Source organism: Stenotrophomonas genospecies 3 (assembly GCF_054473855.1).
In genome coordinates this window covers 114,609-228,095 of the sequence record NZ_JBTMUR010000008.1, presented here as the reverse complement: position 1 = coordinate 228,095, position 113,487 = coordinate 114,609, and the positions used below count along the sequence as shown (strand labels likewise).

Genomic DNA, 113,487 nt, shown 5'->3' with positions numbered 1-113,487 from the left:
CAGCGTCCCCGGTCGCAGCCACTGCCCGCTCTGCTCCAGCAACCCCCGCAGGCTGCGCGTTTCAGTGCTGTCCGGTGCGGCCAGCAGCTGCCGCTTGAGCACATCGCGTGCGCGCAGCTCGGCACGCCGCTGCGCGGCCTGCTCCAGCAGCAACAGGCCGGCGCTGGCACGCAGGTCACCCTGCAGCAGCCACGGTGCCCGTTGCTGTGCAGGTAGCTTCAACCAGCCGCGCACATCACGTGCGGGCAAGGCCAGCTGGGCCGCGGCCACTGCGAACAACTGCTGGTAGTGGTCGCGCGCCGAGGCGAAGTAGTAGCCTTGCGCCTGCGCTGCATTGCGGTCCGTCAGTACCCTCTCGTCGAGAACGCCCAGCCGCATCAGTCTGCGCTTCAGGCCACGCGGACTCAGCTGGGCCAGCCCGGCCTCCCCCAGCCGAGGCACACCCGCCTGCAGCAGCTTGGCGGTTTCCACCGCGCAGTTGTTGCTGACGAAGTAATAGCGCCCGTCATAGCTCCAGTGCACCTGCGCAGTGCGCTCGAGCAGGCTGGCGATCTCGCCGGGCGACAACTGCAACGGCAGCGACTGCAACCCGCGCAGTTCCACCTTGGTGTACTCATCCACCACCTGCTGCAGCGGCAGCACGAACAGTCGCGACGGGTAGCCACCGGTAAGGCCACGCCAGTTGGAAATCTGCACGTCACCAACGAAGGCACGGAACGAAAGCACACGGTGGTAATCCAGGTCCAGGCGACAGTCCGGCCCCGGCGCACGGCCCGGCCGGCAGATCACCAGCCGCAGCATGCTGTGCCCCCAGCGGCTCATCGGCTGCGCACTGCCTTCGGCGAACAGGTAGTCCACGGCGTAGACACGTGCCGGGTCGAGTTGCAGCAACGACGCCGCGCCCTCTTCCGGTTCGGCCTGCAGCAAGGGCAGCGTCGTAGCGCACTGCGGCTGTGGCAGCGATGTCGGGGTTCCGAAATGGGCCTGGTACCACTGCGCAAGTGCCGGGCGCCGGCAGGCAAACTCGCTGTCGAGCACGAAATGCTCGGCGTTCACTGCCAGGTACTCGGCCGGATCCTTCAGTTCATAGGCATCCGGACTGCGGTCATGGAAGTCGTTGTCGCCACGGCCGAGATGCCAGGGCTTGCGCTGCCAGCCAGCCAGGTCCCGCCAACGCGCAGTGCGCGACCAGTCCGCACCGCCACGGTCGGCGACGTGGGTGAGTTCGTGCACCAGCGCGCTGCGGCGCGCACGGCGGGCGCCGGGCATGCCGTCATCCAGAAGATCGCGGCGCAACGTGATGCGGCCGGCGAAGGCGCGGCCATGCACCTCGGCGGGAAGGCCATCACTCCAGCGCACCTGCACCTGCGCCGGCAGGGCGCGCAGCAGGCCATCTGGCAACAATGACTGCACGTCGGCCAGGGTCTGCGTCGCCACCTGCTGCTGTGCAGGGCTCAACCCCGCAGGATCGAGCTGCAGGCGATCAGCCGCGTGCGCGACATGAGCGATCAGCAGTAGAGCCACGCCATGCGTGGCTGCGTTCCGTGCAGATGTCATGGCGTTGCCGGCCAGCGGCCGGCACTACCCGAAGGCGGGATCAACGTGCCAGCAGCGCGCGGGCCAGTTCCAGGTCGCTCTGCTGCTGTGCGGCGGTGCTCTGCTCGCGCAGGTGGACCAGCGCCGCCTGCAGGCGGACGCCACGGATCTGGCCGTCGCTGGCGACGAACGCAGCGGCATCGTCGCGTGCAGCCAGCACCACCTTGTCATCACCCGAGCTGCTGCCCGACGAACCGGAGGACGCACCGGTGGCCGAGCCGGCCGAGGTGCCAGCGAAGCTGGAAGCGAAGCCGGCCAGCGGCAGGGACAGCAGGGCAAGCAGCAGGAGCGGACGGGTCATCGGTTCGAAGCCGGTTGTTAGGAAGCGTGGAGCGTAACGGGTGCGTGAAGGATTTGCCCGGCTCAAACGTCGAACAGCTTGCCGGGGTTCAGCCGCGCTTGGGGATCGAACGCGCGTTTGACCGCCTTCATCAGGGCGATCTCGGCCGGGCCGCGGGTGCTGTCCAGGTAGCCCTTCTTGACCAGGCCGATGCCGTGCTCGGCCGAGATGCTGCCATCGAAGCGCGCCAGCACCTGCGCGAGCAGCTTGGTCACCTGCTCGCACTGCGCCACGAAATCGGCGTCGCTGGTGTCGTCCGGCTTGAGCACATTGATGTGCAGGTTGCCGTCGCCGATATGGCCGAACCAGACCACGTCGAAGTGCGGGTAGGCCTGCCCGATCAGCGCCTGGGTCTCGGCCAGGAACGCCGGCATCGCCGAGATCCGCACCGAGACGTCATTCTTGTAGGGCGTGTAGCGCGCCAGCGATTCGGTGATGCCTTCGCGCAGGCGCCACAGCTGCGCGGCCTGGGCATCGCTGGCACTGATCACGCCGTCACTGACCCAGCCATTGCCCATGCAGTCCTCGAACGCGGCCATCGCCGCCGCTTCCTGGGCCTCGTCGCCGGCGGCGAACTCGGTGACTACGTAGTACGGATGCACCTCGTCGAACGGTGCCTGCGCGCCATGCGCCAGCACGTGCTCCAGCGCCCGGTCAGTGAAGAATTCGAAGGCCTGCAGCTGCAGGCGCGCGCGGAACGCGGCGAATACCTGCATCAGCACCTCGAAGCTGGGTACGGCCAGCAGCATCACGTTGCTGGCCGGCGGCGGGTCGGTCAGTTTCACCGTGGCTTCGACGATCACGCCCAGCGTGCCCTCCGAGCCGATCAGCAGCTGGCGGAAGTCATAGCCGCTGGAGTTCTTGATCAGCCCCTTGTTGAGTTCCAGCAGCTGGCCATCGGCCGTGACCACCTTCAGGCCGGCGATCCACTCGCGGGTGTTGCCGTAGCGGATCACGCGGATGCCGCCGGCATTGGTGGCGATGTTGCCGCCGATCGAGCAGGACCCGCGCGCGGCGAAATCCACCGGGTAGATCAGGCCGTGGTCCAGCGCGGCGTTGTGCACGGCCTCCAGCGGCATGCCGGCCTGCACCACCAGGGTGCGATCGACGGCGTCGTAGGCCAGCGCCTTGTTCATCCGTTCCAGGCTGAGCACCAGCTCGCCGTTGGCGGCCACCGCGCCACCCGAGAGGCCGGTGCGGCCACCGGACGGCACCACGGCCACGCCCTCGCCTGCGCTCCAGCGCATCACCGCCTGCACTTCCTCGACCGTGGCCGGCAGTGCGATCGCCAGCGGCGCCGGCGTCCAGCGCCGGGTCCAGTCGCGCCCGTAATGCTCCAGGTCGGACGGATCGGTCTTCAGCTTCAGGCCGGGACAGGCCTGCTGCAGCGAGGCAATGCGGGAATCGGTCATGACGGTCCAGCGCGGTGCGTGAAGAACGGGCAAGCGTGCCAGCGGCACGCGCCAGCGTCCAGCCCTGCAGCCGTACAGATAGCTACGGATGCAACCAATTGCGCACTGCACCATGGGCGGCACGATCTGGCATAGTGGTCAGCCCCTGTCCCACTGGCCGTGTTGCCCCATGTCGCCGAAGAAGACCTCGTTCCCGAAGCAGGATATCCGCGTGCTGTTGCTGGAGGGGGTCAGCCAGACCGCCGTGGAGGTGTTCAGCGCCGCCGGCTACAGCCAGATCGAAGCGCACACCAAGGCGCTGCCCGAGGACGAACTGAAGGCGCGCATCGCCGAGGCGCACATCGTCGGCATCCGTTCGCGCACCCAGCTCAGCGCCGAGGTGCTGGCCGATGCCAAGCGCCTGATCGCGGTGGGCTGCTTCTGCATCGGCACCAACCAGGTCGACCTGGACGCGGCCGAGCTGGCCGGCATCCCGGTGTTCAACGCGCCGTACTCCAACACCCGCAGCGTGGCCGAACTGGTGATCGCCGAGGCGATCATGCTGACCCGCGGCATTCCGCAGAAGAACGCCGAATGCCATCGCGGCGGCTGGTCGAAGTCGGCCAGCGGCAGCCATGAAGTACGCGGCAAGACGCTGGGCATCATCGGTTACGGCCACATCGGCACCCAGGTCGGCGTGCTGGCCGAATCGCTGGGCATGCAGGTGATCTTCCACGACGTGGAAACCAAGCTGGCGCTGGGCAATGCGCGTGCTGCGGCCAGCCTGGACGACCTGCTGGCCCGCGCCGACATCGTCACCCTGCACGTGCCGGAGACCCCGGCCACGCAGTGGATGATCGGCAGCACCGAGCTGGCGAAGATGCGCAAGGGCGCGCACCTGATCAACGCCGCGCGCGGCACCGTGGTCGACATCGATGCGCTGGACGCGGCGCTGGCCAGCGGCCACGTCGGCGGCGCCGCGCTGGACGTGTTCCCGGTCGAGCCGAAGGGCAATGGCGATATCTTCGAATCGCCGCTGACCCGCCACGACAATGTGATCCTGACCCCGCACGTGGGCGGCAGCACGCTGGAGGCGCAGGACAACATCGGCGTGGAGGTGGCGGCCAAGCTGGTGCGCTACAGCGACAACGGCAGCACCCTGTCGGCGGTCAATTTCCCGGAAGTGACCCTGCCCGAGCACGCTGACAGCCTGCGCCTGCTGCACATCCACCAGAACGTGCCGGGCGTGCTGTCCAAGGTCAACGAGATCTTCTCGCGCCACAACGTCAACATCGACGGCCAGTTCCTGCGCACCGACCCGAAGGTGGGCTACGTGGTGATCGACATCACCGCCAGCGAGGCACAGGCCGCCGCCGTGCGCGACGAGCTGGCCGCGATTCCGGGCACGCTGCGGACGCGCATCCTGTATTGAAAAAAGGGGACGGAGGGGATTAAGTCGTTTGCGGCACATGCGCTATAAACGACTTAATCCCCTCCGTCCCCTTTTTACCTCAACGTGCCAGCCACCGGCGCGCCATGCGCTGCATGGACTCGTCCGATTCCGGATCGGACGCGACTTCGGTCACCGGCCGCCATGCCAGGTCAAGTGACTCCTCGCTGAGCACGAAGGCTTCGCCACCCAGCGCGCGGATCACGAAACGTACGTCGTAGTGCCAGTGGCCCGGCACCTCCTTGCGCTCCGGAATCCAGTGCTTGTCGATATCGAAGATAGCCGGGTCTTCCAACACCAGGCCGCTCAGTCCCGATTCTTCTTCGGCTTCCTTCAGTGCCACCTGGGCCAGGTCGCGGTCGCCGTCGGCGTGGCCACCCAGCTGCAGCCAGCGCTGCAGCTTGCGGTGGTGGGTCAGCAGCAGGCGCTGGCCATCGGCACTGACCAGCCAGCAGCTGGCAGTGAAGTGGCCGGCCAGCCGCTCGCGCCGGAACGGATCTTCCGGATCGTCCAACAATGTGCCGAATTCGGCAGCCAATGCGTCGTGGGCGGGCTCGCGGCGGGCGTAGTCCCGCAGCAGGCCACGCAGGCGATCGTCAAGCACGGCAAGGGTTTCGGCGGTCTGGCTCATGAATGGGCGGCGTTTGGAAAAATACTGCTCATTATCGCCGTTCATTGTTGCGATTGCGCTTGTGCGTTGGCTTCAGCTTTGGCTAAGGTACAGCGGGCCGTTCGCGCGGCCTTCACCATTCCAGGGTTGCCGGCAACGTATCGGCGGCCCACCCAATCCGATCACTAGGAAGTACTGCATGCTGAAAGCTCTGTTGAGGGTCAAGCCGGTTGAACCGGCCGGGCACGTCGATGCCGGCGAACCCATCGAAGGCAGCCTGGACGGCGAAGCCACGTTGAAACGGACCCTCACGGCTAAACACCTCATCCTGCTTGGCGTGGGTGCGGTGATCGGCGCTGGTATCTTCGTGCTGACCGGCCAGGCCGCGGCCAACCATGCCGGCCCGGCGGTGATGCTTTCGTTCGTGCTGGCCGGTTTCGCCTGTGCCCTGGCGGGCCTGTGCTACGCCGAGTTCGCGGCGATGATGCCGGTCTCCGGCAGTGCCTACTCGTACTCCTACGCCACCCTGGGCGAAGGCATGGCCTGGTTCATCGGCTGGTGCCTGGTGCTGGAGTACCTGTTCGCCTCGGCCTCGGTCGCGGTGGGCTGGTCGGCGTACCTGATCAGCTTCATCACCACCACGCTGCACATGCCGTTCCCGGATGCGCTTAGCGCAGCCCCGATCGCCTGGACCGGCAGCGAGTTCATCGCCTCGGGCAAGCTGTTCAACCTGCCGGCAGTACTGATCGTGGCGGCGGTGTCCGGCCTACTGTACGTGGGCGTGACCCAGTCGGCCTTCGTCAACGCGATCATCGTGGCGATCAAGGTCACCGTCATCTGCCTGTTCATCGGCATCGGCGCGGCCCATATCGACCCGGCCAACTGGCAGCCGTTCATCCCGGAAAACACCGGCGTGCCGGGTGAGTTCGGCTGGAGCGGCATCTTCCGCGCCGCCACCATCGTGTTCTTCGCCTACATCGGCTTCGACGCGGTCTCCACCGCCGCCGGCGAAACCAAGGACCCACAGCGCAACATGCCGATCGGCCTGCTCGGCTCGCTGGCGGTGTGCACCATCGTCTACATCATCGTCTGTGCCGTGCTGACCGGCATGATGCCGTACCACCTGCTGGGCACCGACAAGCCGGTGGCCACCGCGCTGGAGCCCTACCCGACCCTGTCGTGGCTGAAGACGTTCGTGGAAATCGGCGCCATCGCCGGCCTGTCCTCGGTGGTGCTGGTGATGATGATGGGCCAGACCCGCATCGCCTACACCATCTCCCGCGATGGCCTGCTGCCGAAGTTCTTCGGCAGGGTCCACGCCCGCTTCCGCACCCCGTACGTCGCCACCATCGTGGTCGGCGTGATCGCCGCCGCACTGGCCGGCCTGGTACCGCTGAACGTGCTGGGCGAACTGGTCTCGATGGGCACCCTGCTGGCCTTCGCCACGGTCTGCATCGGCGTGCTGGTGCTGCGCTATACCAAGCCGGACATCCACCGCCCGTTCCGCGTGCCGGCGGTGTGGATCATCTGCCCGCTCGGCGCGGCGACCTGCCTGTTCCTGTTCTGGCAGGCGTTCGTGGTGCACTGGCACCTGTTCGTCGGCTGGACGCTGCTCGGCCTGCTGATCTACCTGGGCTACGGCATCCGCAACAGCAAGCTGGCCAAGTCGCCCTGATCCGCCTACGGGCCGGCCTTGCGCCGGCCCGTCCGTTTTCCCCGCGCGCCGGTCATGGCGCGATTCGACAAGACCACCACACATGTTCAAGCAACTGTGGGCCACCAAGCACCCGCATGCCGCCCATGAAGACGCCAACGGCCTGAGCCTGCGCCGCCACCTCGGCCCCTGGGGCCTGACCGCCCTCGGTATCGGCGCGGTGATCGGCGGCGGCATCTTCGTCATCACCGGCCAGGCCGCCGCCAACCACGCTGGCCCGGCCATCATGCTGTCCTTCGTACTGGCCGCCATCTGCTGCGCCTTCTGCGCACTGGCCTATGCCGAGTTCGCCTCGATGGTGCCGGTCTCCGGCAGCGCCTACACCTACACCTACGCCACCTTCGGCGAGCTCTCGGCCTGGTTCATCGGCTGGATGCTGGTGCTCGAATACGGCGTCTCCGCCTCGGCGGTCGCGGTCAGCTGGACCGGCTATTTCCTCAGCCTGCTCAGCCAGTTCGACATCCATCTACCGGCGGCGCTGGTCAGCGCGCCACTCGACGCGCAACTGCGCCCGACCGGCGCGATCGCCAACCTGCCGGCCGCCGCGCTGGTACTGCTGCTGACCTGGCTGTGCTACGTCGGCATCAGCAAGTCCTCGGCGATGAACATGGCAATGGTCGTGCTGAAGACCGGCCTGATCCTGCTGGTCATCGTGGTCGGCTGGAAGTACGTGGACACCAGCAACTGGACGCCGTTCATTCCCGCCAACGAAGGGCCTGGCAAGTACGGCATGGAAGGCGTGCTGCGTGGCGCGGCGATGGTGTTCTTCGCCTATATCGGCTTCGAAGCAGTGTCGGTGGCGGCGCAGGAATCGAAGAATCCGCAGCGTGACATGCCGTTCGGCATGATGCTGTCGCTGGTGATTTGCACCGTGCTGTACATCGCCATGGCCGCAGTGATGACCGGCCTGGTGCCGTTCCAGCTGCTGGGCACCGATGAGCCGGTGGTGACCGCCGTGGCGGCGCATCCGCAGCTGGGCTGGTTGCGCTGGGTGGTCGAGGTCGGCGCGCTGGTCGGCCTGTCCTCGGTGGTGCTGGTGATGGTCATCGGCCAGCCGCGCATCTTCATGATCATGGGGCGCGACGGCCTGCTGCCGCCGGTGTTCACCAAGATCCACCCGAAGTACCGCACCCCGCACATCAACACCGTGATCACCGGCATCGGCATCGCCCTGCTGGCGGCGCTGTTCCCGCTGGACATCCTGGGCGAGCTGACCTCGATGGGCACGCTGATCGCGTTCGCGGCGGTGTGCGCGGGCGTGCTGATCCTGCGCCGCACCCAGCCGGACCTGCCGCGTCCGTTCCGCATGCCGATGGCGTGGCTGATCTGCAGCCTGGGCGTGCTGAGTTGCCTTGCCCTGCTGTCGGCGATGACGATGCACAACTGGATGCTGATGGGGGTGTGGACGTTCGTTGGTTTCGTGATCTATTTCTGCTACGGCTTCAGGCACAGCCGGCTGCGGGGTAAGTGAGGTTTTTTGCATTGCAGGGCCTGCGGCCCTGCACCCGCCTTTGAAGCCGGAGCAACGGCAACAGCTGGGCTGAGGGGTTTGGCGGGGAGGCATGGGTTCGCGGGGGACGCCGTGAATCCGTCCATGGAGGCTTAGCCGCGCCATCCATGGCGCGGATACCCCCGCGAACCCATGCCTCCCCGCCCATGACAGTCTCCCGGCGCATCCGGTGGATCCACGCCATGCGTGGATGAAACGTTCTCTTGAACGAATGTTCCGGAATGACTGTTTCTGTAGAGCGGAGCCATGCTCCGCTCCGAGCAAGCGCAGCGAAGCGACCCGCTTCTGCCTTTCCTTCTTCACTCCGTGGCTGACGCGCACGGAACCTGTCCGTGGTCGGGCGGGTGGGTTGTGCAGGGGTGTCCGCGGCATGGATGCCGCGGCCAAGCCCCCAAGGAAGGGTCTACGGCGTCCCCTGCACAGCCCACCCGCCGGCCAAAGCAAGAAATCCAGCCCGGCGAGACAGCCACGAGGGGCTCAGCCGTTGGCCGAATCCAGTAAAATCGCCCGCATGAACGCCCCCACCTTCCCGTACGACACCGCGCGCCTGAGCGAACTGGCCCAGCTGCTGATCGACAACGTCCGCGAACTGGCCCACGCCGGCTGGACCCCGGCCACCAGCAGCAACTTCTCCCACCGCCTGGACGACCGCCACGCCGCGATCACCGTCTCCGGCAAGGACAAGGGCCGCCTGATCGAGGACGACATCATGGTGGTGGACTTCGACGGCCTGGCCGTCGGCCGCCCGCTGCGCCCGTCCGCCGAAACCCTGCTGCACACCCAGCTGTATCGCCGCTTCCCGGAAATCGGCTGCGTGCTGCACACCCACTCGCCGGTGCAGACCGTCGCCTCGCGCCTGTACGCGCCGCAGGGCCACATCCGCCTGGAAGGCTACGAGCTGCTGAAGGCCTTCGCCGGCAACAGCACCCACGAGATGGCCATCGACGTGCCGGTGTTCGCCAACACCCAGGACATGAACGTGCTTTCGAAGCAGGTCGATGACCTGCTCGACCGTCAGAACCTGTGGGGCTACCTGATCGACGGCCACGGCCTGTATGCCTGGGGCCGCGACATGGCCGAGGCACGCCGCCACCTGGAAGCGTTCGAGTTCCTGTTCCACTGCGAGCTGGAACTGCGCAAGCTGCGCGGCTGAACCCGCACGCAGGTGCAGATGCCGATCCGGAATCTGCACCTCGTGCCCACCCTGCTACCCTGTCTTCCCCCCGAGACGTTCAAGCTGCCGCCATGAGCCGACTGCGCATCTACGACGACACCCGCCCCGAATCACCGCTGCTGGACACCCAGGACGGCGCGGTCATCGCTGCCGAGCTGCAGAAGATCGGCGTCACCTTCGAGCGCTGGCAGGCCACCGCACCGGTCGCACCGGGCGCCAGCCAGGATGAAGTGTTCGCCGCTTACCGCGCCGACATCGACCGCCTGGTTGCCGAGCGCGGCTTCAAGAGCGTGGACGTGGCCTCGATCGCCCCGGACAACCCGAACCGCGCCGAGCTGCGCAGGAAGTTCCTCGACGAACACTTCCACAAGGAAGACGAGGTGCGCTTCTTCGTCGCAGGCTCCGGCCTGTTCACCCTGCACGTGGGTGACAAGGTCTATGAGATCGAGTGCGTGAAGGACGACCTGATCGCCGTGCCCGACGGCACCACCCACTGGTTCGACATGGGCGATGAGCCCAGCTTCGTGGCGATCCGCTTCTTCACCGAACCGGATGGTTGGGTCGGTCACTTCACCGGCACCGACATCGCGCAGAAGTTCCCCCGTTACGTACCCACCCAGGCGTCCTGATCCATGCAGCCCCGCGTCATCCTGACCGACATCGAAGGCACCACCAGCAGCATCTCGTTCGTCAAGAACGTGCTGTTCCCCTATGCCCGCAAGGCGCTGCCCGCGTTCGTCGCCGAGCACGGCCAGCAGCCGGAAGTCCGCCGCTGGCTGGATGCGGTGGCCACCGAGATCGGCGGCGCCTGCCAGGACAGCCTGGTGGCCGAGACGCTGCAGGGCTGGATCGACCAGGACCGCAAGCACACCGCACTGAAGGCGCTGCAGGGCCTGATCTGGGACGAAGGCTACCGCCGCGGCGACTACACCGCGCACTTCTACCCGGAAGTGGCGCCGGTGCTGAAGGGCTGGCACGCCTCCGGCCTGCCGCTGTACGTGTACTCCTCCGGCTCGGTGCCGGCGCAGAAGCTGTTCTTCGGCTTCAGCGACGCCGGTGACCTCAGCCCGCTGGTATCGGGCTGGTTCGACACCGAGATTGGCGGCAAGCGTGAGGCCGACAGCTACCGCCGCATCGTGCAGGCCATTGGCGTGCCGGCCGGCGAGATCCTGTTCCTGTCGGATGTGGTGGAAGAACTGGATGCTGCCCGCGAAGCCGGCCTGCAGACCCGCCTGATTGATCGCCTGGATGACTACCCGCTGCCGCGCACCGGCCAGGCCGTCAACGGTCACCAGCGCGTCGAGAATTTCCAGCAGATCCAGCTGTAAGCAAGAAAAAGGGGACGGAGGGGATTAAGTCGTTTGGGGCCCATGTGTGCCACAAACGACTTAATCCCCTCCGTCCCCTTTTTTGCTCAACGGTCGTTGAGAGTCTTCACCTTCAGCGCTTCGCGAAGGGTAACCAGATCCACCGGACCGCGCACCGCGATATCGCGGGTTTCGCCCGGCAGCAGGTCCAGCAGGTTGTCTTCGACCTGCACATCCAGCGCGCCGAAATCGATCCACGTCGCGCGCACATACGCCGCGCTTTCCAGCCGCAGGCGATAGTGGTCGCCCTCGATGCTCAAGGCAGCCTTCAGCTTCTGTCGGGGCAATACCTGGTCCTTCGCCTCGACGAAACCAACCACCTGGCGGGCACTCACCGCCCCGTTCTGCAGCAGTTCAAACACGGCCACCGTGCGCTTTGGATCGGCACCGGCCAGCAATTCGGCGTCGCGGAAATCACCGATCGAGGTGACACCGGCGGCAGCCAGCGACACCGCTTCCTCGCGGCGGCGAAGCACCTTGCCGTCTACATCCATCACCCGCAACCGCCAGCGTGCATCCAGCGCGGCACCGTCGTTGATCAGGCGCACCCGCGTACTGCCCTCGTCGCGCAACGCCGCCACCGCCACCGGCGCGAAGAAACGCCGCGCGGCGAAGTGCAGCGCCTTCCAGCGACCGAAGTAGTCCACGCTGGACCATGAAGCACCTGGCCAGACGTCGTTGAGCTGCCAGTACAGCGAGCCCATCGTGTACGGCCGCGAGGCGCGATGATGCAGCGCCGCCAGTGCGATGCCATCGGCCTGCATCACCTGGCTGAGGTAGACGAAGTCCTCGAAGTCCTTCGGCGTGCCGTAGCCCAGTTCGATGTAGTGCAGCAGGCGGCTGTTGCCCTCGCCGGCCATGAATTTCTGGTGCGCGCGGATCACCGGGCTGTCGATGCGCTGCTCGGCGCGGGTGGCGATCTGGTCCACCGTCGCCACCGACGGCCACGCCTGCAGCCCGTACTCGGACATGAAGCGCGGGGTCTCGCGCAGGTAGGCCTGCACCGGCAACGCCGGATTGCCCCAGACCTGCCAGTAGTGCTTGTCGCCACGCGTTGAATCGTTGGCCTTCTCGTCAAGGTCGTTGCTGGGCGAGCTGGACCAGTACGGCACGCCCAGCCCTTCCTCGCCCACCACCTGGCGCAGGTCGTTGCCGAACAGGTCGACGTAGCCCTGCCAGACCTTCGCCGCAAATGCCGGGTCAGCCGCCTTCAGGTCGCGGCCGTGACCCCAGTCCTTCCAGGCGGTTTCCTCCTCGTTGTTGCCACACCACAGCACGATGCTGGGGTGATGGCGCAGCCGGCGCACGTTGTCGCGCGCCTCGGCCACCACGCTGGTACGGAATGCCGGATCGTAGCCCGGCTGCATGCCGCCGCCGAACATGAAATCCTGCCAGACCAGCAGGCCCAGCTCGTCGGCGATGTCGAAGAACGCGTCGTCCTCGTAGTAGCCACCGCCCCAGTTGCGCAGCATGTTCATGTTGGCATCGCGCGCGGCGGTCAGCACCTGGCGCAGGCGTGCGGCATCGACGCGTGCGGGGAAGGCATCGAACGGAATGACGTTGGCGCCCTTGGCAAAGATCTCCACACCATTGATGACGAAGGCGAAGCCCTGCCCTCCCTTGCCGTCTTCCTCGCGGCGCAGTTCGACCGTGCGCAGGCCGATGCGCTGCTCGCGCGCCAGCGTTGCATCGCCGCCACCATCCAGGCGAGCCTTCACGGTGTAGCGATCCTGCGCACCATGGCCCACCGGCCACCAGCGCCGCGGCGTGGCCAGCTCAACCGGCAGCTCAACCGTATTCTGGCCCGGCTTCAGCAACACCGTGCGTTGCACCTGGGCCACGTTGCGGCCTTCCGGATCCTGCACATCCACAGTGACCATCGCAGAACCGGCAGTGCTGCCCTGCTCCACCTGCAGCAACACCGCCAGCTTCGCCTGCTCCGCGCTCAATGCATCGGTACGCACGGCAAGATCGGTCAGGCGGTGCGCGTCCCAGGCCTGCAGGTCGACCCCGCGCCAGACCCCGGCGGTGACATAACGCGGGCCCCAGTCCCAGCCGAAGTGGTAGGCCGGCTTGCGCGCGAAGTTGCCGACCATCGCCTCCTTCGGCTCATCGCCATAGGGCGACGGGTAATTGCCAGCGATCTTGTGCGGCATTGCCTGCACGCCCGGCAGCAGCGTGCGGATCGGTGAGCGGAACACGATCTGCAGTTCGTTGCCGTTCGCGCGCAGGCGCCCGTCCACACGTGCATGCCACGTGCGGTGCGCGTTGTCCGCGCGCAGCAGCGGCTTGCCGTTGAGGCTGACCTCGGCGTAGGTATCCAGCCCGTCGAAACGCAGCTCGGCATTCGGCTTGGCCAGCGTCGCCGCATCCACGTCAAAGCGGGCGCGGTACTCCCAGGCAGCCAGGCCGATCCATTGCAGCTCGGCCTCGGGTGCACCGACGTACGGATCGCGGATCAGCCCATGCGCCAGCAGGTCGGTGTGCACGCTGCCCGGCACCTTCGCCGCACGCCATTGCTGCAGGCCTGGACGCGCGGCGCCCTGCGCGTCGCCGGGCAGCATGCGGAATTCCCACTGCGCCTGCAGCGGGGCTGCGGCCACCGGGAAGGAGATGGCTGCAGTCAGCAGCAGGAGCAGACGGACAACGAGGGAAATGCGATGCACGTGGCGCTCCTGTTTTTCCGCCGGGCGTGACCCGGCGCTACCGATTTCGGATTGCCAGGCATGGCCTGGCACTACTGCATTCGAACGATCTTCAACGCACGACGTTCAACACTTCGTAGCACGCGCCCATGGTGTGGTAATCCACCTTGCCGGCAGGGCTTTTCTCGTCGCTGTACTTGCGGTTGTCGGCATCGAGAATGCGGAACCATGCACCGTACTGGTGGTCGACGAAGTGCTCCCACGAATACGCCCAGAAGCGGTCGTACCACTGCCAGTAGCGGTCGTCGCCGGTACGCTTGGCCATCAGCGCGGCGGTCGCCAGCGTTTCGGCCTGCACCCAGAAGTACTTGTCGTCGTCGCAGACGAAGCTGTCGCCACCGATCGGGGCGCCGTCCATGCCGGGCTGCCGACGCGATTCCGGTGCGAAGCCGTAGTACAGGCCGCCCCGGGCGTCGTCCCAGCTGCGTGCGACGGCGACGTCGAACAGATGCTGCGCGGTCGGCACCAGCCAGTCGGCCTGCACGTGGCGATCGAGGATCAGCAGCAGTTTGGCCCACTCGGTCTGATGCCCCGGCTGGAAGCCCCACGGGCGGAACAGGTGCTTGGGATCGTCCAGGTTGTAGTCCCAGTCGATTTCCCAGTTCACATCGTAATGTTCCCAGACCAGGCCACCGGCCTTGGCGGCCTGGCGGCGGGTCATGTTGTCGGCCAGCTGCAGCGCGCGCTCGACATAGCGCTGCTCGCCACTGGCCTCGAACGCGGCCAGCATCGCCTCGCACATGTGCATGTTGGCATTTTGGCCGCGGTAGCCGGTGAAGTTCCACTGGCCGTCAGCTTCGTCTTTATACAGGCCATGCTGCGGCTCCCAGAAGCGTGCTTCCAGCAGCTGCCAGGTCTCGTCCATCCAGTCGCGGGCCTGCTCGATGCCGGCCTTCAGTGCGCAGCTGTAGGCCAGCAGCACGAAGGCCACGCCGTAGCAGTGGTTCATATCGTCCTCGACCTTGCCATCACGCAGGGTCCAGGCGTAGCCACCGGTAGCCGGGTTGCGGTGCACCTCGCGCAGGTAGCGCACGCCGTGCTCGACCGCCTCGCGGTACTCGGCATTGCCGAATTCGCGGTAGGCCATCGCGTAGTTGAAGACGAAGCGCGTGCTGCTCACCAGGTGCCGGTGGCTGGCATCGTAGACGCTGCCGTCATCCCGGAAGTAGTGGAAGAAGCCGCCGTCCGGATCGATGCAGCGCGGATGGTAGAACGCCATGGTATCGGCGATGTGCGCGCGCAGGAACGCGGGCGAACGGAAATCGGGCGAGGTGCTCATGCGGTAATGTCCTGTGCCTGCAGCAGCTGCTGCACTTCATCGAGCGAGGGCATTGCGGCGAACGCGCCCTTGCGGGTAACAGCCAGCGCCCCCACGGCGGCGCCGAAACGCAGCGTGGCGGTGATCGCCTCCGGGTCCTGGCAGAACGCAGCGAAACCAGCGCCCGCCCCACCACGCTCCAGCAGGCCGACCAGCACGCCACCGACGAAGGCATCGCCGGCGGCCGTGGTATCGACGGTGGCCACGCGGAAGCTGGTGACCGTGCCGTGGTTGTCGCGCGTGTACCAGTGCAGCGTGGCCGCACCATCGGTAACGATGACCCAGCGCGCCTGCGCGGCCAGAAGGCGCTTGAGCACCACTGACTCGCCATCGGCACCCAGCGGTGCCGCCAGGTAATCCAGCTCCTCGCGCGACAGCTTGACCAGGTCGGCGCGCTCCAGCGCCTGCCACAGGCGCGGCGTCGGATCTTCGTTGGCTGGCCACAGAGCCGGGCGCAGGTTGAGGTCCAGGCTGACCACCGCACCGGCGGCACGGGCGCGCTCCATGCCGGCGAAGGTCGCCTCGGCGATGGCCGGCTCGGTCAGGCTGTTGGAACAGACGTGGAAGCACTGCGCGCTGTCGAGGCACTCCGCCTGGAAGTCACTGTCACGGAACAGCAGGTCAGCCGCCGGCGGGCGGTAGAAACTGAAGCTGCGCTCGCCACTGGCATCCAGCGCGACGAAGGCCAGCGCAGTCTTGGCGGCGTCGGTGCGCACGATGTAATCCGTGCCCACGCCGTGCTGGACCAGACTGTCGGCCAGGAAGTCACCGAACATGTCGCGGCCAAGCATGCCGACGAACTGGGTCTTCGCCCCCAGCCGCGCAGCCGCCACCGCGACGTTGGCCGGCGCACCGCCGGCGTACTGCAGGAACGCGCGCGGGGTATCGGCCGAGGCCGGCGGCTGCGCTAGTAGATCGATCAAAATTTCGCCGAAGCAGACAATGGCACCCATTCCGGACTCAGCCTCCCTGCGTTGCGGAGGCCGGCGTACGCGCACCGACCAGTCCGTAGAAAATGATGTAGCCGTAGCACAGCAACGGCAGGATGAAGCTGGCCTGCACACCGATGTGGTCGGCCAGCACGCCCTGCAGGTACGGCACCACCGCACCGCCGACGATGGCCATGATCAGCAGGCTGGAACCCTTGTTGGTCAGCGGGCCCAGGCGCTCGATGCTCAGCGCGAAGATGGTCGGGAACATGATCGAGTTGAACAGGCCGATCGCCACCACCGAGTACAGCGCGATGTTGCCGGAGCTCAGCATGGTCGTGACCAGCAGCCCCGCGTTGACCAGCGCGAAGATCGCCAGCAGGCGGCTGGGCGAGAAGCGCGCCAGCAGCGCCGAACCGGCGAAGCGGCCGATCATCGCCATCGTCCAGTAGGCCGACACGTAATGCGTGGCTTCCTGCTCGCTGAAGCCGCCGATGTTGGGCATCGACAGGTAGTTGACCAGGAAGCTGCCGATCGAAACTTCGGCACCGACGTAGAAGAAGATGCCCAGCACACCCAGCAGCAGGTGGCGCTTGCGCAGCGCATCCAGGTAGCTGTGGTGGTGGCCCTGATCGGCCTGCTCGGTGGCGTCGCTCAGTGCCGGCAGGCGGAACAGGTATACGAACAGCGCCAGCAGCACCAGCGCAACGGCCAGCCCCACGTACGGGCCCTGCACGGCCTGCGCCTCGGCGGCACGGTAGGCCAGCTGTTCGGCGGCCGGCAGTGCCGCGATGTCATCGGCACTCTTCACCGTGTTGGACAGGATCAGCATGCCGCCGAAGATCGGGGCGATGGCCGTGCCCAGCGAGTTCAGTGCCTGCGCCAGGGTCAGGCGACTGGAGCTGGTCTGCTCCGGGCCCAGCAGCGCGACGTAGGGGTTCGCAGCAACCTGCAGCACGGTGATGCCGGTGGCCAGCACGAACAGTGCGCCCAGGAAGGCGCCATACACGCGCAGCTCGGCCGCCGGCCAGAAGCCCAGCGCACCGATACCGGCAATCACCAGGCCGGCCACGATGCCCTTCTTGTAGCCCAGCGCCGCCACCAGCCGACCTGCCGGCAGCGACATCAGGAAATAGGTGCCGAAGAAGGTGAACTGCACCAGCATCGCCTTGGCGTAGTTCAGCTCGAACACCGCCTTCAGGTGCGGGATCAGGATGTCATTGAGGCAGGTCAGGAAGCCCCACATGAAGAAGATCGTGGTGACCACGGCCAGCGCCTTGCCGTTGGTGACGGCAGGTGCGTTGCCCGAGGATCCCGTTGGACGGGGCGTTGCGGAGATCGGCATGCGGTACGCGCCTCGATGCGCGGAAGGTCGTTGTTGCGTGGAAGGGGTGTATGGAATAAATCAGTTCGGTCGTGCGGCACTGCTTTCGCGGATGCGCAACTGCACCGGCGCGACCGTGCGCCGTGGCGGCGCATCCGGCTCGTCCAGTCGTTGCAGCAACAGCGCGGCAGCTTGCCGGCCCCGCTCGCGCGGATCGGCAGTGAGCGTAGTCAACGGCGGCACCGCGACCGACGCCTCGGAAATATCATCGAAACCGGTAACGGCAAAGTCACCGCCCGGACGGATGCCACGCGAATTCAAGCCCAGCATCAAGCCCAGCGCGACGGTGTCGTTGTAGCAGACCGCTGCACTCGGCCGATGGCCGTCGGCAAACAGCTCATCGGTGCGCGCCGCAGCTTCCAGGCGGTTCGGCGCCGACTCGATCATCCAGCCCGGCGGCAGCGACAGACCGGCCTCGGCCAGCGCCTGCTGGAAACCGGCACGGCGCTGGTGGCACGAGCTCGATGCAGCGTGGCCGCCGAAGAAGGCGATCTGGCGATGGCCGCGTTCGATCAGGTGACGCGTGGCCAGATAGGCGCCGTGCTGGTTGTCCAGGGTCAGGAAATCCCAGTCGGCCCCGTCCAGCTCGCGGTTGAACAGCAGCACGTTGGCATTGGCACCCAGTGCCTGCCGCAGCAGCGCGGTATCGCTGCCCTCGGCCGGCGACAGGATCAGGCCGGCCGGGGTGTGCTCCATCAGCGTGGACAGCACCGCCTGCTGGCGCTCCGGCGATTCGCCGGTGCTGCCGAGCAGGGTCACGTAACCGCGTCCGCCCAGCGCCTCGTCCACGCCAGACGCGAATTCGGCGAAGAACGGGTTGGACAGATCGTTGATGACCAGCGCGATGCTCGACGAGGTCCGCCGGCGCAGGTTGGCCGCCGCGCGGTTGTAGACATAGCGCTGGCGACGCAGCTCGGCCTCGACCTTGGCGCGGGTATCGACGTTGACCAGCGGGCTGCCGCGCAGCACCAGCGACACGGTTGCCCGTGACACGCCGATGGCACGCGCGATGTCGGTCACCGTCACCGCCTTGCCGGCGCGCTTGCTGGGACTGCTGCCGTTGTCGTTCATCGTCTTCCCGGACTCCGCTGGATGCTCAAGCCTAATGGATCAGGGCCCTGTCGTGCCGTGCCGTTCGCTGGGTCACCGCGAACGGCACAGTCCGTCTCAGCGCAGCTGGCTCCCCGGTGCCGCACACCAGGACACCGGCAGGTCCTTCACCGCCGTGCCCCAGCCCTGCTCCGGCGCCTTCGCATCGAGCGCGAACTGCAGGCGCGGGCCCTGCTGCAGTTGGTTCCAATCCAGCCACACCGGCGCATGCGCCTGGCCATCGACCTTCACACCCTGCACGTACTGCAGGCGGCGGCCATCGGCACCCGGCGCGTCGATGCGCAGGGTGCGGCCATTGCCCATGTCCACTTCCACCTTGTTGAAACGCGGGGTGTGCAGCAGGAACTGGCCGCTGCCGGGCACCGCCGGATACACGCCGATGGCACTGAACAGGTACCAGGCCGACATCGTGCCGAGGTCATCATTGCCGGTCACGCCATTCGGGGCATTGGTGAACAACTGCTGCGCGGCACGCACCACGGCGGCGGTCTTCCACGGCTGGCCGATCAGCGTGTACAGCCACGGCGAGTGCAGGTCCGGCTCGTTGTTCGGGTTGTAGCGGAACTGGTTGTAGTAGCTGTACGGCCCGACCACCCACTCCTTGCGGGCGGCATTGAGCGGGTCGGCCTGCAGCGCGTCCATCGCGAAGAACGCATCCAGGCGGCGGCCAGCCTGTTCGCGGCCATCCATCGCTTCGACCAGGCCCGGCACGTCCTGCTGCGCCAGCCACTGATACTGCCACGCCGTCCCCTCATGGAAACCATGGTGCGAGCGCGGGCTGTAATGGCCATCGGCCGGCGTGTACCACTGGCCATCTTCGGTACGCGGGCGCGGGAAACCGGTGAAGCCGGTCTCGGCGTCACGCACCTGCGGGTCCCACACCTTGCGCCAGTTTCGGCCGCGCTCACGCAGCGTCGCCGCGTCCTGCGCGTGGCCGAGGCCATCGGCCATCTGCGAAAGCGCGCAGTCGGCCAGCGCATATTCCAAGGTGGCCGAACCGCCGTGGTGCGGATCGACGTCCATGCCCTTGGATGGGAATGCGCGGTCGTAGACCACGTAGCCCTTGTCCAGGTAGGTCGGGTTACCGGAACGGCCGGCCATGCGCGAGTTCAGCGGCGGCGTGCCGAACGCATTGCGACGCAGCGCGTCCCAGGCCTGTGATTCGCGGCCCTTGAGCGCACCGAAGCGCCACAGGTCGACCATGAACGGCGTGACTGGATCGCCGGTCATGATGTTGGTCTCGAAGTTGGCATAGCCCCAGCGCGGCAGCCAGCCACCCTGCTCGTCGATCGCCAGCAGGGTACGGCCGATGTCACGCGCCACGTCCGGGCGGGTCAGTGCCAGCCACTGGTTCTGCGCGCGGTAGGTATCCCACAGCGAGAAGTACTCGTAATAGGTCCAGCCATCGGCGCGGTGGATGCCATCGTCATAGCCGCGGTAGCGGCCGTCGGCATCGTTGCCGGTCATCGGCTGCAGCAGCGCGTGGTAGGCCGCGCTGTAGAACACGGTGCGGTCACCGGCCGTACCGCCCTGCACACGCACCCGACCCAGCTGCTCGCGCCACGACTGCTGGGACAGCGCACGCATGCGGTCGAAACCGAGCAGCGCCCCACCCTGCATGCCGTCCGCGCGCAGATTCATGCGCGCGCCTTCGGCGTCCACATGCGAGATCGCGCTGACCGCCGTCACCGACTGGCCCTTGGCCAGGTCGAAGCTGAGCCAGGCGCCGTTCGGCTTCTGCTCGCCTTCCATGCTGTGGCGCGCACCCGGCAGGCCACCGCCTTCGCCCCAGGTACCGTGTGCCTTGAACGGGCGGTCGAACTCGATGCGGAACCAGGTGGTGTACTGATGGCCACCACAGAAACTCTTGGTGACCAGCTTGCCTTCCACCACGCGGTCGCCGACCACATCAACCACGCTGCCGATCACCGAGTGGCGCTCGTTCGCCTGGCCGACATTGACCAGCACGTGGCCATCGCCACTGCGCTGGCTGAAGGTGTAGCGCTCGGCCGCGGCACGGGTACGCGCGGTGGTCTCGGCGTCGATGCCGCCGTAGCTGGTCAGGCGCACTTTGTAGTAGCCGGCCTGGCCAACCTCGCCGTCGTGGGTGTAGGACGCGGCGTAAGCCTTGTGGTCGAACTGTTTGGCGTTGCCGGTGTCGAAATCGCCGCCCGGACCGATCGAACCGGTGACCGGCAGCACCGACACCTGGCCACCCTGTTCCCAGCAGCCGGCGCCGGAGATGAACGAGTGGCCGAAGCCGCGGATCTTCTCGTCGTCGTAGCGCCAGCCCGAATAGTGGCTGCCGATCGGGCTGACCTGGATCAGGCCGAACGGTGCCGACGCGCCCGGGAACGTGTTGCCGTCGTCCTTGCTGCCGATGAAGGTGTTGACCTCGCGCTCCAGCGCAGCCGGCGCGGCCTGCAGCAGCACCGGCACTGACGACAGTGCGAGCAGGCAGGCCAGGCACAGCAGCGGGCGCGAGGACACTGGGACGGCGGGAGCGGACGGCACTGGACGCATGTCGGGTTCCTGTAGTCGATGAGGCGGAGGCAGACGGCCGGGGCCGTCCGGCACCGTTCCGCTGAGCCCTGCCCTGACCTGCAGAGAGCTCCCCCTGGAATGACACCCGACCCACCAGACCATGAATTTAGATCGATTCAAGTAGAGCATGCAGGTTCAGCCGAATGCATTCTGCGGCGCAGCATGAGAGGGGGTGTTCGGCAGGGCTGCGCCCTGCACCTGCCGAAGCCGATGCAACAGCAAAAGCCGGTTTCCTGCGGGGAGTCGGGGTGGGTCCGGTTGCGGGGGACGCTGCAAGTACGTCCATGTAAGCTCGGTCGCCGCATCCATGCGGCTCACGCCCCCGCAACCGGACCCACCCCGCCTTCGACAGATTTCCGCGATCTGCGGTAGATCCACGCCATGCGTCGATCAATCGCTGACAGATGACGAAATCAATCGGGGTCAGATCCGTTTTCCAACGGAAAATGGATCTGACCCCATAAACCACGTGATTCCAGGACCCATCCAACCGTCGCCGGGAAACTGTCAAAGGTGGGGCGATGTGGGCTGGCAGGACCGTTGGCGCCATGGATGGCGCCATCGAGCCCCCATGGGTGAGGGCGCTTTGCTTGCGAAGCACTGCTTCGCAAGCGCCCGAACGCCCAGCCGCCAGCGGCTGGGCCGGACCCCGGAGGGGGGTTTACGGCGTGTCCTGCCAGCCCACACCGCCCCGCCAAACCAGCAGAAACCCAGAGCCGCTTTGGCTTTGGCTTTGGCTTTGGCTGTTGCCGGCCAGCGGCCGGCACTACAGCAGGTGCAGGGCGCAGCCCTGCCGCCCCACCCTCCCCTGCGCACGAAAACGATTTCACTGATTTCAGCAAACCGTCATCCCTTCGCCACGCCAGTACCATATTGCGGAGCAGCATGCGCCCGCGGGCGACCCATGCTAAAAAACGCCCGCCCATCGCTTAGATCGATCCAAGACGACGTTGCGATGGCCGGGAGTTGGGGGAGCAGCAACAGGACGTACCAGGCCACGCGCACGGTGCTACTGCCACTGCATGGCAATAGCGACAATGTCACTTCAAATTAGATCGATTCAAGTTGTCCGTGCCACGTCACCGGATCAATCCAGGAGAGAGGGAGAGATGGGAATGAAGCATTCAACACGTACGCATGGCCAGGACGCACTGGCGCTGGCCATCGCGCTGGCCTTGGCCGCCGCCGTCATTCCGGCTGGCGCCGCCGCGCAGCAGGCCGCTTCCACCGGCTCGCAGGACGCCACCAACCTGGACAGCGTCCAGGTCACCGGCTACCGCTACGCCATTGAAAAGAGCCTCGAGCAGAAGCGCGACGCCAACGCCGTGGTCGAAGTGATCACCGCCGAAGACGTCGGCAAGTTCCCCGACAAGAACGTGGCCGACGCACTGCAGCGCGTGCCCGGCGTGGTCATCACCCGCAGTGGCGGCGAAGGCAAGAGCGTCAGCGTGCGTGGCCTGGCACCCGACCTGACCCTGACCCAGTTGAACGGCAACTACGTGGCCACGTCGGAAACCAACGACGAAGCCACCCGTTCGTTCAACTACACCCTGTTGCCGTCGAACATGCTGTCCAGCGCCGAGCTGTTCAAGTCGCCGGAAGCACGCATCGATGAAGGCGGCATCGGCGGCACGGTCATCCTGCACACCCGTCGCCCGCTGGACATGGAATCCAACTCAGGCTTCGTCACGCTCGAGGGCACCTCCTCCGATACCCACCACGATATCGACCCGCAGGCGTCGGCCCTGTATTCGTGGCACAGCAAGGACGAGCGTTTCGGCGTGCTGATCGGCGTGACGCAGCAGAAGCGCACCACCCGCACCATGGAAGCCAGCACCGAGGACTACCAGTGGTACGGCGCCGGCAAGGCGCGCGATGCCTATGGCAACGTGCAGGCGCAGGATGGCATCCACTACTGGTGGGGCAAGTCCGGCTTCAACAACCAGACCGGCGGCAACTACAGCGACTTCTTCATGCCGACGTCGGTCAACTTCGCGGTGAAGGAAGAGAAGCGCGAACGCAAGGGCGGCCAGCTGACCTTCCAGTTCAAGCCGGTCGACAACGTTACGATGACGGCCAACTACTTCCGCTTCGAGCTGCAGGGTGACTACACCCAGAACATGCTGAAGATTCCGGAATGGAGCATGGCCCGCTTCAACGGCGATGGAAACTGGGCCGGCGGCCGCCTGCTCAACGGCCTGGATTTCGATCCCAGCGGCAACACCGTTACCGGCGCCCAGTTCGAAAAGCTGGCTGGAAAGACCTACTACTGCAGCGAAGACCAGGCCAAGGCCGCCGGCCTCAAGCCCGGCGGCTGGGGACCGGACGACTGCACGGTTCCGACGCCGCAGCTGACCGGTGGCTACAGCAAGGAAAAGGCACTCTCGCAGACCGCTGACCTGACCATCGACTGGGACATCAGCCCGCTGTGGAAGGCCTCGTTCACCGGTGGCCGCACCTGGTCCGAAGGTGGTCCGTCGATGAACTTCCGGATGTCGGCCAAGCCGCGCCGCAAGGTCGGCAACGATTACCTGTCGGGCAACCTGTACAGCGCCTGGGACCTGACCGGTACGCCGTCGGCCACCTTCTCGCCCGACCTGCAGCAGCAGTTGATGAACGGCATCGCCGAAGTCGACACCGGCTCGACCGATTCGTCGTGGAAGCGCACCGAGGTCAAGCAGAACTACTTCCAGGCCGACGTCACCAAGCTGTTCGAGTCCGGCTGGCTGGACTCGATCCAGTTCGGCGCCAAGTACCGTGACGGCAAGGTCCATCGCAATACCGGCAACACCTACTGGGTGTGCCCGGGCCGCGACCCGGCCGACTATGACAACAGCCGCTACCAGAGTGGCTGCGATCCGACTGCGGGCGACGCGCAGCCGGGCTTCTTCCTGTCCAATCCGATCAACAACATCGCGGGCGGCTTCAATGCCAATGTGTTCCCGGGCATCAACTACCCGGCCTACATCGATTACCTGAACAAGACCTACGGTGGTTCGCACAACCGCACCGAGGAAGACTTCGTCTACAACGTCAACGAGAAGATCTACTCGGGCTACTTCCAGGCCAACTTCCGCACCGAACGCGTGCGCGGCAATGTCGGCGTGCGCGTGGTGCGCACCAAGCAGTTCGCGCAGTCCTCCGACTCGATCGAGAAGTTCAACGACTACTTCCTGGACAACGCGTCCGGCGCACCGATGGCGTGCACCGATCCGGCCGCTGCGGCCTACCCGACCTACAGCTGCGAGAGCGGCTTCGTGCGCCTGCCGCACGATCTGGCGCAGAGCAAGACCTACAGCCTCATCGGCGTGGATCGCACCTACACTGACGTACTGCCGAGTTTCAATATCGCCTGGGACATCACCGACACGCTGGTGCTGCGTGGTGCCGCATCGAAGGTGATCGCCCGCCCTGGCTACACCGACATCGCAGCACCGGGCGCACTGAGCTATTACAGCGAAGAGTACGTCAATGATCGCCGCGTTGCCGGTGGCGCATCGACCGCAGGCTGGGTCGGCCAGGGCAGCAACAAGCAGCTGGAACCGTTCAAGGCCACCCAGTTCGACCTGGGCCTGGAGTGGTACTTCCAGCCGGGCGCGGTCGCCGGCGTCGGCCTGTTCCGCAAGAACGTGGACAACTTCACCTTGCCGGTGGTGCGCGACACGCCGATGGTCATCAACGGTGAAGCGGTGAACGTGCAGCGCTACGAGACCCAGGCCAATGGCCGCGATGGTGTCTCGCAGGGCGTCGAGCTGTATGGCCAGTACACGTTCGATTTCGGCTTCGGTGTGCAGGCCAACTACACCTACAACGACACCAACCTGGCTTCCATTGTTCTGGACGGTCAGGAAATCGGCTCCTCGCCACTGGTCGGCAGCGCCAAGAACCAGGCCAACGTGACGGTGTTCTACGAGAACGAGAAGTTCCTCGCGCGCGCCTCGTTCAACCGTCGCGGCCAGGTGGTCGGTGGGCTCAACAATGGCCTCACCGTCTACACCGAGCCGTATGACCAGCTGGATCTGAACGTGGCCTACAACCTGACCCCGGACTGGACCCTGACCGCCTCGGTGATCAATGCCACCAAGTCCGAGCAGCGCGTGCACCTGGGCAGCGACACCAAGGCACGCCTGATCTCCAATACCTACGCAGGCCGCCAGCTGTACTTCGGCGCTACCTGGAAGTTCTAAGGCAACACCGGGTTGCCCGGGCCTGCCCCGGTGCAACCCACGCCCCGCCCTGGCGGGGACGTTCCTCCACGGCAGCCACGCTGGTACAGGTGGCTGCCGTTTTCGTTGGTGCTTTGTCTTCGGTTCAGCCCAGCGCTTGACCCTGCCAATGTTGGAAGGTGCACACTGGCGCCACCCCAAGAGCACCGAAGGAGCTACAGATGGAATTCCACGTGGAAGGCATGACCTGCGGCGGCTGCGCACGCAGCGTGACCAAGGCGATCGAGCTGGTCGATCCGCAGGCCAGCGTGCAGGCAGATCCCGCCAGCCGTCGCGTGCAGGTACAGACCTCGGCCAGCGAAGCACAGATCGTGGCGGCGCTGACCGATGCAGGCTTCCCGCCGCGCACGGCCTGATCCCCTAGCCTGCGCCTGCAACGAAAAACCCGCCCGGTGCAGCTGCACCGGGCGGGTTTTTCATGTATGCAACGCCAGGTCAGTGCTTGTGCGTGCGGCGCCGTACTGCACCGGTCTTCGCGGTCTCCGGCGGTGCCAGGGTCTCTTCGTCCTCGCCCAGCCGCTGCAGAATCGGGCATTCCGGGCGCTCATCGCCCGCACAGCAGCTGATCAACGACTTCAGCGTGTCGGCCATCTGCCGCATGCTTTCGATACGCTGCTCCAGGTCGGCGATGTGCTGTTCGGCAAGATGCTTGACGTCGGCACTGTGCCGCGAGGTGTCGTTCCACAGGCCGAGCAGATCTGTGATCTCGGCCACCTGGAAGCCAAGATCGCGCGCCCGCCGAATGAAGCGCAGGCGGTGGATGTCCGCCTGCGAATATGCCCGGTAGCCGGACTCGGTGCGATCGGCCGCAGGAATCAGGCCGATCTGTTCGTAGTAGCGGATCATCTTCGCCGAAACGCTGGACGCCTTGGCGGCTTCACCGATGTTCATGCGGTTCTCCTTCAGTGGCTCCCAGCGGGGGCATCCGCCATCGGTGGCTGGAAGCGGCGCAGGCGCAGTGCGTTGCCCAGCACGAACACGCTGGACAGCGCCATCGCACCGGCGGCGAACACCGGCGACAGCAGCACGCCCCATACCGGGTACAGCACGCCGGCCGCCACCGGAATCAATGCGGTGTTGTAGGCGAAGGCCCAGAACAGGTTCTGCCGGATGTTGCCCAGCGTTGCCTTCGAAAGCGCGATGGCATTCGGCACGCCCTGCAGGTTTCCCGACATCAGCACCACATCGGCCGACTCCACCGCGATATCGGTGCCGGTGCCGATGGCCAGGCCGACATCGGCCTCGGCCAGCGCCGGCGCATCGTTGATGCCGTCACCAACGAAGGCGACATGGCCGTGCGTGGCCTTCAAGCGACGCACCGCTTCGACCTTGCCTTCCGGCAGCACCTCGGCAACGACTTCATCGATACCCAGCTGGCGTGCGATCGCCTGCGCGGTGCCGGCATTGTCGCCGGTGATCATCGCCACCTTCAGGCCCAGCTGGTGCAGTGCCGCGATCGCGGCCGGCGTGCTCGGCTTGATCGGATCGGATACTGCGATGATCGCTGCCAGGCGTCCATCGATGGCCGCGTACAACGGCGACTTGCCCTGCGCGCCGAGTTCGGCCGCCAGCGCTGCAAACGCGGTGATATCCACGCCAAGATCGCGCATGAAACGATCGGCGCCGACCTCCACCCGTGCGCCGTCTACGCTGGCGCGTACGCCCATGCCGGTGACCGACTCGAAATCAATCATCGACGGCAGCGCGAGGCCCTGCTCGGTGGCTGCATCGACAATGGCGCGGGCGATCGGATGCTCCGAACGTGATTCCACGGTAGCCACCGCGGCCAGCACTGTGCCGCGATCAAAGCCGTCGGCGATCTCCAGGTCGGTCAGGCGCGGGCGGCCTTCGGTCAGCGTGCCGGTCTTGTCCACCGCCACCACCTGCGCGTCCTTCAGCAACTGCAGCGCTTCACCCTTGCGGAACAGCACGCCCATCTCGGCGCCACGACCGGTTCCGACCATGATCGACGTCGGCGTGGCCAGACCCATTGCACACGGGCAGGCGATGATCAGCACCGCCACCGCATTGACCAGCGCGAAGCTCAGCGCCGGCGATGGGCCGAAGATCAACCAGACCGCGAAGGTCGCCAGTGCGGCCAGCATCACCGCCGGCACGAACCACAGGGTGACCTTGTCGACCACCGCCTGGATCGGCAGCTTCGAGCCCTGTGCCTGTTCGACCATGCGGATGATCTGCGCCAGCATGGTCTGCGCGCCCACCGCCGTGGCACGCACGGTCAGTGCACCTTTCTGGTTGACCGTGCCGCCGACCACGCTGCTGCCCGGCTGCTTCTCGACCGGAATCGGTTCGCCACTGATCATCGACTCGTCGATGTAGCTGCGCCCCTCGATCACCTCGCCATCGACCGGCACGCGCTCGCCCGGGCGCACTTCCACCACATCGCCGCTCAGAACCTCGTTGACCGGGATCTCGATCGTGCGGCCGTCACGGATCACATGCGCGACCTTGGCCTGCAGGTTGACCAGGCGCTTGATCGCCTCCGAGGTACGGCCCTTCGCGCGCGCCTCAAGGAAGCGGCCGAGCAGGATCAGCGCGACGATCACCGCCGCTGCTTCGTAGTAGACGTTCACCGTGCCCGGCGGCAGCAACCGCGGTGCAAAGGTCGCCACCACCGAGTAACCGAACGCTGCGGCGGTACCCACCGCCACCAGCGAGTTCATGTCCGGTGCCAGCCGCAGCAGTGCCGGGAAACCCTTCTGGTAGAAACGGCGGCCGGGAATGGCCAGCACCAGCAGGGTCAGTACGAACTGCAGGTACCAGCTGGTCTGCATGCCGAGGGTGGCCATCACCCATTCGTGCATGCCGGGAATCAGGTGCGAACCCATTTCCAGCACGAACACCGGCAGTGCAAGTGCGGTGGCCACGATCAGGTCACGTTTCAGTTCGGCGCGCTCGGCATCCTTCTTTTCCGCCGCTTCGTCATCGGACTGAACGCCTGCTTCGATGGCACGGGCGGCATAACCGACCTTGTCGATGGCCGCTACCAGCGCATCCACAGCGGCCACGCCGCGCACCGTAGCGCGTTCGGTGGCCAGGTTGACGCTGGCCTGGCTGACGCCCGGTACCGCCAGCAGCGCGCGCTCGACGCGACCGACGCAGGAGGCACAGGTCATGCCTTCCACTGCCAGCTCGATGGTGCCGGCCGGCACGTCATAGCCCACCCGCTCCACCGCCTGGATCAGCGCGGCGCGATCGACCGGACCGGACGGGCGGATATCCGCGCGCTCGGTGGCCAGATTGACCGAAACACTGCCGACGCCCTCGACCTTGGACAGCGCCGCTTCGACACGGCCGACGCAGCTGGCGCAGGTCATGCCCTCGATGGGCAGGCTGATGGTGGACGGGCTTGCGGGGACTGCAGTGGCGCGGGGCGTGCTCATGATCGGATTCCCGGGGTTCCTTCTGGATGCGGACAGGCTAAACCTTGCCATCGTGGGAAGGTCAAATCCAGCCACCCCGGGGTTCATGAAGGGGTAGATCCACGCATGGCGTGGATCTACCGGGCGGACGGGGGCGCCTTGCGGATCAAGGCCCGACGCCCCCGCCGTCCACCTCAGAAGGTGAACACGTATTCCAGCGCGAACTCGCGGCCAACCGCGCCGAGCAGGCGGGTCGGAGCGAAATCGTAGTCCAGCTTGTACGGGTCCTTGTGGTTCCAGCTGGCCGAGTTGAACGCGTTGTTGACGTAGACATTGACCTTGGCGTGCTCGGTCACCTGGTAGCCCACGTTGAAGTTCCAGGTGATGAACGGCCCGACCCGCCCGTAGTAGCGTGCCGTCTGCTGGCCGGCATTGGGATTCGGATTCGGCGAGCCGTCCGGACGCGTGGCCGGCTCCAGGCAGTTGAGCGACGGGCTGTCGCTGGGCACGTAACCATCGGCGAACGGCAGGCAGCCGCCAGGATTGTTCAGGCGATCGGTGCCCCAGTGGTAGCGCACGCCCGGCACCGAACCGATGCGATCGGCATAGACATTGGCATTCCAATTGCCACGCTGCCAGGCCAGGCTCGCGCGCAGCTTGCTGCGCAGGTCGCGGTCACGACGCTCCGGGTTCGGATCGTTGGCGTAACGCTGTTCCTTGGTCGAGATCTGATTGGTGTAGTTCAGGCCGAGCTGGAAGCTGCCCCACTGCGCGGTTTCCAGGCGATAGCGCGCGGTCAGGTCGATGCCGCGCACTTCGCGGCTGGCCAGGTTGAACGGGCCACGTTCAATCGATACCAGGTGGCCGTTGCTGTCACGGTTCACGCGGGCCAGGATGCCAGCGCAATACTCGCCACCGGCCGGATTGGCCCACGGCGTACCGTCCATGTTCTTGCCGGTCAGGCAGCCCGCTTCGCTGGCCAGCACCTCGTCGGCGCCAACGTCGACGATCATGTCTTCCAGCTTGATTGCCCAGTAGTCGGCACTGACCGAGAGATTGGGCATCACGTCCCAGACGAAACCGACCGTCCACGAATCACCGGTCTCCGAGCGCAGCAGCGGCGTGCCACGCCGGTTCACATCGAACGTGTACCAGACATCGGTATTGCCCACGCCACAGTTGTTGACCAGGTACGCGCCGCTCTGGATGCAGCGCAGGCGGTCATAGGTCTGCACTTCGGAGCTGCTGGGCTGGCCCAGCAGGTAGTGCATGTCCGGCGCATGGAAGCTGGTGGCATAGGAGCCACGCACCAGCAGCGACTCCACCGGGCGCCATTCCAGGCCGACATTCCAGGTGGTCTCCTTCTGGCTGCCGATGTCCAGCGCTTCGCCGCTGTTGTCAGCCTTGTAGCTGCCATAGCGGTCATAGCGCGCGGCCGCAGTGGCGGTCACGCTTTCCAGCAGCGGGATCTTGAACTCGACGCCGGCCGAATAGCGGGTGCGCTCGCCGCCACCGCGATCGACGTTCTGCAGGTCGAAGTCGATGCCGGCGCGCGGATCCGGACTGAGGTGGTAGCCCTGCTGCGCCACCTCGGCCACCGCCGCGAACGAGATCGGGCCGGCCCAGCCCTGGAACAGCTCGCCGGTGATGTCCGCCGACGCCTGATTGACCCATGAGGACGCACGGTTCTTCGCCACGGTGCCCATCTGCCAGTATTGATCCGGCGTCAGCGGGTTCCACCAGCGCGATTCGTTCAACGCATAGATCGCCTCGCCGTCGGCGGTAGTGCCCAGCTTCGGGCCGAGGAAATAGTCGTACGACTTCTGCTTGTCGACCACGTTCTGCCGCTCTTCAACGCGGTAGTAGGAACGCCCCACCGTGGCACTCCAGTCAAAGCGGTCGGCCAGGCGCCCGCGCAGGCCCGCGCTCCAGTCCCAGGACAGTTCACGGTTGGTGTTGCGCAGCGTATCCAGGCCACCCACCTCGTTCGGGGTGAACTGACGCACGCCGAGGATCGGGCGGTTGCGGTTGGCATCCCAGTAGTAGCCGTTGTCATCGTCGATCAGCGACACGCCGGGCGGATTGGTGCCCCAGATCGCTTCGGAGCGGTACACCGCCAGGTTGGTCCAGGCCTGCAGGTCATTGCTGAAATCGAAGGTGGCATACAGGTTGCCGGACACGTTCTCGGCACCGCCGGTGAGCAGCCAGTTGGCGTAGTCGGCGCTCATGCCGCACAGGCGGCCGGTGTTGGTGATGGTATTGGCGGCGTAGTTGTAGACCAGGCGATCGGCGGTGTAGTACTCGCCATCGAACTTCTCGCAGGTGCCGGTGGGCGGCGCCAGGCGCTGGCCGGTGGTGGGATCGATCAGCGCCAGGCCGGCGGTGGGACGGAAGCCGACCTTGCGTTGTTCCATGTTCCAGGACGGGTACGGCGCATCGTCGGCATCGTCCATCTGCGGACGGTCACGTCCGAACAGCGGATCGCGCTTGGTGTACTGCAGCGCGTAGGTCACGCTCCAGTTGTCGCCGGTCTTGCCGCCGGCCCAGGACAGATCCCAGGTATCGCGGCCGCCTTCGGTGGAGGTACCACCGCGCACGCGTACTTCGTCGCCGTCATAGTTGGTCTTCAGGATGACGTTGACCACGCCGGCGATCGCATCCGAGCCATAGATGGCCGAGGCGCCACCGGTCAGTACTTCGATGCGCTCGACTGCGGCAGCGGGAATGTTGCCGTAGTTGGAGAAGTTGGTTTCGCCACCGTAGGGCAGCGGGTAGTCGGCCACGCGGCGGCCGTTGACCAGCAGCAGCGAGCGGTTCGGGCCCATCCCGCGCAGGTTCAGGCCGCTGGCATTGGGCGTATGCGAGCCCCACTGCGAGGCCGCCTCGACGGTGCCGGTGGCTTCAGTGAGTGTCTTCAGCGCGTCGTACACGCTGACGAAGCCTTCCTTCTGGATCTGTGCGGCGGTGATCACGTTGACCGGCGCTGGGCCTTCAACGCTGGCGCGCTTGATGCGCGAACCGGTGACGGTGACCGCGTCGAGATCCCTGGTGGACGAACTGGCGGCCTCCTGCGCGCTGGCCGCCAGGGGCAACAGGGCCAGGACCAAGGCCTGGGACAGCAGGTGACGACGCTTGCGGACGATCTGAGCCATGGGTGGTTGCTCTTCGAAAGTGTGGACGCACGGACGGGTGGTGGCGCGGCACTACGGCTGATCCGGGCACCTGGATCGGTTCAAGACCGTCCCGACACCCTCCCCTGTGGATCGATCCAAACTAAAGCACAGCTGAACCACGCCCGGCATGCGGCGACGCAGCAACACGTGGCGTAATGCCGTTATCGGCTGCAGGTATCCAAAACAATCAACGGGTTGCGAAACATCGCTGAGAAGACGGAGCACACGTCAATGACACGATCGCGACAATCGTGCGCGGAACTATTTTGTCCGCCCCCAGCGGCTTCTCTCGTCCGATTGAGCCGGGACAAAACGGCCATTGCGGAGTGCATAGTGGCTTGAGCCCTTTCCGTCGGACCCGGCACCCCACCACGTGATGGTGAACCCGTCGTGCTGCCAGACCACCGAGGAAAAGTCGGACTCACTTTCGGGACTTCCCGAGTTCTGGCTGGCCAGGGACACGGTCTCAAGGCAACTACTGATCAGTATCCTGCCCCGCTCGACAGGCTTGGGCGGGATCAATTCGTAGACGTAGAGTTCGATCTCGCGCCCCGCGCCACAACGGCCCATCGGATTATCGGCGTTTGAATCGAATACCTGATACAGCGCGCGAAAGCGCTTTCCCCCAACTTCATGCATGCGCCTGTCGACGAATGCGCCCCGAGCGGCTGGCGCCAGTTTCACGCCGGGCATAGGCAGGATCTCTCGACCTTCCCCGCCATTGGCTTCGTGCCACTGCCACACGGATGCCGAAACCTCTTCGGCGCCACTCGCACTGAGCGCAAGCAAACAGGAGAGCAGCGGAAGCAGTTGAAACATCTGGGCGCTCGCGGTCGAAGGATGGTCGGCCACACTGTCCGGACTGATACCGTGCTCCGCCATATGCAGACGCAGATGACGTTTACTTTCCGTGACTTGCCGCTTCGACCCCGGCAATCACATGTGCCTGAAGCGTCATCTGATCCAGCGCCCAATCCATCGCGAACAGTGGGGTCGGAGCCCTTCTGCGAAGGGATCCGACCCCGGCGGCGTTCAACCGTCCAGCGCCTGCCGCAGCGAAGCTACGGTGGCGGTGGCGGTCTGGCTCCAGTCCGGGTCCAGCCCTCGCAAAGCCTGGTTCTGGAACTGCATGGCCGAGCGCCGCAGGCCCTTGGCCGAGGCGTGCAGTTCGGTGCAGCCGGTCTGCCGTGCAACGGTTGCGATGTTGCCCGGGGCCAATCCGGCGCCGGCCATCACAGTAATGCGCCCCGCAGCCTGGCTGACCAGGTCCGCCAGCACATCGGCACCGGCCTCGGCACTGACCTGGCCGCCCGAGGTCAGCACGCGCTGGCAGCCCAGTCCGATCACCTGCTCCAGCGCGGCGGGCAGATCACGGGCAGCATCAAAGGCACGATGGAAGGTCACCTGCAATGGCCCGGCGGCCCGCACAAGTTCACGGCACAGCGCCACATCGATGCCGCCCTGCACATCCAGCGCGCCGATCACCACGCCATCGCAGCCCAGTGCGCGGCACTGCGCGATGTCACGCAGCATCAGTTCGGCTTCCAGCCCGTCGTAGTGGAAGTCGCCCGGGCGCGGCCGCACCAGCACGAACAGCGGAATCGACAGGCGTTCGCGGGCAATCGCAATGCTGGCGAACGACGGTGTGGTGCCGCCTTCGGCCAGGTTGTCGAACAGCTCGATGCGGTCGGCACCGCCGGCCTGCGCGGCCAGCGCCGATGCCAGCGAATTGCTGGCGATCTCCAGGGTGAGCCGCGTGCTCACGTCTGGGTGCTCGTGTAGATCGATGGCGAGTCGCGCAGGTCATCCTGGCGCTGCCCATCGCAGACCGCGTAGACAAAGCCGCGATGCAGCGCGTAAGCGCCGACCTCGCCCTGCTTGTTCATGGCCAGGAAGCAGACCTGCAGTGTCTTGCTCGCTTCCGGGCGCTTGCGCACCACGCGGTCGATCGCTTCGCGGCAGGCCTGCGCCGGCGAGCGCCCCTGGCGCATCAGCTCGACCACCAGGAACGAGGCGGCGTTGCGGATCATCTCTTCACCCACGCCCGAAGCAGTGGCCGCGCCCACGTCGTTGTCGACGTACAGGCCGGCACCGATGATCGGACTGTCGCCAACGCGACCGTGCAGTTTCCACGCCATGCCGCTGGTGGTGCAGGCACCGGCCAGATGGCCATTGGCATCCAGTGCCAGCATGCCGATGGTGTCGTGGTTGTCGCTGTTGCCGGGAATACCGCGGCGCTCGGCATTGATCTGCGGCTGGTACTTCTCGGTCTTCAACCACTCGCGCCAGGCGGCTTCGGCCTGCGGCGTCAGCAGGTGCCTGCGCTCGAAACCCTGCTGCACCGCGAACTGCTGCGCGCCCTCGCCCACCAGCAGCACGTGCGGGCTGTTCTCCATCACTTTGCGCGCCACCGACACCGGATGCAGGATGTCGACCAGCGCCGCCACCGCACCACAACGGCCATCGCCATCCATGATGCTCGCATCCAGGCTCAGCACGCCGTCGCGATCCGGGTTGCCGCAATGACCGACAGTGGGGTTGCACAGCTCGCTCTCGGCCCAGCGTGCACCGGCTTCGACTGCATCCAGTGCGCTGCCACCCTGCGCCAGCACCTGCCATGCAGCCTGGTTGGCCGGCACGCCGAAGTCCCAGGTCGAAACCACCCTGGCCCCACCCTGCGTGCGCGCCTGCACGCCCGGCAATGCCGCCATGCCTGCGGCCAGTGCACCGGCCTGCAGGAACTGCCTGCGATCCACCATCTTCCCCTCCCAGTCTGCAATGCATGGCCGGCCCGATGCCGGCCCTGCCGATCAGTCGTGCGTGGGTTGCCGCGCTGCGTGCCAGACCGCTGCACCGAGCACGCCCAGCTGGCCGTGCTCCACCCGCCATACCGGCACCTGGCGCAGCACCTCGGTCAGCACGCCCTTGTTGAGGAAGCGCTCACGGAAGCGGCCATCGGCCAGGAAATCCTGCACATGCGCGGAAATGCCCCCGGCCAGGTATACCGAGCGCGCGCCGACGGCGATCGCCGCGTCGCCGGCCAGGCTGCCCAGCCAGGCACAGAACACCTGCAACGTTTCCACAGCAAGCGCGTCCTCGCCACTGCGCGCGGCGCCGATCAGTGCCTCGGTGCTGGTCCACACCGGGGTGACGCCGCGCAGTTCGCACAGGCACGGATACAGGTTCATCAGGCCGCTGCCGGAAAGCACCCGTTCGTTGTCCACGTGCGCCCAGCGCTGCAGCAGCTTGCCCAGCACCTGCAGTTCCAGCGCGTTGCCGGCGCCGAGCGCGGCATGGCCGATCTCGCTGGCCAGCACCGGGCGCTCGCCATCGGCGAAACGCAGCGCGGCACCCAGGCCGGTACCGGCACCCAGCACCAGCGCCGGGAAGGCCTGGGCTGGATCGGCGTCGCCGTTCAGCGGCACCAGGGTTTCCGGCTGCAGGTACGGGATGGCCAGCGCCACCGCTTCGAAATCATTGATCAGCTGCAGTTCGCGCAGGCCGGACTGTTCGCGCGTGGTCGACAGCGAGACCGTCCACGGCAGGTTCGAGTTGATCAGCACATCGCCATCGAGCAGGCCGGCGATGGCCACCACCGCGGTCTGCACCGGCTGGCCGAGGCCACTGGTGAAATCGGCCAGGATCGCGGCCAGGCTGGGATGCTCGGCGCAGGCATAGGTGCGATGGCTGCCCAGCCGCGGCGCCTGACCGGGTTGGGTCTCAGCCAAGGCCAGGCGGGCGAAGGTGCCGCCGACATCGGCAACGACCAGATGGCGCGGACGACCGTCGCGGGCGGAGTCGGAGGAAACCGGGGACGCTGCTGCGATGGTCACGCTGGCCTGCTTGGATCGATTGAATCGCCCCGATTCTCAGGCATCGGGGCGGCTTTGCCTAGCGGGCCGATGGTTCAGGTTGGCCTACATGCCTTCCTGTTCGGCCACCTGCACGCCATCCACCAGCACGCGCAGGCGCTGCGGGCGGAAGCCGGCGAACAACAGCGGCCGGGTGCGCTCGACCAGTACTTCGTGGCCGGCGATGTGACGCAGCCACGACTGTACCAGCGAGAACGAGAAGTGGGTGCCCGGATGCAGCGGGTGCTGCACCCAGACCTTCTCGGTGGCGCTCTGCAGCAGCATCGCGCCGGTGAACCAGTGGCGGCTGAGGGTCACCGGCGTGGTGCCGACCATGAAGCGGATATCCATGCGGGGTCCTTTCGCGTTGGGCACCGGCGCCCTGGATCAGGGTTGGGCAGTCTGCAGGCTGTAGCTGGTGGTCGCGGTGAACACTGCACCATCAGGCTGGGTGGAGCGTACTTCGACCTTGTGGCTGCCTGTTGCCAGGTCGGTCGGCAGCGCGCCCCGCCACAGGTGCGGCGACGCGGTGGCCTCCGGCGAACGGTCGTAGCCGCGCAGGCCGTTGGCCAGATCATCGGCCACGTTCTCCACCATCAGGCGCGGATCGGGCTGGCTGACCTGCTTCATCGGCTGCCAGGCGCCGCCATCGACGCGGTACTCGACCACGCTGGCGTCCTCACCCATGTAGACGTTGGCGTAGACACCCCACGCCGGATAGGCGCCCTGGCGCAGCACCTTGGGTGCATGCAGGCCGATCTGCTCGCTGGCCGGCTGGCCGGCCACGCGGTACTGCAGCTTGTAGCTGCCGTTGCCGGCCACGTCGAGCAGCGCATAACCCTTCGGTGTGCCATCGCTCATGGTGCTGTCCGGCACGCCGGCGGCATTCTTCACGCCCGACCAGAACGCACCGCAGTTGGCACCGACGTTGTATTCGTGCAGCGGCTTGTCGCCGTTCCAGCCCTCGGCCTTGCCGTGGTAGACGTGCTGCTGGGTGTGACTGTGGCCGCTGAGCACCAGCACGTTGCGGAAGTCCTTCAGCAGATCGAACAGGCGCTGGCGGTCGGCGTGACGGAAAGTCTCGCGCCCCGGCGCCGCGTCGAACAGCGGGATGTGCATGCCCAGCACCAGCAGGCGGTCCTTGTGCAGGCCCTTCAGGTAGCTGGCGAGGAAAGCGAACTGGTCTTCGCGCAGGCCGCCGATGTACTTCGGCTTCGCCTTGGGGTCGTACACCACGTCGTCCAGGAACACGAAGCTGGCGCCGCCCTCTTCCACCGCGTAGGTGTCCGGGCCGTAGATGTTGCGCCAGCTGTCCAGCGAGTGTTCGTCGCTGACCGCATCGAAGTCGAGGTCGTGGTTGCCCGGCACGTGGAACCACGGCACGCCAAGCGCGGTGGTGACCTTGTTGATCGCCGGGTACAGGGTCAGGTCGTCGTTGACGATGTCACCCAGGGTGGTGCCCATGCGCGCCCTGGTCTGGCCAACCAGCGGCGCCACGATCGACTGCTGGTAGTAGCCGATGTCCTTCAGGCTGGCGGTCTGCGAATCGGTGAACACCAGCATCTGGAAACCACGGCGGCTGTCATGGCGATCCGACTGCAGCGCGAAATCCCAGTTGCGGGTGACGTCGCTGGTCGCGGCGATGCCACCGTACTTCAGTGCCGGTGAACCGTTCGGGCGGTAGTGGCGCCAGAACGAAGGCAGGCCATCGGCCGCCTTCGGGAACGAATACGCATCGGGCTTGATCACGAACACGGTCTGGCCGTCGCGCACTGGCAGGCTGTAGCTGCCATCGGCGGCGGTCTTGACGATGGCCTCGCCGTTGGAAACCTGCACCCCGGCCAGACCCGGATCGGTCGCACCGCGCCCGGGTTTGCCGTCGCGCTCCAGGTAGACCTTGCCGCTGACCACGGTATCCGCGGCCCAGGCCGGCGAGGTCAGCAACAGGCAGCACAGCCAGGTGGCAGGCAGTTTCATGGGCGGTCCGGGAAAGAAAGACCGCCTATTGTAGATTCCGCTGATGACATCGCGCACGTGATGGCGCATTGCCGGTAGTGCCGGCCGCTGGCCGGCAACCAGCCGATGCCCGACGATCATGAGGTTGCCGGCCAGCGGCCGGCACTACCGCTCTTCAACGATGGCGTTTTTCCAGTACCGCCCGCGCATCATCCAGCGACAAACCGCGCGCGCGCAGCAGCACCAACAGGTGGTACAGCAGGTCCGAGGCCTCGCCCAGCAGTGCCTCGTCGTCCTGCGCCACCGCCGCAAGAGCCGTCTCCACGCCCTCCTCGCCCACCTTCTGCGAGATGCGGCGGATGCCGCCCTCGAACAGGCTGGTGGTGTAGCTGCCCGGCGGGCGTTGCGCCTCGCGCATCGCCACCAGCTGGCCCAGCCCACCCAGGAAGTCCTTCGGTGCCCCGTCGAAACAGCTCTCCGCGCCGGTGTGGCAGGTCGGCCCGGCCGGGCGTGCCATCACCAGCAGCGTGTCGGCATCACAGTCGACACTGATCGACTGCACCACCAGCACGTTGCCGGACTGCTCACCCTTGGTCCACAACCGCTGCTTGCTGCGGCTGAAGAAGGTCATGTGGCCGATGGCCAGCGTGGCAGCCAGCGATTCGGCGCTGACATAGCCCAGCATCAGCACCTGCAGGGTGTCGGCATCCTGCACCACCGCCGGCAGCAGGCCGTCGCCCTTGCCCCAGTCCAGCGCCTGCAGCGCATCCAGTGACGGCTTCACTTCAATAGACATCCCGCACCTCGATCTGCTGTCCGCGCAGGTAGCGCTTCAATTCCGGAATGGCGATGGCGCCGCTGTGAAACACGCTGGCCGCCAACGCGCCGTCGACGTCGGCCTGGTCGAAGGCCTCGGCAAAGTGCTCCATCGCACCGGCACCGCCGGAGGCGATCAGCGGCACCTGGCACAAGGCCCGCGCCTGCTGCAGCTGCACGACATCGTAGCCACGGCGTACGCCATCGCTGTCCATGCAGTTCAGCACGATCTCGCCAGCGCCACGTCGTTGTGCTTCGACGATCCAGTCCAGCGTGCGCAGCGGCACCGCCTGGGTCTTGTCCGGGTCGCCACTGAAGCGGCGTACCCGCCACTGGCCATCAGCCTCGCGCACCGAATCGACACCGACCACCACGCACTGCACGCCAAACTCGTCTGCCAGCTCGGTGATCAGCTCCGGGCGACCCAGCGCCGGCGAGTTGATCGACACCTTGTCGGCACCGGCGAACAGCACGCGGCGCGCGGTTTCCACGCTGTCGATGCCACCGGCCACGCAGAACGGAATATCGATCAACCGCGCGATGCGCTCGATCCACGCAACGTCGACTGAACGCGCCTCGGGGCTGGCGCCGATGTCATAGAACACCAGCTCGTCCGCCCCCTGGTCGCGATAGCGCTGCGCCAACTCGGCGATGTCGCCCATGTCGACGTGGTCGCGGAAGCGCACGCCCTTGACCACGCGGCCATCACGCACGTCCAGGCACGGAATGATGCGGCGGCTCAACATGCCAGCGCCTCCGCCAGGTCCATGCGCTGCTCCAGCAGCGCCTTGCCGAGGATCGCACCGCCGCAACCTGCGGCACGGGCTTCTGTCACATCGGCCACGTCACGGATACCGCCGGAGGCCTGCACGGCCACGCCCGGCAGCAGCGCCGACAGGTGCTGGTAGAGGCTGATGTTGGGCCCGGCCAGCATGCCGTCGCGGGCGATGTCGGTGCACAACAGGTGGCGCATGCCGGCACGCGCATAACGCTGGGCCAGGTCATCCAGGGTCACGCCGGCGTTCTCGGTCCAGCCGTGCACCGGCAGCTGCCATTGGCCCTGGGCATCCTGGCGGGCATCCAGCGCGATGGTGATGCGCTCGGCACCGAACTCTTGCAGCCAGCCGACCACGTCGTCGGGGCGGCGTACTGCCTGCGAACCCACCACCACGCGGCCGGCGCCGGCATCGAGGATGCGCGCCACGTCGTCGCGGCCGCGCACGCCACCGCCGGTCTGCACCTGCAGCGGCGTCTGCGCACGGATCGACGCCAGCAGCGCCGCAAGGGTGTAGCCACCGGCACGTGCGGCATCCAGGTCGACCAGATGCATCCACTGCGCGCCCCGCGCAGCGAAGCCCTGTGCGCGCGGCAGCGGGTCGTCGCCATACGAGGTTTCCTGCGCGTAGTCGCCCTGGCGCAGCCGCACCACGCGGCCATCGCGGATATCCAGCGCGGGATAGACGATGAAACTCATGCAGCAGTGCCCTCGAGGAAGTTGCGCAGCATCAGCGAACCGGTCTCTCCGGAGCGCTCGGGGTGGAACTGTGCGCCGTAGTAGCGCCCCTGCTCCACCACGGCAGTGAACAGGCCACCGTGGTCGCAGGCGGCAACAGTGTGGGTATTGAGTGGCGCCGCATAGCTGTGCACGAAGTAGGCGCTGGCGCGTTCGGGCACGCCTTGCAGCAGCAGCGATTCGCGCAGCGGGAGCAGGCGGTTCCAGCCCATGTGCGGCACACGGATGCCACAGGCCGGTACCAGCTTGCGCACCACGCCCGGAATCAATCCCAGTGTCTCGACGCCGGCCTCCTCGGACCGCTCGAACAGCAGCTGCATGCCGAGGCAGATGCCCATCAGCGGCACCTCCAGTCGCTGCAGCGGTTCCACCAGGCCCTGCGCATGCAGGCGCTGCATGCCGGGACCAGCGGCGCCGACGCCGGGCAGGATCACCCGCTGCGCACCGACCAGACCGTCGGCATCGCGCACCAGCCGCACCGTCGCGCCCAGGCGCTCCAATGCGTAGCGCACCGAGCCCAGGTTGGCACCGCCGGCGTCGATCAGCGCAACGTCGCTCACAGCGCCCCCTTGGTGCTCGGCAGTGCCGTGCCCTGGCGGGCCAATGCCGGGCGCAGCGCGCGCGCCAGTGCCTTGAAGCAGGCCTCGACCTTGTGGTGGTCGTTGTCGCCGCGCACCTGCAGGTTGAGGTTCAGGCCGCTGGCGTCGCACAGCGAACGGAAGAAGTGCGGTACCAGCTCGGTCGGCATGTCGCCCACGCGCTCGCGCTTGAACTCGCCCTCGAACACGAAATAGGGGCGGCCACTGAAGTCCAGCGCGGCACTGGCCAGGGTCTCATCCATCGGCAGGGTGAAGCCGTAGCGGCCGATGCCGCGCTTGTCGCCCAGCGCCTCGCGCAGGGCCTGACCCAACGCCAGCCCGGTGTCCTCGATGGTGTGGTGCTCGTCGATGTGCAGGTCGCCCTCGGCCTGGATGTCCAGCGCGAACCCGCCGTGCTTGCCGATCTGTTCCAGCATGTGGTCGAAGAACGGCAGTCCGGTGGCGATGCGCGCATCACCGGCACGGTCCAGATCCAGTTCAACGCGGATCTTCGTCTCCTTGGTGTTGCGCTGGACCACCGCGGTGCGTGGCGCGTCGGCCAGTGCGTGGGCGATGCCCGGCCAGTCCCACTCGCCACCGAACTGTTCGGTGCGCAGCTGGAAGCCACGGATGTTGAGGTTGTCGGCGAACTGCAGGTCGGTGATGCGGTCACCAACCATGCCCGAACGCGCCCAGTCGATGCTGCGGTCCTGCAGGTAGCCTGTCATCAAGCCGATGCCCGGCTTGCGGGTCGGCGCATTGTCCTGCGGCCAGCTGCAGTCGATCAGCACGTCACGGAAGGTGATGCCCTGGCTCTCGAAGATCTGCAGCATCAGCTCGTTGGGGCCATCGAAGCTGGCGCGCGGGTAGCTGTCGCTGCCGAGGCCATCCTGATTGGTGACGATCACGAACTGGTAGCCGGCATCGCGCAGCTTCAGCAGCGCCGGGATCACCTGCGGCACGAAGCGCAGCTTCTCGTAGGCGTCGATCTGGAAATCGGACGGCTCCTCGATGAGGGTGCCGTCGCGGTCGATGAACAGGATTGGTGTCATGCTGCGGCCCTCCGCGCCGACAGGGCCGCAAGCACGCGGTCATTCTCTTCGGGGCTGCCGATACTGATGCGCAGTGCATCACCCAGCTGCGGCGCGGCGCGCTGGTCGCGCACCACCACACCGGCATCCAGCAAGGTGTCGAACGCTGCCTGCGCATCAGCGAAGCGGACCAGCAGGTAGTTGCCGGACGAGCGGTACACGCGACGAACGCCAGGCAGGCCCGGCAGCGCAGCGAACAGACGTTCGCGCTCGGCGATGACCGTGGCCACGCGCTCGGCGGTACGTGCCAGTGCGGCCGGCTGCAGCGCCTGCACGGCCAGCTCGGCGCACGGGGTCGGCACCGGGTACGGCGCCTGGCAGCGCCGCAGTACGGCAATCAGTTCCGGCGCGGCGATCAGGGTGCCGATGCGCGCGGCCGCAAGTGCGTGCGCCTTCGACAACGTGCGCAGCACTGCCAGATTGGCGTGCGTGGCCAGCAACGTGGTCGCCGACGGGCGCTGCGCGTACTCGACATAAGCCTCGTCCACCACCACCAGCGCTTGCCCGCGCAATGCAACCGCCACGCGTTCGACCTCGTCCAGGGCGATGTCACTGCCGGCCGGGTTTGACGGTGCGCACAGGAACACCAGCGTGGCATTGCGTGCCCTGGCGGTGTCGATCACAGCATCCAGATCGGCACGCAGGCCGTCTTCGGTATCCACCAGGGGCACTTCAATCAGTGCGGCGCCCTGCAAGCGCGCGCAGACCGCGTACATGCCAAACACCGGCGGCGTGACCAGCACGCCATCGCGGCCCGGCACGCACAGGGCACGCACCAGCAGATCAATGGCTTCGTCGCTGCCACGGCCGATAAGCAGCTGCGGCGGCGTCACGCCGTACAGCGCCGCCAAGCCCTCACGCAACGCCAGCGGCTGCGGCTCCGGATAGCGCCGGCTGTTGCCCGCCGCATCAGCCGGATTGGCCCAGGCCGACTCGTTGGCGTTCAACCAGACCTCGCCCTGCACCGCCGCGCTGCGCGCCGAGCTGTAGCCGTCGAAGGCCTGCAGATCCGGGCGCACCAGCGCCAGCACATCATCGATATCCGCGTTCATGCCGCCGCCTCCATGCGAAGCGCAACCGCACGCTCATGCGCATCCAGGCCTTCGGCGCTGGCGATGATGCGTGCGCAGCCGCCGATTGCCGCCAACCCTGCAGCGCTGGCGCTCTGCACGCTGATCAGGTTCTGGAAGCTGGCCACGCTGACACCGCTGTAGGCGCGCGCGGCACCCGCAGTGGGCAGCACGTGATTGGTGCCGCTGCAGTAGTCGCCCAGCGCTTCGGGGGTGTAATCGCCCAGAAACACCGAGCCGGCCGCCTGCACCTGGCCCAGCCAGTCGCGCGGTTCGCGCAAGGCCAGGATCAAGTGTTCGGGCGCATAGCGGTTGCTGATCGCGAAGGCCTCGTCCAGCGAATCGACCTGGATCAGCCGCGACGCCGACAACGCCTGTCGCGCGATCTGCTGGCGCGGCAGCAGGGCCACCTGGCGCTCCACCTCTGCCTCGACCGCCGCCAGCATCGCGGCATCGTCGGTCAGCAGCAGCACCTGCGAATCCGGGCCGTGCTCGGCCTGCGACAGCAGGTCGGCGGCAACGAACGCCGGATTGGCGCCGGCATCGGCGATCACCAGTACTTCGGAGGGACCAGCCGGCATGTCGATGGCGGCGGCGCCATCCTGTGCGACCTGCTGCTTGGCTTCGGTGACGAAGCTGTTGCCGGGCCCAAACAGCTTGTCACAAGCCGGAATGCTGGCCGTGCCATAGGCCATCGCGGCGATCGCCTGCGCACCACCCAGCTTGAACACGCGCTGCACGCCGGTCAGGCGCGCGGCTACCAGCACCGCCGGATCGGCGCTGCCATCGGCGCGCGGCGGCGTGCACAGCACCACCTGCGGGCAGCCGGCCAGCTGCGCCGGAACGCCCAGCATCAACGCGGTGGACGGCAACGGCGCGCTGCCCGCCGGCACATACAGGCCCACCCGGCCGATCGGACGCAACATGCGTTCGCAGACCACGCCCGGCGCGGTTTCAACTGCATAGCCTTTGCCCATGCCAGCGGCGTGGAAGCGCGCGATGCGCTCGGCGGCTTCGACCATCGCCTGGCGCAGTTCGGCGGGCACGGCCGCTTCAGCAGCGGCGAATTCGGCTTCGGAAACTTCAAACGAAGCCAGCTCGACACCATCGAAACGCGTGGTGATCGCACGCAGCGCGTCGTCACCCTGCGTGCGTACCTGCGCGATCAGCGCGGCCACGGCATCGCGGGTCTGCTGCGCCACGGTCTGCACCGGGCGGGTCAATGCCGCGCTGCGCGCGGCCTCATCAAGTCGGGACCAGATCAGACGGTTCATGCCAGCGACCGCTCCACGCTCAGTACCATCAGGCCCTGCGCACCCGCGCGCTCGAGTTCCTCCATGCGCTGCCAGCTCAGCGGGCCGGGGCACATGGTCTGCAGGCGCAGCGCGCCGCCATCGGCCGGCAACCGCACCAACGGCTCGGCATCGGCCAGCAGCTGCGCCAGCGCGTCGACGCGGTCCTCGCTGGCACGGAACATCAGCAGCTTGCGGTCCTGGCGCTGCACCACGCCGTCGAGGCGGCGCAGCAGCATCGCGCGCAGCGATGCACGTGCATCATCCGGCACGCGCACCGCGCCGGCCAGCACCGCCTCGCTGTCGAGCAGGTTGTGCACCGGGGTCAGCTGATTGGCGCGCAGGGTGGCGCCGCTGGACACCAGATCGCAGATCAGGTCGGCGGTGCCCAGGCGCGGGGCGATTTCCACCGAACCGGACAGCTCGACCACCTGTGCGTCCACGCCCTGCTCGGCCAGCCACTGCTTGAGGATGGCCGGGTAGCTGGTGGCGATGCGGGTGCCGGCCAGCTGCGCCGGACCCTGCCACTGCCATTCCTCGGGCACCGCCAGCATCAGCCGGCACTGGCCGAAGCCCAGCCCGCGCAATGCCTGGTAGGCATCCGGCAGACCGATCTGGCGCCGCGCGGCGGCCTGTTCGTCCAGCTCGTTGCGGCCGACGATGCCGAGGTCGCAGACGCCGTCGGCAATCAGGCCCGGGATGTCATCGTCGCGCACCAGCAGCAGGTCGACCGGCAGCGACTCGCCGTAGCAGAACAGCTTGTCGCGGCTCTCGCGCCAGCTCAGGCCGCAGGCGCTGAGCAGGTTGCGCGCGGGTTCGGCCAGCCGGCCACTCTTCTGGATGGCGATACGCAGCCGGTCTCGTGCCGGCGCTGCCTGGGTTGCACTCATGGGGGATGTCTCGAAGTTCGGAACGGGGCGCGGATCAGCGCGAGGCAAGGCGGTCGATGGCGGCGGCATAGCCTCGATGCCCATGCTCGAGCGTGCGTGCCACCCGTCCGGTGGTGGTCACGCTGACGCCGGTGCGCTCGTGGATCTCGCGGTACGGCACGCCCTGCTGCAGCAGCGGCACCACCTTCCAGCGGTCAGCCATGGCTTCCAGCTCGGCCGGGGTGCACAGATCACGCAGGAAGGCTTCGACCTGTTCCGGCTCGCGCAGGGCGGCAAAGGCTTGGGCCAGGGCTTCCAGGTCGGCCTTCGGGTCTTTGGCGGCAATCTCGGGACGGGCTTTCACGGGGTCGTTTCCATGCATCAATGTAATAGCGCGTTAGTACATTAGCGCATTCTTGCGCAGTGCGTCAAATCGAGGATTGAGGGGGCGGCAGGGCTGCTGCCCTGCACCCGCCAAGAGCCAGAGCAAAAGCAAATGCTGATTTGCTGAGCGTTGGCGGGGAGGGTCCGGTGGCAGGGGACGCCGTTAACCCATCCATGGGGGCTTGGTCGCGGCATCCATGCCGCTCACACCCCTGCCACCGGACCCTCCCCGCCTTCGACAGTTGGCCGCGATCTGCTGGATCTCGCTGGGAAAGTGATCGAGAACGGCTTTTGTGGAGTCGAGCCATGCTCGACTGCGCTTCGTCCAGAAACGCAGAACGCCCACCAAAGGGTGGGCGTTCTGCTTTCAAATCAACAACCTGGCCCGACTCAGGGCAGGCAGCGCACCTCCGCCTGCAGCGCTCCGCGCCGCAGGCATTCGCCGAACAGGCTGCCCTGCCGGCTCGGCAGGGACTGGATGTTCTCCAACGCCCCCGCTCCCGCCCGGCACGTCCGCGAGGCCAGGGCCTGCAGATCGTCCTCCAGCTGTGCGCGGTCGATCGCATGGCAGCGATCAACCGCCAGCCGGTACTGCGCCGGCCCGATCCGCGTGCTGTGCAGCGCCGGGTCGCTCTGGCAGCCCGCCAGCAGAAGCACGCTCAGCACTCCTGCGGCGGCAGGCTTCACACCATCGCCTTGGACTGCTCCAGCTCCACCAGCAGGGTGCTGGCCAGCTCGTCGCGGGAGACTTCGAACTGCTGCTCGCGCAGCAGGTCCTTCACCGCAACCACACCGCGCGCCAGTTCATCCTCACCCGCCAGCACCACGAAGCGGATGCCTGCCTTGGCCGCGTACTGGAACTGCTTGCCGATCTTCTTCGGCTCCATCTGCACTTCGGTGTTGATGCCACCGGCACGCAGGCGGCGGGCAATGTCCAGCGACTGCGGCATGCCCTGCTCGTCCATCAGCGCCACCAGCGCCTGTACGCTGCTGGCTTCGATGCCGTCGATCAGGCCGGCCTCGCGCAGCTGCCAGAACAGACGCGACAGGCCAATGGAGATACCCACACCCGGCAGCTTGGACTTGCTGTAGTGGCTGGCCAGGTCTTCGTAACGGCCGCCCGAGCAGATCGAACCGATCTGCGGGTGGTCGGTCAGCGTGGTCTCGTAGACGGTACCGGTGTAGTAATCCAGGCCGCGCGCAATGGAGAAGTTCAGGCAATACGCGGTTTCCGGCACGCCCAGCGCCTGCACCAGCTGCAGCACTTCGCGCAGTTCGGCGACGCCGGTACGCAGGATCTCCGAAGAACCGGCGTCGGCTTCCAGCGTGGCCAGCTGCGCCAGCGCATCGGCATGGCCCTGCGAACGCACGGCGACGAACGCCAGGATCTTCTCGACCTGTTCTGCCGGGATGTTGAAGCCCTCGCCCACCAGCGTCTCGCGCACATAATCGGCGCCGCGCTTGTCCAGCTTGTCCACTTCGCGCAGCACCGCCAGCTGGCGCTCACCCTCGGCCACACCCAGGCTTTCAAAGAAGCCGCGCATCAGCTTGCGGTTGTTCAGCTGGATGCTGAAGTCACCGATGCGCAGTTCCGAGAACACCGCATGGATGACCGCCAGCACTTCAGCGTCGTAACGCACGCTCAGGCTGTCCTTGCCGATCACATCGATGTCGCACTGGTAGAACTCGCGGAAGCGGCCGCGCTGGGCGCGCTCGCCGCGGTAGACGCGCTGCATCTGGTAGCGGCGGAACGGGAAGGTCAGTTCGTGTTCGTGCTCGGCCACGTAGCGCGCCAGCGGCACGGTCAGGTCGAAGCGCAGCGCCATTTCCGGCAGCGAGCGATCGCCCGACTCGGCCGCGTTCGCCAGCGCGCCGGTGGACTGCACGAAGTACACCTGGCGCTCGGTCTCGCCACCGGACTTGGTCAGCAGCACGTCGGACAGCTCGAACACCGGCGTCTCCACCGGCAGGAACCCGAAGCGCTCGTAGTTGCGGCGGATGACGTCCAGCATGCGCTGGAACGCAATCTGCTCGCGCGGCAGCAGTTCAAGGGTGCCGGGCGGGGTACGGGGCTTGATCACGGGCGGAACTCCTGCTGGAACGGGACGTGGGAGGGGGCGACATTCTAGCGCCCCCGCCACGGGCAGGGTCGAACGGCCGCTTGAAGTATCATAAGGCCCTCCCCGCCCGCGATACGCCCCCCGCAACATGTCACGGCCTTCCGGCGCTCCGCCCGCCACCAACGATCCCGCCTCGCCGTCCTGCACCACGCTGGACTGCCTGCACTGCTCGGTTCGCCACCTTGCGGTGTGCTCGGCGCTGTCGCCCGATGAAGTGCAGGCGCTGGAGCAGGTCACCGTCTCGCAGCAGGTCAGCATGGGCAGCACGCTGGCCCGCACCGGTGAAGAGCGCGACCATGTCTATACATTGACCGGCGGCGCACTTCGCCTGGTGCGCACCCTGGCCGACGGCCGCCGCCAGATCAACGGCTTCGTGCTGCCCGGCGACTACCTGGGCCTGAGCGGCAGCGACCACCATCGCTACGACATCGAGGCCATCGCCGACAGCCGCGTATGCCGCGTCGCGCTGCCACAGATGAAGGCACTGCGCAGCCGTTTCCCGCACCTGGAGCGCAAGCTGCTGCAGCGTGCCTGCCAGGAACTGGATGCCGCGCAGGACGCCGCGCTGGCACTGGCGCGCCTGCAGCCGGCCGAAAAACTGGCCGATTTCCTGCTGCGCCTGGCCGCGCGCGAGGCCAAGCTGGGCGGCGACGGCCTGCGCGTATCGCTGCCGATGGGCCGCGGCGATATCGCCGACCATCTGGGCCTGACCATGGAAACGGTGAGCCGTACCTTCACCAAGCTGCGCCAGCAGGGGCTGATCGCCCTGCCCCACCTGAACGTGGTGGAAATCCTCGACGAGGATGGGCTGCGTACGCTGGCTGGCGAAGGGTTGATCTGACCGTATCGCGGTTCATGGGGTTGCCGGCCAGCGGCCGGCACTACCTGAATGCATTTCCCTGGTAGTGCCGGCCGCTGGCCGGCAACCGCGCCCGATCCGTGCTGTATCTCTCCGGTAGTGCCGGCCGCTGGCCGGCAACCGCGTCCCTCTCCGCTCAGCGCAGCAGTACCTCACGCAACGCCGCGTAATCGGCCGCCAACGGTTCGGCGTGCGCCGGCCGCTGCAGCAACGCATCCAGCGCAGGCGGCACCGCCACCGCTTCGCCGATCAGCGTTTCGACCACGGCCTCGAACTTGGCCGGATGCGCCGTGGCCACCACTGCCCAGTCGCCCTTGGCACCGCGCGCACGCAGGTCCTGCAGCACCTTCACCGCCGTCGCCGTGTGCGGGCAGAACAGCTCGCCGCGGCTGGCATGCGCTGCCGCAATCGTCGCGCGGATGGTCACGTCATCCACTGCGAACGCGCGGAAGGCAGCACGCAGTTCCGCATCGTCGCCGTGGTAGAGCCAGCGCAGTCGCTCGAAGTTGCTCGGCGCACCCACGTCCATTGCATTGGCCACCGTGGCCACACTGCCCTGCGGCTGGTAGTCGCCGCCATTGAAGTACGCCGGCAGCACGGCATTGGCATTGGTGGCCAGCACGATCTGCCCGATCGGCACGCCCAGCGCTCGCGCCAGCACCGCCGCCATCGCATTGCCCAGGTTGCCGGTCGGCACCACCAGATTGAGCCGGCGACGATGCGCGGCGTAGTGGGTCAACGCTGCATGCGCGTAGTAGCTCATCTGCGGCAGCAGCCGGCCCAGGCTGATGCTGTTGGCCGAGCTCAACGGCACCTGCGCCTGCAGTTCGCGGTCAGCCAGCGCCTGCTTGACCATCGCCTGGCAATCGTCGAATGCGCCCGCCACACGCAGCGCCTGGATGTTGTCGCCGAAACAACCGAGCTGGTGCGCCTGGCGCGGAGATACGCGGCCATCCGGATACAGCACCACCACGCGCACGCCGGGCTGGCGATGGAAGGCCGCCGCAACGGCGGCACCGGTATCGCCGGACGTGGCCACGACAATGGTCAGATCGCGGTCCTTGCCGGCCTGCAGCCGCGACAGCGTACCGGCCAGGAAGCGCGCGCCGATATCCTTGAACGCCGCCGTTGGCCCGTGGAACAGCTCCAGCACGTGGTCGCCGTCGCCGAGCGCACGCAGCGGCACCGGAAAGTCGAACGCCTCGCGGCAGATCGATGGCAGTGCAGACTCCAGCGCGTCGCCAGCAACGAACGGCATCAGCAGATCGGCGGCGGTATCGGCCAGGGTCGGCCCGGCCTGCAGCTCGCGTGGCGCCGGCAGCATCTGCGGAACGTACAGCCCACCATCAGGCGCCAATCCGGCGGCGATCGCCGCGCTGAGGCCAACGGCCGGAGACTGGCCGCGGGTCGAAACAAATTGCATGGGTTCGGTATCCAGTAAAGGGGAAGGATTCAGCACAAGCGGGCTCCCGGTGCATCCAGCGGCGACACCCAGGCGTCACTGTCGAAACCTGCGGCTGCAAATGCGGCCTGCACCGGTGTGGCGGCGGTACGCGCCTGGTCGGCATCCTCGAACCAGGCGAACACGCTGGGACCGGCACCGGAAATGCCCGCGCCCATTGCATTGGCCGACAGCGCCGCATCACGTGCGGCTTCGAAGCCGGCAATCAATCCGGCCCGTCGCGGTTCGACCAGCACGTCGCGCAGTCCCGCGCGCACCAGTGCGGCATCGCTGCGATGGCAACCACTGAGCACCAGTGCGAGGTTCGCGCTCTGCGCCACGAACTCGCCCAGCGCATAGCTGCCCTGCAGGGCCTGGCGTGCGCGGCGTGTTTCCAGCACCACATGCGGATGCACCAGCAGGCTGTGCCAGGTAGCCGGCACCGGAATCGGCAGCAGCCGGTCGGCCGTGCACAGCGCAAGACCACCCAGCAGCAGCGGCCCCACGTTGTCACCGTGGCGGCCACCACTGGCCACCGCCTCGCCATCCAGCGCAAACGGATACAACGCCTCGCGCGACAGCGGCACATCCAGCAGCGCGTTGGCGGCGACCAGCGCCGCAACACTCGACGCTGCCGAACCGCCCATGCCGGAACCGAACGGAATGCCCTTGTCGATCTCCACCGCGAAACCGAAGTCCAGGCCCAGCCCTGCGCGCAGCGACATCAACGCTGCACCCGCAGTGTTTCCAGCCGCATCCAGCGGCAACTCAATGGCACTGCCGCGGATCGCCTCGATGCGCACCAGCGGCTCATCGATGCGGCGCACGCTCACGGTATCGCCAATGCCGGCAATGGCATGGCCGAGAATATCGAAGCCCACCGCCACGTTGGCCACCGAGGCAGGCGCGAACGCACGTGCGATCACAGGCGCGCTCCTTCACCGGCCGCGACCCGCAGCAGGTCGGCAAACACACCCGCCGCGGTGACTTCCGGGCCGGCGCCCGGCCCCTGCACCACCAGCGGGTTGTCGCAGTAACGGCGGGTACGGAACTGGACCACGTTGTCGGTCAGCCGCAGGTTGGCGAAGGCATGATCGGCCGGCAGTTCCTGCAGGCCGACCGAGGCGCCGTCGGCACCCAGCCGTGCCACATAGCGCAGCACCGCCCCCCGCGCCCGCGCATCCTGCAGGCGTTGCAGCAGGCTGGCGTCGGACTCGCCCAGCCGCGCCATGAAGTCATCCACGCTGCCCTCGCGCAGCAGCGCCGGCACAAGGCTTTCCACTTCAACCTGCTCAAGGCTGAGCGCGTGGCCGGCTTCGCGGGCCAGGATCACCAGCTTGCGCGCCACATCCACACCCGAAAGATCATCGCGCGGGTCCGGCTCGGTGTAGCCCATCGACCGCGCCTGCGCGACCAGCTGCGAGAACGGCTGGCTGCCATCGAAGCGGTTGAACAGCCAGGCCAGCGTGCCGGAGAAGATGCCTTCAATCGCCAGCACCTCGTCACCGGTATCGACCAGATCGCGCAGCGTGGTGATCACCGGCAGGCCCGCGCCGACCGTGGCCTCGTAGCGGAAGCGCGCGCCACTGGCCGCCGCTGCAGCACGGATGCGCTGGTAACGCGGCAGCGGCCCGGCACCGGCCTGTTTGTTGGGGGTGACCACATGGATGCCGGCCGCCAGCCAGCCCTCATAACGCTCGGCCACCTCGGCACTGCCACTGCAGTCGATCACCACCGCATGCGGCAGGTGTGCGGCCAGCAGGTGCTCGGTGAAACGATCCAGATCGCTGGACTCGCCGGCTTCGCGCAAGGCCTCCCGCCAGTCGGCGTGCAGGCCATCCACTTCCAGGCGCATGCGCGAACGCGAAGCCAGCGCGCGCAGGCGCAGATCCACATTGGCCTTGGCCAGCAGCTGCGGGCGTGCGGCCAGCAGCTGGTCCAGCAGTGCGGCACCGACGTTGCCCGGCCCGATCACACCCACCGCGAAGGTCTGCGGCGACAGCCAGAAGCCGGCATGCGCGGCGCGCAGGGCGCGGGTGGCATCGGCACTATCCACCGCCACCGAAATGTTGCGTTCGGACGAGCCCTGCGCGATCGCCAGGATGTTCACCTGCGCACGGCCCAGCGCCTCGAACAGACGTGCGGCCACACCGGGCTGGCCGGCCATGCCGTCACCGACCGCGGCCAGCACGCTGACGCCCTCACTGACCTGCACGCGCTGCACCTGGCCCACCGACAGCTCATGCGCGAACGCATGCAGCAGCGCTTCGCGGCCACGGCCGGCTTCAGCAGCACGCACCACGCAGCAGATCGAATGTTCCGACGAACCCTGCGAGATCATCACCACCGACACCTGCGCCTGACGCAGGGCGGCAAACACGCGCTCGGCGGTACCGGGCACACCGATCAGCCCGGTGCCTTCCAGGTTCAGCAGGGCCAAGCCGGGGCTCAGGGTCAGGCCCTTCACCGGCCCGCGCGGCGAGCGCTCGGCGCTGATGCGCGTCCCCGGATGCGCCGGCTGGAAGGTATTGCGGATGAAGATCGGCAGGCCGAGGCGGATCGCCGGCGACATCGTCTGCGGGTGCACCACCTTGGCGCCGAAATAAGCCAGCTCGCAGGCCTCGTCGTAGCTCAGCGACTCCAGCTGCACCGCCTCGGGCACCAGCCGCGGGTCGGCCGACAGCACGCCGTCGACATCGGTCCAGATGTGCAGTTCATCGGCGTTGAACAGCGCGGCGAAGATCGCGCCGGAGTAATCGCTGCCGTTGCGGCCGAGCGTAGTGATGCGGTCATGACGGTCACGAGCGACGAAGCCGGTGGCGACCAGGCGTGGCTGCGGATGCTGCAGGCGCCACTTGGCCAGGCGGTCGGCGCTGGCTTCCCAGTCGACATCCACGCCCAGTTCGCCATGTCCCACCACCAGTACGTCGCGCGCATCCAGCACTGCACAGTCTGCGCCCAGCGCCTGCAGGTGCGTGCCGAGCAGCTGCGCGGAAAACACTTCGCCCAGGCCCTGCACGCGGTCGAGTACTTCGCGTGGCAGCTCGCCGATCACCGCCAACGCTGCCAGCACGTCGGCCAGTTGATCGAAGCGGGCATCGATCCATTCGACGGTCTCGCCCACCTGCTCGCCCAGCAGCGCCACAGCGGCGCCACGATGGCGCGCGCGCAGCGCATGCCAGGCCTCGCGCCAGCCGTCGTCCCCCTTGGCTGCCAGCTGGGCCAGATCGATCAGTGCGTCGGTGACGCCCTTCATCGCCGAGACGACAGTGACCTGCAGCGATTCGGGGCGGGCCAGCAGCAGGCCGGCAACATGGCGGTAGCGTTCGGCATCGGCCACCGAGGTGCCGCCGAACTTGTGCACGACGATGGACGGTGCAGCCAGATCGGCCGGGGCAACAGGATGAGCGGGGGCGTGGGAAGACATGCAGACCTCGGTAGGAGGCCCCGTCGCATGCAGGTGTCGAGTTTCCCCGCCACCTGTATGGTGCGGGGCCGTGGTTTTCGGGAGTTACACGAAGACGACGGGCCGCACCAGGGCAGTGGTGACGGTGGTGGTGGTAATGGTGGTGGTGGCGACCGGCGCAGTCGAACGGCCCGCAGTAGCGGGAGCGATCAGGCTGGCGTGGGCGGCATCAAGAACCATGACGCACAGAAAACACCGTGCGCCGGGCCGCTGTCAAGTGCTGCGGTGCAAAAAGTCGTTGCCGCGATCATCGGCCAACATGCCGGCATTTGGTTGCATCTGAGACAAAGCGGCCATCAGTATGCTTGACGGCCACATTCAGCCGGCATGTTCGGCGATCGCGCGGGGCGTGCGATGCGCATGCGCGCACAGCATCACGCCGGCCACCAGGAACACGATCGCCAGCGCTTCGAGCAGCGAGGGCCAGCGCTGCTGCCAGGCGAATGCGTAGAGCAACGCGAACAGGGTCTCGAACACGATCATCTGGCCGGTCAGGGTCAGCGGCAGCAGGCGGCTGGCACGGTTCCAGAACGCATTGCCAAGGATCGAGGCGACCACCGCCACACCCGCGCTGATCGCCCAGAAACCACTCCACTGCGCCGCCGTGTGCCCGCCGGTGTGGCCGATGAAGGCCATCGGCACCAGCAGTAGAGCCAGGCCGCCGGTGGTGACACCGGTCAGCAGCGACCAGTCGTGGCTGGACAGATCCGGTCGGCGCGCCAGCCAGCGGCTGTTGCCGATCGAGTACAACGCCCACGAGAACAGCGCGCCGAACGCGCACAGCAGGCCGATCAGGCGCTGCCGCCACGGTGTCGCGAGGTGCTCAGACATCAGTGCTTCCCAGCCAACCAGTGCCACGCCCAGCACGCACAGGCCCAGTGCCGGCAGCAGCTGCTTCAGCGGCACCGCGCCCTGCTCGCGCACACCGACCAGGGTCACTACCACCGGAATCAGGCCGACAATCAAGGACGCCGCCGCACCGCCAGCCCACTGCACCGCCGTCGCCAGCAGCAGGAAGTACACCAGGTTCCCGGCCAGGCTCAGCCACAACAGGCCGATCCACTCGGCGCGGCCCAGCCGTGGTGCCAGCCGCTTCCAGCGCGGCAGCAGCAGGGCTACGGCGATCAGACCGTAGACCAGATAGCGGCCGGCCGACAGTTGCAGGGCATTGAACGACTGCAGCACGGCGGGCGCGAGGAAGACCACGCCCCACAGCGCGCCAGCGGCAACGCCATTGGCGATGCCCAGGGCCATCGGGTTGTTGCGCATTCGGGTTCTTCGGGGGGAGGAACAGGCCGCGCAGTGTAAGCGCTGGCCGCTGGGCGCTCTTGACCGAGGCTACTGCCCTCCCGCCTTTGTAGCGTCGAGCCATGCTCGACTGCCGTTCGCGAGGTGGCCGGTGCAGAAGCCGTCGAGCATGGCTCGACGCTACAGTCCGGCGTTCCTGCGCCACGCGGCGGGGGTCTGCCCACACTCACGGCGCAGCGCGCGGGTCAGTGCGCTCTGCTCGGAATAGCCTGCGGCCAGCGCGATATCACTGATCGGCGCCGTGCTGGTGCGCAGCTGGTGCTTGGCCCAGCGCAACCGGCTTGCACTGAGCCATGCCTGGGGGCTGAGCCCGAACTCACGCTGGAACAGCGCGTGCAACCGGCTCTCGCTGACCCCGACAGACGCGGCCATGCGCGCCACCGGCCACGCCTGGCCCGGATCGGCCTGCACTGCCGCACACAGTCCCTGCATGCGCGCGCCACTGCCGGCCGGTGCAAACACCTGCAGCAGCTGCGGCAGCAGGGCCGGCATCGGCTGCCCGTCCTGCACGCCCGCCAGGCGTTGTCGCAGCGCATGCGGCAGGTGCAGCCAGCGCTGCCGGCACAGATGCTCCTGCGTGCCGTCATCAAGCACGCCGGGAGGACAATCGACGATCACGAAACCGTTCGGGCCATCGGCCATCTGGTCATGCGCTTCGCCGGCCGCAACGAAAACCCCCTGCAGCAGGTCGAGGCGACCACCGCGGCCTTCCATCTCGAAGTGCAGTTCGCCCTGCAGCGGCAGCACCCACTGCGCGTAGTCATGGCGGTCCAGGCCGGTGGCCTGGCCGTAGTGCCGCAGATGGAAGATGGCGCCCATCCGCGCAGTGTGCGCGTGTAGCAACGGCCGTGCAAACCGCTGCTATAGTCGATCCGTCATCCAACGCAGGGAGTGCAGGACATGACCCATCGGCAGGTGTCACTGATGCTCGCCACCAGCCTCGGCCTGGCGCTCGCAGCTTCGGCGTCCGCACAGGAGCGTACGCCCCCGGCCCCGCACTGCATGGACGCGGTCGGCGTGCAGGAAGTGGAGCAGGCATCACCGCGCTCGATCGCACTGCGCGCCGCCTCCGGACAGGCCTATCGCATCGACTTCAGCGAGGATTGCCCCGGCGTCCGCGGTGCTACCTCGCTGAAGCTGGAAGCACCTGCCGGCTGGGCCTGTGGTCGCCCCAGCGAACGCGTCGTGGTCGACGGCCGCCGCTGCGCCGTCAGTGCGGTCACCCCGCTGCAGGATCGCGACTACGCCAGCGTCGCCCGCGACAGCGACCGCCTGCGCACTGCCACCCTGCCCGCCGTGACCATCCGCGAGCGCAGGGAAATCCGCCGCAGCTTCGGCGGCTCATCGTCGTACTGCTTTGCCACCCGCAACGTCCGCGCGTGGTCGTCCGACCCGCAGGGCATGCTGGTGGAGACCAATCCGCGCCGCAATGGCGGCCACCGCTACTACCGGGTCGAACTCGGCAGCCACTGCCGCCAGCTCGACCGAGCGCCGCAGCTGAGCTTCCACTCGGGCCTGCAGAACGGCCTGATCTGTGGCAATCCCGGCGATCGGATCATGACTGCCGAGTTCGAGACAGACGATCTGCGCGGTGAAAGCATCGCCCCGCTGCCGCAGTACACCCGCGGCAGCTGCGCGATCCAAGCGGTCTACCCGGCCTCCAGCCAGGCGTCGAACTAACCCTCGACGCCCAGGAAGGTGAACGGTGCGCTGGGCACGAACTGGCCCAGTGCATCGCCGGCAAAGGTATTGCGCTGGTCCTTGCCAAGATCGAGCTTGAGCACCTGGCCGCCGAAATCGACCTTGTTCAGATCGACCCAGAAGGTGTTCGGGGTCAACGCCGACTCGAAGAAGTACAGCCGCCGCTTGTGATCAGCCACCGTGCGCCAGCGCGTGGATGAGATGTTCGGCTCACCCGGCGTGGTGATGCCATACGGCACCGACGCGTTGCGGATCACGCTGAACACACTGGCCAGCGCCTCCACCGGGTCTTCGGCCTTGGGTATGGCGTTGATGTAGAACGAGGCGCGCGCGAAACGATCGGCGGAGCGGTTGGTGCCCGGCAGCATCACCGTGCCGCCGATCTGCTGCCAGTAGCTGTTGAGGGCCAGCTGCTGTTCGAAGATCGGCGAGTTGGTCATCACCTGATAGCGCCGGTCATGGTGGATCACCTGGCGACCGCCGATGTACTCGACGATGGCGCTGTCGCCGGTGGCATCGGACAGCGACAGGTGCAGCGTCGCCTGGCGGTCTTCGCCCGGCACCTTGTCGGTGACGATCGAGTACGGCTCACGCTTGAGCGCCGCGACCGCCTCGTCCACGGTGGCGAAATTGTCCAGCACATACTGCGCCCACAGCGAGATCGCCAGTCCCGGCTTGTTGCCTCGCTGCTGCGGATACTCCGATTCCACCAGCCACAGCAGGTTGGCCACCAGGCCCTTTTCGTTCATGCCATCGGTGGTCGACACGTCGTAGCCGGTGGCCACCACGCTGCCGTAGCGCGCAGTCCAGGCCAGCGATTTCGGACCGGCCAGGCCGGTGCGTGCGATGCCACGCGGCAACACGTAGAGGTTGGTCGCCACATCGACCTTCCAGTCCATCGAGCGCGCAGTGAACACATCGCCGTTGTCGCCCCGATACACCGCACGCGTGCAGGCCAGTGCCGGCGTGATCGCAGATGCCAGCGCCATGGCCAGCATTGCCTTTCCCTTCCACTTCATCCGTGCCATGTCGTTACGCTCCTTTCCCCGTGATCCCTCGATCTGACCCGATCCATGGTGACACAGGGGTGAAGCCTCAGCGCACGAAGCGATCGTGCAGCCAGAAGCCCACCACCATGGCAGGCACGAACCACAGCGCTTCATGCGATGCGACAGCCAGCCCGGCGATGGCCGGTCCGGGGCAGTAACCAGCCCATCCCCAGCCGATACCGAACAGTGCAGCACCCAGCAGCAGGCGAGCATCGACATCACGTGCACTGGGTAGCTGGAAGCGCAGTGCGAACCACGGCTGCGCGCGTCGCAGCACCCAACGCTGCCCGACGGCACTGACCAGCAGTGCCGAGCCCAGCACCCACATCAACGTCGGATCAAAATCACCGGCCACATCGAGGAAGCCGAGTACCCGACGCGCGTCGGTCATCCCCGAGAGCGCAAGCCCCGCGCCAAACAGCGCACCTGCCACCGCGGCGGCCACGACCGCGCGGCTCATGCCAGGCCTCCGCCGTGACGGACCAGGAACGTGGTCAGCATCGCGCAGGCCATGAACACCAGCACTGCCAGCAGCGAGCGCTTCGAGCCGCGGGCCATGCCACAGACGCCATGACCACTGGTACAACCACTCCCCAGGCGCGTGCCGAAGCCCACCAGCAGGCCAGCGCCGATCAACTGCCAGGCAGGCAAGGCATCGCGCAGCAGCACACGTGGCGAGGCCTCGGGCAGCGACTGCCACCACAGCACCAGCCCCGCTGCTGCGAGCAGCCCCAGCAGGAATGCCCAGCGCCAGCCACGCTCGCCTTCCGCTGCGCGCAGGCTGCCCGCAGCGATCCCGCTGATACCCGCCACGCGCCCGACAGTGGCGAGCAGCAACACCGCGGCGGCGCCGATCAGCGCTCCGCCAGCCACCGCAGTCCATGGCAGGTTCATGCCCTGCCCTCTTTCACGCCGCTCATGGGATTGCCCTTTGATTTAGATTTATCTAAATTAGACACTCCTAAACAAAAAGGTCAACCATGGCCCGCACCCCGCTCGACAGCGCCGCCATGGCCGAACACGCCGCAGAGGCTGCAACGCTGCTCAAGAGCCTGGCCCATCCTGCGCGGCTGCGCGTGCTGTGCCGCCTCGTCGAAGGTGAGGCACCAGTACCGGAACTGCAGGCATTGACCGGCCTCAGCGCATCGGCGCTGTCACAGCATCTGGCGGTGCTGCGCGAACTGGATATCGTCGCGACGCGTCGCGAAGCGCAGGCCATCCACTACCGCGTGATTGAAGGGCCCGCACTGGGCGTCCTGCAGGCGCTGCATGCCGCCTACTGCGGCGGCACTTCGCGTTGACACTCAGCCGGCGTGCAGGGCAGGCTGCACGACGTTGTCGAGCAGATCCACCGGGGTCGGCGCCGAACGATCACCTTCCAGCGCCCGGCTGAAACCCGACCAGTCGCTGGCCGACAGCTGGCGCAGCAGCGCCGCATCCACCGGCAACGCGCGCATCGACCAGTACGGAAACTGACGCTGGCCCAGGCGGCCGCGCGCCAGCTCGATGATGTCGACATGGCTGCCGGCCTGCAGGATGCGCTCGTACACCGAATCGATACCGTCCGGCGGCCCCTCGATGTACTGCAGGAATCGCCCGCCGTCATGCAGCAGCACACCGGTCACGCCCGCCATCTTGTTGAAGCGGGCGGCATCGTCGACCAGCGCCTGCAACCGTTCAGCGGAAAGATCCGGCAACGCCTGGCTGACGTAGGCGATGGCACGCAGTGGCATGGTGCTTCCTTGACAAGATGTACACCCACGGTAGCAGTTGCGGACGAGTCCGTCTCAGTGCCCGTGGATGTTTCCTGAAGAATTCAGTTTGCCGCTGCAGGCAGCCCTTCTGCGCGTCTCGGCAGCAGGGCTTCGAACACCACCTGCCCGGCCTCGTTGCGCGCTGCGATGCGCCCCCCGTGCGCGCGCACGAACTGATCGACGATATACAGGCCCAGCCCCAGGCCCTTGCTCTGGTGGAAGCTGGCCTTGAACGGTTCGAACAGCCGCGGCAGCAGCGCGTCGTCGATCCGGCCGGCATTGCTGACCCGGAGCAGCACGCTGCGCGGATCGCGCCCGTCCACCTCCACCCTCGCCTCGCTGCCGTGGGTGAGCGCGTTGCCGACCAGATTGGCGGCAACCTGGCCGAGACGGTCCAGATCGCCCTGCAGCCGCGTATCGCCATGCATGTCCAGATGGATCCGGTCCGCGCCATGCGCGCTGCCCGCTTCGGCCACCACCGCGCGGGTCACGTCGGCCAGATCGCAGGCACTGGTCTGCAGGTGCAGGCCACCGCTGCGGATCCGCGAGAAGTCCAGCAGCTGTTCGACCATGCGTGCCATGCGCAGAGTGCTTGCCTCCAGGTACTGCAGGGTCTGCTGCGCGCCCGCATTGTCCTGCGGGATCTCCATCGCCAGCTTGTCACTGCACAGCAGGATCGCCGACAGCGGCGTGCGCAGGTCGTGGGTCAGCACCGCCGCCATTGTTTCGTTGAGCTTGAGCGCGCGTTCCAGCGCCTCGTTGCGCGCCTTCAGCAGCTGCCGCTGCTGGTACAGCTCAATGAAGACGTTGACCTTGCTCAGGATCACCTGCGGCGCCACCGGCTTGTGCAGGAAATCGACCGCACCGCTCTCGTAGCCCTTGAACACGCGCAGGGGATCATCCGGGGAGGCGGTCAGGAAGATGATCGGCACGTCGCGGCTGCGATGCGAACCGCGCATCAGTTCGGCCAGGGTGAAGCCATCGATCTCCGGCATGTGCACGTCCAGCAGGGCCAGTGCCACCTCGTGCTCGAGCAGCAGCTCCAGCGCCTGCGCGCCGGAGCCGGCCAGCAGCAGATTCACGCCCTCGCGCTGCAGCAGCGCCTGCATGGCCACCAGGTTCTGCGGTACGTCATCGACGATCAGCAGGTTGACCGGGGACTGCGACTGCGCAGGGTCCGGTGGCAGCAGATTCATGCAAACAACTCCTTCAGGCGACGACACATCAGTTCAAGGGGCAGCACGGCATCGGCGCCGGCGTACTGCAGGGCGGAGGCCGGCATCATCGACGCCTCGGCTTCCTCGGGGCATTGCAGCCAGGCACGGCCACCGGCACGGCGCACGGCGGCAACGCCCTCGCTTCCATCACTGCTGGCACCGGTCAGCAGCAGGGCCAATACCTGCGCTCCGAACACCGCAGCAGCGGAGTCGAACAGCGGATCGATGGCCGGACGGGAGAACAGCACCGGCGCATCCACCGACAACGCCACCGCCCCCTCGTCCTCCACCAGCAGGTGGTAATCCGGCGGCGCGAACGTCACCGTGCCCGGCCGCAGCGGTTGCTTGTCTTCGGCTTCGCGCAGCGGCAGCGCGCAGTACGGCGCCAGCACCTCGGCGATGCGGCTGGTACGGTCACGCGGCAGGTGCAGCACGGCCAGTACCGGCACCTGCAGCGTCGCCGGCAGCGCACCGAGTACCGCCTGCAGGGCCGCCACGCCACCGGCAGACGCGCCGATCACCAGCACGGCAGGACGCGCCGGCAGCGCCATCAGGCCACCTTCCGGTACAGGCGGTGCTCGCGCGAACAGACCTCGAAGGCGTCATGGTGGCATCCGAACTGCAGCGATTCCTTGCTGCCAAGACCGAGGAAGCCCCGGTGCACCAGCGCTTCGCGGAACAGGCCGACAGCGCGGTCCTGCAGGTCGCGGTTGAAATAGATCAGCACGTTGCGGCACGACACCAGGTGCACTTCGGAGAACACGGTATCGGTCGCCAGGCTGTGGTCGGCGAACACCACGTTGCGGCGCAGCTGGCGGTCGAACACCGCGCCGTCGTAGGCCGTGGCATAGTAGTCGGACAACGACGCCGTGCCACCGGCCGCCAGATAGTTGCGGCTGAACTGGGCCATCCGGTCGATACCATAGGCGCCCGCCTCGGCGGTGGCCAGCGCGGCCGGATTGATGTCGGTGGCATAGACGATGCTGCGATCAAGCAGGCCTTCCTCATGCAGCAGGATCGCCAGCGACCACACTTCCTCACCGGTGCTGCAACCGGCCACCCACAGCTTCACCGAGGGATAGGTGCGCAGTACCGGCACCACCTGCTCGCGCAGTTCACGGAAATACGCTGGATCACGGAACATCTCCGAGACCTGCACGGTGAAGAACTGCATGGCCTGGGCGAACAGCTCCGGCTCGTGCAGCAGCCGGTACTGCAGGTCGACCAGCCGTTCGCACTCATAGCGCTGCATCGCCTGGCGCATGCGCCGGCGCAGCGACGACACCGCGTAGCTGCGGAAATCGTAGTGGTAGCGCTGGTACAGCGCCTCCAGCAGGACCTTCAGTTCCAGGTCGAACAACGCCTGTTCGTTCATTGCCGCGAGCACCAGACCCGGCACAGCGAGACCAGCTTGTCGACGTCGATGGGCTTGGCGATGTAGTCGTTGGCACCGGCCTGCAGGCACCGCTCGCGGTCATCGGGCATGGCCTTGGCGGTCAGCGCGATGATCGGCAGGTCCTGCAGGTGACGTTGCGCGCGGATCTCGCGCATCGCGGCCAGGCCGTCCTTCTCCGGCATCATGATGTCCATCAGCACCAGGTCGACCTCGCGCTCAGCCAGGCGATCCACCGCTTCCTGGCCGTTACGCGCGATCTCCAGCGTCACGCCCAGCGGCTCAAGCACGCTGGACAGCGCGAAGATGTTGCGCACGTCATCCTCGGCCAGCAAAACAGTACGGCCATCGAGCACGGTGTCGCGACGGCGGGCCTCGCGCAGCAGGCGCTGCTGGTCGGTGGGCAGGCTGGCTTCCACGCTGTGCAGGAACAGGGTGACTTCATCCAGCAGGCGTTCGGGCGAACGCGCGCCCTTGATGATGATGCTCTTCGAATAGCGGCGCAGGCGCTGCTCTTCCTCGCGGCCGAGCGCGCGACCGGTATAGACGATCACCGGCGGGAAGCCGACATCATCATTGCCGGCCATGTGCTCGAGCAGGTCGTAGCCGCTGCCGTCGGGCAGCGACAGGTCCATCACCATGCAGTCGAAGGTGACCGTGCTGAGCTGCTCCAGCGCGCCGGCCAGCGTTCCCACTGCAACGATCTGCAGCTGATCACGGCCCAGCAACAGTTCCAGGTTGTGGCGCAGCTCGCTGTCGTCCTCGACGATCAGCAGGCGCCGCACGTCGCGCTGGCTGGTCTGTTCCAGCTGTTCGATGGCCGTTACCAGCCGCTCGCGCGTGGTCGGCTTGATCGCGAAACCAATCGCACCCAGCTCGCGCGCCACCTGGCTGCGGTCCATCGCCGAAACCACGTGCACCGGGATATGCCGGGTATCGGGGTTGCGCTTCAGGCGCTCCAGCACGCTCAGGCCGGACACGTCCGGCAGGCCGATATCGAGCAGGATGCCGTTGGGGCGCAGTTCGCTGGCCAGGGTCAGCGCCTCTTCGGCGGTCCCGGCCACCACGCAGTCGAAGTCCAGTTCATGCGCCAGGGCCACCAGCGCTTCGGCGAAGGTGGCGTCGTCCTCGACGGCCAGGATCAAGCGGCCGGCGCGTTGGCGACGGCTGCGGTCATCGGCCACGCTGGCGGTGGCGGGCGCCACGGATGCAACGGTCGGTGCGACAGCGGTGCGCGCAGCGATCGGCGGCGCAGGCTGCGGCGCAGGCGCTATTGAGGCGGCGGCAGGCACTTCGCCCGGTTCCGAAACCGGCGCGCCCTGCAGCGGCAGTTCCAGGATGAAGCAGCTGCCGCGACCCGGTTCACTGTCGACCTGGATGCTGCCACCCATGCGCTCGGCCAGATCGCGCGAGATCGACAGGCCCAGGCCGGTGCCACCGTAGCGGCGGCGGGTGCTGCCATCGGCCTGGCGGAAGGCTTCGAAGATGACCTGCAGCTGCTCGCGGGCAATGCCGATACCGCTGTCGCAGACCTCGAAACGGATGCGTCCTTGACCGCCCGCACGCACGTGCAGGCTGACCTTGCCATGCTCGGTGAACTTCACCGCATTGGCCAGCAGGTTCTTCAGGATCTGCTGCAGGCGCTGGCTGTCGACCACCAGCTGGCTCGGCGCCAGCGCATCGGCCTCGATCTGTAGGGCCAGGCCCTTCTGCCGCGCCATCGGCTCGAAGGTCTCGCGCAGGCGCTGCAGCACGCTGTCGGTCACCACCACTTCATCGGCCAGCTCGACGTGGCCGGCCTCGATGCGCGACAGGTCCAGGATGTCGTTGATCAGCGCCAGCAGATCGTTGTTGGACGACAGGATCGCACGCGCATACTTCACCTGTTCCTCGGTGAGCGTGCCGTCCTTGTTGTCGGCCAGCAGCTTGGCCAGGATCAGCGAGCTGTTCAGCGGCGTGCGCAGCTCGTGCGACATGTTGGCCAGGAACTCGGACTTGTAGCGCGATGTCGCGGCCAGTTCGTTGCTGTTGCGCACCAGCTGGCTCTGCGCGACCAGCAGTGCCTGCTTCTGCGCCTCCAGCTCGTGGGTCCGCTCTTCCAGCTGGACGTTGCTCTGTTCCAGCTCGGCCTGCTGTTCTTCCAGATGGCTCTGCGACTGCAGCAGGCTGCGGCTCTGTTCTTCCAGTTCCTCATTGGCCACGCGCAGCTCTTCCTGCTGGGCCTGCAGCTCCTCACCCTGGCGCTGCGATTCCTCCAGCAGTACCACCAGTTGTGCGCGCAGCAGCGATGCACGCAGCGCCATGCCGATGGTCTCGGCACAGCGCTCCAGCAGCTCGACATCGAGTCGATCCTGTTCGCCGGCGCGGGTGCGTCCCAGTTCAATGATGCCCACCACCGCACCATCGCTGCTGATCGGCGCCAGGATGCGCTCGCGCACCGGCAACCGCCCCAGGCTGGTCTGCAGCTCAAGCACCGCATCATCCCCCCCATGCAGGTGGCGGATGCGTTCGTCCCGTGCCACCTGCCCGGCCACGCCCTCCTGCAATGCCAGCGACGCCGGCATACCGGACGGCAACGCCAGACCGCCGGTCAGCTGCAGTCTTCCCCCTTCCAGACGGTAGACGGCGGCGACGTCGGCCTGCAGCTGAGCCCCCAGGCTGGTTGCCGCCGCCTCGGCGATCTGCTCCGGACCCAGATCACCGCGCAGGCTCATCGCCACCGCGTTCTCGGCCTCCTGCAGCCACAGCGCGCGCATCGCGTCGCGCCGCGCCTGGATGGCGCGGGAGACGATCAGCGCGATCATCAGGAACGCACACCCGCCAATGCTGCGGTTGACGAACGAGAACGCCGAGTTGGAGCTGGCCGGGGCAACGTTGTAGCCGATGATCAACAGGATGCAGGCGACGACGGCCACGATGAACGGCGCGCGTGCACTGCGCTGGAACAGCGTGACGCCGACAGCGAGGAAGTACGCCAGCCAGACGGCGTAGCCCAGCGGAACCACCAGTTCCAACGCAATGGTCGCTGCCAGCAGTACGGCGGAGGTCATCCAGATCCAGCGGTCACGCGTAGTCGCACCAGGACGCATGCAGGTCGGTTCCAGAACACAAAGGGTGGGTGATGGTACTCCGTGTCGTATTCAGCCGCACAGGACAAATGGCACGTGTCCCGCCTCCACGCCTCCTTCACACTTGAATGCCTAGCTTCACGTCCCTCACAGGGGTAACACTTATTTTTACGTGGACGCTGCCGCCTCTACGACGTCCGTACTGACGGACCCTTCCCGCCAACTGCGACTGCTGATCGACAGCGTGCGCGACCATGCGCTGTACCTGCTTGATCCTGATGGCATCGTCTGCAGCTGGAACCCGGGCGCGGAGCGCATCAAGGGCTATTCAGCCGGTGAAGTGGTCGGCACGCACTTTGGCCGTTTCTATCTGGCTGCCGATCGCGAAGCCGGGGAACCGCAGCGCCTGCTCCGCCTCGCAGCGCAGCACGGTCACGTCGCCAGTGAAGGCTGGCGGGTGCGCCGCGATGGCTCGTCTTTCCGGGCCAGCGTGGTCATCGAGCCGGTCGTCGAAGCAGGCGAGCTGCTCGGCTTCGTCAAGATCACCCGCGACATCACCGAGCAGTGGCAGGCACAGCGGCTGCTGCGTGATGCCCAACGTGCGCTGCGCAATACCCAACAGTTCGAGACCGTCGGCCGCCTCAGCCGCGGGCTGTCGCACGAGTTCAACAATCTGTTGACCACCATCGGCAACGCCCTGGACCTGCTGTCCCTGCGCGTGAACGGTGACGATGCACGCGCCGCCGAGCTGCTTGATGCGGCGCAGACCGCGACCGATCGTGGTGCGCTGCTGACCCGCCAGCTGCTGGCCTTCAGCACCGGCCAGACCCTGATCCGCGAACCACTGGATATCAATGCGCTGATACGGCAGTGGCTGCCGGACCTGCAACGCACCTGCCCGCCCACGGTGGTGCTGGATGCCCAGCTGGCGCCCGGCCTGCCTGCGATCAACACCGATGCGCTGCAGCTGCAGACGGCGCTGGCCAATCTGGTCGCCAATGCCGCGGATGCTACCCTTGAAGGCGGCCGCATCCTGATCGGCACTGCGCTGGAACATCGCCTCGATCCGGATGCGGACTCCACGCTGCAACGTGGCTATGTCACCCTCAGCGTCTGCGATGAGGGCCACGGGATGGCGGCCGACATCGCCGAACGGGCGACCGAGCCGTTCTTCACCACCAAGGACATCGGCAAAGGCAGCGGCCTGGGCCTGAGCCAGGTGTTCGGATTCACTACCCAGAGCGGCGGCTTCGTCGACGTGTCCACCACGCCCGGTGTCGGCACCACGGTCAGCCTGCTGCTCCCCGCAATGGAGGACCCTGCCGATGACCGATGACCCGATCCGCGTATTGATGGTGGAAGACCAGACCGATCTGCGTGAAATGATCGGCCTGGCCCTGCGCGACCTCGGCATCGACGTGGCCACGACCGCCGATGCGCATGAGGCCGCCGCCCTGCTGAAGGGCGAAGCGCGTTTCGACGTGGTGTTCAGCGACGTCAGCATGCCCAACGGCATGTCCGGCATCGAACTGAGCGAGCATGTGGCGCGCGAACAGCCGCAGGCGCGGATGATCCTGTCGTCCGGTTATGCGCGCTCGCAACTGCCGCCCCTGCCGGAACAGGTGGAATTCCTGCCCAAGCCGTATCGGCTGCGCCAGTTGGTGCAGTTGTTGAAGCAGGCGTAATCCACGTTGCCCCGGCAGCAGGGCCCTGCGGTCAACCCTTCATCGCTCCCCGCTGGAACGAAGCCAGCAGTGTAGAGGCTGCCGCTGCCGGCGCCAGCCGACCGCGCGCCAGTGACCAGGTGATGCCGTAGAAGCAGGTCCAGTAGAAGTCCGCGAGCCACACTGCGGTGAAACCAACATTGAACTCTCCGGCCGCCTGACCACGCAGGAAGAAGGCCTCGAAGCGCTCGCCGATCGGCGCCCAGCGCTCCGGCAGCAGATGCAGGTCACCCTGGCGCTGCTGCTCTTCCATCATCCGCGCGAACAGCAGCGTTACCAGCTCCCAGTCCGCCAGCAGCGTGGCGGTGACTTGCTCCAGCACGTGGCGCGCGTCACCGCCCTCATCGAACCAGACCGCCGCCGCTTCCACGCGCTCGAAGCCGGCCGCGAACAGTGCCTCGTCGATCGCCTCCCGGGTGGGCGCAAACCGGTACAGGGTCGCGCGGCTGATACCGGCCCCGCGCGCGAGTTCGCTGAGGGTGCAGCGTGGATGGCTGACCAGGGTGGCCGCCAGCGCGTGGGGCAGGTCGCGGCGGGTGCGTGCTGCGGCAGGTCGCATGAAAGCGCTGAGGTGTGGGTTCGCCCTCACGCTATCATGAATCACCAATTAATAAACTGAATCAAAGATGATTCATTCGGATCACCGATGCGCTAAAACAGAGATGCGTCCGGTGCACCCGGGTCGGTGCACGGCAGGGAACGCGTCACAGGCATCGAAGGAGACAACGCCATGCTGCATCCACTACGCGATATCGCTGTGTTGTTCGACGCCAGCGACACCGGGGACCGCGTTCTCAACATCGCCGCCCATCTGGCGCAGGCACAGCAGGCCCATCTGGTCGCGGTCTCCACCGCCCAGCATCCCACCGACATCGCCAACGGCTTCGCGCGCGGTGCCGGCATCGCCGCCGCGCTCGACCACGAGGCGCGCGCGGATGCCGCCTGCACCGCGCAGCTGATGCAGAACCTGCGTGCCGTGTCCGAGCCGCTGCAGATCAGCACCGAACTGCGCATCGTCTCGGACTATCTGGGCGGCGCCGACCTGGCCCTGCAGTCGCTGTACTGCGACCTGATCATCGCCGGCTATCCGCGTACTCCCGGCGCCCCTTCTGGCTGGCACCCGCTGGGAACGCTGCGCCAGACCGGCGTGCCGATGCTGCTGGTACCACCACATTGGCAAGGCGACCAGGTCGGCCATCGCATCGTGGTGGCCTGGAACGCCAGCAAGCAGGCACGTCGTGCGGTAGCCGATGCGTTGCCGCTGCTGGCACGTGCGAAAGCGGTGCACCTGCTGATGGTCGACACGCCCAAGGCCGAGGCCACACCTGGCGCCGAGATGGCCCAGCACCTGGCGCGGCACGGCGTCGAAGTAGAGATCCAGGCGATCAGTTCAAGCCAGGGCGGCGTTGCCGCGACCATCCGCCAGCACGTGCTCGATGCCGACGCCGACCTGCTGGTGCTGGGCCCCTACAGCCGCAGCCGGGTGGTCGAGCGTGTGCTCGGCGGGGTCACCGAGGATCTGCTGGCCGAAGTACCGGCGCCCTTGTTCGTGTCGCACTAGTACCGCCCTGCCCTGCCCGGCGATAGCCGGTCAGCGACTGCCCGGCGTGCCGCCGGAAGTAGCGGCACAGGTAGGATGCATCCTCGAAGCACAGTCGCTCGGCGATACGACCGATCGGCAATTCGCTGTAGGTCAGCAGCGCCTTGATTTCCAGCACCACCTGGCGATCAATCAACGCCTTTGGCGTTTCGTCGAAGCACTCGCGGGTCAGCTGCGAAAGATAGAACGGGGTGATGCACAGCGCGTCGGCATAGGACTGCACGTCGCGCTGGCGCGTGCTGCGCTCACCGACCAGTTCCCAGAAATTCCAGGCCAAGCGCTCGCGTCGGCTGACCTGCGCCACGGCCACACTGCGCGCCGGCAACAGCGTTGCGAATTTGAGGAAGAACGTCTGCAGCAGGTTGCGCAGCATCACGTGACGATAGCGGCCGCCATTGTGCTGCGCATCCATCAACTGCTGCAGCCAGCCCTGCAGCAGCGGCACGTCCAGCGGCGACGGCACGCAGTGGGGCTGATCGTGCAGGAACTTGAACAGTGCATTGGGAAGCACATAGGCCACTTCCGATGCCAGCGCCTTGGGCATCAGGCAGACCACCGCCAGAAAGCCGCGTGAGCGCTGCCGCAGCAGCGCCAGCGTGTCCTCTGCCAGCACCAGCACATCGTGCCGCTGCACCGCTACCTCGCGGAAGTTCAGTGCAAAGCGTGCGCGCCCCGATACGCATACCAGCACCGCCAGATAAGCGTGGCCGAACGACAGCGGGACGCCCTGCCCTTCGGCCAGCGTACTGACCTCCAAGCGCATGGATTCGTCCTGGTCCAGGAGCTGGGGTACGCGATCCATCGGCCGATCCGGCTGTATTCCGGGCCCCAGCATACCCGGGCTCGGCCACCCGTTGTGAAAAGTACCGAAACCATCAAGGTCCCGCTCCGGGCCGATCGCGCCTGGCGACCTAGCCTGTGCACTCTCTTTGTTCCCGTGGAATTGACATGCAGCTGCACACCGAACGCTTGATCCTTCGCCCCTGGCGCGACACCGACGCTGCCGATCTGTACGAGTACGCCCGCGACCCGCGCGTGGGCCCCATCGCCGGCTGGCCGGTGCACACCAGCGTTGAGGAAAGTACCGAAATCATCCGCACCGTCTTCAACCGGCCAGAGGTCTACGCGCTGCAGAGCCGCGAGGACGGCCACGCGATCGGCTGTGTCGGCATCCTGATCGGCACCGACAGCAACTTCGAGATCAGCGATCGAGAGGGTGAGATCGCCTACTGGATCGGCGTTCCGTACTGGGGCCGCGGACTGGTGCCCGAAGCGGCGCGCGAAGTGATGCGGCACGCCTTCATGCAGCTGGAACTGGACGCACTGTGGTGCGGCTACTTCGCTGACAACCTGCAATCGCTCAGCGCACAGAGTAAATGCGGTTTCCAGCATCACCATACCGAAGTGAACAAGTTCAACAGCTTCCTCGGCGACTACCGCACAGAGCACATCAGCCGCATCACCCGCGAGCAATGGTTTGCCCTGCAGGCCACCTTGCCAGCATGAGCGGAGTTCAGGCCGACGTGCGCTGCATGAACAGAAGTTCCGGCGTCGAGGACGCATCAACCTGCTGGAAACCGAGGTCGCGATACAGGGTCACGGCGGCGGTGTTGTCACGATAGACGCGCAACGTGAGGCGCTGCACACCGTCTTCGCGCATGGCCTGTGCACTCAAGGCGTGCATGAGCAGCCGGCCAAGGCCGCGCCCGCGTGCCAGGGGGGAAACAATGATGCGACCCAGGTGCGCGGTGCCGGCGTCGGTCATCCAGTACTGGCCAAAGCCCAGGCACTGGCCCTGCTCGTCCAGCAGCGCCCAGCCCGGCCTCGGCCCGAGTTCGAGCACCTGCGCGAACCGTTCCTGCGGCAAGGGAAACGGCACGCCGGGGCCCGCCCAGCGCTGGGTGGCCTCGGCGGAATCAAGCCAATCGGCAATGGTGGCGTAGTGGGAAGGCTGGACGGCGCAAAGGCTTGGTTTCATGACCCGCATGGTGCGTCATTCGTGACGATTAGACACGCTGCGTGGCGACACTTGAGTTTTGTCATAGGACAATAAACAATTCTAGGCGTCCAGCCCATTCCCCCTTCGGGAGATCCCATGTTCAAAGGCCTCAGCGCGTTTCCACTGACCCCGCTCTCTGAAGCCGGCATCGACTTTCGTGCGTTTGCCGGACTGATCGAGCGCCTGGCCGATTCCGATGTTGATTCGATGGGCGTGCTTGGCTCCACTGGCAGCTACGCCTATCTGGAGAAGCACGAGCGCAAGCGCGTGCTGCGCGAAGCGCTCGCGTACGCCGGGGGTGTTCCGGTGATCGCCGGCATCGGTGCATTGCGTACCCGCGATGTGCTGGAACTGGCGCTGGACGCCGAGAATGCAGGTGCTGCAGGCCTGCTGCTCGCCCCCGTGTCCTACCAGCCCCTGAAGGATCACGAGGTGCAAGCGCTGTTCGAAACAGTATGCGCAGCGGTGCGCACGCCGATCTGCGTCTACGACAATCCGGGCACCACGCATTTCCGCTTTACCGATGCACTGCATGGCCGGATCGCCGCGCTGCCCAACATCGCTTCGATCAAGATTCCGCGCCTCGCTGATGATCCGGCCGATGCGGCCGCCCGCGTTGCTGCACTCCGTGCGTGCGTTCCCGCACATGTGACGCTGGGCGTCAGTGGTGACGCCTCGGCGGTGCGTGGACTGCTGGCGGGGTGCGATGGCTGGTATTCGGTAACCGCCGGGCTTTTCCCCGAGGTAGCGCTGCAGATCATGCGGGCCGTGGGGAGTGGCGATGAAGAGGGTGCTATTGCCCTGTCTGCGCGGCTGGCGCCGCTGTGGTCCCTGTATGACCGGTTCGGCGGGATTCGCGTCATGGCCTGCGCGGCGGCGCTGCTGGGGCTGTGCGGCGAGGACTGCCTGCCGTTGCCATTGCAGGGGCTGCGTGGTGGCGAGCGCGAGGAGGTGGCGGCGGTGCTGGGCGGACTGGGGTTGTTGTAGAACCCCGGAGTGCGGCTGCCAGGCGCCTGCGGAAAATGGTGACCCCGGCCCGATTCGAACGGGCGACCTTCCCCTTAGGAGGGGGACGCTCTATCCAGCTGAGCTACGGGGCCATTGGCAGCGGGAAAGGATACCTCGTCTGGCTGAATGGACCAAGCGCGGGGCGTTCTGCAGGACGCCCAGCATCAGTATTCTGTGCGCATCTACCCGCTGCACTTATACCGTCGCCGCATGATGACCTTCTGGGAGAGACTGTCTGCACTCGGCGACAGCCGCGCCTTGTTTCCGCTTGCCACTGTACTCGCCTTGTTCCTGCCAACCTCCCACCGCCACCTGCTATGGCGCTGGGCCGTGGCCATCACGGTGGTCGCCGCGACCACTCTGGCCAGCAAGATCGCCTTCATGGGCTGGGGTTTCGGGTTGGAGCATCTGGATTTCACCGGCATCTCCGGGCATGCCGCCATGTCCAGCGTGCTCTATCCCGTGACCTTATGGCTGCTGGCCAGCGGCCGCAACCGACACTTGCGGGTCTGGGCCGTCGCTGGCGCGGGGCTTGCAGTCGCGATCGGATACTCTCGACTGCCTTTGCGGGCTCATTCCCCCTCCGAGATCATCATAGGATTCAGCCTCGGCCTGGCCGCGTCGGCTTGGGTGCTGCGTCACGGACAGACGCTGGGCAACATCCTGGCGGTGCATGGCCGCGCCGCGTTGCTGGCCATTGCCGCCGCCATGACCACGCCGATATTGCTCGCAGATTTACACACTCATGACCTCGTGAAGGCAACTGCGAAGACACTGTCCGGCCGCGCGCAGGCATTCGAGCGCCAGAATCTACGCGGCCATTTGTCGCCAGACAGAAGCCATCACTAGACACTAAGTTTTCACAAATCTTGACAGCAAGGGTTCATCCTCAGAATATGTGAAAGGAATTTTCCCTGACGGAGCAGGCCTCCCATGTTCAAGAAGACGATCGCAGTTGTGGCACTGGCGGCCCTGTCCGCCTCCCCGATGATGAGTTTCGCGCAGGAAGCGCAGGCTACGGCCGGCTCTGGAGCTACCGCGACTGAAGTCGCAGGCGCAGAAGCTGCAGGTATCTCGTCGGCTGCCGTGGTCGGTACCACTGTGATTGCAGTCGCGGCGGCGGCTGTTGCTTACAGCATCGGCGGCGACAGCACCAGCGGAAGCAATGACGGCGGTAACGGCACCGATCCCGGCGGCCCGGGCCCTGGCGGCCCCGGCACCGGCGGTACGGGCGGCACCGGCGGTACGGGCGGCACCGGCGGTACTGGCGGCACCGGCGGCTGATCAGCGCACCGCGTACCACTCAGGCCCTCGCCGGGCGCGGCCCGGCGGGGGTTTTTTATGCCTGCCAGACTCTCATTCCCATGAACAACATCACCCCTCGCCTTCTTGCCGCTGCGCTGACCGCAGTGGCACTGTCCAGCTGTGCGCTTGCGCCGGGACAGCACCTGCGCCGCAGCGACGTCGCCGTTGACCGCAAGAGCGGCGATGGTCAGCTGGAAATCGTCACCATCACGCCGAAGCTGATCGCGCAGGAGAACGCCGCGCGAACGCAGAATTCACTCCCAGCTGCACTGTTCGATTACCAGCCTGCACCGTACACGGTCGGCGCCGGCGACATTCTCTATGTCACCGTATGGGATCACCCGGAACTGACCGTGCCGGCCGGCCCCCAGCAACAGGGTGCTCTGGCAGGGCGCCTTGTGCAAAGTGACGGCACGATGTTCTACCCATACATCGGCAAGGTCACAGCCTCAGGCAAGACGCCGATGCAGCTCCGCGAGGAGATCAGCACCCGCTTGGCCAAGTACGTGGAATCGCCGCAAGTGGACGTATCCGTCCTCACCTATGGCAGCCAGCGGGTCTGGGTGACAGGCGCTGCCCAGCGATCCTCGCCGATTGCTCTGGGCACCTCGCCGCTGACGCTGGCGGATGCGATCAGCCAATCTGGACTGGACAACCAGCAAGCCGACTTGTCGGGCATCCAGCTCAGCCGCGAAGGCATCACCTACACGATCAACCTGGAAACCCTGGCCCGCGAGTTTGGCGGCCGCCAGTTGCTCCTCAAGGATGGCGACTCCATCTTCGTACCCTACCTTGATCGCAAAGAGATCTTCGTGGTGGGCGAAGTCAATCAGCCCGGCGCCTACAGCTTCCGCACCGGCGATGTCTCGCTGAACCAGGCACTCGGCCGTGCTCGCGGCCTGCTTCAACAGACCGCAAACGGCAACGCCGTGTATGTCATCCGCGGCAGCACGGATCTGCAGCAGGAACCCTCGATGGTCTATCAGCTGGAGGCGCGCTCGCCCACCGCATTCGCGGCCGGCAGCCAATTCCACCTGCAGCCGGGCGACGTGGTATTCGTCGGCGCCGCCGGTGTCAGCCGCTGGAACCGCTTCGTGAACCAGCTGCTGCCCTTTACCAACATCCTGTACAACGCAGCGCGTACCGGAACCGAAATCAGGGACAACTGACATGGCGCGCATGGATGCGCCGCGCCATCGATCGGCAAGGTGCACGATTGGCGCGCTGCTGCTGGTCTTCGCGGCCGCTCTGCTGCTCGGCGGCTGCACTACCGGCAGCCGTTCAACCGCCGACACCTTTCGCCTGATCACCCACCGCCCTGTGCAGGCAAGCGTCGATGGCGTAGCCAGTAACCGCTTCCCACAGATGCAGGTGCAGACACCGGATATTGTAGCGGTCGCGGTGCTGGGCTATGTCGATGGAGGTCGTCAGCAGTGGTTTGCGGGTTCGCACGCGGTCTTCGAAATGGATCGCCACGGCCTGCTTCTGGGTGGCAGCGGCCTTGGACAACAATGGAGTGCCCGCATCAATGGCCCTTCGCCCTTCGACGATCTGCGCGCCGTGACCGCGCCAGTTACCGTGCAGCGCCGCTATGACTGGGTGCCCGCCTACCAGATCGACGTAGCCGTTACTGGCACATTGGTGCGCGGCGCGCTGGAGCAGGTGGACATCCTTGGCACGCGCCGAACGCTCCAGCGGTTCGAAGAAACGTTGCGGGGCGGTGGCATGGGCGGACGCAATGTGTATTGGGCTGACCCGACCACTGGCTTCATCTGGAAAAGCCGCCAGCACCTGGCACCCGGATACGTAGCAGAGCTGACCCAGCTCAAACCTTATCGTCCGGCCGAGGACTGACTAATGACGCGCAGATTTTCCGGCGCGGCGCTCCTTGCCGCGCTGCTTGCAACTGGGTGCATACACGCCGCCCAGATCCGCATCGAAGGCGCCGCTGAGAAGGCCGACGCGCACCACCTACCCGCCGGCTCACGACTTGCCGACGCCTTGCTACTGGCACACCCACACGCCGATGCCTACCTGCTTGGCATCAGCTTCGAGCGCCCCCTGGCCCTGCAGAACCAAGTGCGCCTGCGCGCGGGGCTGCAGTATGGTGCTGGAAAGCTGGCAGAAACCGACGCCCCACAGGTAATGGCGCTTGCACGGGCCCTACAGGACTGGCTGGATGCACACCCAGCAACTGGCAGACTCTCCATTGCCAGCGCGGCACGCCTGATCCAGGTACAACCCCTGAAGAATCCGGTGCTGGTCGATGGCGATACATTGCGATTCCCACTGCGGCCCCGCACAATCACCGTCATGGGCGCGGTTGAACAGGCATGCTCTCTACCGCACACTCCGCAGCGCGACGCCCGGGACTACTTGCGCGACTGTCAACCGAGTGTGCTGGCCGACCACAACGACATCTATGTGATCCAGCCCGACGGAAGGATCCAGCGGGTGGGCATTGCCCTTTGGAACCGCGGCGATCCCCAGTCGATCGCCGCCGGAGGCACGCTGTATGTCCCAGTGCGCAAACACCTCCTCAAAGACATCGATCCGTTGTTCAACAGCGATTTCGCTGCGTTCATCGCCACCCAGCCTGTCAGCCCGTGAAAATCCGCCCTTACCCGAGCGCGCGCCTGGCGCGACCTGCCCATTTCGCGCTGAGCGCACTCGCCCTGTCGCTGTCCTGCGCCCTTCATGCACAGGAAGCGCCGCCACCTACTGCCAATGAGTGGGGCGGCATCGGTTTGCTGCAGACACCGACGGCGCGCATGGGCAACGATGGCGACCTGAGTTTCACCGCGTCCTACAACGCTCCGTACGCGCGATACAACGTCACGCTGCAGCCGTTCCCGTGGCTGGAAACGTCCTTCCGCTACATCAACGTCAACAACATTCTGTATGGCAGGAGCGTGGCGGGCGATCAGCACTACAAGGACAAATCCATTGATTTCAAGGTGCGGCTCTTGGAAGAATCGCGACTGCTGCCAGAAGTAGCATTTGGCGTACGCGACCTTGGGGGCACGGGATTCTTCTCCAGCGAATATGTTGTCGCCAACAAGCATTTTGGGCCGATCGATGCATCGCTTGGCCTTGCCACTGGCTACATCGGCAACCGAGGAGATTTCTCCAATCCCCTTGGAGCGCTCGATGACCGCTTCAAGGACCGACGCCCGATCGCAAGCAGCGACATCGCACAGGCAGGCAAGTTCGGCCTGAGCAACATGTTCAAGGGCCCCGTGGGCGTCTTTGGCGGCATCACGTACCAGACGCCGATGGATGAACTTGTGCTCAAGGTCGAATACGACGGCAACGACTATCGTCGGGAGCCCCGCAACAACAACCTGCGCCAACGTACCCCCATCAACCTGGGCATCGTGTATATGCCCAGCCGGAACATCGAACTGACAGCAGCATGGGAGCGCGGTGACGCCGCAATGTTCTCGCTGACGCTACGGGGCAATCCCGGCAATACCGCCGCAGCCCCGAAGCCGTTCGACCCGCCGCCGCAGCGATTGCTGCCTCCTGTCGGCGCTGATGGCGAGCGCGACGCAGCCATGAACAGACGTTGCATCGGCGCGAGCAGCACTCCTCCCGACTGGGCATCGGTGAGCGCCGAACTGCAGCGAAACGCCGGATTCCGCGTCGATCGAATTTCGCGCCGCGGTCACGAGCTGTACGTCGACGGTTATCCGAATCGCTTCCTGCACGCGTCAAAGTCATTGGGCAGGGCGACACGCATTCTTTCCAATGCGACGGGAGATGACTACGACTGGTTCACCTTGCGTACCATCCGCGTGGGCATTCCCATCGCGGATCTTTCGGTCAGCCGAGAAGCCTTCGCAGGCTATCTGGACGGAACGGTAAGCGAAGACGCCCTGCGGCGCAGTACCGAGCTGCAGCTGCCCGACACACGCGCACGCGAAACACTGTACGAGCCTAAGCGCCGGCCTTTCGGTGGCGGTTTCAACATCGGCTACCGGCAGAACCTTGGTGGCCCTGATGGCTTCATCCTGTACCAGGTTGCCGCCAACTATTCGGGGAGCCTGTTCCTGCGCGACAACATCTGGCTGACCACCACTGTCAGTGCCGACATCACCAACAACTACCACAAGTTCAAGTACAACGCACCCAGTCGCCTGCCACGCGTTCGCACAGACATCCGTCAGTACCTCACCACATCCGATGTGATGCTACCCAATCTGCAGGCCAACATTGCTGGCAGACTGACGCCGGATCTCTATGGCATCGCATATGCCGGATATCTGGAGTGGATGTATGCCGGTGTTGGCGGCGAACTACTCTATCGCCCTGCCGGCGAGCGCTGGGCAATCGGAGCCAATCTCAATCGGGTACAGCAGCGCGACTATGATCAGCACTGGGGCTTGCGAAACTACCGGATCACCACCGGCCATGCCACGCTCTACTACGCTTTCGACGCCCGCGAACGCATCATAGGCTCCCTTTCGGTTGGTCAGTATTTGGCTGGTGACAAGGGCGCGACCTTGGACTTGGCCCGCGTGTTCGACAACGGCGTAACCATGGGCGCTTATGCAACCAAGACCAACGTATCGGCACGCGATTTCGGCGAAGGCAGCTTCGACAAGGGCATCTACTTCAGCATCCCACTGGACGGCTTCCTGCCTCGCTCCACGCGTGGCCGCGCAGCGTTTAACTGGAATCCACTGATCCGTGACGGCGGAGCAATGCTGGGCCGGAAGTATGGGCTGTATGGCCTGACCGGCGATCAGGATGAGCGCTTCTTCTACGACAATCTGCGCGCCATCAGCGAATGACCATCCGGTACGACGTCTCTCAGATGAGATCACGTCCGTACGTGATATGAACCGTGCGCTGACGCAGAGTGGTTCTGCCCAGCGCCGCTGAAGGGGGGGCGGCGGCAGTCATGCCATCAACGGACATCACTCGTTGGCGGCACTTGACGACGCGGATAGCAACGTTTCGTACTTGGCCAGGATGAAGTCCCAAGTGAACTCCGCCGAGAATCTGGCCTTGCTTTCCTGGCTCAGCCTGTCCCGCTCGGAAGGCTTTTCAAGAACTGTCGAGATATGGCCACTCAGCTCTTCAACATCATTGAAGTAGAGAGCCCCACTCCCCGCAACCCATCTGTTGAATCTATTGTCGTGAGCGAGGATTGCGTTGCCCGCACCCATTGCCTCCACCAATGAGGGATTGGTACCGCCTACTTGGTGGCCGTGCAGGTAGAACGAAGAGAAGTAACGAAGCGCCTGCACCACATTTTTGTCATAGACCGCTCCAACGAAGCGGACCTCCGAACTTGCAGCTGCAATCACCGAGCGATGGTACGCAGAGCCGTGGTCATACTTCCCGAGCACGATCAGCGGCATGCCACGCCGGGCCCGCGAGTAGGCCTGGACGATCTCAAGCAACGAGTTCTCTGGCTCTGGCCGAGCAATTACGGTAGCGAATTGGTGAGGTACAACATTGAACGGATCCAGCAGAGAACGATCCGCCTCCACTACCTCCTTGGCACCATAGGCAATGGTTGTGATCTTCTTCGCCGGCGCCCGCGTCTGCAGGTGCGTGGCGATTTCCGGATGATCCGCTACGAGCGCGTGGCATATATGGCAGCCGGCGCGTTCGTTGAGCCATAGCCACGACTTCGCCATGATTCCCCACTTGGCGCGAGACCATTCGATGCCGTCCATGTTCATAACGGTCCTGACACCGCGCGCGCGCAGAATCGCGGCGAAAGACGCTGTGTTGTAGCCAAGAATCAGGCAGAGATCGTTCTTGAACTCCGACGCGTGAATCGTAGAACGCAGATCGAACTTCACCGTAGCCAGCGCACCATCACCGGAAACGGGAATGTTCACAAGCTCAACGCCTTCCCAACTGCCGTTGTACGACTGCCCAGCACCTTCCTTCTGGCAGTACACCACAACCCGCCAGCCGCGATCGACGAGATACTTTGATAGGTGTTCGGCAAACGTCTCAAACCCGCCATGCGTGGCAGGCACGCCACGAATGCCAAGAATCCGTAACGTCTTCATACGCTTGCTCTCCGCACCATAGACGTCGCCACGGAATATCGCCTGATTGCAAAAGACTCTTTCAGACCAGGCATGCTACTTCTCTCTCCAAGCAATACAGCAACAATCACCAGAACATCACGAAAGCCCGCCAGCACCACATTTCCGGGACGATGCCTTCCCAATCGCCACTTCATCAGGAAGCGATTTCTTACACCCAGCAGATCAGGAATCACCTTACCCCTTTGAAAACCCCGGACCGAACGGACATGACCGAACCCCGGAAGCATCACCGACCGGCTACCGACGCCGACCTTGCTCGCGCGCACACAGAGTTCCGCGTCTTCACGATACGCAAGGAAGGTATCGTCGAAGAAATATCCCGTGGCGCTAACGATCGCGTCAAACCCTCTGGCCGAAACAAGCATGCAGGCGCCGGTAACGCCGCAGACGTCGGACACAGATCCATCGAGCCGAGGCAGCGGCCGGCCCTGATCGATATCAAAGTGTCGACCAGAGCGGGACCATGCAATTCCAAGACTATCGACCAGCGCAACCGAACTTGAATCGTCATCAATCCGCGCAAGTGCGGGGCCATACAGGCAATTCTCAGCCTGCCCTTCAACTACAGCCGACAACGCCGAAATCGCACCCGGGTCCAAAAGAACATCCGGATTGAGCACCAGTACACGCGCTGCGCCAGCCGAGAATGCCCGTTTCAGCAACCTGTTGTGCCCGGAAGCAAATCCCAGATTGTCGAAGCGATGTTCAACATTAACCGACTGACCGAGACCAACGTCGTCGATCATCGCCAACACGGAGTCAAGGAGCGCAGATCTTCCGGAAATCAGAATCCATAGCTTCCCGAATTCATTCCGGACCGCCGCGAGAGAATGCAGCGTTCGCTGCAGATCGGGCAGGCTCGGCCTGAATACAACGAGTGAGATATCAATCATACGATCCCTGAGCAATTAGCTGTGCAACCCTGCTAGCCCGTGACTTCCAGGAGTTTCTGGCCACGAAATCCAATCGCCAGCCGGTGGAGATGGACATGGAATTGTTCCAATCGCCTATCGCGCCAGGGTCGCTTCCGATGCCGTGGAGAAAGGCCATCGAGTCGTCAATACCATTGGGCCAGAGAAGGCGCGGACAAACCACCTTGATACCGAGCGAGAGCAGCTGGTAGACCTTCATCAGATCCTGGCTGAGCGTGTAGTCGGTGACAACATGCGGAACAAGGCCCACGGTCCTGGCACCAGTCATCGTGGCGAGCTCTTCCGATGACAACCAGCCAAATGTCCTGACCGGTCGATTGGCTGAAATCGATGCTTCCAGAATACCGAGTATCGCTGGATCCGTGCCCGGTGCCCCGATCACGATGTCATCGAACGGCCACTCGAGAAGCGCAGAACGAAGGAGCTCCAGATCTGTCCGGCCCTTGAACAGATGGCCAAGGACAATAAGTCGCCTGCGGTCATCGCCGCCCGCCGGCAAGCAGGCCAAGTTGCAATCGACGCCATTGGGAACTATCGACTCCGGACCCAGTCCCAGCCTCGCCGCCATATAGGGCGTATTGCAGGTGACCGTCAATCCCCTCGCCCCGCCCTTCCGGATACGAGAGTAAGTCATGGACGCCAGGAGCCTGTGCCAGAGATTGATATCCGGCGCTATCGACCAGTCGTCATAGAAGTCGGCCCAGACCACGTCTTCCCGAGACCAGCCCTGGAACACCGGAGACAATACTGCAACATTTCCGGCACCGGCTCGGGGCTTCGGATACCAGCGCCCCCTGTTCTCGTTGCGCTCCGAAGTCTCGCCCCGACCGTGAAACTGATGAGCTACTGGCCTCGCAACCACGTTCAGCAAAGACAACTCATGCACCAGACGCGCAGGCCGAGTCTCAACCTTCCGACATGGGGACTGGATTGCCCATGCAATCGAATCAATATGTGCATCCATTACCTGTATCCCATTCCACGACTGCAAGCGCGCCACGCAAATACATAGAAGATTGCGGCAGCAACCGGGAAGGTACTGGCACCAGCCAAGCCGGCCACCTGCGCCATGATTGCCCAGCATACGAAGAAGCCGTAGATGCAGGCAGCTACCGCCTTCGCATCACCGTCCGACTCCTTGACTGCGGTCGAGAATCTGCCAGCCACCGCACACAAGGCGAGAATCAGCAAGAAGCTACTGAAGAAGGTACCGAAGTACCAGAAGTTCGCATATCCCTCGCCCATCAACGTGGGTGGTGTGCCGCCACCAATGAAATTCTTGCCGGAAAGCTCCTTGATTTCGCGATCAAGCGAAAGCTGCTCGCCAGGCAACGCTGAGATAAACAGCGTGAAATAGGTCTCACCAAATTTGAGGTTCATCTGGCCCGAATCAATCAGGTGCTTGGTCAGCACTGCATTGCTTGGAACAACGCCTGCATAGTGGGTCAGGGCCGTCAGTGCCACGCCGACATAGTTCCCGGCAGCCAGATCCTCGCTGTACTCAGCGTAATCGTAGAACGCCTCTTGACTGACCACGCGATATCCGCCAATTGCGGCCACCATGAGAACTAGGGCGATGCCACCTGCCAGGACCCTCATGCCGGTGAGCTTGTAGAGTCCATACGCCCATGCCGCCAGCGCGATGGGACAGATCAGATACAGCAACGGGCTGCGGTTTGCCAAGCCAACGATGATAAGGAAGGCAATCCCTGCACTCAACCAGCCAAAGCGCCTTCTCAGTGCAACCAGCAGGGAAGATGCGGGGATGCTCATGTACGCCATGAGACGCAGATAGCCGGTTCCGGAAACCGCCGCGTCGACTCGTCCCTGCTCGACGTCCCCACCAAGGAAAGGTACGCCCTGGATAGCGAAGAACACCAAGGCAGACACGACGCTGGCAGCAAGGGTCAACCAGCAGAGCATCGACAGGCGCCGTGGCAGGATCCATATAGGGCGGCCACCGGGACGAAGCTGCTTTGCCACAATCAGTCCTGCCAGCACACCGCAAACCTGCAGCCCCCACAGGAAGAGATACTCCAAGTAGTCATCACCTACCAGGAGATGAGCCGCGAGCGAGCCGACTACAATAGAAATGATGCCGATCGAGGCAGGAGTTAGCGGGTACGGAAGCCCATAGTTGCGACGGCCCTGCACGGAAAAGCACAGCAGCGCGGCAAGCACCGTTACCAAAAGATGCAGGGCAATGAGATAAGGCTTGTCCGTTTCAAACATAACCCTTACACCTTTCCTGCATCATTCTTCATCTGCCGCCCTCTGAGAACCAGGTAGAAGGCGAGCGAGGCATACTCCGCGGCGAGAATTCCGACCACGGCAGACAGCGCACTGCTGAGGAAAGCCGAAACCACGGCTACACCAACCACCGCGCCCAACAAAGCTGGAAGGGTGGGCACCCAGAGTGACACATGAAGTCGGAGCCACGTGGACAGCTGCGGGTTCATCCACAGAGGAACCAGGACCGGTGCGAAGAACGCCAGCACCATCAGCACTCTCCCATCGACCGGGACTGGCAGGCCAGAGATTTTTACTGCGGCATAGCCCAGCCAGATGGCAACGGCGCATGCCGCTCCCATCGCGACCGTCGACCTGAAGTCCCCCCCCGGGCGGGCATCCTGTGCCCTACGAAGGAACAGCAGTGGCGCCGACAGTACCGAGATGCTGCTGAGGAGCAGAATGGGATAACTGGCAAGAGCAAGGAACCCTGCAGCCTCATAGTTGCCTGCAGCACCCAACATGAAGACTGGAAGTCTCCACACCACCGCTGCGCAGATCGTGGTCACCATGAAGGGCGCCGCCGACCTAAGCAACTTGAGCGTATCGCCTAAAGCGAACGCTACGAGCCCAAGCCTGCGCCCCAGGAGAGTGGTGAGGCAGCCAAGTAGACATGTCGCAGGATAGATCCAGACGTGGTCAGCGAGACTGCCACCTAGCGACAGCAGCGACAGCAGGAAGAGCCCTCCACCAACAAGCTTCTCCCGCAGAAGCGCCGCGACTTCACCAGAGCCTTCAATCCTCAGCGAAATCCTGACGGCAGAGCAGTACGCCATAGCCGCTGCGGCTAGCGAGCAGGTCAGTACCAGCACAAGACCCGATCCGCCTCCCGCCAATGCACCAGCCTGCGGCGCGACGAGTGCGACCACCGCGGCAATCGATACGCAGACTCTCAACACAATCAGCGCAGAGAGAGTCTGGCCCGGGCTGGCGACTTCATCCGCGCCGGCAAGCAGCCACGTCGCAGCGGAATCCATTCCAGAGTCTGAGAGCAGCGAGGCGGTAGCCAGCGCAGTCACAACGATGGAAATCCGGCCAAATGCGTCATCCGTAAGCAGAATCGATGCCACAAGGAGGGCCAAGATTGGCACCCCCCGGGCAAGCGTCATCATCCCGCCGTAGACGAAACGATGTCTGCGGATGGAACTCCAAGCGGTTCGAGTTTTCATCCCTTCACAATCCCGAACTGCAGCTGCCAGGTGATTCGGCGAGATGATCGACGTCGATACCAAACAGCAGTGCCGAAAACCTTCTCAGGAACTGGAAAGCCTGAATCTGCGGACCCATCAGTTGGCGTTCGACTTGTACTCGTAGTAGCCATAGCTGTAGTAGCCAACCGCGCGCTTCTCAACGGCATTGAAGATTGCGCCCTTCAGCTTTACCCCATTCTGTTCAAAGCGGCGACGCGCCAACTCAAGCTCCTTCTTCTGGTTGAGCCCAAAGCGGGCAACCAGAAGCGAAGTCCCCGCGTGATGCGCCATGATCGCAGCGTCGGTCACGGCGAGGATAGGCGGCGTATCGATGATGACGATGTCGTACGCACCAGAAACCCCTGCAATGAACCGGGTAAAGTTCTCGTGCATCAAGAGTTCTGATGGGTTTGGCGGAACATTGCCCCGAGGAATGAAGTCAAGTCCGTCAACCCCCTCGATCGGGCGAATGACATCGGAAAGCTCAGCGCGCCCCACGAGCAAATCCGGAAGGCCTGGCGCCTGCGTTACGCCAAATGCACGATGGAGGGTTCCCTTGCGCATGTCAGCATCGACGACAAGCACCCGTTGGCCAGTCTGGGCGATGACCGCCGCAAGGTTTGACGAAACGAAGGTCTTGCCCGCCTTGGGGCTTGCACCGGAGATCAGCAAGACGTTGTTCTTCGCCTCGAGCCTCGCAAAGTGAAGACTCGTTCTGAGACTCCTCATGGCCTCAATGGCGAGATCTGCAGGTTCACGGATGGAGAGAAGATGCATCCTCCCATCTCCCTTGAAGTTGCCTCGAACGGAGTCGTTCCGCTGACTGACGCTCACCGGGATCGAGGCGTACACCGGCAGGCCGATATCCTCGATCTCAGCCGGATCCTCCACTCCCCGGCGCAGGAACTGACGCAGAATCACGAATGCAACAGAAAGCGCAAGACCAAGGACCAGGCCGATAAGGACCAGAAGCCCACGACGAGGCTTTACCGGCGTGGTTGCATCAACGTCGGACGGATCGACGATTCGGACGTTGCCTACGGTACCTGCCTTGGCAACATCCAGTTGCTGCGCCTGGTTCAGCATGGCCGTATACATCTCATTGCTGACCTGCAGGTCACGCGTGAGACGAAGAAGCTCCTGCTGTGCCTCCGGCAATTGCTTGACCTGCCCCTGGAAGCCTGCCTTGCGCGATTCCAGATCGCCAATCTGCTTCATGAGCGATTGGTAGGCAGGGTGATCCTTCGTGAACTTCCGATCCATCTCAGCCCGCTCGAGGCGAAGCTGTTGAATGCTGGTCTCGACCGCCACTTCCTGCTCGAGAAGTCCTTTGGTCTGCAACGTCAGATCCACGGAATTGGCACGGGTCTGGTAGGCGCTCAGGGACTTCTGCGCGGCATCCACCTGCTGACGGATGACGGGCAACTGTTTGTTGACGAACTCAAGCTGCGCGGAAGCCTCGGCAGAGTTCCTGTCGACATTCTGTCGCACATAAGCTTGCGCAACTTCCTGCAAGAACGATCGGGCAAGCCCAGGATCTGCATTATCGTAGGCAAGCTTCAGGATACCGGAATCCTTCCCGGCCTCGCCGATCATCAATGCCTCCTGAAGATCACCGACCACGGCCTGCAACCGATGCTTGACCACGGAGAAGCGCGCACCCGGCACGGCACGCAACTGCTCGACCTGCATCAGGACGCCATGCTCATTCAGCGTGTCGCCAACGCGCCCGGCAATGAGAACATCTCCATCGTCATCAAGCAGAGTGAAGGCCCCCTCTTCACCTGCGACCAGTGTCAGCTCCTTTGCAACGAGCTTGTCTGGAACCTCAAGCCGGTAGATCTTCAGATCTTCACCACCCCAGCCATAGCTGGACATGCCCAGTACGGTGGAGGCAAGCGTTTCGGGCTCATCCGCTTCGTGACGACGTGCAAGGTAGCCGCCGACAACTGGGAACCTGCGCGGCTTGACCTCGACTTGCAGACCAAGCTTCTGAACTGCAGTTCCAATGACGGTGCGTGAGCGCAGCAGCGCGATTTCCGTCGTGGATTCAGCAGTCCCCATGCCTAGAGATTGGCTCAGGTCGTTGAGGCCCGGAATCGAGGGAGCCTTCGGCTCAACCTGGACAATTGCGTCGGCGCGATAGATCGGAGTTGCTAGCAATGCATATGCCGCTGTCACCACAACGAGCGAGCATGTGATCCCAGCGATCCACCACTTATTGTCAAGCAGCGTGCCAAGCATCTGCCGAAGATCAAAATCCTCACCTTCTTCAGGGCGCGAGCTGCGCGTATCACTAGTCATATTCAGTTCTGATCGTTAGAAGCAAAAGTCAAATGATGTGAAACATCATCAAAGATGACGCGCCCAGCTCTCCACACCCTCGGCCATCAACTTGTAGACATGCTCGAACGCCGGGCGTTGCTGGCGGTATGGATCGGGAATCTCCCGATCCTGCTGCCATTTTCCCAGCAGGAAGGTTTTCCCGGACGCCTGCGGCGCGATCTCGGCGATGCGGCGCACGTGCTTGCGCTCCATGGTCAGCACCAGATCAGCGGCTCCCAGGATGGCGTCATCGATCTGGCGCGCGCGATGGGCCAGGCCATCCATGCCCTGCTCCACCAGCAACTCCTGCGCCGTGGCATCAATGCTATGCCCAACCAACGCACCGAGACCAGCGGAGGACACCTGGATCCCCTTACCTTCGACTGCCTGGCGCAGCATCACTTCTGCGGAGGGACTGCGGCAGATGTTGCCGACACATACAAAAAGAACGTTCTTGAACACTGACCTGGATCCTGTGGCATTCCTTGCAGCGCACGCGACCAGAACATCCGGGGCCGGCGGCAGCCGCACAGCATACCTTACAAGCACACTACAGGCGATGAAATCGCCAACAGATTCATGGAATTACGTCGCAGTTCCAGAAATCGATCACCCTAGTACGCCGATTTCTGACCCAGCACCTTCAATGCTGTCAGCGCAATGATCCGCACGTCCAGCGTCGGGCTCCAGCGTCGGATGTAGTCGATGTCGTACTGCACGCGCTTCTTCATCGAGCGCAGCTCCGGGGTCTCGCCACGCAATCCGTGCACCTGCGCCCAGCCTGTGATTCCCGGCTTGACGTAGTGGCGGTGCATGTAGCGCTCGATCACCCGCTCGTAGTGGTTGTTGTGCTGGATCGCGTGCGGTCGCGGCCCCACCACGGACATGTTCCCACCCAGCACATTGAAGAACTGCGGCAGCTCGTCCAGGCTGCTGCGGCGCAGGAAGGCGCCAAACCGCGTCACGCGCGGATCACCGCGCGTTGCCTGGGTGATCTGCCCCGCGCCCTCTGCATGCACACGCATGGAGCGGAACTTGAGCATCCAGAATTCCTTGCCGCCCAGTCCGTGACGCTTCTGCCGGAAAAGCACCGGCCCCGGCGAACTCAGCTTCACGCCAATGGCCAGCACGGCAAACAACGGCGCCAGCAGGATCACCGCTGCACCCGCGACGACAATGTCCTCGACCCGCTTGAACACGCGGAATCGATGATCCACCAAGCCTTGACGTACGCCGATCATCGGCACATCACCCACCTGGTGCACGCCCGGATTAAGCGCCCCCAAACCCGTGGTATCGGGAATCAGGCGCACCGGCACCGGAAATCGCTCGATCTGCTTGAGCATGTCCTTGATCGCGGCCGCGTGCCCCATCGGCATCGACACCCAGACCTGGTCGAATTCGCCGCGGTGCTGATCCATGTACTGCGGAACGTCTTCCAGCCGCCCCAGCCGGCACGGCGCGTCCCCACCGCGACGGGTGGCGATATCGCCCGCACTGGCGAAATAGCCGATGACGTCCTTGCCAAGCTCTGGCTTTCCACGCAGCAGGCGATGCAACCTCAAAGCAGGGGCCCGCAGTCCGACCAGCAGGATCCGCTCATGGTCCATCCCGCGCGAGCGCAGGCGGTGCAACTGCACCCTCAGCAATACGCGCAATGCAGCCATTGAGCCCAGGCCAAAGGCATACCAGCCAATCAGCCAGGTAGAGGGGACCGCATCGGCAAGTCCGACCAGGACGACGTAGAGCGAGAACAACGCGAAGGTGGCAGACCACGCCAACAGCAGCAGCCAGAGATCGGCAAGCAACCCACGCATCCGCCAGTTCCGATACAGCGGCGCAACGGAGAAGCAGACGATGGCACTGAGAATCACCGCGCCAAACACGATTCGCTGGGAAGAATCCGGCGCAGCCGCGCCATACAACACGATGTGGGAGAGCACCGCCATGCCCGGCAGCAGCAACAGATCGCCCAGGCGCAACCCCAACTCAAGGGCCGCCCGGGCTTCGACGCGGCGGCGGCCTGCCCGGGCCCGCGCTGCGGGGAGGTCTTCTACTGATCCATGTAGCAAAGCACTTCTCCAATACCTGCTCGACCGGACGCCGGAGCGTCCGCGGTCACGTGCATGGACTCCCCACCCAGCACGGAAATATCGAGGCTGCGTCAATTAAATGTGGAGGGATTGTGAATGAAGTCCGAAGCAAAAGATAGGAACGTCAAGTCGGGGACTGACTGAAGTTATCGTCAGGAAGTTACGTAAGTCCCTAGAATTATTGTGAATTTCATATGTGTCACAATGAGTCAATGTGCGTCATTTTGCGTCGAAATCATCCATCCACGTCCGGATCGCATGTCGGCAAATTGACAGTCTCGAGCTCACCCCACCCCGCACCGCACCAAAGCCCAGCAACCTCCCTCTGCTACCATCGGCGGTTCTGTTCATCGCGTCCCCCACCTGCCCGCGATGGCGCCAAACAACGTAACGAAACACAGGAGTCTGCATGTCTTCCGAGCTGCTCAAGTCCCTTGGCCTGGACGCGATCAACGCTGGCACGTACCTGGGCAACGGGGAGTGGTCGAGCGCGACCAGCGGTGAGCTGATCACCCCGGTCAACCCGACCACCGGCGAGCCGATCGCGCAGGTCCGCGCGACCACCGAGGCCGAGTACGAGACCGTCGTCGCCCGCGCCCAGGAAGCTTTCAAGGTCTGGCGCACCACGCCGGCACCGCGCCGCGGTGAAGCCGTGCGCCTGTGCGGTGAAGCGCTGCGCAAGCACAAGGACGCGCTGGGTTCGCTGGTCGCCCTGGAAATGGGCAAGAGCAAGCCGGAAGGCGATGGCGAAGTGCAGGAGATGATCGACATCGCCGATTTCGCCGTGGGCCAGAGCCGCATGCTGTACGGCTACACCATGCATTCCGAGCGCCCCGGCCACCGCATGTACGAGCAGTACCACCCGCTGGGCCTGGTCGGCATCATCTCGGCCTTCAACTTCCCGGTCGCGGTGTGGAGCTGGAACTCGTTCCTGGCCGCCATCTGCGGCGACGTGTGCATCTGGAAGCCGTCCAACAAGACGCCGCTGACCGCCATCGCCTCGCTGAAGATCTGCAACGACGCCCTGCGCGAAGCCGGCTTCCCGGACATCTTCTTCCTGATCAACGATGCCGGCACCGCGCTGTCGGAAAAGATGGTCGATGACCGCCGCGTGCCGCTGATCAGCTTCACGGGCTCGACCCAGGTCGGCCGCACCGTCAACGAAAAGGTCGCGCGCCGCCTCGGCCGCTGCCTGCTGGAGCTGGGTGGCAACAACGCCATCATCCTGGACGAAACCGCCGACCTGAAGCTGGCCGTGCCGGGCATCGTGTTCGGCGCGGTCGGTACCGCCGGCCAGCGCTGCACCACCACCCGCCGCCTGATCGTGCACCGCTCGATCTATGCCGACGTGCTGGCCACGCTGGTCAAGGCCTACAAGCAGGTCGAAGGCAAGATCGGCGACCCGACCGATGCCGCCAACCTGATGGGCCCGCTGAACAGCGATGGCGCCGTGCAGCAGTTCCTCGATGCCATCGCCCAGGCCAAGGCGGCCGGCGGCACCATCGAAACCGGCGGCACCCGCATCGACCGCGCTGGCAACTTCGTGCTGCCGGCGATCGTCTCGGGCCTGAAGAACAGCGACGCCGTGGTCCAGCATGAGACCTTCGCGCCGATCCTGTACGTGATGCCGTACGACACCATCGACGAAGCCATCGACATGCAGAACGGCGTGCCGCAGGGCCTGTCGTCCTCGATCTTCACCCAGAACCTGAAGACCGCCGAGAAGTTCCTGTCGGCGGCCGGCAGCGACTGCGGCATCGCCAACATCAACATCGGCACGTCCGGTGCGGAGATCGGCGGTGCCTTCGGTGGCGAGAAGGACACCGGCGGTGGCCGCGAGTCCGGCTCGGATGCGTGGAAGGTCTACATGCGTCGCCAGACCAACACCATCAACTACTCGGATTCGCTGCCGCTGGCGCAGGGCATCAAGTTCGACCTGTAACGCTATCTGTAGTGCCGAGCCATGCTCGGCAGGATGCGCCATGAACACCGCAGGAAATGCAGCCGAGCATGGCTCGGCTCTTCAGGCTGGCAAGCCGGTGATTGATTTCACCGGCCGCCGCGTGCTGATCGCCGGCGGCAGCAAGGGCATTGGCCGTGAAATGGCGCTGGCGTTTGCCGGCGCTGGTGCGCAGGTCTCGGTCTGCGCCCGCGGCCAGGCGGGCCTGGATGCCCTGCGTGCCGATGCACGGGCGCAGGGCTTCGAACTGCACACGTTTTCCGCCGATCTGGCCGACCCAGGCCAGATCCAGGCCTGGCTGCAGGCCGCCGCCGATGCACTCGGTGGCATCGATGTGCTGGTCAACAACGCCACCGGCTATGGCATGGCCGACGACGAGGATGGCTGGGCGGCCAGCCTGCAGATCGATTTGATGGCCGCCGTTAGGGCCTCGCGCCTGGCCCTGCCTTGGCTGCGCGCGTCCAGTGACGCCTGCATTCTCAATCTCTCTTCGATCGCCGCGCAGCAGCCGCGCCCCGGTGGCGCACCCTACGCCGCCGCCAAGGCCGCGCTGTCGCACTACACCACCTCGCAGGCCCTCGCGCTGGCCAAGGACCGGATTCGGGTCAATGCCATCGCACCGGGCTCGATCGAGTTCGATGACGGCCTCTGGGACCGCCGCCGCACCGAAGATCCCGCCCTGTACCACGGTACGCTGGCGAAGATTCCGTTCGGTCGCTTCGGCCACCCGCGTGAGATTGCCGATGCCGCCCTGTTCCTGTGCTCGCCGCTGGCGCGCTGGATCACCGGCCATGTGCTCAACGTGGATGGTGGCCAGGTGTTGATGGGCTGACACCGGCACTCCGGTAGCTGCCAACCTTGGTTGGCATGCCTTTCGTCGACCAAGGTCGACGTCTACCACAGCTGGAATGCCTTTCGTCGACCAAGGTCGACGCCTACCACGGCTGGAATGCCTTTCGTCGACCAAGGTCGACGCCTACCGTGGCTGGCATGCCTTTCGTCGACCAAGGTCGACGCCCACCTGGCTGGAATGCCCTTCGTCTGCCAAGGTCGACGCCCACCATCGCATCCGCCGGGCATGGGATTGCCCGGGCAGAGGCACTATCATGTGCACACTGCCAAGGAGGACCCCGATGAGCGTGGCACCCCGACAGACAAGCGCCCTGGCCGTGGTCAGCCTGGTCATGGGCATCGCCAGCTGGACCGTCCTGCCCTTCGTGGCCAGCATCGTGGCCATCATCACCGGCCACATGGCCCGCGCCGAGATCCGCCGCCGCCCGCATGAACTGGAAGGCGATGGCCTGGCCGTCACCGGTCTGGTACTGGGCTGGGTGATGGTCGGCGCGGTGATCGCCGCCATCCTGGTCTTCATCCTGTTCTTCGGCGGCCTGGCCTGGCTCGCTGCGATGTCGAACTGACTGCCATGACCGCTTCCGACAGCACTGAACGCTTCAGCAGCCGCGTCGCCGATTACGTCCGCTACCGGCCCGATTACCCACCCGCGCTGCTGGAATGGCTGCACGGCCCGATGGGCGTCAGCCGCGAGGCGCTGGTCGCCGACATCGGCGCCGGGACCGGTATTTCCAGCCGCCAGTTCCTGGCCAGCGGCCATCCGGTAGTCGCTGTTGAACCCAACGCCGCCATGCGCGCCGCCGCAGAACAGTGGCTGGCACCGCAGTACCCGCAGTTCCGCGCGGTCGACGGCCGCGCCGAGGCCACCACACTGGACGACGCCAGCATCGATCTGGTCAGTGTCGCGCAGGCCTTCCACTGGTTCGACACCGTGGCGGTGCGCGCCGAGTGGCAGCGCATCCTGCGCCCGGGTGGCCTGGCATTGATCTACTGGAATTCGCGCCTGCTCGATGCCAGTCCGTTCCTGGTCGGCTACGAACAGCTGCTGCTGGATTACGGCACCGACTACTCCGCCGTGGCCGAGCGCTACCAGGACGATGCCACCATGCAGGCCTGGTTCGGCCCCGGCCTGCGCGGCATGGTCGAGCTGCCAAACGTACAGCATCTGGACTTCGATGCCCTGCGCGGGCGCCTGCTGTCCTCCTCCTATGCCCCGCAAGCCGGTCATCCGCGCCACGCGCCGATGATCGACGCTTTGCAGGACCTGTTCGCCGCCCACGCGGTCGACGACCAGGTTGCTTTTGAATATCGAACCCGAGCCTTCCTCGGCACGCTGGACTGAACCGACGCATGTATTCGCTTGCCCGCCCCTTCCTGTTCTCGCTCGACGCCGAGCGCGCCCACGGCCTTGGCCTGTCCGCATTGGACCTGGCCTACCGCACCGGCACCACGCCGCTGCTGGCCGCACGCATCGCGCCGATGCCCAGCACGGTGTTCGGGTTGACCTTCCCCAATCCGGTCGGCCTGGCCGCCGGCCTGGACAAGAATGGCGAGCACATCGATGCGCTGTTCGCGCTGGGTTTCGGCTTCGTCGAAATCGGCACCATCACCCCGCGCCCGCAGGCCGGCAATCCGCAGCCGCGCCTGTTCCGCCTGCCTGCACACAACGCGATCATCAACCGCATGGGCTTCAACAATGCGGGCGTGGACGCGCTGGTGCGCAACGTCGAGCGCGCGCGCAACCGCCGCGGCCTGCTCGGCATCAACATCGGCAAGAACAAGGACACCCCGAACGAACAGGCCGTGGACGATTACATCGCCTGCCTGGACAAGGTGTACCCGCTGGCCGACTACATCACCGTCAACATCTCCTCGCCCAACACCGCCGGCCTGCGTGAACTGCAGGAAGAAACCGCGCTGCGCCAGCTGGTCAGCCAGTTGCGCGACCGCCAGGAAGATCTCGCGGCCCGCCACGGCCGCCGCGTACCGATGCTGGTCAAGGTGGCACCCGACCTGAGCGAGCGCGACATCGATGCCGCTGCCCGCGTACTGGGCGAACTGCAGGTGGACGGCGTGATCGCCACCAACACCACCATCGACCACAGCAAGGTGGCCGGCGACCCGCTGGCCAACGAGGCCGGTGGCCTGTCCGGTGCGCCGGTGCTGGAGCAGTCCACCCTGGTACTGCGCCGTCTGCGTTCGCGCCTGCCCGAGTCGGTGCCGTTGATCGGGGTCGGCGGCATCCTGTCCGGTGCCGACGCCGTGGCCAAGATGGCTGCTGGTGCGGCCCTGGTGCAGTGCTACAGCGGCCTGATCTTCCGCGGCCCGGCCCTCGTCTCCGAATGCGTGGAGGCGATCCGTCGCCGCCGCGAAGCGCCGAGCCGCGGCGCGGTGGCCCCACTGTGAGCGCACCCATGGATACCGTCGACGGCAACGCCCCGCTGCGCTGGACGCTCACCCGCAATGCGCCGCTGCAGGCCCTGAACACCTTCCACGTGCAGGCCAGCGCCGCACAGCTGCTGGAACTGCACGATGCCGCGCTGCTGCCGGAGGTACTGACACTGCCCGAGGTGGCCAGCGGCCCGCTGCTGGTGCTGGGTGCCGGCAGCAACGTGCTGATCGCCGAGGACCTGCCGGGCACCGTGCTGGTGTTCGGCAACCGTGACATCAGCTTCCTGGAACACCGCGCCGACCATGCTGTGATCCGCGCCGGCGCCGGCGTGCCCTGGCATGGCCTGGTGATGTGGTCGCTGCAGGAAGGCCTGTCCGGCCTGGAAAACCTCGCCCTGATTCCCGGCACCGCCGGTGCCGCGCCGATCCAGAACATCGGCGCCTACGGCGCGCAGGTCGGCGAGTTCATCCAGGCCGTCGAAGCCTGGGACTGCCAGGAGCAGGCCTGGGTGCGGCTGGACAACGAACAGTGTGGCTTCGCCTACCGCGACAGCGTGTTCAAGCAGCAGATGGACCGCTACCTGATCACCGCCATCGAACTGAAGCTGCCACTGCTGCATGACCTGCGCATGGACTACGCCGGCATCCGCGAGGAACTACAGGCACAGGGTGTGGAGCTGCCCAGTGCGGTGGACGTGGCCAATGCGGTGATCGCGATCCGCCGCCGCAAGCTGCCCGACCCGGATGTACTGGGCAACGCCGGCAGCTTCTTCAAGAACCCGGTGCTGCCGCTGGAACAGGTCGACGTGCTGCTGCAGCACTTCCCCGAGCTGCCGGTGTTCCCGTCCGACCAGGACGGCAAGCGCAAGGTCTCGGCGGCATGGATGATCGAGTCCTGCGGCTGGAAGGGCTTCCGCGAAGGCGATGCTGGCGTGGCGCCGAGCCACGCACTGGTGCTGGTCAACCACGGCAACGCCACCGGCGCTGAACTGCTGGCGCTGGCGCGACGCATCTCTGCTTCCGTGCTGGAGAAGTTCGGCGTGCCAATCGAACCGGAGCCCCGCCTGCTCGGCGCGCAGTGGTGAACACCCCCGCCCTCTCCCCCAGCGCCACCCCGATGCGGGCGGCGCTGCTGATGCTCGGCAGCACGATGGCATTCGGCCTGATGGCGGTGGCGATCCGCTATGCCACGCGCTACGTGCCCACCCAGGAAGTGGCGTTCTTCCGCAATGCCTTCGGCCTGCTGGCACTGCTGCCGATGCTGCTGCGGCCAGGCCACGCGCCGCTGAAGACCCAGCAGCTGCCGCGCTACTTCGTGCGCAGTGCGATCGGCCTGGGTTCGATGCTGTGCGCCTTCTGGGCATTGGGCCATCTGCCGTTGGCGCAGGCGGTTTCGCTCTCGTACTCCACGCCGCTGTTCGTCACCATCGCCGCCGTGCTGTGGCTGGGCGAGACCGTGCGCGTGCGCCGCTGGGCCGCCGTCGTCGTCGGCTTCATCGGTGTACTGGTGATCGTGCGTCCCGGCACCGCCGGTTTCACCGCTGGCAGTCTGGTCGCGGTGGCCGCTGCCGTGCTGAGTTCGCTGGTGGCGATCCAGATCAAGCAGCTGACCCGCATCGACAGCGCCGACACCGTGGTGCTCTATACCTACGTGTTCTGGGTGCCGCTGTCGCTGATCCCGGCAGTGTTCGTCTGGGTCTGGCCCACCGGCATGGCGTGGCTGTGGCTGCTGGCCACCGGCGTGCTCGGCACCATCGGTCAGCTGCTGTGGACGCGTGCGCTGCGCCTGGGTGAAGTCTCGGCACTGACCCCGATCAGCTTCCTGCAGCTGCCGCTGGTCACGTTGTGCGGCTGGCTGCTGTTCAACGAAACGGTGGACCGCTGGACCATCATCGGTGCCGGCATCATCCTCGCCGCCAACGCCTACATCGCCCATCGCGAGGCCGTGCTGTCGCGCCGCGCAGCGAGCGCTGCGGCCTCGTCGGCAGCCAAGCCGGCCGAGTAGATCCGCGCCATGCGCGGATGATCCCTGCCCGCCTGATCAACGATGGCGGCGCGAAGAGCAGCCGAGCGCAACTGTAGAGTCGAGCCATGCTCGACTCATCGCGCGCAGCGCGACGCCTCATCGATGGCAGGTGACGTGCATTTACAACGCCCGATACACCCGCTCCGCCGCATCGAACACATTGCCCGGCGCGAACTGCTCGCCCAGGTAATGCAGCGACTGCCGGCGCAGTTGCGGCGAGCGCTCCTCACCATCGCTGCCCAGCAGCACCTGCTGGAACTCGATCAGGTCCTGCAGGATGCGCCAGTGCCGGTACCAGGCGATCCAGCGCGGATCGCCGCGGTCGCTGCCGTAGCCGTCCTCGAAGCCCAGCGGATTCTCGCGCCCCCAGCGCCCGCCAACCGCCGCACCGATGAACATCAGGTCGCGCTCGCGCGGTGCCAGCGACAGGCCATCCCAATCAATCAGGTGCAGGCCCCCGTCATTGCCCATCAGCAGGTTGCCGGCATGCAGATCGGTGTGGCACAGGTGCAGGTCTACCGGCACGTCCTGCAAGGTCGCGAGCAGTTCCCGTGCCTGTGAATGCAGCGCCGCGATGCGCGCATGCTGCTGGTCCCATACCGAAACGAATGCGCGGCCCAGCCCGTCCTTCGCGGCCGCCAGGCCCTCGCCGGCCAACCACTGCCCGACGGTCTCCAGCGCCGCGGTTTCCAGCCGGACGATCGGCAGCGCCTGCTGCAGTTCCGGTGGCAGCTGCGCGCCGTGCAGGCGCCGCAGCACCTGACCCAGCCGTTTCCACTGCGTGCGGCTCAACGCTGCCTCGAACCCGGACTGGCCTTCCACATAAGGGAACAGGGTGAACTGCAATCCCCAACGTTGCACCGACGCACCACCGGTCAGTGCCGGCCACGGCGCGACGATCTCATCGATACCCAACGTGCCGCGCATCCAGTGCAGGCTGTCCCACACCGATGGGTCGACCTGGTAGGTGCGGCATTTCAACCACCACTGCCCGTGCCGCGCATCGACGCGATACACGCTGGCATTGGCGTCGGCGCCCACCGGGCGTGGCACCACGGCGGTCGGGGTGATGCCATAGGATTGTTGCAGGACTTCGCCGAGATGCTGCGCCGAAGCGAATGACATGGATGCAAGCGGAAAGTGTTACCTGCCGCCACTATCGCAGATGCGCTCGCCACGACACAGACATGTCCGTCACAACATCGCCTCGGCACGACCAAAGAACTAGCCTGCAATACGGCGCATCACCGCCTCCAGTGGACCGCGCGCGAACTGCCATGACCACAGCCACGCCGCAGCGGTCGCCAGCATCAGGAACAGCAGCGCCCACAGCAGCACCGACGCCAGCGAGGCACTGCCATCAAGCAGGCCCAGGCTTTCCAGCGTGCCCATGCCCAGCAGGATGTGACCCACATACAGGGTCAGGGTCATGCGCCCGGCCGCGGTGAACGGCTCCAGCCAGTCGCCCGGTCGCACGCGCGTCAGCCACAGGCAGGCGGCGATGACACTGCAGGCCGCGCCCGCACCGGTAAGCACGTAGGCGGGTCCTGGCGGCATCGGCTGCGTACCCAGCCACGCCTGCCACGGCGTTCCCTGCGCAATATGCTGCACGCCTTGGCCGGCGCCGATCAGCAACAGCCCCAGCACCAGCAATGCATGCTGCACCCGCGGCTGCGACAACGGAAGGCGCGCCAGCAGCATGCCCAGCAGGAAGAAGCACAGCCACGGCATCAACGGGTGGAAGCCATTGAACAGCAGGTTGCGGGCCGCGCCCGGCCATTGCCACAGACCGGTGTATTCCAGCGTCTGCCAGTTCCATCCCTGGCTGTAATCCCAATGCAGCAACGCCCAGAACGAACAGGCCGCCAGGCCCACGATGCTGGCCAGCAACACCCGCGGCGAGGCACGCAGCCACACCACCGCCAGCGCGAAATACACCGCGTAGTAGTGCAGGATATCGGCCGGGAACAGGGTCAGGTTGAGCAGGCCCAGCACCATCAGGAACAGCGCGCGCCTCCAGGTCTGCACGCTGGCCGGCCACCACCCTTGCCGCTGCGTGGCCAACACCAGGCCCAAGCCAGCCAGCGTAACGAACGTCGCCGAAGCCTTGCCTTCCAGCAGATGGAAGAACCCTGCCAGCCACCCCTCACCCTCTGCCGGCACGGCCATCGCCAGACGGAAATTCACCAGCACCATGCCGGCCAGTGCCAGGTAGCGTGCCAGATCCAGGCCGTGCAGCCGCCGGTCCACGACGCTCATGCGCGTGCCCCGAGCAGCAGCGCGAGCAAGCCAAGATCCAGCGATGCTTCATCGGTGCCCTCGGCTTCGCCCAGCCCCCGACGCAGCGCATCGCTTTCGATGGCATCCAGCAGCACCTGCGCCTGCAGTGCCGGCGCCAGTACGGGACGCCGACGTTCGCGCTGTGCCATCTGCTGCAGGGCTTCGGCCAGCGTCGCCTGCAATTGCCTGCGATTGGCCGCGAAGGCCTCGGCCACGGCCGGATTGCGTGCACTCTCGGCCAGCACCTCCACTGCAAGTGTTGCCCACTCCGGCTGCCGGCACAGTGCATGGAAGTCCTGCACGAAGGCCATCACCTGTGTGCGTTCGCCATCGGACGCGGCCAGTCGCTGCAGCAACGGTGCCAGTTCTTCGCTCTCGGCCACCGCCACCGCAAGGATGATCGCCTCCTTGCCCGGGAAGTGGTTGTAGAGATTGCCCAGGCTGACGCCGGCCGCCTGCGCGATGTCACGCATGCTGGTCTGGTGGAATCCCTTCACGAGGAAGCACTGCAGGGCGGCCTGCAGGATCTGCGCGATGCGTTGCTCGTTGCGGTCGGCTCGGTTCATGGCGCAAATAGTGAACGAACGTTCGTCCAATTAGAAGCTGGCAATCCGGCCAACGCCGGGCTCCGTTCAGCCAGCCTTGACCTCAACTGCGGTTGAGGCCCGATACTGCGCGGCCTGTCCCACGCTCAAGCCGGAGTTCCTGCATGCCACGGATGATCATCACCCTGCTCGACAGCCGCGTGCTGTGGTTCCTCGCGCGGCTGTTGCTGGCCGTGGTGTTCCTGTCCTCGGGCCTGGCCAAGCTGCTGGCGTGGGACAACAGCGTGGCCGAAATGCAGGCCGCCGGATTGCAACCACCTGTGCTGTTCAACATCGCCAGCGCCGTGGTGCTGCTGGGCGGCGCACTGTGCCTGCTGCTCGATCGCCTGCTCTGGCTGGGCAGCGGCGCGCTGGCGGTGTTCATGCTGCTGACCATCGTCATCGTGCATACCTTCTGGAACAAGCACGGCGCCGAACAGCAGCTGGCCCTGTTCTTCGCGCTGGAACACCTGAGCGTGGTCGGTGGCCTGATCTGCGCGGCCATCGCCAGCCATGCGCGGGCTCAGAAGAACTCGTCGAGCAACCGGTAGAACGCCAGCCGGCGCTCGTCGGCCACCGCGCCGTAGCGTTGGAACAACGGCGCGACCCAACGCGTGTCGCCGAAGTTGTGGACCAGGCTGCGCGCGGCCAGCGCCAGGTCCTGGTAGCGGTCGGCCACACCCAGCCGGCCACAGTCGATGAAACCACTGAAGCGGCCCTCGACCGCCATCAGGTTCGGCAGACAGGCGTCTCCGTGGCTGACTACCAGGTCTTCATGGTCGGGCTGGGTGCTGCACAGTTCGGCGAAGACCTGCTGCGGACTCTGGCCCAGGCGTTCGTCATCGAAATCATCGGCATCCACCAGGCCCGCTTCAATGCGGGCCTGCGCGACCTGTACGCGCGAGGCCAGTCGCTGGTCGAACGGACAGGCTGCCACCGGCAACGCATGCAGCCCGCGTAGCGCGTCGGCCAGCAGTTCCACCAGCTGCTGCGGCGCGAGCTCCGGCGACGAGGCCAGGTCGCGGCCAGGCAGCGCGCTCATCAGCAACCAGCGCCGGCCCGCCTCTTCGGCAGTGGCAATCACCGTTGGCGCCGGTTGCCCCTGTGCCTGCAGCCAACGCAGGCGCGCGATCTCATCGCCCAGCTCACTGAAGGCGTCGATCACTTCCGACTTCAGGAAGGCATCGGCCTGGCCCGGCCGATGCACGCGGGCAACATCCGCACGCGACACACCGATCGATTGCCGCTCGATGCGTGCATCGGCCAATGCCTCCTGCCACGCCCACGGCAGCGGCATGTCATCAGTGATGGATTTGGGTGCTTCCATGCCGAGGTGTTCCTGTTGCCGGTGACCCCACGGATTCTCGCTCATCCTGCATGGACCGCAGCCAACAACAACGCGGAAAGGTACATGCCCAGGCCGAACACACTGTGCGCCACCAGGCTGCGCAGGCGCGCCTTGCCCGGCGCCGGGGTCTTTGAAGCGGCAATGCCCGCGCCCATGCCCGGCTGCAGGATGAGGAACGGTGCGGCGACGCTGAGGATGCCGAAGGCCAGCGCCGGCCACAGTGTCGGCGCCTGCACCCAACCGTTCCCCACCACGGCCAGCAGCAACGCGGCGAAGACCACACCGATCACGTAATGCGCGGTCCAACCCAGCGCGCGCTCGCCACTGACCGCTGCCGAGCGGCCGATGCCATCGTGGCGGAAGCGCCCGCGCGGCAGATGCCCCAGCCAGCGGCCCACCATCGCGAAATCCAGCGAGGGAATGCCGAGCAGCCGCCGCTGCACCAGCGCCCACAGGTCCATCACTGCGGTCGCTCCCACGCCGACTACCACCGCATCCATCACGAATGTCGCCAGGCCAGCCATATCGCACACCTTCAATTATTTGCTTGAATGATAGAGCGATGCTAGCGTGCGCCGCATGAACGCTGCAACAGAGCCACCGCTCTCACCGCTGGAAGCCTTGGCCGAAATCGCCCGCACGCTCGGCCATGCCCATCGCCTGGCCCTGCTGGAGCACATCGCCCAAGGCGAGCGCGCAGTGGAGCGCCTGGCCGAACTGACCGGGCTGTCGGTGGCCAATACCTCCCAGCATCTGCAGCAGCTGCGCCGTGCCGGCCTGGTTCAGACCCGACGCGATGGCAAGCGCATCCTCTACCGCAGTGGTGATGGCCCGCTGGGCAACCTGCTGGCCGCGCTGCGCGACTATGCCGACCACCAGCGCAGCGAGATGCACGGTGTGATCCACGATAGCCTGCAGCGCCGCGATGCTCTGGAAGGTCTGACTGTCGAGCAGTTGCTGGAACAACGCGGCAGCGTGGTGCTGCTGGATGTGCGGCCGCGTGAGGAATTCGATCTGGGCCACCTGCCCGGCGCGCTGAACATTCCCGTTACGGAACTGCGTGCACGGATGGACGAACTGCCGCGTGCCGTCCACATTGTCGCGTACTGCCGCGGTCCCTACTGCGTGCTGTCCAACGATGCGGTGGCGATACTGCGCGAGGCCGGACTGACCGCGCAGCGGCTCGCCGCCGGTTACCCCGAATGGAAGGCCGCCGGCCTGCAGGTGGACCTGCCCCGGCACTGAGCGAGACACCGGTCATGGATGATGTGTTTGCCCCGTTGATCGATGCGACCTGGCGCAGCGTGTTCTCCGGGCAGCGCATGCTGCAGGATGATCCGCTGCTGCAGTTGGCGTGCAGCGATGATTTCGATGAGGGCGAGGACGGCATGCTGCTGCAGCCGGTCGCGGGCCCCGCGCGCGCACTGCTGCGCCCGGCCCTGGCCGCTCGCCTGCAACTGCACGCGCAGCCGCACTGGACGCTCCCGCAGCTGCAACTGCGCCTGCAACAGCTCGGCCAGCGCACGCATGGCGCGGATCGCGTCTTCTACTTCCCCGCCGCAGCACTTGCGGCCCTGGCCGAGCGCCCTGCACCGCCACATATCCGCCGTCTTGGCCCGGCCGACGCAGCCGCGTTCGACGGGTTCCAGGCCAGCGCGAGCGAGGAGGATCTGGATGCCGCCTGGGTCGAGCTGGACCACTGGCAGGTGTTCGGCGCCTTCGATGGCGAGCGGCTGGTTGCCGCGGGAAGCATGTACCCGTGGAGCCTGGATCCGGCCCTGGCCGACATGGGCGTGCTGACCCTGCCCGAGGCCCGCGGTCGCGGGCACGCGCGCCAGCTGGTACACGCCATGGCCGTGTCCGCACGGGCGGCCGGGCTGCAGCCGCAGTACCGTTGCCAGCTCGACAACACCGCCTCGATCATTACCGCCGAACGCAGCGGCCTGCGTGCGTTCGCCGATTGGGACACCGTTCTGGCGGTCGACTGAGGCCGCCGCAGTACAACAAGGAAGAAACATGAAATTGATGGTCATCGGCGCCAGCAGGGGCCTCGGTCGGGCGTTCGTGGAAGGCCTGTGCAGTGCAGGCGACACCGTCATCGCGTTTCACGCAACCGACCGCGCGATATTGAATGCCCCGAGGGCGTCACCGTGCAGTGGATCGAAGCCGATCTGTCCCAGCCGACCGTGGCTGCCGACCACATCGCAGCACAGGCACCGGCCGATCTGGATGTGCTGATCCACAACCTGGGCATCTGGGAACAGACCGCCTTCAGCGACGAGTACGCCTTCCTCGACGAAACCGATGCCGCGCTCACCCAACTGGTCGACGTCAACATCACCGCCACCCTGGTGCTGCTGCAGCGCCTGCTGCCGCGGGTGCTGGGCGCGCCACGCCCGCAGCTGGTGCTGACCGGCTCGACCTCGGCACTGCCACGCAGCGGCCGCCCGGAAGTGGCGTTCGGCGCATCCAAGTTCGCGCTCAACGGCATCGCCGATGCACTGCGCGAGGGCTTCCGCGATCGCCGCCTGGCGGTGACCAGCCTGCAGCTGGGCTACCTCAACACCGACGATGCACTTTCAGTGCCGGTGGCCGAGGCCGCAGCGCGCGGCGACGGCGAGCTGGTGCCGGTGCACGACGTCGTTGCGATGGTGCGCGCGTTGCTGCAGTTGTCACCGTCCGGCTTCGTGCGCGAACTGGTGCTGCCGGCCATCGCCGACCCGCGCTACTGACCGACTCTGCGCAGGCCAGGCTCGACCTCTTCGCGCAACAGGTACCCGAGCACGATGGCGGTCAGCACGGTCGCCATCGCCAGGACAAACAGCTGGCCACGGACGGACTCCATGTATGCCTGGGCCAGCGCCGTTCTCGAAACGCCGGGCAATGCCTCCACCGCTCCGCCAAGGTCGCCCATGGACAGCCTGTGCACGGCGGCACGGGCCACGACGCCGGCTTCCAGCGCTACGCTCCCGCCAATCCGGGCAGAAAGCATGATGCCGACAAGCGCGAGGGCAATGGAATCGCCTGCCAGTCGCATTGCGTTGAAGATGCCCGCGGCCATGCCTGCCTGCTCTTTGCCAACCACGCTGACCGCCAGGCCATCCATGATCCCCCAAGGTAGACCGATGCCGATCCCGATGACCAGCATCGGCATCCAGCGCACCGAAGGTAGCTGGAACACTTGGGCCAGCCATGCCAGCCCAAGCGCGCCGATCAACAGGCCCGCACAGCACAGCGTCCGCGCCGGAATCCAGCGCAGCAGGTAACCGGCAACCAGGGGAACAGCCAGCAAGGGTGCAGAGAGTGCTGCCATCGCCAGTCCAGCCTCGGTGGGCCGCAGTCCTTCAACACCGATGAACCCCGCCGGCAGCACCACCAGAAGGACGACGTACGAGAACGCAGGCGCAGCGGCGAGAATCTGCACGCCGACAAAGCGCCGGTTGCGGAACAGCCCGAGATCCAGCAGCGGTGTTCGATGGGAGCGCTCGACGGCAATGAACGCGGCCAGCAACACCATCGAGAGCGCCAGCAGTACCAGCGTCTGCGGATGCAACAGGCCGCGTTCCGGCAGCACGATCATGGCGTAGGTGAGTGACCCCAGCGCCAGCATGAAGGTGACGGCGCCCAGCCAATCCAGGCGTGGCGAACCGGTGCTCTTCGATTCGACGGATGACAGGGCGACCAACGGTACGGTCAGGGCGGCCAGCAACGCAGGCAGGAAGAACACCCATTCCCAGCCCAGCGCATCGATCAATCCGCCTGCCAGCAGCGGACCGCCTGCGGCTCCTGCACCAAAGGTGGTGCCGATCAGGCTGAACACCCTGGCCCGCGCCTGGCCGTCGAACACCTGCGCCAGCGACGCCATCGCACCGGCAAACGCAGCCGACGCCGCCATCCCCTGAAGCAGTCGCAGTGCATTGATCCACGCCACATCGGGCATCAAGGGGATCAGGCCGGTGACGAGCGCAGACGACGCGCCGCCCAGAAGCCAGATCCGGCGCCTGCCATGCAGATCGGCCAGCCCACCGGCCACCAGCGTGGTGCAGCCGTAGGTCAACAGATAAGCGTTGATGATCCAGGACAACGCCGCAGGCGAACCGCCCAGCGCGTCCCGGATGGCGGGAATGCCCACGGCGGGGCTGGCAATGCTCAAGGGAATGGTGAGCGCCGTCAGGCAGCCCGCCAGCACCACTCCAAAGCGTGATGATCCGGCCGTCTCAGCAGAGGCAACAGACATGTCGATGAAGCTCCAGCGTGGCCAGGCGCCACCGCATTGATGCTATCGCCGACGCTATCGCCTAAGAATCCATCGTTGTGTCCGTGCTTTAATGACATGAACGTCATCAATGGCCATGTCATGGACAGCTTTGCCGGTCTCAGCCTCTTCGTTCTGGTCGCCGAGGCACGCAGCTTCGCGGCCGCAGCACGACAGCGTGGCATCACCCCTTCGGCGGCAAGCAAGACCATTGCCCGGCTGGAAGAGCGTCTGGGCGCCCGCCTGCTGAATCGCAATACCCGCAGCGTCAGCCTGACTGCCGAAGGCGAGCAGTTCCTTGAACGCTGCCGTCGCATCATGACCGAGGTCGCCGCAGCGGAGCGCGAGCTGACCGACGCCCAGGCCGCGCCCAGCGGTCGCCTGAAGGTCAGTCTTCCACTCGCCAGCGGACTGATGCTGCCGGTGCTATCGGCCTTTGCGCACCGCTTTCCCGCCATCGAACTCGACCTGCACTTCAGCGACCGTCTTGTCGATGTCATCGAGGAGGGCTTCGACGCCGTTGTCCGCACGGGCAACCCCGCCGACTCCAGGCTGCACGGCCGCAACCTCGGCAGTGCCCGCCTGCTCTGTGTGGGCGCCCCTGCGTACTTCGCCAAGCGCGGCACGCCACAGCACCCGGAGGATCTGAGCGGCCACGCGTGCCTTCTCCATCGCTTTCCCGGCACCGGCCTGATCGAACGTTGGCCGCTGCCCACGCATGAGGGAGGCACTGAGCCACGGCTGACTACCGCAATGACCGCCAATCATCTTGAGACGATCCTGCACATGGCCATTGATGGCCATGGCATTGCGTGCCTGCCCGACTTCGCCACGCGTGATGCGCTGGACCGCGGTGAACTCGTCAGCGTCCTGGACCCATGGAGCACCGAGCGCAGCACCTTCTGGGCCCTCTGGCCAAGCCATCGCCATCAGCAGCCGCGTGTACGCGCGTTTGTCGATTTCATGGCCGACCACCTCCTGCCCGAACCCAGCCAGTGCAATTGAACCTGCGCCCTGCTGCGACTACGCTGCTCGTCACTGGCCGTCGGTCACAGGCGGGAACCTGCTATGGATGCGCTTTCACGGGTCTCGGCCCAGGTCCTGGACAGCGCCCTGCCCAGCCTGCCGCTGTACCTGCTGCAGGCCACGGCGGTGATCGGCATGATCGGCGTGCTGCTGATCGCCACCCGCCGCGCCGGGCACGCCATTGAAGGCCGTCGCCTGTATGTCGGCGTGGCGCTGGGCCTGATCTACCTGTTCAATTCCTGGTTCGTGGCCCGTTACACCCAGGGTGTGGTCAAGCTGCACCTCGGCTTCGACATCCTGCTGGTCAGTGGCCTGCTGGGCGGTTGGCGCGGCGGCCTTACCTGCCTGGCCGCCAGCCTGCTGGCGCGCTACCAGTTTGCCGGCACCCAGTATTTCCTGCCGGCCGGCCTCGAGGCCACGCTGCAGATGCTGGCCGGCGTCTGGCTGCGCAGGCGCCTGCACCCGCGCATGCTCAATGAGCTCTCGCTGCGCGTGATCCTGCAGGCCTGGGGCGTGCGTATCGCCGTCACTGCGTTGGGCCTGGCACTGGGCGTCGCAATCATCGGCGCCAATCAGCTGCCCGTGGAGGAGTTGGCAATCCAGCGGCTGCTGGCACTGCCACTATCGCTGCTGATGCTCGGCGCGGTGTTCGCGCTGGTCTACAACGATGCGCAGATCGATGCACAGCGTCAGCGCGAACAGGCCTGGCTGCGCATCGATCCGATCAGTGGCCTGCCCAACATGCGTGCACTTGGCGAACGCCTGCAGCATTACTGGCGCGACAACGACGGCATCGGCAAGGCCTGCCTGATCGTGGCCGAGATGGGCAACCTGCGCGATCTGCGCCTGCGCTATGGTCCGCTGCAGGACAACGGCCTGTGGCAGCGCGACAGCACCGACGAGGTGCATCGGCTGCTGCCCTCGCTGCCTGCCGGGCAGCTGGAGATCTACCAGTTCGGCGATGCCGCGCTGGCGATCCTGGTGCGCGACCTGACCTTGTTCGAACTGCGCACGCAGCCGCAGATCACCGAGCTGGCCAGCAACCTGGCCGATCGGGTCGGCCGCGATTGGCCCGGCTTCCGGCCGCTGTTCCGCTGTGCGGTGGTCGAACTGAAGCCCCCCGCCGATGCCGACGAAGGACATCTTCCGTTCCGCGCGATCACCGTGGCGCTGAGTGCGATCGAATCCGGCGTCGTGTTCTTCGACGACCCGATCCAGCGCGACAGCGAGATCGACGCCCTGATCGAAGTCGCCCTCGAATGCTGGCTGCAGCAGGGAGATGCCCCCCTGTGCTACCAGCCCAAGCATCGTCTGCAGGATCGCCAGCTGGTCGGCGCCGAAGCACTGCTGCGCATGCGCGACGGCGAGGGCCGGCTGATCGCGCCGATGCGGGTGATCTCGCTGCTGCGCCGGCAGGGGCGGTTGGCTGAACTGGAATGGGCCACGCTGCAATCGGCCATCCACTTCCTGCAGCAGTGCCGACGCGATGGCTCGCAGCTGAAGATCGCCGTGAACGTTTCGGCCGAGTCACTGCGCCTGCCCGACTTCGGCCTGCGCCTGCAGGAATTGCTGGCACTGCACGATGTGCCCGGCGTGATGCTGCGCCTGGAGATCGTCGAATGGACCGAGATCGTCGAACGCGACGTGGTCGATGCCAACATCGCACAGCTGCTGGCGGCGGAGGTCACGCTGTCACTGGATGATTTCGGTGCCGGCTATTCAACCCTGATCCTGCTCTCGCAGCTGGCCATTGCCGAGGTCAAGATCGAGCAGGCGTTGATTGCCACCCTGTCCGACGCCAAGTCGCAGTCGATCGTTCGCTTCATCGTCGAAGTCGCGCATCGCTGCGGTGCGATCGTGGTGGCCGAGGGTACCGAAACCCTCGCGCAGGAACAGCAATTGCGCGCACTGGGTGTGGATGTCGGCCAGGGCTATCTGTACTCGGCGGCGCTGCCGGCCGACGAGTTCCGCCGCTTCGCCGCCAGCTAGACCGCGTAGTAACCCAGGAACATCGCCACCGCCGATTCGGCCACGCGTGCGCGCTCCTGTTCGTTCAACGGCGCCTGCCCCATCGTCACCTGCGGCCAGAATGCAAAGCTCTTCACCAGGCCGTGCAGCTGGTGGCCGGCGAACTCCGGATCGACCTGGCGCAGCCGGCCATCGGCGATTGCCGCACGGATCCACGCACTCTCACCGCTTTCCTTCTCGCCCATGCGGCAGACGATGGCCTGCGCACGTTCCGGCGAATGGATGATCTCGGCCATCGCCACCCGCGCCAGGTCGATGAAGTTGGCATCGCTGAGCAGTTCCAGCTTCTGCCCCAGCAGCTGCATCAGCTGCGCCTGCAGCGGCTGATCGGCGCGGTACGGCAGTGCGTCGCTGGCCACGCTGCGCTCCCACAGCTCCTCCAGGATCATCGAGAACAACGCTTCCTTGCTCGGGAAGTGGTTGTAGACGGTGCGCTTGGAGACCCCCGCCACCTCGGCGATGCGGTCCATGCTGGTCGCCTCGTAACCCGACGCGCGGAACTCCTCCACCGCCGCACGCACGATGGCTTCGCGTTTGCGGTCGGTCAGGCGTTGCGGGGCACGGGACATGGCAGGAACCAGATAACTGAACGGACGCCACCATTTTACACCCGGCAGTGTACTTTTGAAAAATACGAAACTACACTGTGCAGTGTACCCAGCGGACGTCACCCATGAAGCGCCTGCTCCTTGTCCTTTTGCTTGGAATCCTCGCCGTGACCGCCTACACCTTCTGCAAGTCCTGGTCCCTCCCCGACTTCCCCGATTCGCCGCAGTACCGCGCCGGCAAGTTCCGCAATGCCCTGCCGCGTCCGGCGATGGGCCTGCGCGATGGCGCGGAGATCTGGTGGACGTTCCTGTTCAACAAGCCCAAGGGCACCGTGCCCGCCCACCCCATTCCGGTGCTGCCGCTGGACCGTGCAACCCTGGACGCCGCGCCTGATCGCAGCCTGTTCCGGCTCGGGCATTCCACGATCCTGCTGAAGCTGCGTGGCCAATACTGGCTGACCGATCCGGTGTTCTCCGAGCGCGCTTCGCCGGTACAGTGGCTGGGCCCGGCGCGCTTCCACGCACCGCCGATCAGCATCGACGAACTGCCGCCGATCGCCGGCGTGATCCTCTCGCACAACCATTACGACCACCTGGACCATGCCGCAGTGATGCAGCTGGCCGGCAAGACCGCGCGCTTCATCGCACCGCTGGGTGTGGGCGACCAGTTGATTGCGTGGGGCGTGGACGCCAGCAAGGTCGAACAGCTGGACTGGTGGCAATCGACCGAGGCCAGTGGCCTGCGCCTGACCGCCACCCCGGGCCAGCATTTCTCCGGCCGCGGTCTGGGCGACAGCGATCGCAGCCTGTGGGCGTCATGGGTGATCCAGGACGGCGACTTCCGCATCTTCTTCAGCGGCGACACCGGCTACTTCGACGGTTTCAAGGCCATCGGTGAGAAGCACGGCCCGTTCGACCTGACCATGATCGAAACCGGTGCCTACGACCCGCGCTGGGCCTTCGTGCACATGCAGCCCGAGCAGACCCTGCAGGCGCACCTGGACCTGCGCGGCAAGTGGCTGCTGCCGATCCACAACGGCACCTTCGATCTGGCGCTGCACGCCTGGCAGCAACCGTTCGAGCGCATCACTGCATTGGCTGGCGCAAAGAACGTGCCGGTGGCCACGCCGATGATGGGCGAAGCGCTGGACATGCAGGCGCCGCAGGCGGGTACACGCTGGTGGGAGACGGTGGAGCTGTAATGGGGGATGCCGCTTGACCTGCCGGAAGCCATGTAGAGCCGAGCCATGCTCGGCTGCGCCTACCCGAACGGCAGCCGAGCGTAGGCTCGGCTCTACGCAGAAACGGCCTGCGCCGCTGCAGTGCGTCATGTAACCGATTACATCCCTTGCTAGCGTAGCGCTCGCCCGATCCCGGCCGAAGCTGCGAGGCTGTCCGTAATGACGTTGCGCGCCGAACGCTCCAAGGTCTCCACGCCGCTTTTCCCGTTGCATCCTGCCGCTGCCCTGCTGTTGGCCGCGCTGGCCTTCAGCGCACAGGCACAGACGCTGCCACTACGCAGCCAATGGCAGGCCAGCGCGTCCTCGCAGCAGGTACCTGCGATGGCGATCAGCCACCTGATCGACGGCGACCCCAAGACCGTCACCGGCGGCGCCTTCAGTCCGGGCCACTGGTTCCAGATCGATCTGGGCGCACCGACGATGCTGGCCGGCGCACGGCTTACCTGGGATGTCTCCAATCCAGAGGGCTATTCACTGCAGACCTCGCTGGACGGCACACAGTGGCAGACCGCGTACACCATGGCCGATTCGCTGGGCGACGTGGAAACGCTGTACTTCGCGCCACGCCAGGCGCGCTACCTTCGGTTGGCCAGCCCGCAGCGCACGTCCGACTGGGGCGTGTCGATTTTCGAGATGGAGCCGCTGGACAGCACGCTCAGCGCACGCATCAGCGGTGTCGATGCAACGCAGGCGGCGGCGCTCTGGCAAGGCGGTGGCACCGTCGCGGTTCCAGCCGGAAAAGGTGGATCCCATACGCTCGAGATCATGCTGCCTCGCGCCCAGTCCACGGCCGGTCTCGCGGTCGACTGGGCCGATGGCGGGCGCGGCGCCGCCCGCTTGCAGGCGCAGGACGCACAGGGCCGATGGCAGGACCTCGCACACGATGCACAGGCGGCCAGCCATCGGCAGAGTTGGCTGGCTGCTGACACGGCACAACCTCTACGCGCATTCCGCCTGAGCGTGGACGGCGCTGCCCCGCAGATCGCGCGCCTGCGCCTGCTCGGCCAGAAAGCGGTGATGACGCCGATGAAGCGCTACCAGATCGCGGCCAGCGGCGCGCAGCGTGCGTTGTTCCCGGCGTCGCTGCAGATGCAGCAGACCTACTGGACCGCCGTGGGTGTGCACGCGGGTCGGCAGAAATCCATCTTCGACGAATACGGCAACCTGGAAGCGTTCAAGGGTGCGCCGCTGGTGCAGCCGATCTGGCGCAATGCCGATGGCAGCGCAGCCGGTGCCGCCGGGCAGAAGGTGCAGCACGCACTGCGCGACGGCTGGAAGCCAATGCCCTCCGCCACTTGGTCACCGCAACCCGGGCTGGAGCTGCGCAGTGAGGTGTTCGCCATCGAGCGCGATGGCCAGCCGGTGACCTTTCTCCGCCATCGACTGCACAACACCGGCACCACCGCGATCGACGGCACGCTGACCCTGGCGGTACGACCGATGCAGATGAACCCGCCATGGCAGAACGGTGGGCTGTCGCCGATCCGCGAGGTCGCCGTCGAAGCCAACACGGTGCGCGTGAACGGCCGCACGCTGCTGCGCTCGCTCACGCCGGTGGCTGCGTCCGGCGTTGCGCCGTTCGGGAAGGACGGCACAACGGAGATCACCGCGGACATCGCTGCCGGCGAACTGCCTTCCTCGCAGCAGGCACGTGACGAGCAAGGACTGGCCGCAGCCGCATTGAGCTACCGGATCCGCCTCGCGCCCGGTGCCAGCGATGCGGTGGTCGTGGCGTTCCCACTCGGCACCGCCGCTGCCGATGCCAATGGCGTGCTGCCCGAGGCACCTGCGCTTGACCTGGCCACGCTGCCCCGTGATGCCGATGCAGCGTTCGAGACGCTGGCCACGCAGGCGTCCGCAGATTGGCAGGCGCGGCTGGGCCAGGTCGGCCTGCGCCTGCCTGATCGATCGCTGGTCGACATGCTGCGCGCGCAGGCTGCCTACATGCTGATCAACCAGACCGGCCCGGCCATGCAACCGGGGCCACGCAACTACAACCGTTCCTTCATCCGCGACGGCATGGCCACCTCGGCGGTGCTGCTGCGCATGGGCGAAGCCAAGGTCGCGCGCGACTACCTGGCGTGGTACAGCCAGCACGGCGTGCACGGCAGCGGACTGGTCTCGCCGATCCTCAACGACGATGGCAGCGTCAACACCGGCTTTGGTTCGGACATCGAGTACGACAGCCAGGGCCAGTATGTGGCACTGGTCGCCGATGTCGCCCGCCTCGATGGCGGTGCGGAGTCGGTGCGCGCGTACCTGCCGAAAGTGAAGGCGGCGCTGCGCTTCCTGCAGCAGCTGCGCGAGCGCACGCTGGTAGCGGGTTACATGGCTGACCAGCCTTCGCCGGAACGCTTCGCGGGCATCCTTGCGCCATCGATCAGTCATGAGGGCTACCCCTCGCCCACCCACAGCTACTGGGATGACTACTGGGGCCTGAAGGGCTGGCACGACGGTGCGTGGCTGGCAGAGGCACTTGGCGACCATGAAACCGCCCGTTGGGCGCGCGAACAGTACAAGCTGCTGTACGACGCATTGCATGCCTCGATCCGCGCCACGATGGCGTGGAAGGGCATCGACTTCATCCCGTCCTCGGCGGATCTGGGTGATGGTGATCCCACCGGCGTATCCATCGCGCTGGATCCCACCGGCGCGCAGAGCGTGCTCCCGGCCGAGGCGCTGCGCACCACCTTCGCCCGCTATCTGGAGGACGTTCGCAAGCGCAGCCAGCCCGGGGCGCTGTATGCCTACACCCCGTACGAGATCCGCAACGTGCTGAGCTATGTGCACCTGGGCCAGCCGCAGGCGGCCGACGAGCTGCTACAGGGGCTGCTGCATGATCGGCGCCCGCTTGAGTGGCAGGTGCTGGCCGAGGTCGTGCATTCGCGGCTGCGCTTCCCGCGCTACCTCGGCGACATGCCGCATACCTGGATCGGTGCCGAATACGGCCGCACGCTGTTCGGCATGTTGATGCGCGAGGACGATGACGCGTTGTCATTGCTGCCGGGCACGCCGCCGTCTTGGGTGGCCGGGGATGGGTTGGCGCTGGAACGCCTGCCGACCGCGTATGGCACGCTGCAGATGCAGGCGCGGCAGCGCGACGGGCTGCTGACGGTGGTGATTGGCGAGGGGCTGCGCAAGGACACCGCCGTGCGCATGTGGTGGCCGAACCGGACCGCGCCGAAGTCTGTGCGCGTGGATGGACGCAGCGTTTCCGACTTCGATGCCGAGGGCGTGCGCCTCGCGAAACCGTTCCGGACGTTGGAAGCGGTCTGGTAATGCAGCCGAGCATGGCTCGGCTCTACAGAAATCAGACTCTGCGAGTAGATCCACGCCATGCGTGGATGCTCTTGTAGAGTCGAGCCATGCTCGACGCATCGCACACCACGCGAACTGCAGCCGAGCATGGCTCGGCTCTACAAAAGCAGCGGTAGCTGCCGGGCCATGCCCGGCGTCAGAGCGTCGGCAGGCCCGGCGGGTTGGTCTGCGACTGCGGCACGGCCTCCTCGGCCACGTTCCAGCGCGCCAGCGCCTGGGCATAAGTGCCGCTTCTGATCTGGGTGTTCAACGCCTGGGTCACCGCATCGGCCAGGCCACTGCCCTTGCGCGTGGTCACCGAGATCGCTGCGGCGTTCGGCCAGCCGCCCGGGAACAGGCCCACACGCCGCACCTTGCCATCGCGCGCCGAATAGGCGCCGGTGGCGTTGGGCTCGAATGAGACATCGGCGCGCCCGGTGATCACTGCCAGCCGCCCAACCACGGCGTCATCGAAGTACTGGTACTCCACCGGCTTCAAGCCAGCGGCGATGTTCTGCTGGTCCCACTGCCGCAGGATCTGGTCCTGGTTGGTGCTGGCACCGACCACCACCTTCAGCCCGGCAACGTCGGCCGGCTTTTCGATCTTCTGGATCGGCCCCTCAGTGCGCGTGTAAATTCCCAGCAGATCGTAACGGTAGCTGGAGAAATCGAACTTCTTCTTGCGCTCTTCGGTCACCGTCACGTTCGACAGCACCGCATCGTACTTGCCTGATTCCAGCCCCAGCGGCCAGTCGGCCCACGCCACCGGCACGATCACCAGCTTCAGGCCCAACCCATCGGCAATCAGCCGTGCGATGTCCGGCTCGATGCCGACCACGTCCTTGCTGTCGGCACCATAGTCGGCCAGCGGCAGCTGCCCCGGATGGGTGGCCACGGTGAACGTACCGGGCGTGACAAAGCGATAGTCGGGCGGGATCAACGCCTGCGCCTTCGGATCGAGCGTGCCCTTCAGCACGGCGGTGTTCGCACCCGCCAGGCTGGTTGCGGCCACGGTGCCGGTATCCGGCGCCTGACGCACGCGCGAGTAGACGATGCCGGCGATGCCGATGACCAGCACACCCACGACCAACAGGGTGCTGCGCGATGGGCGACGCGGTGCTGCAGGGCTCATGGTGTTCCTTTCGCAGTTACAGGGTCTTGGCCAGGAAATCGGCGGTGCGTTGCTGGCGCGGACGTTCGAACAGCGCCTCGGGCGTGCCCTGCTCGATCACCCGGCCCTGGTCCATCATCACCACGTGGTCAGCCACGCGACGGGCGAAGCTCAGCTCATGGGTGACGATCACCAGCGTGGTGCCGGAACGGGCCAGCTCCTCGATCACGCTGAGCACTTCGGCCACCAGTTCCGGGTCCAGTGCCGAGGTCGGTTCATCGAACAGCAGCACCTTCGGTTGCAGCGCCAGTGCACGGGCAATCGCGATGCGCTGCTGCTGGCCGCCGGACAGCTGGCGCGGGAAGGCATCGGCCTTGTCGGCCAGGCCGACTCGTTCCAGCAGCGTGCGCGCCTGCTGCTCGGCCTGCGCACGCGGCACGCCGCGCACCGCGATCGGCGCCTCGATGATGTTCTCCAGCGCGGTCAGGTGCGGGAACAGGTTGAAGCCCTGGAACACCATGCCCACTTCCGCACGACGGCGGCGGATCTCACGTTCGGGCAGCTCGTACAGGGTGTCGCCATCGCGGCGGTAGCCGATCAGCTGCCCGCCGACGGTCACGTAACCGCTGTCGGCACGTTCCAGGTGGTTGATCAGCCGCAGCAACGTGGACTTGCCAGCGCCGGACGGGCCGATCAGCACGGTCACGCTGCCAGCGCGCAGGTCCAGGTTCACGTCTTCCAGCACCGGCTGGTCGCCGAACACCTTGCCTACGCCATGCAGCGATACCGATGCCCCCTCGCCCGCTTCAACCTGCGCGGCGATGCGCGGGCGATTGACCACGCGCGGTGCAGCCTCACCTGTGGCGCGCCTCGGTGACGAGACACGCGATACCGAACGCTCGCGCTGCAGTTGGCCGCGCGCAAAGCGCTGCTCCACGCGCCGCTGCAGCAGCGACAGCACGGTCAGGATCACCAGGTACCAGACCGTGGCCACCATCAGCAGCGGCACCACTTCCAGGTTGCGCCGGTAGATCACCTGCACGGTGTAGAACAGCTCAGGCAGCGCCAGCACGTAGACCACCGAGGTGCTCTTGGCCAGGCCGATCACATCGTTGAACGCGGCCGGCAGGATCGAACGCATCGCCTGCGGCAGGATGATGCGGCGCACCTGGCGACCACGCGGCAGGCCGAGCGCGGCCGCAGCCTCGTACTGGCCATGGTCGACCGACAGAATGCCGCCACGGATCACCTCAGCCGAGAACGCGGCTTGGTTCAAGG

The 113,487-nt window shown here is 65.9% G+C and carries 100 protein-coding genes, 1 tRNA gene and 1 pseudogene (2 of these 102 running past the window's edge); 38 read left to right on the top strand and 64 right to left on the bottom strand.

Going from position 1 to position 113,487, the window contains the following annotated elements; genetic code table 11:
• The 3 genes from ACX9OT_RS12820 to ACX9OT_RS12810 all read right to left on the bottom strand — a co-directional run.
• Positions 1–1,557, bottom strand: partial view of an Lnb N-terminal periplasmic domain-containing protein gene (locus ACX9OT_RS12820; RefSeq protein ID WP_459002419.1) — the 5' portion only. It extends 240 nt beyond the left edge of the window; 1,557 of the gene's 1,797 nt are visible here — the first part of the coding sequence; the start codon lies at positions 1,555–1,557; its stop codon lies off the left edge, out of view.
• Positions 1,558–1,597: 40 nt separating this feature from the next.
• Positions 1,598–1,897 (bottom strand): DUF2388 domain-containing protein, encoded by a 300-nt coding sequence (locus ACX9OT_RS12815; RefSeq protein ID WP_107432681.1) that lies wholly within the window; start codon positions 1,895–1,897, stop codon positions 1,598–1,600.
• Positions 1,898–1,959: 62 nt separating this feature from the next.
• Positions 1,960–3,348, bottom strand: a complete 1,389-nt coding sequence (locus ACX9OT_RS12810; RefSeq protein WP_071229293.1) for an FAD-binding oxidoreductase — start codon at positions 3,346–3,348, stop codon at positions 1,960–1,962.
• A 169-nt stretch (positions 3,349–3,517) separates the two neighbouring features.
• Here ACX9OT_RS12810 and serA point away from each other — a divergent pair, with 169 nt between their 5' ends.
• Complete coding sequence (gene serA, locus ACX9OT_RS12805; RefSeq protein WP_071229292.1) at positions 3,518–4,759, top strand: phosphoglycerate dehydrogenase; 1,242 nt, start codon at positions 3,518–3,520, stop codon at positions 4,757–4,759.
• Between the two features lie 79 nt (positions 4,760–4,838).
• On the opposite strand, the gene ACX9OT_RS12800 is transcribed toward serA, so the two are convergent.
• Complete coding sequence (locus tag ACX9OT_RS12800) at positions 4,839–5,453, bottom strand: NUDIX hydrolase (protein WP_459002416.1); 615 nt, start codon at positions 5,451–5,453, stop codon at positions 4,839–4,841.
• Positions 5,454–5,586: 133 nt separating this feature from the next.
• Here ACX9OT_RS12800 and ACX9OT_RS12795 point away from each other — a divergent pair, with 133 nt between their 5' ends.
• The 5 genes from ACX9OT_RS12795 (at position 5,587) to mtnC (ending at position 11,113) form a co-directional block, all read left to right on the top strand.
• Positions 5,587–7,062 carry an amino acid permease gene (locus ACX9OT_RS12795; protein ID WP_459002414.1) on the top strand — a complete coding sequence of 492 codons (1,476 nt, stop codon included), beginning with the start codon at positions 5,587–5,589 and terminating at the stop codon, positions 7,060–7,062.
• 82 nt (positions 7,063–7,144) lie between these two features.
• Complete coding sequence (locus ACX9OT_RS12790) at positions 7,145–8,572, top strand: amino acid permease (protein ID WP_459002412.1); 1,428 nt, start codon at positions 7,145–7,147, stop codon at positions 8,570–8,572.
• A 550-nt stretch (positions 8,573–9,122) separates the two neighbouring features.
• Positions 9,123–9,764, top strand: coding sequence for a methylthioribulose 1-phosphate dehydratase (locus ACX9OT_RS12785; protein ID WP_032130340.1), 642 nt, complete (start codon positions 9,123–9,125; stop codon positions 9,762–9,764).
• Positions 9,765–9,856: 92 nt separating this feature from the next.
• Positions 9,857–10,414 (top strand): 1,2-dihydroxy-3-keto-5-methylthiopentene dioxygenase, encoded by a 558-nt coding sequence (locus tag ACX9OT_RS12780; protein ID WP_014037028.1) that lies wholly within the window; start codon positions 9,857–9,859, stop codon positions 10,412–10,414.
• A gap of 3 nt (positions 10,415–10,417) precedes the next feature.
• Positions 10,418–11,113 (top strand): acireductone synthase, encoded by a 696-nt coding sequence (gene mtnC, locus ACX9OT_RS12775; protein ID WP_121503163.1) that lies wholly within the window; start codon positions 10,418–10,420, stop codon positions 11,111–11,113.
• Positions 11,114–11,199: 86 nt separating this feature from the next.
• On the opposite strand, the gene ACX9OT_RS12770 is transcribed toward mtnC, so the two are convergent.
• The 6 genes from ACX9OT_RS12770 to ACX9OT_RS12745 all read right to left on the bottom strand — a co-directional run bounded on the left by ACX9OT_RS12770 (position 11,200) and on the right by ACX9OT_RS12745 (position 21,121).
• The gene (locus ACX9OT_RS12770; protein WP_459002409.1) at positions 11,200–13,818 is read right to left on the bottom strand and encodes a beta-mannosidase; all 2,619 of its coding nucleotides are present in this window, start codon (positions 13,816–13,818) and stop codon (positions 11,200–11,202) included.
• 91 nt (positions 13,819–13,909) lie between these two features.
• Positions 13,910–15,136: an AGE family epimerase/isomerase gene (locus tag ACX9OT_RS12765; protein WP_459002407.1), complete on the bottom strand. Its 1,227-nt coding sequence runs from the start codon at positions 15,134–15,136 to the stop codon at positions 13,910–13,912.
• Positions 15,133–16,128, bottom strand: coding sequence for a carbohydrate kinase family protein (locus tag ACX9OT_RS12760; RefSeq protein ID WP_201119001.1), 996 nt, complete (start codon positions 16,126–16,128; stop codon positions 15,133–15,135). The genes ACX9OT_RS12765 and ACX9OT_RS12760 overlap by 4 nt, the downstream gene beginning before the upstream one ends.
• 7 nt (positions 16,129–16,135) lie before the next feature.
• Complete coding sequence (gene fucP / locus ACX9OT_RS12755; RefSeq protein ID WP_459002405.1) at positions 16,136–17,449, bottom strand: L-fucose:H+ symporter permease; 1,314 nt, start codon at positions 17,447–17,449, stop codon at positions 16,136–16,138.
• A 60-nt stretch (positions 17,450–17,509) separates the two neighbouring features.
• Complete coding sequence (locus ACX9OT_RS12750; protein WP_049424705.1) at positions 17,510–18,559, bottom strand: LacI family DNA-binding transcriptional regulator; 1,050 nt, start codon at positions 18,557–18,559, stop codon at positions 17,510–17,512.
• 96 nt (positions 18,560–18,655) lie between these two features.
• Entirely contained in the window at positions 18,656–21,121 is a 2,466-nt protein-coding gene (locus ACX9OT_RS12745; RefSeq protein WP_459002402.1) for a GH92 family glycosyl hydrolase, read from the bottom strand.
• A gap of 1,130 nt (positions 21,122–22,251) precedes the next feature.
• Here ACX9OT_RS12745 and ACX9OT_RS12740 point away from each other — a divergent pair.
• On the top strand, positions 22,252–25,329 hold the full coding sequence (locus ACX9OT_RS12740; protein WP_459002400.1) for a TonB-dependent receptor: 3,078 nt from the start codon (positions 22,252–22,254) through the stop codon (positions 25,327–25,329).
• Between the two features lie 200 nt (positions 25,330–25,529).
• Positions 25,530–25,724 carry a heavy-metal-associated domain-containing protein gene (locus ACX9OT_RS12735; protein ID WP_021204511.1) on the top strand — a complete coding sequence of 65 codons (195 nt, stop codon included), beginning with the start codon at positions 25,530–25,532 and terminating at the stop codon, positions 25,722–25,724.
• A gap of 79 nt (positions 25,725–25,803) precedes the next feature.
• Here ACX9OT_RS12735 and cueR read toward each other — a convergent pair whose 3' ends face one another.
• From cueR to hisS, 20 genes are all read right to left on the bottom strand, one after another.
• Positions 25,804–26,259, bottom strand: a complete 456-nt coding sequence (gene cueR, locus ACX9OT_RS12730) for a Cu(I)-responsive transcriptional regulator (RefSeq protein ID WP_032129957.1) — start codon at positions 26,257–26,259, stop codon at positions 25,804–25,806.
• Between the two features lie 11 nt (positions 26,260–26,270).
• The gene (locus tag ACX9OT_RS12725) at positions 26,271–28,772 is read right to left on the bottom strand and encodes a heavy metal translocating P-type ATPase (protein WP_107432671.1); all 2,502 of its coding nucleotides are present in this window, start codon (positions 28,770–28,772) and stop codon (positions 26,271–26,273) included.
• A gap of 173 nt (positions 28,773–28,945) precedes the next feature.
• The gene (locus tag ACX9OT_RS12720) at positions 28,946–31,903 is read right to left on the bottom strand and encodes a TonB-dependent receptor plug domain-containing protein (RefSeq protein ID WP_459002397.1); all 2,958 of its coding nucleotides are present in this window, start codon (positions 31,901–31,903) and stop codon (positions 28,946–28,948) included.
• Between the two features lie 282 nt (positions 31,904–32,185).
• Entirely contained in the window at positions 32,186–32,743 is a 558-nt protein-coding gene (locus ACX9OT_RS12715; RefSeq protein WP_459002395.1) for a hypothetical protein, read from the bottom strand.
• Between the two features lie 213 nt (positions 32,744–32,956).
• Positions 32,957–33,688: a copper homeostasis protein CutC gene (locus tag ACX9OT_RS12710; protein ID WP_459002393.1), complete on the bottom strand. Its 732-nt coding sequence runs from the start codon at positions 33,686–33,688 to the stop codon at positions 32,957–32,959.
• Entirely contained in the window at positions 33,685–34,683 is a 999-nt protein-coding gene (locus ACX9OT_RS12705) for a glycosylasparaginase (RefSeq protein ID WP_459002391.1), read from the bottom strand. The genes ACX9OT_RS12710 and ACX9OT_RS12705 overlap by 4 nt, the downstream gene beginning before the upstream one ends.
• A 51-nt stretch (positions 34,684–34,734) precedes the next feature.
• Positions 34,735–35,757: a glucokinase family protein gene (locus ACX9OT_RS12700; RefSeq protein ID WP_459002389.1), complete on the bottom strand. Its 1,023-nt coding sequence runs from the start codon at positions 35,755–35,757 to the stop codon at positions 34,735–34,737.
• An 84-nt stretch (positions 35,758–35,841) separates the two neighbouring features.
• On the bottom strand, positions 35,842–36,126 hold the full coding sequence (locus ACX9OT_RS12695; protein WP_153854920.1) for a hypothetical protein: 285 nt from the start codon (positions 36,124–36,126) through the stop codon (positions 35,842–35,844).
• Positions 36,127–36,162: 36 nt separating this feature from the next.
• Positions 36,163–37,752, bottom strand: a complete 1,590-nt coding sequence (locus tag ACX9OT_RS12690) for a calcineurin-like phosphoesterase C-terminal domain-containing protein (RefSeq protein ID WP_459002387.1) — start codon at positions 37,750–37,752, stop codon at positions 36,163–36,165.
• 154 nt (positions 37,753–37,906) lie between these two features.
• Entirely contained in the window at positions 37,907–38,527 is a 621-nt protein-coding gene (hisIE, locus tag ACX9OT_RS12685) for a bifunctional phosphoribosyl-AMP cyclohydrolase/phosphoribosyl-ATP diphosphatase HisIE (RefSeq protein WP_459002385.1), read from the bottom strand.
• Positions 38,517–39,293 carry an imidazole glycerol phosphate synthase subunit HisF gene (gene hisF, locus ACX9OT_RS12680; RefSeq protein ID WP_005409431.1) on the bottom strand — a complete coding sequence of 259 codons (777 nt, stop codon included), beginning with the start codon at positions 39,291–39,293 and terminating at the stop codon, positions 38,517–38,519. Before hisF ends, hisIE begins: the two co-directional genes overlap by 11 nt.
• The gene (gene hisA / locus ACX9OT_RS12675) at positions 39,287–40,021 is read right to left on the bottom strand and encodes a 1-(5-phosphoribosyl)-5-[(5-phosphoribosylamino)methylideneamino]imidazole-4-carboxamide isomerase (RefSeq protein WP_459002382.1); all 735 of its coding nucleotides are present in this window, start codon (positions 40,019–40,021) and stop codon (positions 39,287–39,289) included. Before hisA ends, hisF begins: the two co-directional genes overlap by 7 nt.
• On the bottom strand, positions 40,018–40,620 hold the full coding sequence (gene hisH, locus ACX9OT_RS12670; RefSeq protein ID WP_008268504.1) for an imidazole glycerol phosphate synthase subunit HisH: 603 nt from the start codon (positions 40,618–40,620) through the stop codon (positions 40,018–40,020). The genes hisA and hisH overlap by 4 nt, the downstream gene beginning before the upstream one ends.
• A complete protein-coding gene (gene hisB / locus ACX9OT_RS12665) occupies positions 40,617–41,690 on the bottom strand; it encodes a bifunctional histidinol-phosphatase/imidazoleglycerol-phosphate dehydratase HisB (RefSeq protein ID WP_071229228.1) in 1,074 nt (357 codons plus the stop codon). The genes hisH and hisB overlap by 4 nt, the downstream gene beginning before the upstream one ends.
• Positions 41,687–42,781 (bottom strand): histidinol-phosphate transaminase, encoded by a 1,095-nt coding sequence (gene hisC / locus ACX9OT_RS12660; protein ID WP_071229229.1) that lies wholly within the window; start codon positions 42,779–42,781, stop codon positions 41,687–41,689. Before hisC ends, hisB begins: the two co-directional genes overlap by 4 nt.
• A complete protein-coding gene (gene hisD / locus ACX9OT_RS12655; RefSeq protein ID WP_459002379.1) occupies positions 42,778–44,073 on the bottom strand; it encodes a histidinol dehydrogenase in 1,296 nt (431 codons plus the stop codon). Before hisD ends, hisC begins: the two co-directional genes overlap by 4 nt.
• Complete coding sequence (gene hisG / locus ACX9OT_RS12650; protein ID WP_010482592.1) at positions 44,070–44,981, bottom strand: ATP phosphoribosyltransferase; 912 nt, start codon at positions 44,979–44,981, stop codon at positions 44,070–44,072. Before hisG ends, hisD begins: the two co-directional genes overlap by 4 nt.
• A gap of 34 nt (positions 44,982–45,015) precedes the next feature.
• Positions 45,016–45,324, bottom strand: coding sequence for a YerC/YecD family TrpR-related protein (locus ACX9OT_RS12645; protein ID WP_088025802.1), 309 nt, complete (start codon positions 45,322–45,324; stop codon positions 45,016–45,018).
• Between the two features lie 410 nt (positions 45,325–45,734).
• Positions 45,735–46,001, bottom strand: a complete 267-nt coding sequence (locus ACX9OT_RS12640) for a hypothetical protein (RefSeq protein WP_065428524.1) — start codon at positions 45,999–46,001, stop codon at positions 45,735–45,737.
• Between the two features lie 26 nt (positions 46,002–46,027).
• On the bottom strand, positions 46,028–47,425 hold the full coding sequence (hisS, locus tag ACX9OT_RS12635) for a histidine--tRNA ligase (protein WP_014037003.1): 1,398 nt from the start codon (positions 47,423–47,425) through the stop codon (positions 46,028–46,030).
• A gap of 127 nt (positions 47,426–47,552) precedes the next feature.
• Here hisS and ACX9OT_RS12630 point away from each other — a divergent pair, with 127 nt between their 5' ends.
• On the top strand, positions 47,553–48,305 hold the full coding sequence (locus ACX9OT_RS12630; RefSeq protein ID WP_032127414.1) for a Crp/Fnr family transcriptional regulator: 753 nt from the start codon (positions 47,553–47,555) through the stop codon (positions 48,303–48,305).
• A 154-nt stretch (positions 48,306–48,459) separates the two neighbouring features.
• Here the strand turns inward: ACX9OT_RS12630 and thrC are convergent, their stop codons facing one another.
• Genes thrC through thrA form a run of 3 tightly spaced genes read right to left on the bottom strand, consistent with a single transcriptional unit; the run spans position 48,460 to position 53,191 of the window.
• Complete coding sequence (gene thrC, locus ACX9OT_RS12625; RefSeq protein WP_459002376.1) at positions 48,460–49,746, bottom strand: threonine synthase; 1,287 nt, start codon at positions 49,744–49,746, stop codon at positions 48,460–48,462.
• A gap of 29 nt (positions 49,747–49,775) precedes the next feature.
• Positions 49,776–50,690, bottom strand: a complete 915-nt coding sequence (locus ACX9OT_RS12620; RefSeq protein ID WP_459002374.1) for a homoserine kinase — start codon at positions 50,688–50,690, stop codon at positions 49,776–49,778.
• Positions 50,687–53,191, bottom strand: a complete 2,505-nt coding sequence (gene thrA / locus ACX9OT_RS12615; RefSeq protein ID WP_459002372.1) for a bifunctional aspartate kinase/homoserine dehydrogenase I — start codon at positions 53,189–53,191, stop codon at positions 50,687–50,689. The genes ACX9OT_RS12620 and thrA overlap by 4 nt, the downstream gene beginning before the upstream one ends.
• A 27-nt stretch (positions 53,192–53,218) precedes the next feature.
• On the opposite strand from thrA, the gene ACX9OT_RS12610 reads away from it, so the two are divergent.
• Positions 53,219–53,539, top strand: coding sequence for a hypothetical protein (locus ACX9OT_RS12610; protein WP_459002370.1), 321 nt, complete (start codon positions 53,219–53,221; stop codon positions 53,537–53,539).
• A 9-nt stretch (positions 53,540–53,548) separates the two neighbouring features.
• On the opposite strand, the gene ACX9OT_RS12605 is transcribed toward ACX9OT_RS12610, so the two are convergent.
• Both ACX9OT_RS12605 and ACX9OT_RS12600 read right to left on the bottom strand, forming a co-directional pair.
• Entirely contained in the window at positions 53,549–54,499 is a 951-nt protein-coding gene (locus ACX9OT_RS12605) for a DMT family transporter (RefSeq protein ID WP_049462024.1), read from the bottom strand.
• A 159-nt stretch (positions 54,500–54,658) separates the two neighbouring features.
• Positions 54,659–55,357 carry a helix-turn-helix domain-containing protein gene (locus ACX9OT_RS12600; protein WP_049462025.1) on the bottom strand — a complete coding sequence of 233 codons (699 nt, stop codon included), beginning with the start codon at positions 55,355–55,357 and terminating at the stop codon, positions 54,659–54,661.
• 81 nt (positions 55,358–55,438) lie between these two features.
• On the opposite strand from ACX9OT_RS12600, the gene ACX9OT_RS12595 reads away from it, so the two are divergent.
• Positions 55,439–56,218, top strand: coding sequence for a DUF6491 family protein (locus tag ACX9OT_RS12595; protein WP_049462026.1), 780 nt, complete (start codon positions 55,439–55,441; stop codon positions 56,216–56,218).
• Here ACX9OT_RS12595 and ACX9OT_RS12590 read toward each other — a convergent pair.
• From ACX9OT_RS12590 to ACX9OT_RS12580, 3 genes are all read right to left on the bottom strand, one after another.
• Entirely contained in the window at positions 56,215–57,267 is a 1,053-nt protein-coding gene (locus ACX9OT_RS12590) for a linear amide C-N hydrolase (protein ID WP_459002368.1), read from the bottom strand. The two genes, ACX9OT_RS12595 and ACX9OT_RS12590, sit on opposite strands and share 4 nt — an antisense overlap.
• 67 nt (positions 57,268–57,334) lie before the next feature.
• Positions 57,335–57,748 (bottom strand): DUF6691 family protein, encoded by a 414-nt coding sequence (locus tag ACX9OT_RS12585; RefSeq protein WP_459002366.1) that lies wholly within the window; start codon positions 57,746–57,748, stop codon positions 57,335–57,337.
• Complete coding sequence (locus ACX9OT_RS12580; RefSeq protein ID WP_032127423.1) at positions 57,745–58,182, bottom strand: YeeE/YedE family protein; 438 nt, start codon at positions 58,180–58,182, stop codon at positions 57,745–57,747. The genes ACX9OT_RS12585 and ACX9OT_RS12580 overlap by 4 nt, the downstream gene beginning before the upstream one ends.
• An 86-nt stretch (positions 58,183–58,268) precedes the next feature.
• Between ACX9OT_RS12580 and ACX9OT_RS12575 the strand changes: the two genes are divergently transcribed.
• Positions 58,269–58,589 (top strand): ArsR/SmtB family transcription factor, encoded by a 321-nt coding sequence (locus tag ACX9OT_RS12575; protein WP_071228893.1) that lies wholly within the window; start codon positions 58,269–58,271, stop codon positions 58,587–58,589.
• A 3-nt stretch (positions 58,590–58,592) separates the two neighbouring features.
• On the opposite strand, the gene ACX9OT_RS12570 is transcribed toward ACX9OT_RS12575, so the two are convergent.
• The 5 genes from ACX9OT_RS12570 to ACX9OT_RS12550 form a co-directional block, all read right to left on the bottom strand.
• Entirely contained in the window at positions 58,593–59,021 is a 429-nt protein-coding gene (locus ACX9OT_RS12570; RefSeq protein ID WP_032127425.1) for a BLUF domain-containing protein, read from the bottom strand.
• A gap of 83 nt (positions 59,022–59,104) precedes the next feature.
• Positions 59,105–60,238: a hybrid sensor histidine kinase/response regulator gene (locus tag ACX9OT_RS12565; RefSeq protein WP_459002363.1), complete on the bottom strand. Its 1,134-nt coding sequence runs from the start codon at positions 60,236–60,238 to the stop codon at positions 59,105–59,107.
• Positions 60,235–60,810: a chemotaxis protein CheB gene (locus ACX9OT_RS12560; protein WP_107431770.1), complete on the bottom strand. Its 576-nt coding sequence runs from the start codon at positions 60,808–60,810 to the stop codon at positions 60,235–60,237. The genes ACX9OT_RS12565 and ACX9OT_RS12560 overlap by 4 nt, the downstream gene beginning before the upstream one ends.
• Positions 60,810–61,634 carry a CheR family methyltransferase gene (locus ACX9OT_RS12555; RefSeq protein ID WP_032127427.1) on the bottom strand — a complete coding sequence of 275 codons (825 nt, stop codon included), beginning with the start codon at positions 61,632–61,634 and terminating at the stop codon, positions 60,810–60,812. The genes ACX9OT_RS12560 and ACX9OT_RS12555 overlap by 1 nt, the downstream gene beginning before the upstream one ends.
• The gene (locus tag ACX9OT_RS12550) at positions 61,631–64,741 is read right to left on the bottom strand and encodes a response regulator (protein WP_049462031.1); all 3,111 of its coding nucleotides are present in this window, start codon (positions 64,739–64,741) and stop codon (positions 61,631–61,633) included. Before ACX9OT_RS12550 ends, ACX9OT_RS12555 begins: the two co-directional genes overlap by 4 nt.
• A gap of 151 nt (positions 64,742–64,892) precedes the next feature.
• Between ACX9OT_RS12550 and ACX9OT_RS12545 the strand changes: the two genes are divergently transcribed.
• Together ACX9OT_RS12545 and ACX9OT_RS12540 are read left to right on the top strand one after the other, a co-directional pair.
• Positions 64,893–66,056 carry a two-component system sensor histidine kinase NtrB gene (locus tag ACX9OT_RS12545; protein WP_459002360.1) on the top strand — a complete coding sequence of 388 codons (1,164 nt, stop codon included), beginning with the start codon at positions 64,893–64,895 and terminating at the stop codon, positions 66,054–66,056.
• Positions 66,046–66,405 (top strand): response regulator, encoded by a 360-nt coding sequence (locus ACX9OT_RS12540; protein ID WP_010482617.1) that lies wholly within the window; start codon positions 66,046–66,048, stop codon positions 66,403–66,405. The genes ACX9OT_RS12545 and ACX9OT_RS12540 overlap by 11 nt, the downstream gene beginning before the upstream one ends.
• Positions 66,406–66,436: 31 nt before the next feature.
• On the opposite strand, the gene ACX9OT_RS12535 is transcribed toward ACX9OT_RS12540, so the two are convergent.
• The gene (locus tag ACX9OT_RS12535; RefSeq protein WP_107431768.1) at positions 66,437–67,003 is read right to left on the bottom strand and encodes a TetR/AcrR family transcriptional regulator; all 567 of its coding nucleotides are present in this window, start codon (positions 67,001–67,003) and stop codon (positions 66,437–66,439) included.
• A gap of 171 nt (positions 67,004–67,174) precedes the next feature.
• Between ACX9OT_RS12535 and ACX9OT_RS12530 the strand changes: the two genes are divergently transcribed.
• Positions 67,175–68,005: a universal stress protein gene (locus ACX9OT_RS12530; RefSeq protein WP_049398529.1), complete on the top strand. Its 831-nt coding sequence runs from the start codon at positions 67,175–67,177 to the stop codon at positions 68,003–68,005.
• Here the strand turns inward: ACX9OT_RS12530 and ACX9OT_RS12525 are convergent.
• Positions 67,953–68,846 carry a helix-turn-helix domain-containing protein gene (locus tag ACX9OT_RS12525; RefSeq protein ID WP_107431766.1) on the bottom strand — a complete coding sequence of 298 codons (894 nt, stop codon included), beginning with the start codon at positions 68,844–68,846 and terminating at the stop codon, positions 67,953–67,955. The genes ACX9OT_RS12530 and ACX9OT_RS12525 overlap by 53 nt on opposite strands.
• Before the next feature lie 146 nt (positions 68,847–68,992).
• Between ACX9OT_RS12525 and ACX9OT_RS12520 the strand changes: the two genes are divergently transcribed.
• Complete coding sequence (locus tag ACX9OT_RS12520) at positions 68,993–69,550, top strand: GNAT family N-acetyltransferase (RefSeq protein ID WP_459002356.1); 558 nt, start codon at positions 68,993–68,995, stop codon at positions 69,548–69,550.
• Between the two features lie 7 nt (positions 69,551–69,557).
• Here ACX9OT_RS12520 and ACX9OT_RS12515 read toward each other — a convergent pair whose 3' ends face one another.
• Complete coding sequence (locus tag ACX9OT_RS12515) at positions 69,558–70,031, bottom strand: GNAT family N-acetyltransferase (protein ID WP_094001887.1); 474 nt, start codon at positions 70,029–70,031, stop codon at positions 69,558–69,560.
• Between the two features lie 108 nt (positions 70,032–70,139).
• On the opposite strand from ACX9OT_RS12515, the gene ACX9OT_RS12510 reads away from it, so the two are divergent.
• Complete coding sequence (locus ACX9OT_RS12510) at positions 70,140–71,030, top strand: dihydrodipicolinate synthase family protein (protein ID WP_459002354.1); 891 nt, start codon at positions 70,140–70,142, stop codon at positions 71,028–71,030.
• A gap of 36 nt (positions 71,031–71,066) precedes the next feature.
• On the opposite strand, the gene ACX9OT_RS12505 is transcribed toward ACX9OT_RS12510, so the two are convergent.
• Positions 71,067–71,143 (bottom strand) — tRNA-Arg (locus ACX9OT_RS12505).
• 118 nt (positions 71,144–71,261) lie between these two features.
• Here ACX9OT_RS12505 and ACX9OT_RS12500 point away from each other — a divergent pair.
• The 6 genes from ACX9OT_RS12500 (at position 71,262) to ACX9OT_RS12475 (ending at position 77,152) form a co-directional block, all read left to right on the top strand.
• Entirely contained in the window at positions 71,262–71,900 is a 639-nt protein-coding gene (locus ACX9OT_RS12500) for a phosphatase PAP2 family protein (protein WP_459002352.1), read from the top strand.
• A gap of 84 nt (positions 71,901–71,984) precedes the next feature.
• Complete coding sequence (locus ACX9OT_RS12495) at positions 71,985–72,335, top strand: hypothetical protein (RefSeq protein ID WP_293794804.1); 351 nt, start codon at positions 71,985–71,987, stop codon at positions 72,333–72,335.
• 80 nt (positions 72,336–72,415) lie between these two features.
• Complete coding sequence (locus ACX9OT_RS12490; protein WP_293794802.1) at positions 72,416–73,525, top strand: polysaccharide biosynthesis/export family protein; 1,110 nt, start codon at positions 72,416–72,418, stop codon at positions 73,523–73,525.
• Position 73,526: 1 nt separating this feature from the next.
• Positions 73,527–74,210, top strand: coding sequence for a YjbF family lipoprotein (locus ACX9OT_RS12485; RefSeq protein ID WP_459002349.1), 684 nt, complete (start codon positions 73,527–73,529; stop codon positions 74,208–74,210).
• 3 nt (positions 74,211–74,213) lie between these two features.
• On the top strand, positions 74,214–74,966 hold the full coding sequence (locus ACX9OT_RS12480) for a capsule biosynthesis GfcC family protein (RefSeq protein ID WP_459002347.1): 753 nt from the start codon (positions 74,214–74,216) through the stop codon (positions 74,964–74,966).
• Positions 74,963–77,152 (top strand): YjbH domain-containing protein, encoded by a 2,190-nt coding sequence (locus ACX9OT_RS12475; protein WP_459002345.1) that lies wholly within the window; start codon positions 74,963–74,965, stop codon positions 77,150–77,152. Before ACX9OT_RS12480 ends, ACX9OT_RS12475 begins: the two co-directional genes overlap by 4 nt.
• 126 nt (positions 77,153–77,278) lie before the next feature.
• Here the strand turns inward: ACX9OT_RS12475 and ACX9OT_RS12470 are convergent, their stop codons facing one another.
• The 8 genes from ACX9OT_RS12470 to ACX9OT_RS12435 form a co-directional block, all read right to left on the bottom strand.
• Positions 77,279–78,391: a DUF1972 domain-containing protein gene (locus ACX9OT_RS12470; RefSeq protein WP_459002343.1), complete on the bottom strand. Its 1,113-nt coding sequence runs from the start codon at positions 78,389–78,391 to the stop codon at positions 77,279–77,281.
• Positions 78,388–79,326: a glycosyltransferase family 2 protein gene (locus tag ACX9OT_RS12465; RefSeq protein WP_293794792.1), complete on the bottom strand. Its 939-nt coding sequence runs from the start codon at positions 79,324–79,326 to the stop codon at positions 78,388–78,390. The genes ACX9OT_RS12470 and ACX9OT_RS12465 overlap by 4 nt, the downstream gene beginning before the upstream one ends.
• Positions 79,319–80,242: a glycosyltransferase family protein gene (locus ACX9OT_RS12460; protein WP_293794790.1), complete on the bottom strand. Its 924-nt coding sequence runs from the start codon at positions 80,240–80,242 to the stop codon at positions 79,319–79,321. The genes ACX9OT_RS12465 and ACX9OT_RS12460 overlap by 8 nt, the downstream gene beginning before the upstream one ends.
• Before the next feature lie 86 nt (positions 80,243–80,328).
• Entirely contained in the window at positions 80,329–81,597 is a 1,269-nt protein-coding gene (locus ACX9OT_RS12455) for a hypothetical protein (protein ID WP_459002341.1), read from the bottom strand.
• Between the two features lie 5 nt (positions 81,598–81,602).
• Positions 81,603–82,823: an oligosaccharide flippase family protein gene (locus ACX9OT_RS12450; protein WP_459002339.1), complete on the bottom strand. Its 1,221-nt coding sequence runs from the start codon at positions 82,821–82,823 to the stop codon at positions 81,603–81,605.
• 117 nt (positions 82,824–82,940) lie between these two features.
• Positions 82,941–85,148 (bottom strand): polysaccharide biosynthesis tyrosine autokinase, encoded by a 2,208-nt coding sequence (locus ACX9OT_RS12445; RefSeq protein ID WP_459002337.1) that lies wholly within the window; start codon positions 85,146–85,148, stop codon positions 82,941–82,943.
• A 48-nt stretch (positions 85,149–85,196) separates the two neighbouring features.
• On the bottom strand, positions 85,197–85,631 hold the full coding sequence (locus ACX9OT_RS12440) for a low molecular weight protein-tyrosine-phosphatase (RefSeq protein ID WP_459002335.1): 435 nt from the start codon (positions 85,629–85,631) through the stop codon (positions 85,197–85,199).
• A 152-nt stretch (positions 85,632–85,783) separates the two neighbouring features.
• A complete protein-coding gene (locus tag ACX9OT_RS12435; protein WP_428993342.1) occupies positions 85,784–87,151 on the bottom strand; it encodes an undecaprenyl-phosphate glucose phosphotransferase in 1,368 nt (455 codons plus the stop codon).
• 520 nt (positions 87,152–87,671) lie between these two features.
• Here ACX9OT_RS12435 and amaB point away from each other — a divergent pair.
• The 7 genes from amaB (at position 87,672) to ACX9OT_RS12400 (ending at position 94,470) form a co-directional block, all read left to right on the top strand.
• Positions 87,672–89,204, top strand: coding sequence for an L-piperidine-6-carboxylate dehydrogenase (amaB, locus tag ACX9OT_RS12430; protein ID WP_164079693.1), 1,533 nt, complete (start codon positions 87,672–87,674; stop codon positions 89,202–89,204).
• 40 nt (positions 89,205–89,244) lie between these two features.
• Positions 89,245–90,054, top strand: coding sequence for an SDR family NAD(P)-dependent oxidoreductase (locus tag ACX9OT_RS12425; protein WP_459002332.1), 810 nt, complete (start codon positions 89,245–89,247; stop codon positions 90,052–90,054).
• Positions 90,055–90,355: 301 nt separating this feature from the next.
• Positions 90,356–90,640, top strand: a complete 285-nt coding sequence (locus ACX9OT_RS12420; RefSeq protein WP_010484694.1) for a DUF4190 domain-containing protein — start codon at positions 90,356–90,358, stop codon at positions 90,638–90,640.
• A gap of 5 nt (positions 90,641–90,645) precedes the next feature.
• Positions 90,646–91,416, top strand: coding sequence for a class I SAM-dependent methyltransferase (locus tag ACX9OT_RS12415; protein WP_459002330.1), 771 nt, complete (start codon positions 90,646–90,648; stop codon positions 91,414–91,416).
• An 8-nt stretch (positions 91,417–91,424) separates the two neighbouring features.
• A complete protein-coding gene (locus tag ACX9OT_RS12410) occupies positions 91,425–92,480 on the top strand; it encodes a quinone-dependent dihydroorotate dehydrogenase (RefSeq protein WP_043397144.1) in 1,056 nt (351 codons plus the stop codon).
• Positions 92,481–92,488: 8 nt separating this feature from the next.
• Positions 92,489–93,550, top strand: a complete 1,062-nt coding sequence (murB, locus tag ACX9OT_RS12405; RefSeq protein WP_423162756.1) for a UDP-N-acetylmuramate dehydrogenase — start codon at positions 92,489–92,491, stop codon at positions 93,548–93,550.
• 32 nt (positions 93,551–93,582) lie between these two features.
• Positions 93,583–94,470: a DMT family transporter gene (locus ACX9OT_RS12400; RefSeq protein ID WP_459002460.1), complete on the top strand. Its 888-nt coding sequence runs from the start codon at positions 93,583–93,585 to the stop codon at positions 94,468–94,470.
• A 141-nt stretch (positions 94,471–94,611) separates the two neighbouring features.
• Here the strand turns inward: ACX9OT_RS12400 and ACX9OT_RS12395 are convergent, their stop codons facing one another.
• From ACX9OT_RS12395 to ACX9OT_RS12385, 3 genes are all read right to left on the bottom strand, one after another.
• Positions 94,612–95,616 (bottom strand): phosphotransferase, encoded by a 1,005-nt coding sequence (locus tag ACX9OT_RS12395; RefSeq protein ID WP_459002328.1) that lies wholly within the window; start codon positions 95,614–95,616, stop codon positions 94,612–94,614.
• Positions 95,617–95,715: 99 nt separating this feature from the next.
• Positions 95,716–96,750: a DUF418 domain-containing protein gene (locus ACX9OT_RS12390; protein ID WP_459002326.1), complete on the bottom strand. Its 1,035-nt coding sequence runs from the start codon at positions 96,748–96,750 to the stop codon at positions 95,716–95,718.
• A complete protein-coding gene (locus ACX9OT_RS12385) occupies positions 96,747–97,337 on the bottom strand; it encodes a TetR/AcrR family transcriptional regulator (protein ID WP_459002325.1) in 591 nt (196 codons plus the stop codon). Before ACX9OT_RS12385 ends, ACX9OT_RS12390 begins: the two co-directional genes overlap by 4 nt.
• Before the next feature lie 143 nt (positions 97,338–97,480).
• On the opposite strand from ACX9OT_RS12385, the gene ACX9OT_RS12380 reads away from it, so the two are divergent.
• Complete coding sequence (locus ACX9OT_RS12380; RefSeq protein ID WP_049421317.1) at positions 97,481–97,906, top strand: DoxX family protein; 426 nt, start codon at positions 97,481–97,483, stop codon at positions 97,904–97,906.
• On the opposite strand, the gene ACX9OT_RS12375 is transcribed toward ACX9OT_RS12380, so the two are convergent.
• Entirely contained in the window at positions 97,879–98,682 is an 804-nt protein-coding gene (locus ACX9OT_RS12375) for an APH(3')-II family aminoglycoside O-phosphotransferase (RefSeq protein WP_180844097.1), read from the bottom strand. The genes ACX9OT_RS12380 and ACX9OT_RS12375 overlap by 28 nt on opposite strands.
• Positions 98,683–98,723: 41 nt before the next feature.
• The gene (locus tag ACX9OT_RS12370) at positions 98,724–99,227 is read right to left on the bottom strand and encodes a DUF2938 domain-containing protein (RefSeq protein ID WP_180844098.1); all 504 of its coding nucleotides are present in this window, start codon (positions 99,225–99,227) and stop codon (positions 98,724–98,726) included.
• Positions 99,228–99,282: 55 nt separating this feature from the next.
• Here ACX9OT_RS12370 and ACX9OT_RS12365 point away from each other — a divergent pair, with 55 nt between their 5' ends.
• The 3 genes and pseudogenes from ACX9OT_RS12365 to ACX9OT_RS12355 all read left to right on the top strand — a co-directional run bounded on the left by ACX9OT_RS12365 (position 99,283) and on the right by ACX9OT_RS12355 (position 101,435).
• Entirely contained in the window at positions 99,283–99,948 is a 666-nt protein-coding gene (locus ACX9OT_RS12365; protein WP_459002322.1) for an ArsR/SmtB family transcription factor, read from the top strand.
• Positions 99,949–99,962: 14 nt separating this feature from the next.
• Positions 99,963–100,691 (top strand): GNAT family N-acetyltransferase, encoded by a 729-nt coding sequence (locus tag ACX9OT_RS12360; RefSeq protein WP_459002320.1) that lies wholly within the window; start codon positions 99,963–99,965, stop codon positions 100,689–100,691.
• Between the two features lie 28 nt (positions 100,692–100,719).
• Positions 100,720–101,435 (top strand): annotated as a pseudogene (locus ACX9OT_RS12355) (SDR family NAD(P)-dependent oxidoreductase).
• On the opposite strand, the gene ACX9OT_RS12350 reads toward ACX9OT_RS12355, so the two are convergent.
• On the bottom strand, positions 101,429–102,940 hold the full coding sequence (locus ACX9OT_RS12350) for an MFS transporter (protein ID WP_459002318.1): 1,512 nt from the start codon (positions 102,938–102,940) through the stop codon (positions 101,429–101,431). The pseudogene ACX9OT_RS12355 and the gene ACX9OT_RS12350 sit on opposite strands and share 7 nt — an antisense overlap.
• Before the next feature lie 96 nt (positions 102,941–103,036).
• Here ACX9OT_RS12350 and ACX9OT_RS12345 point away from each other — a divergent pair, with 96 nt between their 5' ends.
• Both ACX9OT_RS12345 and ACX9OT_RS12340 read left to right on the top strand, forming a co-directional pair.
• Entirely contained in the window at positions 103,037–103,963 is a 927-nt protein-coding gene (locus ACX9OT_RS12345; protein WP_429000432.1) for a LysR substrate-binding domain-containing protein, read from the top strand.
• A gap of 63 nt (positions 103,964–104,026) precedes the next feature.
• Positions 104,027–105,973, top strand: a complete 1,947-nt coding sequence (locus ACX9OT_RS12340; RefSeq protein WP_459002315.1) for an EAL domain-containing protein — start codon at positions 104,027–104,029, stop codon at positions 105,971–105,973.
• Here ACX9OT_RS12340 and ACX9OT_RS12335 read toward each other — a convergent pair.
• On the bottom strand, positions 105,970–106,581 hold the full coding sequence (locus ACX9OT_RS12335) for a TetR/AcrR family transcriptional regulator (protein WP_049398557.1): 612 nt from the start codon (positions 106,579–106,581) through the stop codon (positions 105,970–105,972). The genes ACX9OT_RS12340 and ACX9OT_RS12335 overlap by 4 nt on opposite strands.
• A 104-nt stretch (positions 106,582–106,685) precedes the next feature.
• On the opposite strand from ACX9OT_RS12335, the gene ACX9OT_RS12330 reads away from it, so the two are divergent.
• Both ACX9OT_RS12330 and ACX9OT_RS12325 read left to right on the top strand, forming a co-directional pair.
• Entirely contained in the window at positions 106,686–107,762 is a 1,077-nt protein-coding gene (locus ACX9OT_RS12330; protein WP_459002313.1) for an MBL fold metallo-hydrolase, read from the top strand.
• Positions 107,763–107,960: 198 nt separating this feature from the next.
• Positions 107,961–111,080, top strand: coding sequence for a galactose-binding domain-containing protein (locus tag ACX9OT_RS12325; protein WP_459002311.1), 3,120 nt, complete (start codon positions 107,961–107,963; stop codon positions 111,078–111,080).
• Positions 111,081–111,255: 175 nt separating this feature from the next.
• Here the strand turns inward: ACX9OT_RS12325 and ACX9OT_RS12320 are convergent, their stop codons facing one another.
• Together ACX9OT_RS12320 and ACX9OT_RS12315 are read right to left on the bottom strand one after the other, a co-directional pair.
• Positions 111,256–112,230, bottom strand: coding sequence for an ABC transporter substrate-binding protein (locus tag ACX9OT_RS12320; RefSeq protein ID WP_459002309.1), 975 nt, complete (start codon positions 112,228–112,230; stop codon positions 111,256–111,258).
• 16 nt (positions 112,231–112,246) lie between these two features.
• Positions 112,247–113,487, bottom strand: the 3' portion of a protein-coding gene (locus tag ACX9OT_RS12315) for an amino acid ABC transporter permease/ATP-binding protein (protein WP_459002307.1). 505 nt of this gene lie beyond the right edge of the window; 1,241 of the gene's 1,746 nt are visible here — the last part of the coding sequence; the start codon falls outside the window, past its right edge; the stop codon is at positions 112,247–112,249.

Excerpts from the sequence above, each read along its gene's own strand:
- ACX9OT_RS12480 (WP_459002347.1), top strand. The coding sequence starts at position 74,214 with ATGACGCGCAGATTTTCCGGCGCGGCGCTCCTTGCCGCGCTGCTTGCA.
- ACX9OT_RS12540 (WP_010482617.1), top strand. The coding sequence starts at position 66,046 with ATGACCGATGACCCGATCCGCGTATTGATGGTGGAAGACCAGACCGAT.
- ACX9OT_RS12370 (WP_180844098.1), bottom strand. The coding sequence starts at position 99,227 with ATGGCTGGCCTGGCGACATTCGTGATGGATGCGGTGGTAGTCGGCGTG.
- ACX9OT_RS12630 (WP_032127414.1), top strand. The coding sequence starts at position 47,553 with ATGTCACGGCCTTCCGGCGCTCCGCCCGCCACCAACGATCCCGCCTCG.
- ACX9OT_RS12365 (WP_459002322.1), top strand. The coding sequence starts at position 99,283 with ATGAACGCTGCAACAGAGCCACCGCTCTCACCGCTGGAAGCCTTGGCC.
- mtnC (WP_121503163.1), top strand. The coding sequence starts at position 10,418 with ATGCAGCCCCGCGTCATCCTGACCGACATCGAAGGCACCACCAGCAGC.
- ACX9OT_RS12385 (WP_459002325.1), bottom strand. The coding sequence starts at position 97,337 with ATGAACCGAGCCGACCGCAACGAGCAACGCATCGCGCAGATCCTGCAG.
- cueR (WP_032129957.1), bottom strand. The coding sequence starts at position 26,259 with ATGAACATCGGTGAAGCCGCCAAGGCGTCCAGCGTTTCGGCGAAGATG.
- ACX9OT_RS12785 (WP_032130340.1), top strand. The coding sequence starts at position 9,123 with ATGAACGCCCCCACCTTCCCGTACGACACCGCGCGCCTGAGCGAACTG.
- amaB (WP_164079693.1), top strand. The coding sequence starts at position 87,672 with ATGTCTTCCGAGCTGCTCAAGTCCCTTGGCCTGGACGCGATCAACGCT.
- ACX9OT_RS12325 (WP_459002311.1), top strand. The coding sequence starts at position 107,961 with ATGACGTTGCGCGCCGAACGCTCCAAGGTCTCCACGCCGCTTTTCCCG.
- ACX9OT_RS12320 (WP_459002309.1), bottom strand. The coding sequence starts at position 112,230 with ATGAGCCCTGCAGCACCGCGTCGCCCATCGCGCAGCACCCTGTTGGTC.
- ACX9OT_RS12815 (WP_107432681.1), bottom strand. The coding sequence starts at position 1,897 with ATGACCCGTCCGCTCCTGCTGCTTGCCCTGCTGTCCCTGCCGCTGGCC.
- ACX9OT_RS12400 (WP_459002460.1), top strand. The coding sequence starts at position 93,583 with ATGCGGGCGGCGCTGCTGATGCTCGGCAGCACGATGGCATTCGGCCTG.
- ACX9OT_RS12605 (WP_049462024.1), bottom strand. The coding sequence starts at position 54,499 with ATGCGCAACAACCCGATGGCCCTGGGCATCGCCAATGGCGTTGCCGCT.
- ACX9OT_RS12570 (WP_032127425.1), bottom strand. The coding sequence starts at position 59,021 with ATGCCACTGCGTGCCATCGCCTACGTCAGCCAGGCGTTGCCGGATCTT.
- thrC (WP_459002376.1), bottom strand. The coding sequence starts at position 49,746 with ATGCAATTTGTTTCGACCCGCGGCCAGTCTCCGGCCGTTGGCCTCAGC.
- ACX9OT_RS12500 (WP_459002352.1), top strand. The coding sequence starts at position 71,262 with ATGATGACCTTCTGGGAGAGACTGTCTGCACTCGGCGACAGCCGCGCC.
- ACX9OT_RS12535 (WP_107431768.1), bottom strand. The coding sequence starts at position 67,003 with ATGCGACCTGCCGCAGCACGCACCCGCCGCGACCTGCCCCACGCGCTG.
- ACX9OT_RS12470 (WP_459002343.1), bottom strand. The coding sequence starts at position 78,391 with ATGAAGACGTTACGGATTCTTGGCATTCGTGGCGTGCCTGCCACGCAT.
- ACX9OT_RS12555 (WP_032127427.1), bottom strand. The coding sequence starts at position 61,634 with ATGAACGAACAGGCGTTGTTCGACCTGGAACTGAAGGTCCTGCTGGAG.
- murB (WP_423162756.1), top strand. The coding sequence starts at position 92,489 with ATGGATACCGTCGACGGCAACGCCCCGCTGCGCTGGACGCTCACCCGC.
- ACX9OT_RS12560 (WP_107431770.1), bottom strand. The coding sequence starts at position 60,810 with ATGGCGCTGCCGGCGCGTCCTGCCGTGCTGGTGATCGGCGCGTCTGCC.
- ACX9OT_RS12390 (WP_459002326.1), bottom strand. The coding sequence starts at position 96,750 with ATGAGCGTCGTGGACCGGCGGCTGCACGGCCTGGATCTGGCACGCTAC.
- hisIE (WP_459002385.1), bottom strand. The coding sequence starts at position 38,527 with ATGTCTATTGAAGTGAAGCCGTCACTGGATGCGCTGCAGGCGCTGGAC.
- ACX9OT_RS12380 (WP_049421317.1), top strand. The coding sequence starts at position 97,481 with ATGCCACGGATGATCATCACCCTGCTCGACAGCCGCGTGCTGTGGTTC.
- hisD (WP_459002379.1), bottom strand. The coding sequence starts at position 44,073 with ATGAACCGTCTGATCTGGTCCCGACTTGATGAGGCCGCGCGCAGCGCG.
- thrA (WP_459002372.1), bottom strand. The coding sequence starts at position 53,191 with ATGTCTTCCCACGCCCCCGCTCATCCTGTTGCCCCGGCCGATCTGGCT.
- ACX9OT_RS12780 (WP_014037028.1), top strand. The coding sequence starts at position 9,857 with ATGAGCCGACTGCGCATCTACGACGACACCCGCCCCGAATCACCGCTG.
- hisA (WP_459002382.1), bottom strand. The coding sequence starts at position 40,021 with ATGAGTTTCATCGTCTATCCCGCGCTGGATATCCGCGATGGCCGCGTG.
- ACX9OT_RS12425 (WP_459002332.1), top strand. The coding sequence starts at position 89,245 with ATGAACACCGCAGGAAATGCAGCCGAGCATGGCTCGGCTCTTCAGGCT.
- ACX9OT_RS12600 (WP_049462025.1), bottom strand. The coding sequence starts at position 55,357 with ATGGGCGCCATCTTCCATCTGCGGCACTACGGCCAGGCCACCGGCCTG.
- ACX9OT_RS12515 (WP_094001887.1), bottom strand. The coding sequence starts at position 70,031 with ATGCGGGTCATGAAACCAAGCCTTTGCGCCGTCCAGCCTTCCCACTAC.
- ACX9OT_RS12610 (WP_459002370.1), top strand. The coding sequence starts at position 53,219 with ATGCAGGTGTCGAGTTTCCCCGCCACCTGTATGGTGCGGGGCCGTGGT.
- ACX9OT_RS12690 (WP_459002387.1), bottom strand. The coding sequence starts at position 37,752 with ATGAAACTGCCTGCCACCTGGCTGTGCTGCCTGTTGCTGACCTCGCCG.
- ACX9OT_RS12395 (WP_459002328.1), bottom strand. The coding sequence starts at position 95,616 with ATGTCATTCGCTTCGGCGCAGCATCTCGGCGAAGTCCTGCAACAATCC.
- serA (WP_071229292.1), top strand. The coding sequence starts at position 3,518 with ATGTCGCCGAAGAAGACCTCGTTCCCGAAGCAGGATATCCGCGTGCTG.
- ACX9OT_RS12740 (WP_459002400.1), top strand. The coding sequence starts at position 22,252 with ATGGGAATGAAGCATTCAACACGTACGCATGGCCAGGACGCACTGGCG.
- ACX9OT_RS12725 (WP_107432671.1), bottom strand. The coding sequence starts at position 28,772 with ATGAGCACGCCCCGCGCCACTGCAGTCCCCGCAAGCCCGTCCACCATC.
- ACX9OT_RS12455 (WP_459002341.1), bottom strand. The coding sequence starts at position 81,597 with ATGTTTGAAACGGACAAGCCTTATCTCATTGCCCTGCATCTTTTGGTA.
- ACX9OT_RS12735 (WP_021204511.1), top strand. The coding sequence starts at position 25,530 with ATGGAATTCCACGTGGAAGGCATGACCTGCGGCGGCTGCGCACGCAGC.
- ACX9OT_RS12510 (WP_459002354.1), top strand. The coding sequence starts at position 70,140 with ATGTTCAAAGGCCTCAGCGCGTTTCCACTGACCCCGCTCTCTGAAGCC.
- ACX9OT_RS12810 (WP_071229293.1), bottom strand. The coding sequence starts at position 3,348 with ATGACCGATTCCCGCATTGCCTCGCTGCAGCAGGCCTGTCCCGGCCTG.
- fucP (WP_459002405.1), bottom strand. The coding sequence starts at position 17,449 with ATGCCGATCTCCGCAACGCCCCGTCCAACGGGATCCTCGGGCAACGCA.
- ACX9OT_RS12345 (WP_429000432.1), top strand. The coding sequence starts at position 103,037 with ATGAACGTCATCAATGGCCATGTCATGGACAGCTTTGCCGGTCTCAGC.
- ACX9OT_RS12445 (WP_459002337.1), bottom strand. The coding sequence starts at position 85,148 with ATGACTAGTGATACGCGCAGCTCGCGCCCTGAAGAAGGTGAGGATTTT.
- ACX9OT_RS12525 (WP_107431766.1), bottom strand. The coding sequence starts at position 68,846 with ATGGATCGCGTACCCCAGCTCCTGGACCAGGACGAATCCATGCGCTTG.
- ACX9OT_RS12360 (WP_459002320.1), top strand. The coding sequence starts at position 99,963 with ATGGATGATGTGTTTGCCCCGTTGATCGATGCGACCTGGCGCAGCGTG.
- ACX9OT_RS12795 (WP_459002414.1), top strand. The coding sequence starts at position 5,587 with ATGCTGAAAGCTCTGTTGAGGGTCAAGCCGGTTGAACCGGCCGGGCAC.
- ACX9OT_RS12335 (WP_049398557.1), bottom strand. The coding sequence starts at position 106,581 with ATGTCCCGTGCCCCGCAACGCCTGACCGACCGCAAACGCGAAGCCATC.
- ACX9OT_RS12590 (WP_459002368.1), bottom strand. The coding sequence starts at position 57,267 with ATGGCACGGATGAAGTGGAAGGGAAAGGCAATGCTGGCCATGGCGCTG.
- ACX9OT_RS12715 (WP_459002395.1), bottom strand. The coding sequence starts at position 32,743 with ATGTTTCAACTGCTTCCGCTGCTCTCCTGTTTGCTTGCGCTCAGTGCG.
- ACX9OT_RS12375 (WP_180844097.1), bottom strand. The coding sequence starts at position 98,682 with ATGGAAGCACCCAAATCCATCACTGATGACATGCCGCTGCCGTGGGCG.
- ACX9OT_RS12705 (WP_459002391.1), bottom strand. The coding sequence starts at position 34,683 with ATGGTGGATCGCAGGCAGTTCCTGCAGGCCGGTGCACTGGCCGCAGGC.
- ACX9OT_RS12520 (WP_459002356.1), top strand. The coding sequence starts at position 68,993 with ATGCAGCTGCACACCGAACGCTTGATCCTTCGCCCCTGGCGCGACACC.
- ACX9OT_RS12585 (WP_459002366.1), bottom strand. The coding sequence starts at position 57,748 with ATGAGCCGCGCGGTCGTGGCCGCCGCGGTGGCAGGTGCGCTGTTTGGC.
- ACX9OT_RS12745 (WP_459002402.1), bottom strand. The coding sequence starts at position 21,121 with ATGCGTCCAGTGCCGTCCGCTCCCGCCGTCCCAGTGTCCTCGCGCCCG.
- ACX9OT_RS12800 (WP_459002416.1), bottom strand. The coding sequence starts at position 5,453 with ATGAACGGCGATAATGAGCAGTATTTTTCCAAACGCCGCCCATTCATG.
- ACX9OT_RS12565 (WP_459002363.1), bottom strand. The coding sequence starts at position 60,238 with ATGAATCTGCTGCCACCGGACCCTGCGCAGTCGCAGTCCCCGGTCAAC.
- ACX9OT_RS12415 (WP_459002330.1), top strand. The coding sequence starts at position 90,646 with ATGACCGCTTCCGACAGCACTGAACGCTTCAGCAGCCGCGTCGCCGAT.
- ACX9OT_RS12410 (WP_043397144.1), top strand. The coding sequence starts at position 91,425 with ATGTATTCGCTTGCCCGCCCCTTCCTGTTCTCGCTCGACGCCGAGCGC.
- ACX9OT_RS12760 (WP_201119001.1), bottom strand. The coding sequence starts at position 16,128 with ATGGGTGCCATTGTCTGCTTCGGCGAAATTTTGATCGATCTACTAGCG.
- ACX9OT_RS12595 (WP_049462026.1), top strand. The coding sequence starts at position 55,439 with ATGACCCATCGGCAGGTGTCACTGATGCTCGCCACCAGCCTCGGCCTG.
- ACX9OT_RS12495 (WP_293794804.1), top strand. The coding sequence starts at position 71,985 with ATGTTCAAGAAGACGATCGCAGTTGTGGCACTGGCGGCCCTGTCCGCC.
- hisB (WP_071229228.1), bottom strand. The coding sequence starts at position 41,690 with ATGACACCAATCCTGTTCATCGACCGCGACGGCACCCTCATCGAGGAG.
- ACX9OT_RS12530 (WP_049398529.1), top strand. The coding sequence starts at position 67,175 with ATGCTGCATCCACTACGCGATATCGCTGTGTTGTTCGACGCCAGCGAC.
- ACX9OT_RS12350 (WP_459002318.1), bottom strand. The coding sequence starts at position 102,940 with ATGTCTGTTGCCTCTGCTGAGACGGCCGGATCATCACGCTTTGGAGTG.
- ACX9OT_RS12465 (WP_293794792.1), bottom strand. The coding sequence starts at position 79,326 with ATGATTGATATCTCACTCGTTGTATTCAGGCCGAGCCTGCCCGATCTG.
- ACX9OT_RS12450 (WP_459002339.1), bottom strand. The coding sequence starts at position 82,823 with ATGAAAACTCGAACCGCTTGGAGTTCCATCCGCAGACATCGTTTCGTC.
- hisG (WP_010482592.1), bottom strand. The coding sequence starts at position 44,981 with ATGAGTGCAACCCAGGCAGCGCCGGCACGAGACCGGCTGCGTATCGCC.
- ACX9OT_RS12695 (WP_153854920.1), bottom strand. The coding sequence starts at position 36,126 with ATGGATATCCGCTTCATGGTCGGCACCACGCCGGTGACCCTCAGCCGC.
- ACX9OT_RS12790 (WP_459002412.1), top strand. The coding sequence starts at position 7,145 with ATGTTCAAGCAACTGTGGGCCACCAAGCACCCGCATGCCGCCCATGAA.
- ACX9OT_RS12720 (WP_459002397.1), bottom strand. The coding sequence starts at position 31,903 with ATGGCTCAGATCGTCCGCAAGCGTCGTCACCTGCTGTCCCAGGCCTTG.
- ACX9OT_RS12550 (WP_049462031.1), bottom strand. The coding sequence starts at position 64,741 with ATGCGTCCTGGTGCGACTACGCGTGACCGCTGGATCTGGATGACCTCC.
- ACX9OT_RS12340 (WP_459002315.1), top strand. The coding sequence starts at position 104,027 with ATGGATGCGCTTTCACGGGTCTCGGCCCAGGTCCTGGACAGCGCCCTG.
- ACX9OT_RS12490 (WP_293794802.1), top strand. The coding sequence starts at position 72,416 with ATGAACAACATCACCCCTCGCCTTCTTGCCGCTGCGCTGACCGCAGTG.
- ACX9OT_RS12330 (WP_459002313.1), top strand. The coding sequence starts at position 106,686 with ATGAAGCGCCTGCTCCTTGTCCTTTTGCTTGGAATCCTCGCCGTGACC.
- hisC (WP_071229229.1), bottom strand. The coding sequence starts at position 42,781 with ATGAACGCGGATATCGATGATGTGCTGGCGCTGGTGCGCCCGGATCTG.
- ACX9OT_RS12765 (WP_459002407.1), bottom strand. The coding sequence starts at position 15,136 with ATGAGCACCTCGCCCGATTTCCGTTCGCCCGCGTTCCTGCGCGCGCAC.
- ACX9OT_RS12485 (WP_459002349.1), top strand. The coding sequence starts at position 73,527 with ATGGCGCGCATGGATGCGCCGCGCCATCGATCGGCAAGGTGCACGATT.
- ACX9OT_RS12420 (WP_010484694.1), top strand. The coding sequence starts at position 90,356 with ATGAGCGTGGCACCCCGACAGACAAGCGCCCTGGCCGTGGTCAGCCTG.
- ACX9OT_RS12580 (WP_032127423.1), bottom strand. The coding sequence starts at position 58,182 with ATGAACCTGCCATGGACTGCGGTGGCTGGCGGAGCGCTGATCGGCGCC.
- ACX9OT_RS12575 (WP_071228893.1), top strand. The coding sequence starts at position 58,269 with ATGGCCCGCACCCCGCTCGACAGCGCCGCCATGGCCGAACACGCCGCA.
- hisF (WP_005409431.1), bottom strand. The coding sequence starts at position 39,293 with ATGTTGAGCCGCCGCATCATTCCGTGCCTGGACGTGCGTGATGGCCGC.
- ACX9OT_RS12750 (WP_049424705.1), bottom strand. The coding sequence starts at position 18,559 with ATGAACGACAACGGCAGCAGTCCCAGCAAGCGCGCCGGCAAGGCGGTG.